Raw genomic sequence first — 114,157 nt, 5'->3', positions numbered from 1 at the left:
CGTGATCGCCCGCGCCGAGGCGGAGACGCTCGACAAGCTCGGCTCGCTCGTGGTCGCCAAGATCCAGGAAGCGCCGGGCATCATGCGCACGCTGACCTGCACCGTCGTCCACCCTTGAGGCGACTGGTCACCGGCGCCTGTGCCGTGGCGATCGTTGCGGCACTGGCCGGGTGCGGCGACGACACGGTCAAGGCGTCACCTGCGGACCAGGCGGGCAACCCGTTGTGCGCCAAGGCCGCTCGACACTGGCCGGCGACGGTTTCGGGGCAGAAATCGCGCACGGTGAGCACCGACTCACCGACCGTGCGCGCCTGGGGCGACCCGGCGATCATCGCCCGATGCGGCGTCACCTCTCCCGGACCGACCTCGACCGGCTGCGTGACCGTCGACGGCATCGACTGGGTGGGCACGAGACTCTCCGACGGCGGCCGCTACATCACCTACGGCCGGTCACCGGCGATCGAGGTGCTGGTGCCGACGAAGTACGACACGCTGCCGCCGCTGGGCGCGTTCACCGCCGCGGCGAAGCAGATCCCGCAAGGCCCCCACCGATGCAGCTGACTCAGCGCAAACCGGTGGGCCGCTCCAGTGCCAGCTCGATCAACTCGGTGATGAGCGCGGTGTAGTCAAGCCCTGACTCGGCCCACACGCGCGGGAACATCGACGACGGGGTGAACCCCGGCATCGTGTTGATCTCGTTGAGCACCAGCCGGCCGGGCTGGTAGAACCAGTCGACCCGTGCCAGGCCCTCACACCCGGCGGCGTCGAATGCCTTGACCGAGAGTTCGCGGATCTCGGTGGCGACATCGTCGGGCAGGTCGGCCGGGCAGGTCAGTTGGGCGTCGTTGTCGAGGTACTTCGCCTCGAAGTCGTAGAACGTATGGCGATCGCCGGTCACCGTGATCTCACCGATCTGACTGGCCCGCGGCGGCTCGCAGCCGTGCCCCTCGAGCACGCCGCACTCCACCTCTCGGCCCGGAATCGCAGCTTCCACGAGGACTTTCGGGTCCGACTCCCGGGCGATCTCGATCGCGTCCTCCAGTGCGGCGGGGTCCTCGACCTTGACCACGCCGACGCTGGACCCGGCCCGCGCCGGCTTGACGAACACCGGCATACCGAGGCTGGCGACGCTGTTCAGACACGCTGCCGGGTCACGGATCCATTCCTTGTCCGTGATCACGACGTGGGGTCCCACCGGGAGCCCGGCAGCGGCGAAGACGATCTTCATCAGCGCCTTGTCCATCATCACCGCGGACGCTGCGACCCCGGATCCGACATAGCGGGTGTCCGACAGCTCCAGCAGGCCCTGCAGCGTGCCGTCCTCCCCGAACGGACCGTGCAGCAGCGGCAGCACGACGTCGACAGCGGTGAGGGTGCGCGGTGGCTCGTCCGGAGCGAAGACCATCACCTCACGCGCGCCCGGGTCGGTCGAGATGAGCGCGGTCGTGTCGCCCTGCACGGTCGGAGTGTGCTGGGCGGTCAGCTGCAGCGGCTCCGGGTCGTCGGCAACCAGGACCCAGCGCCCGTCCTGCCCGATGCCGATGGGTATGACGTCGAACCGGTCGCGGTCGATCGCGCGCAGCACACTGGCAGCCGTGGAGCAGGAGACCGCGTGCTCGCTGGATCGACCGCCGAAAACGATTGCAACGACGGGCTTGCGGTGGTTGCCGGCGTCGGAGGCCGGGGAGGTCGTGGTCATCGGTGCGAGCCTAACGCCAACGGGATGGACGCCCGCGCTTCGTCGGCGGTCGGCGTGCCAAGCTGAGCCCATGCATGACGCCAGCTACTCCCCCGCCACCCGTCTGGTCGCGCTCGGCCGGCCGACCCGCACCGCCGGTGCGCCCGCCGGCCCCGGCATCGAGCTCAGTTCGACGTATGTCGCGGGAGAGGGTCCGACCTACGGCCGCTTCGGCAACCGCACGTGGTCGACGTTCGAGGAGGTGCTCGGCGACCTCGAGGGCGGCAGGGCACTCGCGTTCGGCAGCGGTATGGCGGCGATCAGCGCCTGCCTGCTCCTCGCGCCGCCCGGCGGCACGGTGGTGCTGCCCCAGCACGTCTACAACGGGACCACGACGTTGCTCGACGAGTTGGCCGCGGCCGGACGGCTGGACGCACGCCGGGTGGATCCGACCGACACCGCAGCGACGGTCGCGGCGCTCGACGGGGCCGACCTGGTCTGGCTGGAGTCGCCGACCAACCCGATGCTCGAGGTCTGCGACCTGCCGGTCGTGCTCGGCGCGGCGCGCGAACACGGCGTGCTGTCCGTCGTGGACAACACCTTCAACACACCACTGCTGTCCCGGCCGCTGGAGTTCGGGGCCGACGTGGTGGTGCACTCCGTGACCAAGTACCTCGCCGGCCACTCCGATGTCGTGCTCGGGGCGACCATCACCGCCGACGATGCGCTCCACGACCGGCTGCACAACCACCGGACGTTGCGCGGCGCGATCCCCGGCCCGCACGAGACGTGGCTGGCGCTGCGCGGGATGCGCACCCTGCAGCTGCGTCTGGACCGTGCCTGCGCCAGCGCGGCCGAGCTCGCGGTCCGGCTGTCGGAGCACGAGGCGGTCAGCCAGGTGCGTTACCCCGGATTCGGCGCCATCGTGTGCCTGGAGCCGGCCGGCGGCCGCGATGCCGCCGAGCAGCTCGAGCAGCGGGTTCGATTGTGGCTGCCGGCAACCAGTCTGGGTGGCGTCGAATCCTCCCTGGAGCGTCGCCGCCGTCATCCCGGCGAGCCGGACAGCGTGCCGGAGGACCTGGTGCGGCTCTCCGTCGGGATCGAGGACGTCGAGGACCTCTGGGGCGACCTCGACGCGGCCTTGCGCGGTCGCTGATCAGGCTCGGTCCCACCGCGCGCCGGCTCCGGCCGCTCGGCCCAGCAGCCGGAGCGCCGTGACCCAGTCGTCGTCGCCGGCGGCCTCCAGCGGCACGGCGAACGCCGGGGACCCTCCTTCCGGACGCACGGCGATCCGGCGGGCCGAGGCCACGATGTCGGACACGACGGCGTCGGCCGGCCGGTAGGTCTCGCCGAGCGCGCTACCGACGTCCCACCCGTGGACCGCAGTGTCCAGCAGCTGCATGCCGAGCACCGTCGCGACGGGCAGCCGGCCGAAGCCGGCCAGCCGGATCACCCCGTCGACCGAAGCGTTCTCGAATGCGCTGAACAGCGCAGCTGTCGAGCGACGCCACTCCGGCTCGAGCCGGTCGATGGTGACCGTCTCGCGCTCGAACGCACCGGCCGGAGCATCCCCGGTCGCGACGGCCTGCGCGAAGCCGTCCTGCTGACCGAGCTGATGGGCGAGCAACCGGCGCAGGTCCCACCCGGCGCAGGGAGTCGGGAGCTCCAGCTCGAATTCGGTGATCCGCGCCACCATGGCGCCGAGATCCTCGGCGGTATGTCGCAGCAACGTCAACATGTGCAGATCATATACGTCAGTAGACGATATGCCAATGTCTATCCTTGGGGAATGCCAGAACGTCCGGAACTCGGCTTCCTGCTCAACCGGCTGCTCCACGCGGTGATCGACGGGGAGCTCCCGATCCTGCAGCGGCATGGCCTGGACATGTGGGACTACGTCGTGCTGGCCGCTCTGGGCGAGGGCGCGGCGCCGACGCAGTCCGAGTTGTCGGCCGCCACCGGTCGTGACAAGACCCGGCTGATCGGCAACCTCGACCGGCTGGCCGAGGCCGGACTGATCCGACGGGACCCGGACCCGCAGGACCGCCGCAACCGCATCGTGGCGCTGACGGGAAAGGGCTCGACCGTGCTGCGCAGCTGCCGGCGCGAGATCGCGCAGCTGGAGGGCGAGCTGCTGTCCGGCCTCACTGCGTCCGATCGACGGGCCTTCGAACGGTCCCTGGTCCGCCTGGAGGCCTCGCTGCCGGAGTCCAGGAGATCACTGCCGAGTTCGCGGCGATCCGGCTGACTGCGCCGCAGACTCAGCTGCCTTCGTGCTTGCGAGCGCGGGACATCAGCGCGCCCACGACGTCCTTCGGATCGCGGCCCTCGTGCACGACGGCCGCGACGTTCTCCACGATGGGCACGTCGACGTCGACGCCCTGCGCGAGCTGCAGGATCGACTCGCACGACTTCACGCCCTCGGCCGTCTGCTTGGTGCTCTCGATGACCTCGGCGAGCGACATACCGCGGCCCAGCCGATAACCGAAGGTGCGGTTGCGGGACAGCGGGGACGCACATGTGGCCACCAGATCGCCGACCCCTGCCAGCCCCAGGAAGGTCTGCGGATCGGCGCCCAACGCCGTTCCCAGACGGGCGGTCTCGGCCAGGCCGCGGGTGAGCAGGCTGGCCATGGTGTTGTCGCCCATGCCCATGCCGGACGCCATGCCGACGGCGAGCGCGATGACGTTCTTCGTCGCGCCGGCGATCTCGGTGCCGACGACGTCGGTGCCCAGATAGGGCCGGAAGTATGACGTGGCGCTCGCCTCGGCGACCTTGGCGCGCACGCGCGGGCTGGTCGCCGCCACGACGGCGGCCGCGGGTTGCCGCGCGGCGATCTCCGGTGCGAGGTTCGGACCGGAGACGACCACGATGCGGTCCGGGTCCACCTCGCCGGCTTCGGCGATGACCTGACTCATGCGTTCGCCGGTGCCCAGCTCGATGCCCTTCATCAGGGACACGACCGGCGCATCCGAGGGCAGCAGCTGCCGCCAGGCGGAGAGGTTGCCGCGCAGCGTCTGGGACGGCACTGCCAGCACCACGATCTCGGCGCCGTCGAGGGCTTCCGCGTATGACGTCGTCGCGGAGATCGTATCCGGCAGCGGTCGATCGGGCAGGTAGCCGGAGTTGAGGTGCGTCGTGTTGATCTCGTCGACGACTTCCGCGCGCCGCGCCCACAGGCGCACGGTGCAACCGGCATCGGCCATGATCGCGGCGTAGGCAGTGCCCCAGTTGCCCCCGCCGAGCATCGCGACCCGCGTCATTTGACGTCCTTGTTCGGTGCCATGCCGTCGCGGTGCCCGCTGCCGCGTGCCCACGGCTGCGTGCGCGGGTCGAAACGTGTTGCCGGCGCCTGCTCGTGCCGGATGCCTTCGAGCAGCCGGGTGATCTCGTCCATCAACCGCACGGTGGCGATGCGCAGCTTCTGCGCGTCGAGCGGACCGCCGCGCAGGTCGTCGAGGTCGATCGCCGGCCCCGACGCGACGTGGATCAGCTTGCGGGGGAAGAGCTTCGGCAGCTTGTCCCGGTAGGGCCACATCATGTCGCGCGTCCCCCAGATGGCCAGCGGCACGAGCGGGACTCCACTTTCCAGCGCCAGCCGGGCGGCTCCGGACTTGCCGACCATCGGCCAGAAGTCCGGCTCCCGGGTGATCGTGCCCTCGGGGTAGACACAGACACAGGCGCCACGCTCGAGCGCCGCGGTGGCGGCCGACAAGGCGGACGTCGCGCGGGAGGTGCCCCGATAGACCGGGATCTGGCCGGTGCCGTGCAGGATCTGCCGGACCACCGGCGGCTTGAACAGCGAGGACTTGGCCAGGTAGTGCGGCGCACGACCGGCCGCCACCAGGTAGTGCGCCAGCGGGAAGTGGTCCATGTTGGAGATGTGGTTGGAGGCCGCGACGAAACCGCCCTCGCGCGGAATGTTCTCCATCCCGGTCCAGTCACGAAGCGTGATGCGCTGCAGCACCGGGTAGAGCGTCGTGATCACCTTGGAGTACATCGGTTCGACGTTCTCGCTCATCGGGGGGCGCGACACGAGTGCTTGCTCCTAACCTGGCGTCTGCACGGGCAGCCCCGTCCGCCCGTGCAGGCGGGGGCGGGACCACCCTCGATCCTTGGTATCTAATCCCACCGCGCACCCGCGGCGGAAGTGAACCGCCGCGTCGAGTGCGTCGCGGTGTCTGAGAGCATCATCTCGTGGAGTCCGCAGTCACCTCGACCTGGCATGTGATAGTTCCGGTCAAGCACAGTGCGAACGGCAAGTCCCGATTGCGTGCACCGGACGGCGTACGCCGACAGGACCTGGCCCTCGCGATCGCGCTGGACACCCTCGGCGCCGTCGTGCGCGTCGTGCCGGCTCCGCAGGTCCTCGTCGTGACGGCGGACCCGGAAATCCGTTTGCAGATGCAGGATCTCGGCGCCGTGATCGTGGACGATCCCGGCCGCGGACTCAACTCGGCGGTCGCTGCGGGCATCGACGCCGCCAGCGTGCGTGCTCCGCGCAGCCCTGCCGCCGTTCTGCTCGGCGACCTGCCCGCACTCACTCCGGAAGAGCTCTCCGACGGCCTCGCGGCGTGCGCCGCCGTCGAGGCGGCGGTCGTGCCCGATCACGAGGGCACCGGCACAGTGCTGATCAGCCATCACGACGCGTCGCGACTCGTTCCACGGTTCGGCACGGGCTCTGCGGCCCGCCATGCCCGTTCGGCGACGGTGCTCGAGCTGGACCTGCCTCGGCTGCGCACCGACGTCGACGACGACGAGTCGTTGGACCGGGCGATCGAGCTCGGCGTCGGCCCGTGGACCAGGCGCCTCGTCTCGGCGCCCTAGAGTTGAGGGCATGCAGGCAACCGTTCATACCTTCGATGAGGCAACCGGGTCCGGGACGGTGCTGACCGACAACGGCCGGCTCCTCACCGTGGACGCCGCGACGTTCATCGCGTCCCAGCTGCGTCATCTGCGGCTGGGTCAACGGGTCAGCATCGAAGTGGGCCGCAGCGGCGTGAGTCGACTCTGGATCGAAGGCATCGGCGCCGGCCAGCGGATCCGCTGAACCCGCAGGGCAGCACAGGCCGCACACCCTCCCCCGGAACAGCACGACGGCCCACCCCGTCGTGCACGGGATGGGCCGTCGCCCAGGAGGATCGGAGCTCAGCGACGCGCGCTGCGCTTCGCCGCGGTCTTCTTCGTGGTGGCCTTCTTGGCCGTCGTCTTCGCCGCGGTTGACTTCGTCGCCGTCGTCTTCTTCGCCGCGGCCTTGGTCGGCGTCGCCTTCTTGGCGGTCGTCTTCTTCGCTGCTGCCTTTGCCGGTGTGGCCTTCGTGGCCGCGGTCTTCTTGGTGGTGGCCTTCTTGGCGGTCGTCTTCTTCGCGGCAGTCTTTGCCGGAGCTGCGGCCGCCGCGATGCTGCTCGACGCGCGGCCACCGGCGTTGCCGGTCTTGGGCAGCGAGCGCGGGTTGGCGACGACATTCTTGAATGCCGTGCCCGGCTTGAACTTCGGGACCGAGGTCTTCTTGATCTTCACGGTCGTCCCGGTGCGCGGGTTGCGTCCGGTGCGGGCGGCGCGCGAGATCTTCTCGAACGTGCCGAAGCCGGTGATGCCGACCTTGTTGCCCTTGGCGACCTCGCGGATGATGGCGTCCACGACGGCCTCCAGAGCCTCGCTCGCAGCCTTCTTGCTGCCGAGCCGGGTCTCCAGGCTCTCGATGAGCTCTGCCTTGTTCATGGGTCTTATCCCCTTCGGGTGGTGCCGGCGTTCGACCGGGCGTCCGATTGCGTGTCCTCAAGCTGACGCTCGATTGAGACAAGACGGTATGCCCACCACGCCGACTCGGCAACCTGCAACGCCGCCCTATTTGCCCGTGGCACAACAGCTTTGGCCGGTCTGAGAGCATGGCAGGTCCAGGTCGGAGAATTCCTCCGAGGCGGGCAAAATGCACCACACCACGTCCCTCCCAGATGTCAAATCTTTTGTAGAACAACGCAATTCGCGCGGGCGACCCGTGATGGGTCACCCGCGCGACGAGGCTGTCGGGCGTGGACTCAGGCAGTCCTGGCGGACGGCTTCCAGCTCGGCCGGGACGACTCGAAATTCGTGATTTCATCCGCGTGTCGCAGGGTCAGACTGATGTCGTCGAGCCCTTCGAGCAGCCGCCAGCGGATGTAGTCGTCGACCTGGAAGCCGAAGACGTGCTCGCCGGCGGTGACCGTCCGTTGCTCGAGGTCCACGGTCACCTGGGTGCCGGGCTCGTTCTCGAGCAACTTCCACAACAGCTCGATGTCCTCCTGACGCAGCTGGGCGGCGAGCAGCCCTGCCTTCCCGGCGTTTCCGCGGAAGATGTCGGCGAAGCGCGACGAAAGGACCACCCGGAAGCCGTAGTCCATCAGCGCCCACACGGCGTGCTCTCGCGAGGAGCCGGTCCCGAAATCAGGACCGGCGACGAGCACCGAACCCGACGAGTAGGCGGGGTTGTTCAGCACGAACGTCTCGTCACCGCGCCATGCGGCGAAGAGTCCGTCCTCGAAGCCGGTTCGGGTGACCCGCTTGAGGTAGACCGCCGGGATGATCTGGTCGGTGTCGACATTGCTGCGCCGCAACGGAACTCCGACACCGGTGTGCTGGGTGAACTTCTCCATGAGCTTCTCCTTGTGCAGTCTTGTCGTCAGCTCACGCCGAGTGGGTCAGGTCGGACGGGCTGGACAACGTGCCGCGCACGGCGGTGGCTGCCGCGACCAGCGGACTGACCAGATGCGTGCGACCGCCTTTGCCTTGCCGCCCTTCGAAATTCCGGTTGGAGGTCGACGCGCTGCGCTCGCCGGCCGACAGCTGGTCCGGGTTCATGCCGAGGCACATCGAGCAGCCGGCGAGCCGCCACTCGGCGCCCGCCTCCGCAAACACCTTGTCCAGGCCCTCCGCCTCCGCCTGCAGGCGGACCTTCGCCGAACCCGGGACGACCAGCATCCGCACGCCCTTGGCGACCTTGCGTCCCTTGATGACCGACGCGGCAGCGCGCAGGTCCTCGATCCGACCGTTGGTGCAGGAGCCGAGGAACACCGTGTCCACCGAGATCTCGCGCAGTGGCGTGCCCGGCGTCAGGCCCATGTATTCGATGGCTCGCTGTGCGGCGGCCTTCTCGTTCTCGCCCGAGAACGCTTCCGGGTCGGGCACGTTCGCGGACAGCGGCAGACCCTGGCCCGGGTTGGTTCCCCAGGTCACGAACGGCGTCAGCCGGCTCGCGTCGAGGTCCACCTCGGCGTCGAAGACCGCGTCGTCGTCCGTGACGAGTTCGGACCATGCTGCGACCGCGGCATCCCAGTCGGCTCCGGTCGGCGCGTGGTCGCGGCCCTTGAGGTAGTCGAAGGTGGTCTGGTCGGGGGCCACCATGCCGGCGCGGGCACCGGCCTCGATCGACATGTTGCACATGGTCATTCGCGCTTCCATGGACATGTTGCGCACGGCCGAGCCGCGGTATTCCAGCACGTAGCCCTGGCCACCGCCGGTGCCGATCTTGGCGATGACCGCCAGGATGATGTCCTTGGACGTGACGCCGTCGGGCAGCTCACCCTCGATGTTGATCGCCATGGTCTTGAACGGGTTCAGCGGCAGCGTCTGGGTCGCGAGCACGTGCTCGACCTCGCTGGTGCCGATGCCGAAGGACAAGGCGCCGAACGCTCCATGGGTCGAGGTGTGGCTGTCGCCGCAAACGATCGTCATACCGGGCTGGGTGAGACCGAGTTGCGGACCGATGATGTGCACGATGCCCTGCTCCGCGTCGCCCATCGGGAAGAGCTGGACCCCGAACTCGGCGCAGTTGGCGCGCAGGGTGTCGACCTGGGTCTTGCTCACCGGGTCCGAGATCGGGCCGGGCGTGGTCGGCACGTTGTGGTCCTCGGTGGCCACCGTGAGGTCCGGGCGCCGGACCGGGCGGCCGGCGAGCCGCAGACCGTCGAACGCCTGCGGGCTGGTGACCTCGTGCACGAGATGGAGGTCGATGTAGAGCAGATCCGGCTCGCCGTCCGCGCGCCGCACGACGTGCTGTTCCCAAAGCTTCTGTGCCAACGTGCTTCCCACGCCGGACCCTCCTTCATCGAACCTGCCCCCGAGAGCCTCGTTGCCCCGGTTTGCCATGCCACTGACAAAGCCTGAACCGCAATTTCCGGCTCAGGACTTGCGTCTCGCGGGCTGAGACGGCAGTATCAGTGCATGGACAACTCTAGCGGAGTCGGCGTTCTGGACAAGGCCGCCGTGGTTCTTTCCGCCCTCGAAGCGGGCCCGTCAACCCTCGCCCAGCTGGTCGCCCACACCGGCCTGGCCCGGCCGACGGCACACCGGCTCGCCGTCGCGCTCGAGCACCATCGGCTGGTCGCGCGCGACATGCAGGGACGCTTCATCCTCGGCCCCCGCCTGGCCGAGCTGGCCTCCGCGGCGGGCGAGGACCGCCTGCTCGCAGCGGCAGGACCGGTGCTCGGCGCACTGCGCGACCACTGCGGCGAGAGCGCACAGCTCTACCGCCGGCAGGGCGACCAGCGCATCTGTGTCGCCGCCGCCGACCGTCCGATGGGCCTGCGTGACTCGATCCCGGTCGGCGCGACCCTGACCATGCAGGCGGGCTCCGCGGCACAGGTGCTGCTCGCCTGGGAGGATCCGGACCGGCTGCACCGTGGCCTGCACGGCGCGAAGTTCACCGCGACCATGCTGTCGGCGGTTCGACGCCGCGGCTGGGCGCAGAGCGTGAGCGAGCGGGAGCAGGGCGTGGCATCGGTCTCGGCGCCGGTGCGCGGTCCGTCCGGCCGGGTCATCGCCGCCGTGTCGATCTCCGGTCCCATCGAGCGCGTGTCCCGGCAGCCGGGCCGCCTGCACGCCGGCACCGTCGTCGCGGGCGCCAACAAGCTGACCGAGGTCCTCGCCCGGGCCCACGCCGCAACCCAGCGCCGCGGCGAGTCCGCCTGACCGCTCAGGGGGCTGAGAGGCCGGCGACGTGAGCCGCGGCCGCAGCTGGGCTGAGCCCGTGCGTCGCGACCAGGCCGCGCTCGATCGTGGCCGCGTAGGCAGCCGCCGGCGGATTGGCCGTCGGCGCGCTCCCTGCGAAGGTGAAGGTCAGCACCGGTTCGGCGTCGAGCGATCCGACCCGCAGGATCCGGTCGTAGTGGCCGCCGGCACCGAGCCAGCTGCCCTGCTCGGCGACCTCGGCCACGGGCACCGCCGCCCCCGGCGGACGGTGGCACTCCTGCGACCACACGTCGGCGAACTGCTCCACCGTGAGCCGGTATGCCGTGGCGTATGACGGGCCCGGTGCGGCGGGGTCGTAGAACGCCATACCGCCGCCCCAGACCTGCGACGCCGCACCGAAGAACACCCGTCCCGGGAGCGAGGTCGGCCGCCGGTCGCTCGGTGCAGCGGTGTTCCGGCAGCCGGCGTAGGTTCGCAGCGCTCCCTCGGGACGCCCGCCGTTCAGATAACGGTCGAAGCGCTCCGGCGACAGGTTGGACCCGTATGCGGCATACCAGACGTGCGAAGGCATCACCCGATCATGACAAAGCGCCCGAGTCCGGTCGAGACTCGGGCGCTGTGTCATCGGTGACCCCAGCGGGATTCGAACCCGCGTTACCGCCGTGAGAGGGCGACGTACTAGGCCGCTATACGATGGGGCCGCGGCTGGAAGAACCTTACCGGTTAAGGTGCGATTCCACCGAATCGGCGAATTTCGCCGATGGCTGGGGTACCAGGACTCGAACCTAGACTAACTGAACCAGAATCAGTCGTGCTGCCAATTACACCATACCCCAAGGGGGTATCACTTCGTCGGCGACACAAGGCCGTTCGACGAGGTGAACCGAGGTGAGACCTTACCCGGTCGGAGCCGCTGCACCCAAATCGAGGAGCTCGAGACCGGCCGCTCCGACCCGTAGCTCCGCCAACGAGGTGATCACCGGCACATCGACGGTTTCGCCGACGCCGTCGACGCCGCCCCGGCGCAGCCAGACCGGCCGCAGGCCGGCACCCTGCGCGCCCTCGATGTCGGGCAGCCACTCGTCGCCGATGTATGCCGTCTCGGCGGGCGTGGCGCCGAGTTGCCGGCAGGCATGCCGGAAGACCCTCGGATCGGGCTTGCCGAAACCGCACGTGTCGCGTGTGACCACCACGGCGAACCGGTCGGTCAGCTCGTTGGCCAGCAGCTTCGGGGTCGTCGCGGCTTCCGAGGAGTTGGTGAGCGCACCGACCAGCAGAGCGGCCGCGCGGCACGCGTCCAGGAAGGGCAGGACGTCGTCATACCTGCGCTGATGCCGGAGGAACTCGGGCCGAAAGGTGTCCTCGAACATCGCGGTCGCACCGGACGGCAGCTCCAGGCCGTGGTGGGCGGCAACTTCCGCCAGCCGGGAGGAGCGCATCTGGGCGAAGTCCAGCTCGCCGGCCGTGTAACGCACGAAGTAGCCGCCCGGGTCGTGCCGGAAGCGCACACCGGCCGCACGGTGCCACGTCTCGCTCTGACCGGGCCAGACAGCGGCGACGGCGGCCGTCGCCGCGGCATACATCGCGGACGTGGTGTCCAGCAGCGTGTCGTCGACGTCCAGCAGCACCGCGCGCACCGGCAGCCGAACGGCGTTCACCGGCCGCGGGATTCGCGCCTCAGAGCGACGCACGCAGCGCCTCGAGCCGGCGCATGGTCGACTCCTTGCCGAGGATCTCCATCGACTCGAAGAGCGGCGGCGAGATCCGTTGACCCGACACTGCGGTGCGGATCGGGCCGAACGCGAGCCGCGGCTTGATCCCGAGCCCGTCCACGATGGCCGCGCGGAGGGCCTCCTCGAGCCGGGTCGCCGTCCACTCGCGACCACTGCCGTCCGGGTTGCCGACGGCGCCGCTGATCGGCTCGAGCGCCGCGATGGCGGCGTCCAGGACCTGGGGAGCACTCTCCTTCAACTGCTTTCGGGCGTCCTCGGCGATCTCCAACTGGTCGTCGGCGACGTAGAACGGCGCGACGAGCGGTGCGGCCTCGGACAGCAGGTTGATGCGGGTCTGGATCAGCGGCACGATCGCGTTCAGCCGGCCGAGCTGCGGCAGCGAGGCCGGTTGCGGCAGCGCGCCGTCCCGCTGGAGCACCGGCAGCAGCCGCTGCGCGAGATCCTGCTCGGACAGCTGCCGGATGTAGTGCCCGTTGAGCCAGTTGAGCTTGTCCAGGTTGAAGACCGCGCCCGCCGGGTTGATCTTGTGCCAGTCGAAGTGCTTGCTGAACTCTGCGAAGCTGAACGTCTCCCGCTCCGACCCGTCGTCCTCGATGATCGGCGGGTGCCCTTGCAGCGCAAGGAAGTTGACCAGCGCCTCGGGCAGGTAGCCCTGCTCCTGGAACCACGTGAGCTTGGCCCACGGGCTCTTGCGCTTGGAGATCTTGGCCTTCTTCTCGTCCCGCAGCAGCGGGATGTGCGCGAACTGCGGGGTCTCCCAGCCGAGCCACCGGTAGAGCAGGATGTGCTTCGGCGTGGACGAGATCCACTCCTGCCCGCGCACGACGTGGGTGATCTCCATGAGGTGGTCGTCGACCACCACGGCGAGGTGGTATGTCGGGAAGCCGTCCGCCTTCAGGATCACCTGGTCGTCCGGCTTCGGCGCCTTCGTCGGACCCATGATCAGGTCGTCGAACTGCAGCGGGACGTCGTCCGGGATCAGCATCCGCACGACCGGCGTCTCGGTGAAGCCGGGCAGCTGCGCCCGCTCCTCCTTGGTCTTGCCCAGGCACATCCGGTCGTAGCCGGTCGGCTGCTTGGTCTTCTGCTGGATCTCCCGCATCTCGGTCAGCCGTTCGCTGGAACACCAGCAGTAGTAGGCGTGTCCGTCGGCGATCAGCTGCTCGACATACGGCCGGTAGGTCCCCAGCCGCTCCGACTGCTTGTAGGGCGCGAACGGGCCGCCCTTGTCCGGGCCCTCGTCCCAGTCGAGACCCAGCCAGTGCAGCGTGTCGTAGAGCTGCTGCTCGCTGTCCGCCTGGAACCTGTTCCGGTCGGTGTCCTCGATGCGCAGGATGAAGCTGCCACCCTGCTGGCGCGCGAAGGCGAGGTCGAAGATCGAGACGTATGCCGTGCCGACGTGCGGGTCACCGGTGGGCGACGGCGCGACACGGAGGCGGGGCTTGCGGACGGAGGTGGGCTCACTCATGATGCCCCGATCGTATTGCTACGGGAGCAGGGCCCCCGCTAGGGACTCCTGCATCCAGGTGAGGAAGTCGTAGTAGAGGCCGATCACCAACCGCGGGTCCTGCGAGCCGTCCGCGGCGGCCTCGGCCAGCGCCTGTTGCAACCGCTCGCTGTCCTCGTCCGTGCGCAGTTCGAGACGCTCGCCGAGCGCGAGCCGGACGTCCGCCAGGCCCACCAGCAGCGCCTGCGCCTGCCCGAGATCCAGTTCGAGCTTGTTGCGCGCGGCCGGCTGGTCCAGTGCCTCGATCGCCGTGCTGAGGTTGGCAACCTTGCGTTGACGCAACCCGTGCTCGGTGAGTGCGCGGTATTCGGCAGCCACCTCCGGGTCGCCCCGATGGCCGTCCGGCAGCAGGCGCGCGAGCGCCGGGTCCCGGTCGGCCAGCTCCTGCGGGTCCTGCACCGAGCCGAGACCCGCGAGCAGGTCCTCGACCGGGTCACCGGTGCTGACGCCGCTCGGCGCCAGGAGTTGCCTGGTCTGGTCGAGCAGCTCGCGCACGATCGCCCGCTCGTTGCCGTCGAGGCGAGCGACGATCCGGGACCCCTTGCGCTTGAACGCGGTAGCCATCGGCCTCAGGAGTCCTTCTCGAAAGTGGCCCAGAGTCCATAGCCCTGCATCGCCTCGGTGTCGGTCTCCATCCGCTCCCGGGGCCCGGAGGAGACGACGGCCCGGCCCTCCCGGTGGACGGTCATCATCAGCTTCTCGGCCTTCGCACGGGAGTAGCCGAAGTAGTTCTGGAAGACCCACGAGACATAGGACATCAGGTTGACCGGGTCGTTCCAGACGATGGTGACCCACGGCTGATCGGTCTGCTCCACCGCGTCGACGTCGAGGTCGACGTCGGGCGAGGCATGCTCCGGGGGCGCAACAGACACGATGTCAACGATAGGCAAGGGACACAGCCGGTCGCGAGGCTGCCCTACAGTGACGCACGTGACGACATCCGCTGGCGCGTCCACCGCGCTGCTGACCGACCACTACGAGCTGACGATGCTCAGTGCCGCGCTCCGGGACGGCACCGCCGGACGGCGCAGCGTCTTCGAGGCATTCGCCCGCCGGTTGCCCGACGGCCGCCGCTACGGCGTCGTCGGGGGCACCGGCCGCCTGCTCGACGCGCTGGCCGAGTTCCGCTTCGGCGATGCCGAGCTGGCCTTCCTCCGCGAGCGCAACGTCGTGGACGAACCGACCCTCGAGTGGCTCTCGTCATACCGCTTCACCGGCAACATCTGGGGGTATGCCGAGGGCGAGGTCTACTTCCCCGGCTCCCCCATGCTCATCGTCGAGGCCAGCTTCGCCGAGGCCGTCGTCCTGGAGACGCTGGTGCTCTCGATCCTCAACCACGACACCGCGATCGCGTCCGCGGCGAGCCGGATGACCGCCGCCGCGGAGGACCGGCCGTGCATCGAGATGGGCTCACGCCGCACCCACGAGGAGGCGGCCATCGCCGCCGCGCGTGCGGCATACATCGCGGGCTTCAGCACCACCTCCAACCTCGAGGCAGGGCGGCGGTACGGCGTGCCGACGACCGGCACTTCCGCGCACGCGTTCACCCTGCTGCACGACGACGAGCGGGCGGCGTTCCAGTCGCAGGTCGACACGTTCGGCAGCGACACGACCCTGCTCGTCGACACCTACGACGTGACCACGGCGGTGCAACTGGCCATCGAGATCGCCGGCCCGCAGCTGGGCGCGGTCCGGCTCGACTCCGGTGACCTGCTGCAGCAGGCGCGCGAGGTCCGCGAGCAACTGGACTCGCTGGGGGCGACCGGCACGAAGATCGTCGTCACGTCCGATCTGGACGAGTTCGCGATCGCCGCACTGCAGGCCGGGCCGGTCGACGGCTACGGCGTCGGCACCCAGCTGGTCACCGGATCCGGAGCTCCTACAGCCGGATTGGTCTACAAGCTGGTCGCCCGGGAGGATTCCTCCAGCGAGCTCCAGGGGGTCGCGAAGAAGAGCAAGGACAAGATGTCGATCGGCGGTCGCAAGTACGCGCTGCGCCGGCGCAACCCGCACGGCGTCGCCGAGGCGGAGGTGATCGGCATCGGTGTCGCGCCGGCCGACCTCTCGACGGGGCTCACGGCACGCTCGAATGACCGACCGCTGCTGATCTCGCTCGTCGAGCACGGCGAGCGGGTCTGCACCACGTCCCTGGACGACGCGCGCGAGCACCACAAGACTGCTCGAGCAGAGCTGCCACCGACCGCGCGGCAGATGTCACGCGGTGAGCCGGTCATTCCGACGCTCTACCAGCGTGCGGAGAAGGAGAGGATGCCATGACGAGCATCGAGCTGCTCGACGGCGACGCAGCAGAGCCCTATGCCGACCGCATTTTCGCGCTCTACGACGAGGTGTTCGGCCGGTTCCCGGACAAGGCGGACTGGCGAGCGCAGCTCTTCGACCGGGACCGGGTCCGCCCCGGCTACCGGCTGGCGCTGGCACTGGACGGCGATCGGGTGCTCGGCTTCGCCTGGGGCTATCGCGGCAGCCGCGGCCAGCAGTGGCCGGACCTGGTCGCGCGCAGCCTCCCGGAGCTGCCCGGCGAGTGGATGCGCGACCACTTCGAACTCGTGGAGCTGGCGGTCGACGCGAGTGCACGCCGGCAGGGCATCGGCGGCCGGTTGCACGACGCCCTGCTGGACGGCCTCACCGGCCGTGCCCTGCTCGGCACCACGCTGGCGACCGACGACCCGGCCCTGTGCCTCTACCAGGACCGCGGCTGGAGCACGCTCGGGCATCTCGCCGGCAACCGGCAGGTCATGGGCGCCTACCTGCCACTGCCCGCACCGAGGCTGCACGGAGACCCGGCATGAGCCGAGCACTGGTCATCGTCGACGTCCAGAACGACTTCTGTGAGGGCGGCTCGCTCGCCGTCACCGGTGGGATCGCGGTCGCGGAGCGGATCGCCTCGTATGCCGGGGAGCATTCCGGCGACTACGAGCAGGTCGTCGCCACTGCCGACTGGCACATCGATCCGGGCAACCACTGGTCGGACGCTCCCGACTTCGTGCACAGTTGGCCGGTGCACTGCGAGGTCGGCACGCCCGGCGCCGACTTCCGGTCCGAGGTGCAGCCGGTCATCGCGCAGGCCGCGGCGGTCTTCCGGAAAGGCCAGTACCAAGCGGCATACAGCGGTTTCGAGGGCGCCACCGAAGAAGGCACCGCACTCGGCGACTGGCTGCACGAGCACCGGATCGACGAGGTCGACGTGGTCGGCATCGCGACCGACTACTGCGTGCGCGCGACCGCGCTGGACGCCGCGACATCCGGCTTCCGGACCCGAGTGCTGGTCGACCTCACCGCCGGCGTCGCCCCGGAGTCGACAACGCGCGCGCTGGACGAGCTGCGAGCCGCCGGTGTGGCGATCGGCAAGGCGTTCACAACGCCAGCGCAATGAGCACCACGCCGACCGCGATCCCGCAGGCGCTGACCAGGCGCTGGCGGATCCGCGGCTCGTCGAGTGTGATCCCGGCCAGCACCACACCGAAGAGCACACTCATCTCTCGCAGCGGTGAGACGTAGCTGACGTAGGTTCGAGTCAGCGCATAGAGCGAGAATCCGTACCCGCCCGCAGCGAGCACGCCACACCCGACGACACGCCTCCAGTGCCCCCTGAACAGCGCGGCGGCGCGCTCCCGGCCGCCGGACCTGGTGACCACCGGCGCGAACATCAGCAGCGCGGTGAGACCCTCGGACCAAGCGAGGTAGCTGATCGCCGACACGTACGAGACACCCACCTTGTCGACCAGGCTGTAGCAGCCGATCACCGCTCCGGTCATGAGCGGCCACAACCAACGGCGGAGGTCTCCGCTCGCCCGATCCACGCGACGATCCCCCGACCACATCAGCGAGCCGATGGCGAGGCTCACCACGACGACACCGACCAGGCCGAGCGGCGCGGGACGCTCACCGAGCACCACGATGCCGAGCAACGTCGCCACCACCGGGCCGGTGGCCCGAGTCGCCGGGTACGCCAGCGAGAAGTCGAGTACCTCGTAGGCGCGGGCCAGCCCGACGACGTAGCCGCACTGCAGACCGGCCCGCAGCGGGATCACCAGGGCGAGCGGCCACCACCGGTGCGGCGGGTGCAGCACGGCCCAGGGCAGCGCCAACAGGGCCATCACCGCACTCAGCGAGGCAAGGAAGAGGCGGCGGTGAATCTGCAGGGAGCCGGCGAGCAGGTTCCACCCGGCGTGGCACAGCGCCGCGACCACCATGACGGCCGCCACGAGGTGCAGACTCATGAGCGGCCGTCCGGTGATCGATCGTCGGGTGAGGTGTCGTCACCACGATGGCACCGATCACCCCTGGCGGCACAGCGCGCTTGTGGCTATCGACCGGATAGCGGCAACCGACGGGCCGCGCCCGCCGGTTACGAGATGATGACCGGTGCGCTGCCCGACACCAGCTGCCAGTCGATCGTGTGGAACTTCGACGGATCGATCACCTTGTTGGCCGTCACCCAGTCGATGATCATCTGGCGAATCTCGCGCTGCTCGTTGTAGACGACCGGCGCCGTCGTGACGTCCGGGAAGCCGCCACCGCCGGACTGGCGGTAGTTGTTGATCGCGATGATGAAGCTGTCCTCACCGCTGACCGGCTTGCCGTCATACGCCAGGTTCTTGATCCGGTTCCCGGGTGCGACCGTGACGTCGATGTCGTAGGTGAGCCGAGCGTCGAGGCCGCCCATGACGTCGTAGTTGTAGTCCGGCGTGCCGTTCGGCGCGGTCGCGGTCACCGCGTTCGTCAGATCGTCGATCGAGAAGGGCCCGCTGCCCGACACCTGCTTGAAGTACTCCGCGGACTTCTCCAGGTAGGCCTTGACCTGCGTGCCGGTGAACTTGATGCCCAGCAGCGTGTTGTCGTAGATGTAGAGTCCCGCGACATCGCGCACGGTGACGTCGCCCTTCGGGATGATCGCCGTCCGGCTGAACGGCGCCGCGATCGACAACACGGGCGTGTTCGCGTCCGGCGTGCCCGCGAGCGCCGCCTTGACCGCTTCGGCCTGCACCTGGTTGATCAGGTCGACTGCAGCGGCGTCCTCGACGACCGCGCGGGCACCGCTCATGTCCTCCAGGCAGGCGCCGATCACGCTGTTGACGTAGGTGCGCACCTTCTCGTGAGCGTCGTACAGTAACGCGGCGATCTTCGGGTCCTCGGGCGCGGTGTTCGAGTTGAGCAGGGTCGATGCCGAGCTCACGACCTCCCATTGACCCCGGTTCTTGCGCAGGTTCAGGTCCATCACGGTGACCCGCTCCCCGAAGCACAGCGGCTCGGACAGGAGGACCTGCTTGCCGGTCTGCGCGTTCTTCACGAAGCGCTGCGGGATCTCGACGTGCGCGTGTCCGACCAGGATCGCGTCGATGTCCGGGACTTCTTGTGCCAGAAGCGTGCTGGCGTTCTCCGGCCACGGCAGAGCATCGCCGTATGACGAGGAGGTGTCAGCACCGGAGTGGCAGGAGACCACGATGACGTCGGCCCCGGCGCGCTTCACCTGAGGCACGACGATCTTGGCCTGCTCGACGATGCCGTTCATCGTGATCCGGCCCTCGACGTTCGCCTTGTCCCAGATCGCGATGCCAGGAGTGACCAGGCCGACGATGCCGACGGTGACCGGCTTGCTCCCGGGCACGTGCACGGTCTTCATCGTGTATGACGGAAAGGCGGGCTTCCCGGTCTTCCAGTCCAGCGCGTTCGCTCCGAGCAGCGGGTGGTGCAACTGGCTCTGGAAGGTCCGCAGCAGGTCCATCCCGTAGTTGAACTCGTGGTTGCCGAGCGCGGCCGCGTCATACCCGATCGCGTTCATTGCCACGGCCATCGGATGCATCACGGTCTTGCTGATGGGCGTGATCTTGGCGAAGTAGTAGGCGAGCGGCGTGCCCTGGATGGTGTCTCCGGCGTCGAGCGTGATGCAGCTGTCCGCGCCGCGCTCCTCGCGCACCGCCTGGATCAGGGTGGCGCACTTGGCGGCGCCGACGTCGTTGTGTGTGGCGTCGTCGTACTCCGCGTCACGGAAGTAGTCCCAGTTGTAGACGTGACCGTGCAGGTCGGTGGTGCCCAGCACGGTGAGACGCAGCTCGTGCGCGTTGTCCGTGGCGGCCGCGGCAGCGGGCGCCTTGGCGACGCCGACGACACCGGCGCCCCCGACCATGGTCATGGCCAGCAACTGGCGGCGGGTGGCTGCGTTCTTGACGACAGGGTGCATGAAGGCTCCTTCGGGTGACAAGCACCGTGCGGCGGGGTGTTCGCACGGAGCTGATCGACGTTACCGGGATCCGCCGTCGAATGGGGCGAAATCAGCGTCCGCCGACCCAGCTCCACGCGTACTTGCCGTCGTCCACGGCGCTGCCGCCCTCGCCGAGCTCCATCGGCCGGAAGGTGTCGACCATGACTGCCAGTTCGTCGAACTCGTGCACGCCGATGGAGTTCTCGTAGGCGCCGGGTTGCGGGCCGTGCGCGTGACCGCCGGGGTGCAGCGAGATCGAGCCCTTGCCGATGCCCGAGCCCTTGCGCGCCTCGTAGTCGCCGTCGACGTAGAACATGATCTCGTCGCTGTCGACGTTGGAGTGGTAGTAGGGCACCGGGATCGACGCCTCGTGGTAGTCGACCTTGCGCGGCACGAAGTTGCACACGACGAAGTTGGTGCCCTCGAAGACCTGGTGCACCGGCGGCGGCTGGTGGACCTTGCCGGTGATCGGCATGAAATCGGCGACGTTGAACGCGTAGGGGTAGAGGCAGCCGTCCCAACCGACCACGTCCAGCGGGTGGTAGGGGTAGGTGTAGATCGTGCCGACGACCTGTCCACCGGTTCCCCGGTGTTTGACGTAAACGTCTGTCGGAGCGTCGGATTCGGCGCCGATGTCCGCCGCGAGCAGCGGCCCGTCCGGTCCACGCAGGTCGCGTTCGCAGTATGGCGCATGCTCCAGCAGCTGCCCGTAGCGCGACAGATAGCGCTTCGGCGGCGCAATGTGCGAATTGCCCTCGATCGCGTAGGCGCGCAACGGCTCGGTGAAGCCTTCGTCACCGGCCACCACCGGCAGCCAGCGATGGGTCGTCGCCCTGGGCAGGATCAGGTAGTCGCCCTCGGCAACGTCGAACGCCCCGAAGACCGTCTCGACGTGTGCGGCACCGCGCTCGACATACACACACTCATCGCCGATCCCGTTGCGGTACCACGGACTTGGCGCGTCGGCCACAACGTAGGAGATCCGCACGTCGCCGTTGCCGAGCACCAGCCGGCGCCCGGTGACGACGTCGACGCCGGTGTCGCTCTCGCCGAAGAGGTCGTGCAGCTTCAGGTGTCGCGGGAGCAGCGGGTGATTGGGCTCGGTCGCGAGTGACCACCGGAAGTTCCAGGGCTGGGCGTCGGAGATCGCCGACGGCAGGCCACGGTGGTAGAGCAGCGACGAGTCACTGGAGAAGCCCTCCTCCCCCATCAGCTCCTCGTAGAAGACCCCGCCGTCCGCGCGGCGCAGCGCAGTGTGCCGCTGCCGGGGCAGTTGTCCCATTGCTCGATAGAACGCCATTGTTCCTCGCTCTCGTTGCCGACGTAGGCCGCGGCTGCCGGTGTCCGGCGGCTGGCTACGGTGAACCCCATGGCCAGTCTGCCCCCGCGAACGCTCTTCACCCAGCTGATCGACGACGCAGCCGTTTTTCCACCGGGCAACTTCTCACTCTCCGAGGCTATCGAGCGGCGATCCGCACGTCGCGGCAGCCCGGTCGCCGATTTCGTCGGGCCGCTGTTGCTCCCGCCGAGGCTGATCGACGCGGCGCTCGCCGACCACAGCGGGCTCGTCATTGCCGTCATCGGCCGGCGCGACACACCGGTCGAGGAGGTCGTGGCGGCGGCCGAGCGAGTGGCCGGCTCCACTGGGCACTCGCTCGCCGGTGTCGAGGTCGCCGCCGGGCCGGGCTGGGAGCAGGTCCTCGAACTCTCCGTGCCGGTCGCCGTCGAGGTGCCGGCCGCCGCCGACGGCCGTGCGCTGCTGCCCGGCATCGAGCAGCACGAGGGTCAGGTGATCGCCAAGCTGCGCACCGGCTCCACCCCGGCCAACGCGGTCCCGACCATCGACGAGGTTGCGTCGTTCATCGCCGAATGTGTCCGGACCCGTATGCCGTTCAAGCTCACCGGCGGTCTGCACCACGCCGTCGCGCACACCAGCGGCGGCGAGGACCAGTTCGGCTTCCTCGGCATCCTGCTGGCCGTCCATGCCGCGCTCACCGGGGGCGACATCGGGGCGCCCCTCGCCGACCGCGACGCCGGAGCGACCCGCGACGCGGTGCTCGCGCTCACCGAGGAGGACGCCAAGGCGGCACGCAACGTCTTCACCAGCTTCGGCTGTTGCGACGTACTCGACCCGATCCACGACCTGGCCGCACTCGGCCTGATCTCCGAAGGGAGCATTTCATGACCGCCGAGCTATGGGGCATCGACAACCTGCCTTACGGCGTGGCGACCGGGCCGGACGGCCACACTCAGGTCGTCACCCGGCTGGGCGACGACGCCATCGGGCTCGCGACCCTCGCGTCGCGGGACAACCTGCGCAAGTGGGCTCGCATCTTCGACAACAGCTCCCTGAATCCCTTCATCTCCCAGGGCCGTTCGAGCTGGAGGTCCGCCCGATCGTGGCTGCGGGGCATTCTGCAGGACGAGGGCCGCAGGGACCTGCTCGCGGCGGCGACGACGCCGCTGGCCGAGGTGACGCTGCACCTGCCGGTGGATGTCGCGGACTACGTGGACTTCTACGCCAGCGAGCAGCACGCGACCAATGTCGGCTCGATCTTCCGGCCGGACGGTGCCGCGCTCACGCCCAACTGGAAGCATCTGCCGATCGGCTACCACGGCCGGGCCGGCACCGTCGTCGTGTCCGGCACCGACATCGTCCGCCCGGTCGGTCAACGCAAGGGCAAGGACGACCCGGAGCCGGTCTTCGGCCCGAGCGTGCGGCTGGACATCGAGGCCGAGGTGGGCTTCGTCGTCGGTGGCGCGACCGAGGTCGGCGAGCGGGTGCCGGTCGACGACGCCGCAGATCACCTCTTCGGCGTCGCACTCTTCAACGACTGGTCGGCGCGTGACATCCAGGCCTGGGAGTACGTGCCGCTCGGACCCTTCCTCGGCAAGTCCTTCGCGTCCACGCTCGGCGCGTGGATCACTCCCCTGGAGGCCCTCGAGGCAGCGAAAGTGCCCGTCCCCGAGCAGGATCCGAAGCCGCTGGACTACCTGCAGGGCGCGGATCTGTTCGGGCTGGACCTCGAGCTCGAGGTCCGGCTGAACGACACGATCGTCTCCCGGCCGCCCTATCGGGCGATGTACTGGAGCCCCACCCAGATGCTCGCGCACCTCACCGTCAACGGCGCCAGCCTGCGCAACGGCGACCTCTTCGCATCCGGCACCGTCTCCGGTGACCGGGCCGATCAGCGCGGCAGCCTGCTCGAACTGACCTGGAGCGGTCGGCAACCGATCGAGCTGGCCGACGGGAGCACCCGCAGCTTCCTGCAGGACGGCGACGTCGTGACCATCACCGCGACGGCGCCGGCGGCCGGTGGTGGTCGCATCGCGCTGGGCGAGGTCACCGGTCGGATCCTGCCCGCCACGTAGTCAGCGGCCGTCGTACGGCGGTGTCGGGCCGCCATACGGCGGCTTGGTCCGAGCGGCGCTCACGACATAGGTCTTGGCCGCCTTGTCGTGGATCGCCTGCGCATTGCGGTCCCCGAGCGGCACCAGCCCGTCGATCAGGCTGAAGACCGTGCCGAGTGAGCCGAGCAGCGGGACGACCGACGTGATGTTGTTGACGCCCTTGACCACCGCGCGGATCGCGGCGGCGTTGAGACCGGGCCGGGCGCTCGAGTCGGCGCCGCGCACCCGGATCCGCAGGAGCAGGTGCCCGATCGTCTGACCGCGCCACGCGATCATGCCGATCTCGTAGACCAGGTAGACCAGCACCGCGACCACGGGGAACTGCCAGGGCAGGTGATACATCGCGTCCGGCAACGGCGGCTGTGACCGGCCGTGCTGCGCGGCGGTGATGGCCTCGTCATACCAGTCGGCCATCGTCGTGATCCACGGGCGCAACCAGGCCCAGGAGATCGCCATCGCAACGAGCGACAGCAGGACGTTGTCGATGAAGTACGCGAAGAGACGGCGCCACCACGACGCGGTCGGCTCACCGTCCGGGGTGGTCTTGACCGGTCGCGGTTGATACCCCTGCTGTTGGCCGTATGACGGCCGGCCGTAACCCTGCTGCGCGTGCTGCTGGTAGGGGTCCTGGTGCGACCGCTCGTAGGGCCGCATCGGCGGCTGCTGCGGACGACCGCCGGTGCGCGCCCGCTCCACGGCGCGCAGCCGCTCCTGGTGCTCTTCGTACTGCCGGCGCGCGTCGCCGATGCGCGACTCGTCCAGGTTCGGCTTGACCTTCGGCATGGTGCGGTCACTCCAGAGGATGCCGTCCCAGTATCGAAGCTGGTCCGGGTCCTGGGGGTCGTCATACCAACCCGACGCGCGTTCGGCCATGGCCCAGATCCTCTCATTCGCAACTGGAGCCACCCCTGGGCGGCACCGCACATTCCACACGCCCCCTCCCGGAATCCGGGAAGGGGCGTGTGGTTGCGTCGACGCAGGCTCAGACCCCAGGGGCCAGCTTGCCCTCGTCCTCTTCGATGATCTCCTCGGTCTCGTTGAGGATCTCTTCGACGCGCTCGGGCGGCAGCTGGCAGTACCACGCCACGGCGAGCACGACAGCGGTCAGGATGATGTTGGCGATGATGCCGCCGTTGAAGCCGTAGACGTTGGCCTCGCCGGCGTCCTTGGTGGCTGCGCCGGAATAGCTGCCCAGGTAGCTGACCAGCAGAATGCCGGCGAACCAGAGCAACACCCACCAGCCGTTCTTGAACTCCAGCTTCGGCGCGCGGCCCTTGTCCATCGCCTGGAAGATCGCCAGGAAGATGTAGCCGATGGCGACAGCCACCATCATCTTCCAGACCTGGTCCCAACCGGCCCAGTACATGATCAGGTTGGTCGCCAGCAGCGCGAGCGGGGCGATGACCCAGGGGGCCTTGGCGCGGTAGGGCCGCTCCATGTCCGGCAACTGCTTGCGGAAGGTCAGCAGCGCGACCGAACCGCTCCCGAAGGACAGCACGGTGAGCGAGGTGACGATGGACACCAGCGCCTGCCAGCTCGGGAACGGCAGGAAGAAGATCGCACCCACGATCCAGGCCAGGATCAGGCTCGGCCACGGCACACCGTTGTCGTTGACCTTGGCGAGGACCTCAGGGGCGTTCCGGTTGCGGCCCATGGCGTAGGACATGCGCGCGGTGACGCTGGTGTAGATCAGTCCGGTGTCTCCGGGGCTGATGAACGCGTCGGCGTAGAGCAGGCCGGCCAGCCAGCCCATACCGAGGAACGTCGCGAGCGCCGCCAGCGGGCTGAAGTCACCCGCGGTGCTGCCGACCTTGATCGCGTTGCCGACACCCGACCAGCCGTTCTGCGCCAGCGCGTGCGGATCGAGCGCCGCGATGAAGGCGACCTGCAGCAGGATGTAGAGGATGCCGCAGATCACGATCGACCCGATCAGGGTCAGCGGGACGTTCTTCTTCGGGTTGTCGGTCTCACCAGCCAGCTCGATGCCCTGCCGCCAGCCGAGGAAGGAGAACGCGATGCCGGCCGCGGGGATCGCTTCCATGGCGCCCTTGATGCCCTTGGGCGCGAAGCCGCTGCCGTCCTTGACCGTGGCCGTGAAGTTGCCCGTGTGGAAAGCCGCGATCATGACCGCGACGATCACCAGGACGATCATGATCAGCTTCCACCAGACCAGCACGTTGTTGATCCGGGCGAACCACTTCACCCCGAAGAAGTTGATCAGCACGAAGACGCCGAGCATCAGGATGGCGATGACCAGCCCCGCCGGCTTCAGGGTGCCGTTGCTGTTCTCCAGCCAGTGCAGGTATGACGACGCGTAGGTCAGCACCGCGGAGACTTCGACCGCCGCGACCGAGGCGCACGCGAGCCAGGTCACCCAGCCGAACGAGTAGCTGGCGAACGAGCCCCAGGCGTAATGGGGGTAGCGGGCGACACCACCACTACGCGGCATCATCACACCGAGCTCGGCGTAGCTGAGCCCGATGAAGAGGAACATGATGGTGCCGACGATCCAGGACAGGATCGCGGCCGGGCCGGCCTGACTGGAGGCGTGTAGTGCACTGAACAGCCACCCGGACCCGATGATGGAGCCGATGGCGGTGAAGAGGAGACCGACGGTTCCGAACTCCTTTTTGAGGCGCGGGTCGTCTCCGGCGACGTTGTCTACCTTCTCGGTGACACTCATGGTTGTGCATCATCCCTTTCGGCTGCCATGCACTTGTTCTGTTTGGTTGTCGTTCACCCTCCCAGGCACCACTTGTGAACGGTGACACACTCGGTGAGCGCTAGCACGGTAGTCCCGTGAACCACATACGCGTCAAGCACCCCTCCCAGTGTTGCCAAGTTGCAACGTCGATGGTGCTGAACGGGGAAACCGGCACGCGGATCGACCTCGGGGGGCGGGCACTAGGGTGGGGCGCATGCTCAAGCTGATGCTGCTGTTGCACCTGCTGACGGCGATCTTCGCGATCGGCCCACTCGCGCACGCCGTCACGACTGCGTCGCGGGGCCTGCGGCGATCCGATCGCGTTGCGTTGCAGGCGTCGTCCCGCACGGCGAAGGTGTATGCCGCGGCGTCGGTGCTCGTCGTCATCTTCGGCATGGGGCTGATGTCGCAGAAGCGTCGCGGCAAAGAGCTCGGCAGCATCGGCGACACCTGGATCTGGTTGTCACTCCTGCTCTGGGCACTCAGCATCGCGATCACGTTCTTCGTCATCACCCCGTCCCTGGACAAGGCCGCGGAAGCGTTGGCCACGAGCGCGTCGAGCGCCGCCCAGCCGGCCGGCGACGCGACCGTGCCGACGGTCGCGGCCTCGTCATACACCGCGCGAGTGGCCGCCTCGGGTGGCGTGGTCGGCCTGATCTTCGCCGTGATCGTCGTGCTGATGGTCTACCGGCCCGGCGGCTGATGACGCCCGAGGAGGTCGCTGCATTCCTCGCGACACTACCCGGCTGCACGCAGAAGGGCACGCGCGCGGTGCCGGCCTGGTATGTCGACGACCGCATCGTCGCGCGTCTGGTCGCCTCCGACGAGCTGATGATCCGCTGCGCGTTCGACGAGCGTGAGCGCCTGGTCGATACCGAGCCGGACACGTTCGGCATACCGCCCGCCTACGAGGCGCACCTGAAGGTGCAGGCCATGCTCACCGGCGACGCGGACGCCATCAGGTCGGCGCTGCGTATGGCGTGGGAGCTGCAGCGCAAGCGCTGACGGTGCGTACCGACAGTCCACAGCGACGGAGCCGACGCAACTCAGATCCGCGCCAGCTCGTGGTCGTGTCGCACGGTCTGATCCGGCGGGGTCACTTCGCAGGATTGCGGCTCCGTATGCCGGCCCGCTCGACTCGAGTGGTGAGCCGGTGGACGCACACGCCCAGGTCGGCGACATCGCGTTGGATGCCGTCGGCCATGGCGTCCGGGTCCTCGCGGGCACGGCTGGTCTGCCGGGCGGTGAGTTCGAGCTGCGTCACGACAGGCGTGCCGGCGATGATCGCCCGGTTACGGGTGTGCGCGAGGATCTCCGCCTTGCTGGCCCCCGGTCCCCGGCCGCCGAGCAGTCGCGCGCGGGCCAGCTGCAGCCGCTCGTCGACGGTCAGGGTCACCACCCGGGCGGCCGGCGCCGGTCGTGGCGCGCCGGTGAATGCGTGCGCCACGCGCCGCAGAAGGCCGAGCGGGGCCGGCGGGCTCATCCGCTGACCCGGCGAGCCACTCCCGCCCCGAGCAGCGCGGCTCCGACCGCCGCGGCCGCGCCGAGCAGTCCGTGGTGTTGCGATGCCCACAACTGATACGACCGGTCGGTGGACTTGTTGTCGAACACCCCATGAGTCCCGAAGTCGCGGTCGGCGTCGGCGGGTTCCCACAGATTCTCGGGCTGGTTCGGATCGCGCGGCTGAGAGGTCTGTTGCGACTTGAACCCGGTCTTGGCGAGATAGCGGTCCAGTATGCCGGGCGCGATCGCGTTGGCGACCAGCGTGCCCATCGTGCTGCCGCCGACCCAGTACTCGCGCCGCTCCGGACGCCGGGCGGCATACACGACGGCGCGACCCGCCACCTCGGGCTGATAGATCGGCGGCACCGGCTGCGCGTGATGCGGCAACCGGGAGAGCACCCAGGAGAACTGCGGTGTGTTGACGGCCGGCATCTGCACCATCGTCACGTTGACCGGGCTGTGCTCGTGCAGCAACTCGCAGCGCAACGCCTCGTGGAAGCCCTGGATGGCGTGCTTGGCGCCGCAGTATGCCGACTGCAGTGGTATGCCGCGGTAGGCCAACGCCGACCCGACGTGCACGATCGTGCCGTGTCCGCGTTGCTTCATCCGCGGCAGCACGGCCATCGTGGCGTAGACGTAGCCCAGGTAGCTGACCTCGGTGACGTGCTTGTACTCGGCGGGCTTGATCTCGTCGAACGGCGCGAACACCGAGGTGAAGCCGTCATTGACCCAGATGTCGATCGGTCCGAGCTGGTTCTCGATCCGTTCGACGGCCGCCGCGACCTGGTCGGCGTCGGACATGTCGGTGGGCACGGTGAGCGCCGTCCCTCCGGCACGCTCGACCTCGGCGGCGGCACCGGCCAGGCCGGCCGCGCCTCGCGCGAGCAGGGCGACCTTCGCGCCGTACTTGCCGAATTCGATGGCGCTGGCGCGGCCGATGCCGCCCGTCGAACCGGTGACCGCGACGACGGTGTCGGACGTGATGTGCTGCATGTGCGGAATCTTCATGTGCGCTCCTCGGGAATGTAAGAGTCGGGTCCGGTCTCGAAGTGCTTGCTCAATCGTGCTGCGGCCTCGATGAAGAAGGCGTGCACGAACGCCTGTGGCAGGTTGCCCCGCAGCTGGTGCTCGCGGGTGTCGTACTCCTCCGTGTAGAGACCCGAGTTGGTGCACGAGGCCCGGGCTCGTTCGAAGTAGTGGATGGCCTTGGCGATCTCGCCGACCTGCGCTTGCGCCAGGGCCAGGATCAGTCCGCAGAGGGTGAACGACCCCTCCGCCTCTTCCAGCGGACGCTGGTCGTGCCGGAAGCGGTAGACGTGACCGTCGCGGGCGAGTTCACGAACCACGGCCTCCCGGGTCGCCACGCTTCTCGGGTCGTCCGGGGCGATGCCGCCACGGACGGTGGGCAGCAGGAGCGAGGCGTCCACTCGCTCCTCGGTGGGACTCTGCTGCCACCGACCGGTCGAATGCAGCGACGTGTCACTGGTTTTCGACAGGATCTGGTCGGCGAGCGTCAGCCAGGGTGCCGCCTCCGCGGCGCCGACGTGTCCGGCGATGGCCCGGAGCCCGGCGACGCAGGCGAGTCTGGACTGCGTGTAGACGTCGTTGTCCAGCTCCCAGATGCCGGCGTCCGGCTCACCCCACTTCTGCTCGATCACCTCCACGCAGGTGTGCACCGCCTCCCAGTGCCGAGGCTGCAGCAGGTCGTGGCTGGCGGCCCCGGCATACATCGACAGCGCCTCCCCGAGGGTGTCGAGCTGGAACTGCTGGTTGACCCAGTTGCCGACGATGTCGCCGCCGCCCGGGTAACCGGGCAGACCGACGTGGTGTTCGTCCGGCACCCGGCCGCCCGTCACCGTGTATGCCGGTTTCAGCTTCGCGCCGTCCTCCAGGATCCGGTCGGTCACAAAGGCCAGCGCGGAGTTCAGCAACGGATAGGGCCCGAGCGCAGCGATGGCCTGACCGGCGTAGCACTGGTCCCGGATCCAGGCGTAGCGGTAGTCGTAGTTGCGCCCTTCGCGGGCGCGCTCCGGCAGCGACAGCGTGGCCGCCGCCACCATGCCGTGGTCGGCGGACGTGAGCCCGGCGAGCACGGCATACGACTGCCGGACGTTCTGCCGCGCGTGGACGGTCTCGAGCTGTGGGACCGACCGATCCCACGCCGACCTCGTCGCGAGCCACAGCTCGTCCGCAGCGGGCGGCTCAGGGGGAAGTGTGTCGCGGGTCAGCTCCACGACGATGTCGTGATGGCCGCCCTCGCCGACGTCGACCTCGGCGCGCAACTGACCCGGCTCCTCGACCGTCGCGAACTCCAGACCACTGACCCGGACCTTGAGGTCTCCGGCCGAGCCGGTCCACACTCCGTCGTCCAGCTTGAAGTTCTTCACGGGCGTGCCACCGAACCCGCCGACCGGCTGGAACGCCACGAGCACCCTCGCCGGTCCCGTCACCGCGCGCACTCGCCGCAGCAGCACGACCTGGCTCGGGTCGGCCGGGTAGCTCAGCGCCTCGTCACAGTCGATCATCCCGTCGGCGGCGACCCAGCGGCTGCGCCATACCAGCGACGCCGGTTCATAGGCGCCACCCCACACGTGCCACGGGTCGGCCGGGGTCACGGTGAACTCGCCGGAACCACCGAGCAGACTGGCGAAGACCGGCTCGTCGCTCCAGCGCGGCACGCACAACCACACGATGTCGCCCTGCGGGCCGATGACGGCGCCCCGCTCACCGTCGGCCAGTAGTGCGAAGTCGCGCAGCACACTGGGATGGCTGACCGACCAGGTCTGCTCACCGCGCTGGGCCGCGTGCGTCCGGGAGCCGCCGCTCGACGATCCCCGTGCTTTACCTCGTGATCGTGTTCCGTGCCGTGCGCTTGGCGACATTGCGTTCACCCTTCTCAGATTCCGGCGGCGTTGGCGTAGTACTGCTGGTCCTCGCGCCACCCGCCCTGGCCCATGCCGATGTCCGTGGTGTCGGCGACGAACTCGATCCCCTTCACCCACTTGACCATCTTGAAGCCGAGCTGGCTCTCGATCCGGACGCGGATCGGCGCCCCGTGCTCGATCGGCAGTGGCGCCCCGTTCATGTCGAGCGCGAGGATCGTTTGCGGGTTGGTCGCGAGGAAGATCGGGATCGAGCCGTAGTAGTGGCCGTAGCGCCCTTCGCCCTCGGTCAGCCCCTTGTCGTCGAACGCGTAGAACACGACGTACTTCGCCTCCGGGCAGGGCTGCACGAGTTCGATCAGCCGCGCGAGCGGAACTCCGGCCCACTCCGCGACCGCTGTCCAACCCTGGATGCAGTTGTGCTCGGTGATCTGTGCTTGCTGCTGCAACGACCGCAGGTCGTGCAGCGACAGCGATGCCGGCCGGTCGACGAGACCACCGATCGGGAGGCGGTAGTCGCGGAACTCGGCGCGCGCGAGGTGCTCGTAGTCGTCGTCGACCGGCGGATAGCCGTTGACGCGGTGGTATGGCGAGATGTCGCGCCGCCGGTAGTGCTGCCGGGAGGTGAAGACCCGTGACAGTGCGCGTTCGAACGGGTTGACCATGATGCCGAGAAGGCGTTGCGCGGCGCGCTTGTCACGCAGTGACCACCAGCTGATGACGATGTGGAAGACGACGATCAGGAACAGGCCGGTCAGCCCGATCGCCAGTCCGAGCGTGTGGTTGCGGTCGTAACCGCCCAGCACGATGCCGGCGAACTCCCGCGGCACACCGTGGATGATGACCATGAAAACATGCACCACCACGAAGACACCGAACGCGCAGAGCCCGAGGAAGTGCAGGCTGCGAGCTCCCTGCTTGCCTCCGAAAAGTCTTCCGTACCAAGGAAACCGGGCCAGAATAGACGGGGACATCGCCGCGCCGGTCAGGATCTGGAACGGCGACAGCACGAAGATCACCACGAAGTAGGCGAGTTTCTGGGCGGCATTGAACGGCTGCCCGGGGATCGGCGGCGCCAGCCGGAAGTGCAGGTAGGTGCCGACGGATCGGATCGCGTCGGGAAAGATCGACCAACTGGTCGGGACCAGGTAGTGCCAGTAACCGGTCGCGAACACCATGGCGACATACACGGCGCCGGTGAGGATCCAGAACTGGATGCTCATGAAGTGCCAGTGCCGCCCCAGGCCGAGATTCTTCTTGCCCGGCAACGCGACCAGGGGGGACCATGCCTCCTCCTCGTCCAGGGAGGACCACGGCCGGCGGGAGTCGGCAGCGAACGTCTTCTTGGAGAACCGCAGCCACTCGCGACCCGGGGGGCAGGCGTCGCGCCAGTAGAACTTCGGGAAAGCGGACAGGACCTCCATGCCGCTTCGCACCAGCAGCAACATGAAGAAGATGTTCAGGAAGTGGGTGATCACCACCCACAGCGGGAAAAAGCCTGACACAGAGCTACCTCCGTGGCGGCTTCCCAGGGGTCGAATGAGGCATGGTCCCGTCCTACCCAGGCCGGGCCCAATTGACTCCTCCGGCGTGAAAGCGCTTCGTATACCTCGCGATCCGCCAAAGACATCGGCCACGACCAGGGCGTTGGTCGTGGCCGATGTTCTTGCGGATCGGCTACAGGTTGCCGCGCTTGTCCTGCTCGCGCTCGATCGCCTCGAAGAGCGCCTTGAAGTTGCCCTTGCCGAAGCCGAGCGAACCGTGCCGCTCGATCAGCTCGAAGAACACGGTCGGGCGGTCGCCGAGCGGCTTGGTGAAGATCTGCAACAGGTAGCCGTCCTCGTCGCGGTCGACCAGGATGCCACGCTTCTGCAACTCCTCGACCGGAACCCGCACCTCACCGATGCGGGCGCGCAGCTCCGGGTCCTCGTAGTAGCTGTCCGGCGTGTCCAGGAACTCGACACCGTTCGCCCGCAACGCATCCACGGACTTGATGATGTCGCCGGTCGCGACCGCGAGGTGTTGGGCACCGGCACCGCGGTAGAACTCGAGGTATTCGTCGATCTGGGACTTCTTCTTGGCGATCGCGGGTTCGTTGAGCGGGAACTTCACCCGGTGGTTGCCGTTCGCGACGACCTTGCTCATCAGTGCCGAGTAGTCGGTGGCGATGTCGTCACCGATGAACTCGGCCATGTTCACGAAGCCCATGACGCGGTTGTAGAACTCCACCCACTCGTCCATGTGCCCCAGCTCGACGTTGCCGACGACGTGGTCGAGTGCCTGGAAGAGCCGCTTCGGCTGGCCCTCCCGACGCTCGATCGTGGAGGACTGTGCGACATACCCGGGCAGGTAGGGGCCGTCATACTGCGACCGGTCGACCAGGGTGTGGATCGTCTCGCCATACGTCGCGATCGCGGCGATGCGCACGGTGCCGTGCTCATCGGTGACGTCCTCCGGCTCACGGACCACCGTCGCACCGGCCGTGCGTGCCTGCGCGATGCACTTGTCGACGTCGGGCACCTCCAACGCGATGTCGACGACACCGTCCCCGTGCGTGCGGTGGTGCTCCACCAGGGGGCTGTCCGGGTCGACGGCACCGTTGATGACGAAGCGGATCGAGCCGCTCTTGAGCACGAACGACTTGTGGTCGCGGTTACCGGTCTCCGGACCGCTGTACGCGACCAGCTCCATCCCCCAGGCGCTCTGGTAATAGAGCGCGGACTGGGTAGCGTTGCCCGACACGAAGACGATCGCGTCCCAGCCGGTCACCGGGAACGGATCCTGGTCGGCGTCGTAGTCGACGAGACCGACCAACTGCTTCAGCTGCTGCAGGTCCTGGCCCGCGGCGAGTTCGTCCGGCGTGAGGTTCACAGTCGTTGTCATGTGCACACTGTGCGCCGGGTCACACGACGGCGCAACCGGGCAGGTATTGGCTGATCACGATGCACAATCTGCGCGGTGTAGACCGGTCTATTCTGTGCAATATGTCCATCGATGAACTCGACGCGCGGCTCATTGCGCTGCTGACGCGACAACCCCAGATCGGGGTGCTCGGCGCCTCTCGCGAGCTCGGCGTCGCCCGGGGCACCGTTCAGGCACGACTGGACCGCCTCCTCGAGCGCGGTGTCATCGCGTCCCTCGCCCCGACCCTCTCGCCGGCCGCGCTGAGTTATCCGGTGATGGCGTTCTGCACGTTGCAGATCCAGCAGCGCAAGGGGCGACAGGCCGTGGTGGAGCATCTGCGCGGCATACCGGAGGTCCTCGAGGTCCACACCATCACCGGCGGCGGCGACCTGCTCGCCCGGGTGGTCGCCCGCGACAATGCCGACCTGCAGCGGGTGATCGACCAGATCGTCGAGACCGGGCTGGTCGTGCACGCCTCCACCACGATCGCCCTGGCGGAGCTCGTCGCGCACCGCACCCTGCCGCTGGCCCAGACCGCGGTCGGTCGCTGACCTCTCCTACCGGTTGCGACCGACGAACCAATTGCGAATCATGGTGATTCGCTCACTCACCTCTTCCGACGACGCGCGGTCCAGCGACGGACCGCCGCATTTGACGCGTAACTCGTGGTGCACGTGCGCGTGCGGCTTGCCGGATTTGGTGGAGTATGCCGCCACCAGCGCGTTCAACTCCTTGCGCTGCGCAGCGAGGGCACGATGTGCTGCGACCGGCTGGTCGTCCTTCGGGCGCGTCCGGCCGTTCCGCAGCTGCTTGTCCTGCCGCTGCCGCAGCAGGCTGGTGACCTGGTCGGGCTCCAAAAGTCCTGGGAGTCCAAGATATTCGTCTTCTTCGTCGCTGCCCGCCACCGCGCCGAGACCGAACTGCTGCGCATCGAACAGGACGTGGTCGAACTCCGCTTCCGACTCCAGTGCTTCGAATTTGCCCTCGAGCTCGCCGAGGGCCTTCTCCTCCTGGTTGGCCTCGTCGATCAGTCCTTCTTCCTCGTCCCAGATCGATTCCTCAGCCTTTTCAGGGCGATCGAGCGCGTGGTTACGCTCTTTCTCCATGGTGGCCGCGAGCTCCATGATCGTCGGCACCGTGGGCAGGAAGACCGTGGCGGTCTCACCGCGGCGGCGCGCTCGCACGAAGCGGCCGACCGCCTGCGCGAAGTAGAGCGCGGTCGACGTCGAGGTCGCGAAGACGCCGACCGCCAGACGGGGCACGTCCACGCCCTCGGACACCATCCGCACCGCGACCATCCAGCGATCCTCGGAGCCGGCGAACTCCTCGATGCGGGACGATGCCCCCGAGTCGTCGGACAACACCACAGTCGGCCGAACGCCGGTGATTTCGTTCAAGATCCGCGCATAGGCACGCGCGGCGGTCTGATTGGACGCGATCACCAGGCCGCCGGCGTCCGGCATGTGCCGGCGCACTTCCGTCAATCGCTTGTCGGCCGCACGCAGCACCGCGGGGATCCACGCGCCGGTCGGATCCAGCGCCGTCCGCCAGGCCGCCGCGGTCGCGTCCTTGGTGAGCGGCTCCCCCAGCCGGGCCGAGATCTCGTCACCGGCGGAGGTGCGCCAGCGCATGGCTCCGCCATACGCCATGAAGAGCACAGGACGGACGACGCCGTCGCGCAGGGCGTCGGCGTAGCCGTAGGTGAAATCACTGGCTGACCGGCGAATGCCGTCCGGCCCCTCCTCGTAGCGCACGAACGGGATCGGCGCAGTATCGGAACGAAACGGCGTGCCGGTCAAGCAGATTCGCCGGGTCGCAGGCTCGAACGCCTCCCGGATCGCGTCACCCCAGGACTTGGTGTCGCCGCCGTGGTGCACTTCGTCGAGGATGACCAGCGTCCGCCTGCGCTGTGTGCGGGTGCGGTGCAACGCGGGCCGGCTGGCAACCCCGGCATACGTCACCGCGACGCCGTCGAAGTCGGCGGCGTGCTCCTCCTGCGCGTTCGTGAACCGCGGGTCGATGTGGATGCCGACCCGGGACGCCGCGTCCGCCCACTGCGTCTTCAGGTGCTCCGTCGGCGCCACGATCGTGACCTGCTGGACGATGCCGCGCTGCAACAACTCGGTCGCCAGGCGCAGCGCGTAGGTCGTCTTCCCGGCGCCGGGCGTTGCCACTGCAAGGAAGTCACGGGGCTGATCGGCGAAGTAGCGATCCATCGCCGCGGCCTGCCAGGCACGCAGCTTGCCCGCGGTCCCCCACGCCGCCTTCCCTGGAAACGCCGGTGACAGGTGTGAAGCGGCGGAAGTACTCATCGAGAAGCAAGGCTAACCTCCGCCACCGTCACGCCCGGAACGCGGGGAGGTCAGTCGTCGCCACCGTCCTGAGGCGCCCGTAAACCGTCGTAGATCTCCTTGCAGGTCGGGCACACCGGGAACTTCTGCGGGTCCCGCCCGGGCACCCAGACCTTGCCGCAGAGCGCGGTGACCGGCTCACCGGAGAGTGCGCTCTCCATGATCTTCTCCTTGCGCACGTAGTGCGCAAAGCGCTCGTGATCGCCGGGCTCCTGCAGCTGCTCCTGGCGCTCGGTGCGCTCCAGGGTCGCCGTCGTCGTGCGCGGAGTGCTCGGCGCGCTCTCCGGTGAGGACAGCCGGTCCGGTTCGTCGATGGTGCTCATCCCATCGAGTGTAGTTGTGCGGGCTCGGTGCTCAGTTGAGGTCGGGGTCGGCCGGGAAGTTCGCCACGAACGCCAGCGACGTGTGTTGCCGCCGCAGCACCATGGCCCACAGCTCAGCCGGGTCATCGCTGAAGGCGTCGGCGGTCACGGCGTCGACGACGAACCACATGCCTGCCTCGATCTCACCCTCGAGCTGTCCGGCGCCCCAGCCGGCATAGCCGGCGTAGATGCGCAGTGCGGTCACCACCGGCGCCACGATGGGCGGCGGCGCGTCGAGATCGACGAGGAACATCTCACCGAAAAGGCTTCGGATGCCGAGGGACTCATCTTCCTCGGTGGTCGAGGACGCGAGCGCGAGAGCGGTGTCGAGCGCGACCGGACCGCCCTGGAACACACAGTCCGGGGTGGTGACGTGCTCCTGCCAACCCGGCAGGACGGAATCGACCGCCGCGCCGAGCGGCCGATTGAGGATGAGGCCGTGTGCACCGTCCTCGTCGTGGTGCAGCACGAGCACCACGCTGCGGTCGAAGACGTCGCCGTCCGGGACCTCGGACTCCGTCCGAGGCACGGCGACGAGGAGTCGTCCGGTCAGATCGGTCACCTCGCCATTATGGGTGACCGACCTGGCCGCACGGCCGTCTGCCTGCGATCAGCGCGCGGAGTGGCCTCGACCGAACCGGTCGCGGCCACCCCGGTGGGCGCCGTCACGGCCGCGGTCGCCATACCCGCCTCGGCGGCCACCCTGACGGCCGCCGCGGTCACCGTAGGAGCGGCCACCGCGGCTCGCCCGCGGCGGGCTGATCAGCCGCTGCAGCTCCTGCTCGGAGATCGGCGCGCCCTCGGGCCTGCTGCCCCCGGCGGTGCGGATGACGTCGTCACCGGGTCGCGCGTTCTGCAACGTGGTGTCCACGCCTGCCTCGTCGAGCAACCGCTGCATGGTGCGCCGCTGGTGCGGCAGCGCCAGCGTGACGACCGTGCCCTTCTCGCCCGCTCGAGCGGTGCGTCCGGCCCGGTGCAAGTAGTCCTTGTGGTCCGCCGGCGGGTCCACCTGCAGCACGACGCCGACGTCGTCCACGTGGATGCCGCGTGCGGCTACGTCCGTCGCGACCAGCACCGGCACGGTGCCGTTCTTGAACGCTGCCAGGACCCGGTTGCGCTGCCCCTGGTTGAGTCCACCGTGCAGCGACGCCGCGAGGACGCCCTGGTCGCGCAGCTCGCCGGCCACCCGGTCGGCACCCAGCTTGGTGCGGACGAAGACGACCGTCCGGCCGGGCCGGTTCGCGACCTCGGCCGTCACCGACTTCTTGTGCCGCGGCTCGATGAGCAACGCGTGGTGGTCCATCGTCGCCACGGAGGCGGTGCCGTCGTCGGTCGCGTGCTCGACCGGGTCGGTCAGGTAACGCTCCACGACGCTGTCGATGCCACGGTCGAGGGTCGCCGAGAAGAGCAGCCGCTGCCCCTCGGCGGGCACCTGGTCGAGGATCTGCTCGATCGCCTCCAGGAAGCCCATCTCGGCCATGTGGTCCGCCTCGTCGAGGACCGCGATCTCGACACGGGACAGGTCGGCCGCGCCCCGCTCCATCAGGTCGATGAGCCGCCCGGGGGTCGCGATCAGCAGGTCCACGCCGCGCTCCAGAGCGGACAGCTGCGGCTCGTAGGGCATACCGCCAGCCACCAGCTTGTGCCGCAGTCCGATCACGTGGACCAGCGGTTGCAGGGCGTCGCTGACCTGCATCGCGAGCTCACGAGTGGGCACCAGCACGATGGCCCGTGGCTGCCCGGAGCGGGCCTTGCCGCCCTTGGCCAGGCGGGTCAGCAGGGGCAGCCCGAAGGCGAGTGTCTTGCCCGAGCCGGTACGGCCGCGCCCGAGCACGTCGCGCCCGGCGAGTGCGTCCGGGATGGTCGCCTGCTGGATCGGGAACGGCGCGGTGATGCCATCGCGGGCGAGTCGCTCCACGAGCACGTCGGGCAGGTCCAGGACGGCAAAACCGTTGCCGTCCAATGAAACGGGCTCGGCTGGGCGCTGCTGCTCGCGGACCGCGGGACGGGTCGCGTCCCGGCGGTCGTCGCGCCGCGGCCGGTCGAAGTCGCGCCGCGGCCGGTCGAAGTCGCGCCGCTCCGGTCGCTCCCTGCGGTCCTCGCGGTATGCCGGACGCCGGTCGTCGCGGTAGGAGTCGCGTCGGTCGTCGCGGTATGCCGGACGCCGGTCGTCGCGGACCGAGCCGCGCCGGTCGTCGCGGGAGGAGTTCCGCCGGTCGTCCTGGAACGAGCCGGACCGGTCGTCCCGGTAGCTCCGGCGCGTCGGGCGGTCGTCGCGACGGAAGTCGTCGCGGCGTTCACCGCTGCCGCGGTCATCGCGGAAGCCGCGACGGTCGTCACGGTAGTTGCGGCGGTCATCGCCGCCGCGTCGCGGAGCGCTGTCGCGCCGGTCGTCGTACCTGCGCTCGTCGGATCGACGGTCGCTTCGGGCGGGCCGCTCGCCATACGAGCGCTCCGGACGGTCCCGTCGCTCGAAGCGGTCACCGCCGCTGCGGGCACCGTCGCGCCGTTCGGGTCGTCGGGAGTCGTTGCGATCACGACGCGGTCCGCGGTCGGCCGACTCGCCGCGCGGCTTCCGCACGTCCGAGCGCTTCGCCTCCAGCTTCTGGGCGCGGGTCCAACGTGCCTTCTTGCCGTCCATGGCCTTCTTGGGCATAGCTCAATTCCTCTGTGTCTGTCTCGGGTGCTGCTGAGCGCACCTCGCGGGGACAGGCAGGCACCATCGCCCGCGTCGAAGCGGGTGTCGCGCTGCTCGGGGGTCCCTCGCGCCGGAAAGATCTCGGCGCTCACAAAAGGAAATCAGCAATGAACGCAAGATCGCGTAGTAACCCCTCAACGGTAGCGGAGGCGCACAGTTCCCACCAAAACGAAGCGGCCGTCAATGGTGGTGACCTTGGTCGCACCGGGCTGTTGAGCAGTCGCTCAACCCGGTCTACGATGCCGTTTGAGCGCTCGCTCAAGAAATGAGGGGCAGATGGCCGAGGATGCAAGCTGGTTCGCCGACATCGGGCTCTTCACGTTGTGGTGCGGCACGAGCCTCTCGGCCGGTGCGGTGCTCGCCGGCGCCTTCACGATCGGCGTCTTCTTCGTGCCCGTGGCGTGGTCGTTCATGGCGCTGAGCGTGTGGCGGACCGCCCGTCGACCAGGGCGCATCCACACAATGGTCGGACTCCTGATGGGCCCGGCCCTCGCCATCGGCTTCCTTCCACGGACGCTGCCGTTCGTCCTGGCCGGCACCGCGATCCTCGCCCTCGCGGTCGTCATCCTGATCGTCGGCCATCGCCGCAGCGCCGCCGCGCACCGATCATCGCAGCCATGACCTACGGTGGCGACACCATGCCCGACACCAAGACCAAACTGATCGACGCGACGATCGCAGTCCTGCGCGACAACGGGATCACCAGTCTGTCGGCGCGAGTGGTGGCCGCCCGGGCAGGGGTGAATCAAGCTCTCGTCTTCTACCACTTCGGCACCCTGGATGCGCTCATCGATGCATCGACGCGCGCCGCCGTCGACTCGAGCCGCGACCGCTACCGCGACGCCTTCGCGTCGGCGTCTTCCCTGCGGAAGCTGATCGAGCTGAGCAGCACCCTGCACGAGCAGGAGCGTGCCGCCGGCAATGTCGCACTCATGGCCCAGGTGATGGCCGGTGCCCAGCACGACGCGGTGCTCGCCGAGGCGGCGCGCTACGCGATGTCGGTGTGGACCGCCGAGGTCGAGACGGCGATGCGACGCATCCTCGCCGGCAGTGCGCTCACCGACTTCGTCGACGTGCCCGGCCTGGCACGCGCTGTCAGCGCCGGCTTCATCGGCCTGGAACTGTATGACGGAGTCGATCCGGACGGCGGCGCGGCGGCGCTCCGGGCACTCATCGGACTGGTGGGTCTGGCCGACGCGATCGACGGACTCGGACCGGTCACCCGGCGCGCCGTCGGCGCACGGTTGAAGACCGCCCGCCGCCCCGGCAGCTGACCGCTACGCCGGTTGATCCGCCTCGTCGGCACGCACGGCGTCGGCGACCGCACGGGCGACCACCTTGGAGACATCCGGCTGGAAGACGCTCGGAATGATGTATGCCGGGTTGAGTTCCTCCGCCTTGACGACGTCCGCCAGCGCGTATGCCGCGGCGAGCATCACGTCGATGGTGACGCGGGTGGCCGCCGCGTCGAGCAGGCCGCGGAAGACACCGGGGAAGACCAGCACGTTGTTGATCTGGTTGGCGAAGTCGCTACGTCCGGTCGCGACGACGGCCGCGTGCTCGGCCGCCGCGGTCGGGTCGACCTCCGGGTCCGGGTTGGCCAGCGCGAAGACGATGGCGTCGTCCGTCATACCGGCGATGTCGCTGCCGTTCAACAGGTTCGGGGCGGACACTCCGATGAAGACATCGGCGCCGCGCACCGCGTCCTTCAGCGTGCCGGTCAGGCGACCAGGATTCGTCGCCTCCGCCAACTTGGCCAGGTCGCTGTCCGGCGCCGACTTGATGTCCGGACGCTCCGGTTCGACGACGCCGTTGATGTCCGACAGCACGATGTCCTTCGCGCCGGCGGCCATCAGCAGCAGGGCGATGGCGGTGCCCGCCGCGCCCGCACCGGACTGCACGATGCGCACCTCGGACAGCTCCTTGCCGACGACCCGCAGCGCGTTGCGCAGCGCGGCGAGGACCACGATCGCGGTGCCGTGCTGGTCGTCGTGGAACACCGGGATGTCCAGCTCGTCGCGCAGGCGGCGCTCGATCTCGAAGCAGCGGGGCGCCGAGATGTCCTCCAGGTTGATGCCGGCGAACTCGGGTGCCACCACCTTGACCGTGCGGATGATCTCCTCGGTGTCCTTGGTGTCCAGGCACAGCGGGAACGCGTCGATGTCCGCGAACCGCTTGAAGAGCGCGGCCTTGCCCTCCATCACCGGCAACGCCGCCAGCGGGCCGATATCGCCGAGACCGAGCACGGCGGTGCCGTCGGTGACGACCGCGACGGTGTTGCGCTTGATGGTGAGCCGCCGTGCGTCGTCGGGGTTCTCGGCGATGTCGAGGCACACCCGGGCCACGCCCGGCGTGTAGACCATCGAGAGGTCGTCACGGTTGCGGATCGGCACCTTCGACTCGATCTTCAGCTTGCCGCCGAGGTGGGCGAGGAAGGTGCGGTCACTCACCTTGCGGATCTCCACGCCGTCGACCGCCCGCATCGCCGCAACCAGCTCCGCGGCGTGATCGGCATCCCGCGCCGCGGCCGTGACGTCGATCGTCATCCGGTTGTTGTCGGAGTGGTTGATGTCGAGTGCGGTGACCAGTCCGCCGTTGCGCTCCACCGCGCCGCTCAACTCGCTCACGGCGGTCGTCCGCCCCGGCAGGTCCACTCGGACGGTGATCGAATTGGAGACCGAAGGCAGCGCAGTCATGACAGTGCGCTCCTTCGTCGGGTCCTGTCATGCCTCTGCGCTATTTGCCGCTCGCTCCGCTCGCTCATGCCGGACATTCTCGTGGGTCGGTCCGGCCTCTGGCCACCGGGGTCACCGCGTTCACTTCAGGCCCCCGATCACGGCCGTCACTTGGTCCTTGGCGTCGCCGAAGAGCATGCCGGTGTTGTCCCGGTAGAACAGCGGGTTGGGTACTCCGGCATACCCGGAGGCCATGGATCGCTTGAGCACGACCACGTCGGTGGCTTCCCACACGCGCAGCACCGGCATCCCGGCGATCGGTGAGCCGGGGTCTTCGGCGGCGGCCGGGTTGACCGTGTCGTTCGCGCCGATCACCAGGACCACGTCGGTGCCGGCGAACTCGTCGTTGATCTCGTCCATCTCCAACACGATGTCGTAGGGCACCTTCGCCTCCGCCAGTAACACGTTCATGTGCCCCGGCAACCGGCCCGCGACCGGGTGGATCGCGAACCGCACCTGCTTGCCCCGCTCCCGCAGCGCCGTGGCCAACTCCGCCACCCCGTACTGCGCCTGCGCGACCGCCATCCCGTACCCGGGTGCGATGACCACGGACTTGGCCGACGACAACAACTCGGCCACCTCCGCCACGCTCGTCTCCCGGTGCGCGCCCAGGTCCGCCTCGCCGGCCGGACCGGCCTCGATGCCGAACCCCCCGGCGATCACCGACAGAAACGACCGGTTCATCGCCTGGCACATGATGTAGGACAAGAACGCACCCGAGGACCCGACCAGCGCACCGGTCACGATCAGCAGGTCGTTGCCCAGCAGGAACCCGGACGCCGCGGCCGCCCACCCCGAATAGCTGTTCAGCATCGAGATCACCACCGGCATGTCCCCGCCGCCGATCGAGGCCACCAGGTGCAGGCCCAACGCCAGCGCGAGGACCGTGACCACGGCCAGCAGCCACAGCTGCGGGGCGATGCAGAACCACACCGTCAACCCGACGAACGCCGCCAGCGCGCCCAGGTTCAGCACGTTCTTGCCCGGCAACACCAACGGCGCCGACTTCATCCGCGCCGACAACTTCAAGAACGCGATCACCGACCCGGTCAGGGTGACCCCGCCGACGAACACCCCGATGAACACCTCGGCGTGATGGATCCCCAACGTGGACAACGCGTTCAGCTGCGCGGCCTCTACCCCGTGCGGGTCGTGCTCCACCTGCAGATAACCGTTCCAGCCGACCAGCACCGCGGCCGCACCCACGAACGAGTGCAGCATCGCGATCAACTCCGGCATCCCGGTCATCTCCACCACCCGGGCCCGCCACAACCCGACCGCCGCACCGATCGCCATCGCCACGACCAGTAGCGCGATGCCCGAACCCTGCAGGTGCCGGTCGACCGCCAACGCGATCGTCGCCCCCAACGCCAGGATCATCCCGGCGACCCCGAAAGTGTTGCCGACCTTGGCCGTCTCATGCTTGGACAACCCGTCCAGCGCCAGGATGAACAACAACGCCGCAACCAGGTACGCCGCTGTCGCGGCCGAAGCAACACTGATCATGAGCGCGCGAACATTCCGAGCATGCGACGGGTCACCGCGAACCCGCCGAACACGTTGATCGAAGCCAGCAGGATCGCCACGAACGAGATCACGGTGACCGCCGTGTCGTGCTGCCCGATCTGCAACAACGCACCCACCACGATGATCCCCGAGATCGCGTTGGTCACCGACATCAACGGGGTGTGCAACGCGTGATGCACGTTGCGGATCACGTAGTAACCGATCACGATCGCCAACGCGAACACCGTCAAATGCACCGTCAACGCCGCCGGCGAGATCGCCAACAACACGAACAGCACCACCGCTCCGGCCAACACGATCCCCAACCGGCGGCCCGGCGTCACCGGGACCTTCTCCTTCTTCACCACCGGCGGTGCGGCCGGTGAGGTCACCACCGCGGGCGCCGCCGACACCTGCACCGGTGGTGGTGGCCACCGCAATTCACCGTCGCGGACCACCAGGATCGACCGCTGCACCACGTCGTCCTCGTCCAGCACCAGCTGTCCGTCCTTGCCCGGCGTCACCAGCTTCAGCAGGTTGACCAGGTTCGTGCCGTACAACTGCGACGCCTGCGCCGGCAACCGCCCCGCCAGATCCGTGTACCCGATGATCGTCACACCCCCCTCGGTGACCACCACCTGGCCGGGCACCGAACCCTCCACATTCCCGCCGCTACCGGCAGCCATGTCCACGATCACGCTGCCCGGACCCATACTCGCCACCATCTCGGCGGTGATCAACCGGGGCGCCGGACGCCCCGGAATCAACGCCGTGGTGATGATGATGTCCACCTCCGCGCACTGCGCGGCATACAACCGGGCCTCACGCGCCTTGTAGTCCTCCCCCATCTCCTTCGCATACCCGGTGTTCGGTGTGTCAGCGACCTCCTCCACTTCGGCGATCGACAGGTACTCCCCACCCAGCGACGCCACCTGATCAGCCACCTCCGGCCGCGGGTCCGTCGCCCGCACGATCGCGCCCAGCGACCCCGCCGTCCCGATCGCCGCGAGGCCGGCGACGCCGGCGCCACACACCAGCACCTTCGCCGGCGGCACCTTCCCCGCCGCCGTCACCTGCCCGGTGAAGAACCGCCCGAACACGTGCGCCGCCTCCACCACCGCCCGATACCCCGCAATATTGGCCATCGACGACAACACATCCAACGACTGCGCCCGACTGATCCGCGGCGCCGCATCCAACGCCAACGCAGTAATCGGCCGCCGCGCCAGATCCTCCACCAGCGCCTCATTCGTCCGCGGCCCCAGGATCCCGACCACCGTCGCCCCCGCACGCAACCCGTCCAACTGCGCCGCGCTCAACGCGTTGACACCCAGCACCACCTCGGCATCCAACGCATCACCCAGTACGGCACCCGCCCCGGCATACGCCTCATCGGCGAAACCCGCCCGGACACCCGCACCCGGCTCCAGCACCACCTCATACCCCAGCCGCAACAGCTCCGGCACAGTCCTCGGCGTCGCCGCGACCCGAGTCTCACCCGGCTCGGCTTCCTTGACGATCCCAATCCGCATGGGTGTCCTCTCGTTCGGGAGGCTCCGTTGCGGTCATCGTAGAGGCGAGCCTGCCCGCTCGGGCGCCAGTCCGGCCATCGAGAATCGCGCGCCGCCGGTGGCGCACGAACGCCGCTGCCCGGAGGTATCCGGGCAGCGGCGCTGGGGTGAGGATGGATCACGCGTGGAGGTGGCGGGAATCGAACCCGCGTCCGCTGGCGGCGAGGCAAGGCTTCTCCGGGCGCAGTGCGCTGTGGATTTTCTCGGCCCCAGGGCTCGCGCGCACACGTTCCCCGACAGGCCCAGCCGAGTAGGAGTCCCGCGTCGCCCCTCGGCGTGACGACGCGGCGAGTTCTCTAGCTGACGCCAGACACTGAGTCGAGAACTAGCTCAGGCTGACGGACTTCGAGCCTCGCTCAGGCGGCGAGGGCGAAGTCGGTGCGCTTTGAGTTGGCACCTATTGGTTTTGCACGGATCGTTCACGAGATGACCGTGCGTCCTCGGCCCGCTTCCCCTGCGACGGCGATCAGCGTCGAAACCGATCACCCCCGTTGGAAATGCTGCCGATCCATCATCACTGTTCAGTTGTGCGTTGAAGCATATGGTCAAACGCGCGGGCGCGCGAACGCATTCCCGGAACCTTGCCGTCGACTTGTCCTCGGTCAGGTCGGGGTCCCCGCGAAGTATTCGGAGGAGCGGAGCGGGGGAGAAACTTCGTGGGGTGACTTATACACCGAAGTCCGGGCGCAGCGGGTATGAGCCGGCACCGTTCGGCGCGACCTTCTCACCGAGCACCTGGTGCAGCTGAATGTGGTTGCGCCGGAAGCCGATCGACGAACCGGCGAGGTAGAGCCCCCAGATCCGGGACACCTGCTCCCCCGCGTCGCGGACGCACTCGTCCCAGTTCGCCGAGAGGTTCTTGCACCAGGCCCGGGTCGTCTTGGCGTAGTGCTCCCGCAGGTCCTCCGCGTGCCGGATCTCGAAGCCCTCGTCCTGCATGCGGGAGATGACCGTGCCGACGCCCGTGATCTCGCCGTCCGGGAAGACGTAGCGGTTGATGAACCCGCCCTTGGTGAGGGCAGGCACCTTGTTGTCCGGACGCGTGATGCAGTGGTTGAGCATCCGGCCGCCGACCTTGAGCCGGTCGTAGTTGAACTTGAAGTAGCTCGGGTAGTTCTTGACGCCGATGTGCTCGGTCAGGCCGATCGAGCTGATCGCGTCGAAGCCGGTCTCGGTGACGTCGCGGTAGTCGCCGTGCCGCACCTCGGCGCGGTCGTCGAGGCCGTGGACCTTGAGGTTGTGCTGCGCCCAGGACGCCTGCTCGGCGGACAGTGTCACTCCGAGCGCGGTGACGCCGTAGTGCTCGACCGCGTGCTTGACCATGCCGCCCCAGCCGCAGCCGATGTCGAGCAGCCGCATCCCCGGCTTGAGGCCGAGCTTCTTGCAGACCAGGTCGAACTTGTGCTCCTGCGCCTCCTCGAGGGTCGAGTCGGCAGTCGGGTAGCAGGCGCAGGTGTAGGCCATCGACGGGCCGAGCACCAGCTCGTAGAAGGCGTTGCTCACGTCGTAGTGGTGGTGGATCGCCTCGGCGTCCCGCTTGCGGGAATGACGCAGCCCACGCAACCCCTCGACGGCCCGGCGCCACTGCGGCACGACCTCCTGCGACGGAAGCTCGGGGACGCGGAACGTCTTCAGTCCCAACGATCTCGCGACCTCGACCGCCTCGCCGACCGGTGGCCGCCTGGCCCCGAAACCGTCGAGGAAGAGGGACAGGAAGTCATACGGGTCACCGGGGTCGATGCCCTCGACCAGCAGGTCGCCCATGATGTAGGCCCGCGCGAGGCCGAGCTCGCCGGGCGCGGTTGCGAGGTAGCGCAGTGCTCGCTCGTTCGAGATGTCGATCGTCACGACGGCATTCGGGTTGCCGCCCGTCGAGCCGTCATACGCCTTGACCGCGAACGGCACGTCGGTGCCGAAGATCCGGTCGGAGATCTCACCAATGGTCAGCGTCATCGCCGCTTCACCGCCTTCGTGTAGAGATCGGGCAATCGCCCGTCTGGGTCGTACTTGTGCTTCACCGTCGCGAGAGTGTCGCCTCCGTAGAGCGACCAGAAGGTGTCCTCGTCGTAGTAGACGTCGCTGTAGAGCGACTTGTGGCCGTCGAGCTCGTGCACCACGCGCTCGATGTCCTTGTTGACGTCTCCGTCCTGCCGCCCGGGAGTGATCTCCACGGTCGACCAGAAACCGACGTTGACGTAGTTCTCGCCGCGCTGCAGTGGATAGAGCGGCCACGGTTGATCACCGTGGTCGTGATCCCGAACCGCCAAGGGGCACAACCAGATCGGCTCGATCGGCACGTTGTCCAGAAACCAGTCGAGGAACTCCTCGGTGCGGTCCAGCCCGATCTCGACGTCCTGGACCACCCGCTCCCGCGGCAGCTTGCCACGCTTGGCGTCGATCGCGGCGAGATAGCCGTGCTTGTTCTCCCAGCGGATGATCTTGCTGTAAACGTCGCTGCGCAGCAGGGGTCGGGGCACGAGGCGCCGGAACGCCGGCCGCTGGACGAAAAACGCCCGGCTGCACCAGAACCAGTCGGTGTCCCAGCGCCAGATGTAGTCCAGTGTCGTGAGGTAGTCCTCGCTGCGCTGCTGGATGGACCGGTAATAGATCTGCTGGCCCGTGTAGTCCGAGCTGTATGGCGCGCTGCTCGCCCAACTTCCCAGCATCAGGTAGCTCTCGTCGCGGGAGAAGACCACGCCGTCGACGAAATCGACCGACTCCCCCTCGTAGGACCGCTCCCCCACCACGTGGCGGAGTGTGTCGACCAGTTCGCGCAGCGTGCCGAATCGCACGTGCCGCAGGTGGACGTATGGCGCCACGCGCTCGAGCTTGATCTTCAGCCGCACCGAATAACCCAATGAGCCATAGGAATTCGGGAAGGTGCGGAACAGGTCGGCGTGCTCGTTGTCGTCGCGGGCGGTGACGATCTCGCCCGCACCGGTGAGCACGTCCATCTCGATGAGCGACTCGTGCGGCAGCCCGTTGCGGAAGGAGGACGACTCGATCCCGAGACCGGTGACGGCGCCGCCGAGGGTGATGGTGCGCAGCTGCGGCACGACATACGGCATCAACCCGTAGCGCAGTGTCGCGTCGACCAGGTCCTCGTAGGTCGTCATGCCCTGCACGTCGGCGGTGCCGGCACGCGGGTCGACCTCGATGACTCCACGCAGCCGCGAGACGTCAAGCCCCGGAACGGGACTGGCCTCCCGCGGACGGAACAGGTTGGACGTGCGCTTCGCCAGCCGGACCGGTGCACCGGGCGGCATCGAGGCCAGTTGGCGCTGCAGGTCCTCGACCGCTGCCCGATGCTTCTCCCAGCCCACGATCTCACCGTGTGCCCGCGCCACTGTCACCTCCGCTGTCGCCCTACAGGTCGCGCCCAGAAACCTACCCCGACGGGTTGGCGCGTATGCCGGCAGTCCGCGCTCGGACTCCCTGCGGCGCACGTCACGTGGAAAAGGTTTGCATCGGACGGCGGACGGGTTTACCTTTGAATAGAACGAAACAGTTTCGTTCCATCGGGTCGGGCACACTGGACTCGAGAGACCTACCGGATGCGTACAGGAAAGGAAACGCCATGAATGCCTCCGTCACCACCGAGACCGCCAGCAAGCCGCGCGTCGAGGGCGACCGTGAGGCAGAGATCCTGAACGGCGTCATCGACACGCTCATCGAGGTCGGCTACGACCGCATGACGTTCGATGCAGTGGCGAGCAAGGTGCGCGCCAGCAAGGCGACGCTCTACCGGAAGTGGCCGACGAAGGCCGACCTGGTGGTGTCCGCGCTGGAGTACCTGAAGGAGCAGGGCGCACCGGGCGGCCACGGGCTGCCCGACACCGGCAGCCTGGCCGGCGACCTGACCTTCCACTACTGCGAGGACCAGGAATACAACGACCGGTCGATGCAGGTCTTCGGCTCGGTCGTGTCCGCCATCCACCGCGATCCGGAGCTCACCGCGATCTTCGCCGAACGCTTCGTCAAGCCGCGCATGACGGAGCTGCGGAAGGTCGTGCTGCGCGCACAGCAGCGGGGGGAGGTCGGCCCCGAGGCGGATGTCGACCAACTCGCCGCGATCCTGCCGTCCGCCATCACCTATCGGGTGATGACGACCGGTGAATGCCCGGATGAGCCGTTCATCACCAGCGTGATCGAGCAGGTCATGCTGCCCGCCTGCCGAGCCAGCGTGGCGAGCAAGGGACAGAAGTAGTCCGCTGGACGCGATGTGCTCTGAGAGCAAGTTCGTCCGCAATGTCGAAATCGAGCGAGTCCGCTCGTCATATCAGTAACAGCACCATTGACCGTCGGACGGCGGTCGGCTGATCCAGCACGCCCACCACCGGCGTCCGCGCTCGCGGGCCGCCGGCCGAACACCCCTGTGCCTTTTCACCTTCGGCACCGATTCCAGGAAGGAACCCACGATGACCGCAATCGTCGACGTGGTGTCCGAGGAGAAGTCCGCCGCGAAGCGGCCCAACCTCACCGTGGCACTCATCGTGATCGCCATGGCGCAGTTGATGATCGTGCTCGACGGCACGATCGTGAACATCGCGACACCGCACATCCTCACGTCATTGCACTTCACCCAGTCCAGCGTCCAGTGGGTCGTCACGGCATACGCGCTGGCCTTCGGCAGCCTGTTGCTGCTCGGTGGCCGGCTCGGTGACCTGCTCGGCAGGCGCCGCATGTTCGTGCTCGGCGTGACCATCTTCGCGCTGGCCTCACTCCTCGGCGGCATCGCGCCGACCGGCGGACTGCTGCTGACCGCACGTGCCCTGCAGGGTGCCGGCGCCGCGCTGGCCTCGCCCGCGGCACTCGCCCTGATCAACACCACCTTCCCGGCGGGGAAGGAACGCAACCGCGCGATGGCGGTGTATGCCGCCATGTCCGGTGCCGGCGCGGCGGTCGGGCTGATCCTCGGTGGGCTGCTCACCGAGGCCGACTGGCGCTGGACGTTCTTCATCAACGTGCCCATCGGCCTTGCGGTTGCGGCGTTGGCGCCGCGGGTGCTCGTGGAGTCCGAAGGCAGCGACGGCACGCTCGACGTCTGGGGCGCGGTCACCGGCACCGTCGGTCTCTTCGGCGTCGTCTACGGGCTGTCGCACGCCGGGCAGCGGGGCGCCTCGTGGGGTGACGCGGAGACGCTCTTCCCGCTGCTCGGTGGCCTCGTCGTCGTGGCCGTCTTCGTGCTCGTGGAGAGCCGGGTCAAGCACCCGCTGCTGCCGTTGCGGATCCTCGCGGACCGCACGCGCGCCGTGTCGCTCTTCTCGATGTTGTTGATCGGTGCCGGAATGTTCTCGATGTTCTTCTTCCTCGGCCTGTTCATCCAGCAGGTGCTGGGCTACTCGCCGGTGAAGTCGGGCTTCTCCTTCCTGCCGTTCAGCGTCGGCATCGTGGCGGCCGCTGGGGTCGCCTCCAACCTGGCGGGCCGGGTCGACCCGCGGTGGCTGGCCGGCTTCGGCGGCGTGCTGACGACGACCGCCATGTGGGGCTTCACCCAGTTGTCGACCGACAGCGGGTACACCTCGCACCTGCTGCCCTGGGTAGTCGTGATGGGCTTCGGGATGGGCTTCCTGTTCATCCCGCTGACCCTGACCGCGACCGCCGGCGTGAGCAAGGACGACTCCGGCGCGGCCGCGTCGGCGCTCAACACCGCACAGCAAATCGGAGGAGCTGTCGGAATCGCTGCGCTGACAACGGTCTTTACCCACTTCGCGACGCAGAAGGGCACCGAGCTGGCCGCTGCCGGCCAGGCCGCGATGCAGAAGGCGACCGCTGCCGGCCAGCCGCCGACCAAGGGCCAGCTCGCCGAGGCGACGCACCAGGCCGCGCTGCAGACACAGACCTTCGGCTCGACGCACGCCTTCTGGTATGCCGCGGGCATGCTGCTGGTCGGCACGCTGCTGGTCGTCGGACTGCTGAACATCAAGCACCGGGAACTGGCCACCGAGGAGGCCGCGGTGCACGTCGGCTGACCCGCACCGACAGCACCCGGACCATGCCCCGACCCCGTAAGGTCGGGGCATGGTCCGTTCGCTGCGCCTGGTGCCGCAGCCCCTCGCAGTCGCCCACATCCGCGGCCCCGAGGACAGCAGTGTTGTCGGGGGTGTCACCGCTCCGTTCGGCGGTGTCGTCACCTTCCGCGTCACGGCCGGTGAGCAGATCCAGGAGGGCGCGGTCGTCGCGACCATCGAGGCGATGAAGCTGGAGGCCGCGATCACCACGCCGCACGCCGGGCGCGTCGCGCGGCTCGCCATACCCGATCAGGCGCAGGCCGAGGGTGGTGACCTGCTGCTCGTCGTCGTATGACGCCACGAGCACGTGGTGGAACGCATCGGCGACCGGCCGGGTCATAATGGGCGTCTCGTGAGCTGATCGACAGAGCTGATCGACAGAGCTGATCAACAAGGGGAGTACGTTTCATGGGCAAGGCACGCGCGGCGTCCGTCGCGGCCTCCGTGGTTGTCGCCACAGGCCTGCTCGCGGGGTGCGGCGGGTCGAGCGCGGGGACGAAGGCGCCGCCACCGTGGAGCTCCGGCGCACCGCAGCAGGACGGCCTCGTGCCCGGTCGACTCCCCACCGGGAGCCCGGCGCGCAAGGTCGTCGACACCGGCACCTGGTCGTTCACGCTCGGCTCCACGAGCGACCCCAACATCCCCACGACGCAGTGGCCGAGCGCCGACAGCGTGCTGACCGCCGACCAGCTGAAGGCCGCCATCCCGGAGGCGACTGCGGTGTCCCTCGGCGCGTGCGTCAAGGGTGTCAGCGGCCCCAATCAGACGTCGAAGAACGCCTCCTGCACCTGGTCCTTGTCGTTGAAGGGCGGCGCCGGCTACACCAATTCGATCGTGGTCACCATCGTGGCGATCGGCGCGGACACCACCGGATCCGGCGTCACCTCCGCATGGACCGCGACGCGCAACAAGAACTTCGCCAGCCGGGCCAGCACCGAGCGTTACTTCACGCAGGGCTCGTTCGGCGCCAAGGGCAGTTACTACCTGGACAACGACCAGGCGTCGGTGCTGATCTCGGATGGCAATATCGCTGCCTGGATCGATCTCACGTTCCGCGGTTTCAACGACCTCACCGACACCCAGAACACCCTGATGACCGGCGTCTTTCCGGTGCTCGCCAAGGACCTGGCCGACCGACTCCCCAGAAAATATGCCTGAGTCGCCGCGCAGCAGGCGCCGGCTGGGGCTGATCGGTGTCGGAACGGCCCTCGCGCTCGCCGTGACCATCCCCGGCTACACCGCGTATGCCGCGGGTGGAGCACAGCCGGCGAAGCCGAGCGCGAGCACCACCCGGCACTCCCCGACGTCGGCGAAGACGCCACGCGTCACGTCATACAGCCCGCCTGCCGCACCGGACGCCGTCACGCCGGCCCGGCCCAAGACCATCACCCCGTCCAGCCACTTCTCGGTGAAGGTGGACCGCACCGGTAAGAAGCCGCTGGACACCACGTGGCCGTCGGCGGACAAGGTGTTCACCAAGGCCGAGCTCCAGCAGGTGCTGCCCAAGCTCACTGGCGTCAACGCGACCCAATGCCGCACCGGCAGTCTCCCGGACGGCGGCTCGACCCACCTGTCCACCGTGTGCACGCTCGACCTGACGATCTCGGGCGAGCCGGCGGACGACCGCAGCAAGCTGATCGTCAACATCCGCGGCTTCGGCTTGCCCCAGCAGATCGGGCGGCAGTGGTCCACCGACCTGGCACACGCGCGCGACCGCTCGGCACAGCGCCCCGGGCTCTACACCTTCTATGCCAACAAGTCGCTCGGTGCGGCCGCGGCGTTCACCGACGGCACGACCACCGAGGTCCTGCTGCAGCACGGAGACGTCGCCGGTGAGATCTGGTTCAGCGGCATCGGGTTCACCACGCTGACGTCCGACTATCTCGAGTCGCGCACGCTCTACCGGCAGACGATCGTTCCGGCCCTCGTCCAGTTGCTCGGGGCCAAGCTCACCGACACCGCAAAGGCAGCCGCATGAAACGCCTCGCTCTCGTGACCGCCTCCGTCCTCGTCGCCGGCTCGCTCACCGCGTGCGGGAGCGGCAGCGGCGGCAGTGCCGCGACCAGCGCGACGTCGACCGGACCACAGCCGCATCAGCCCTACAAGACCGAGCAGCCCGGGCAGTGGGACTCCCCCGGTGTCGTGGTCGCCAACACCGCCGGCCGCAAGGTCGTCCTCGACAACAGCCTGCCGGTCTACGACCCGCCGGTGAAGGACGGCGGCGTCGCCCAGAACGACTGGCCGGTCGCCGGTCGGCTGCTGTCGATCAAGGAGCTCATCGGTGTCTTCCCGGACGCCACGCAGATCGCGTTCAACCCGCAGGGACCAACCAAGCTGGTCGTCACCCCGCAGCTGTCCGGGGACTCCGATCCCAAGAAATATCCGAACACCATCACCATCACGATCAACGACGTCGGCACCGAGAACTCCATCCTGGCGGCGTACGACAGCAAGCGGTCCAGTGACCGGACGGTCTACACCGCGCCCGGCGGCAAGCCCAACAGTGGGCACGTCTATTACAAGGACGGGTCGTTCAACACGCAGCGGCTGAGCATCGAGCCGGACGACGGGGACAAGTACGACGTGGTGATCGGCAACGGCCGCACCGCCATGCGCCTGTCCATCACGTACGACGGATTCCTCTCGCTGGACCAGAACGGCTTCGACTCCGACAAGGTGATGGAACAGCAGGTGATGCCGCTCATCCTGCAGCTGCTCGCCGCCCGGATGTGAGCTACGCGTCGTCGTTCAGCTCGTAGCGCGGCACGCGCAAGCTGGCCAGGAAGGTCACCGCGCCGACCGCGGCAACCACGACACCGATCACCGGCGCACCGGACGTCGCGAGGGTGATGCCGACGATGACCGCCAGCGCGTTCCACAGCAGCGACGGAGTGCGCGCGACGCTGCGGCGTCGCTCGAAGCCCGCCGCGAGAAAGCCGCTGCAGACCGCCAGTGCGAGGACCGTGACACCCTCCGTGATCGACCGGCCGGCGTTCCCGGTGCCGCCGATCGCCCCGCTGACGACGAGCAGGCCCGCCAGCACCAGTAGGACGGCCGTCTGCACGGCGAGCAAGGTGGCGGGCAGCCGCCAGGTGGAGTGTGGCACGGTCACGGCATGCACCGTATGACGCGTGCGCTCCAGGGGCACCACTGGGCCCAGCCGATCTTTGTCAATGTGATCGATCACTCACCTTCGGAAGCGAAATTCTTGGCCAAAGAGCTTGTGGATTGTTGTTCGTATCTGTGAAAGTTGGGAACAACGTATGGCGCACAGGCGTTGGCGACAGGTGAAGACCGGATCGCGATGCCAGCAGGATTCGCCATCGCGAGCGCTCATGGACGGGTGATCCCCGCCGGAGCATTCAACACCACCCGAACGGATCGTTGACGCACGCGCCGCGGCACGTGCACCTAGCAAGGAGCGGAACCACATGGATTGGCGCGATCGCGCTGCATGCCTGGACGAGGACCCCGAGCTGTTCTTCCCCATCGGCAACACGGGACCCGCCTTGCAGCAGATCGAGGACGCCAAACAGGTGTGCCGTCGCTGCGAGGTCATCGACACCTGCCTGAAGTGGGCGCTGGAGTCCGGCCAGGACGCCGGTGTCTGGGGCGGCTTGTCCGAGGACGAGCGCCGCGCTCTGAAGCGCCGCAACGCCCGTGCCCGCCGCGCCGGATAGACACCGTCATACCTCCTCCCGCAGCCGCGCCACGAAGTGCACTTGAGTGCCATGCGGCTGTAGCCGTGACCAGCTGATCTCACCGCGCAGGTCCTGCACGAACGACCGCACGATCTGGATCCCGAGGCCCGAGCGGGCGGGGTCGAAATTCTCCGGCAGGCCTCTGCCGTCGTCGGTCACCGTGACCTCGAGCACGGCTTCGCCGCGGCGGGTGCTGCGCCGGGCGTCGAGCACCACCTCTCCCCCACGGTCGGCGAAACCGTGCTCGATGGCGTTCTGCACCAGCTCCGCGATGACCATTGCGACCGCCGTCGCATCCTCCGCGTGCAGCGACCCGAAGCTGCCGGTGAGCCGGGCGCTCACCCGCTCCTGTGAGCGGTTGCTGATCTCCACGGCCGACCGGACCGCGCTGGTCGCGATCTCGTCGAACGGCGTGGCGTCCTCCCAGCCGCCGCTGAGCGTCTCGTGGACCGTGGCGATCGTGCCGACCCGGCGCACGGCACCGGCGAGCGCCGCGCGGGCCTGCGGGTCGTCCAGCCGGCGCGCCTGCAGCCGCAGCACGGCGGCGACGGTCTGCAGGTTGTTCTTGACCCGGTGGTGGATCTCCCGGATGGTCGCGTCCTTGCTGAGCAGCTCCCGCTCCCGGCGCCGCAGCTCGCTCACGTCCCGGACCAGCACGATCGCGCCGATCCGGCGCCCGCCCTCCGACAACGGGATCGCCCGCGCGCTGACGTGCGCGCTACGCGACTCGATCTCGGTGCTGCGCGCCACACGACCGCTGAGCACCGTCATCAGCTCCTCGTCGACCGCGCCCCGCTCGGGCAGCACCTGGCCGAGCGCCGATGCCAGGCGCACGCCCACCAGCTGGTCGTCGTGGCCGAGCCGGTGCATCGCCGACACGGCGTTCGGGCTGGCATACGTGACATTGCCCGCGACGTCGAGACGGAGCACGCCGTCACCGACGCGGGGCGACCCCCGCCGGCTGGCCGCCGGTGCCGCCGACGGGTTGGGGAACTCCCCCGCGGCGATCATCCGGGCCAGCGCGTCCGCCGTGGCCAGATAGGTCACCTCCAGCCGGCTCGGGGTGCGCATCGCCGCCAGGTTGGTATGGCGGGTCAGCACCGCGATGGCGGCACCGCGCTGCACGACCGGGATCGCCTCCTCCCTTACCGGGAGGTCGTCGCGCCAGGTCGTCGCCTGCGAGCGCACGATCTGCGGCCCGTCATACGCCTGGACGACGGTGCGTTGGCGGGTGTGATCGATGCGGCTGCCGACGACGTCGTTGACGAACACGCCGACGCCCGTCGTCGGCCGGACGTGCGCGGCGGCCACCCAGCTGCCGTCGTGCGTCGGCACCCACAGCACCAGGTCCGCGAAGGACAGGTCGGCCAGCAACTGCCAGTCGCCGACCAGCAGGTGCAGCCAGTCGCGCGCGGACTGACCCAGCTCGGTGTGCTCGCTCAGCACGTCGTTCATCGACGGCACCTGCCGAGCCTAATCACCCTTCCGCACGCATGCGGCGGCGCCCGGCCTTGCTGTCGGGCGGCACGCTCGTGGCCGGCGGTCCGGCGATGTCCTCAGCCCCTGGGGTTGCCGCTGGTGTTGGTGGTCAGGCCGAGCGCGGTGGCGACGTGAGGCCATGGGGTGAGTTTGAAGTCGGTGCCGCCTTCGGGGTCGTTCTTGCCGTCTTGAGTGACGAGAAGGCCTTGGGGGTAGCTGGGACCCATCGGGACATTCACGACGTCGACGCCGTCGGTGACGTTGACCGCGTCGGTAGCTGCGCTCTTGCCGATCGCGAAGGTGCCCTGGTAGGTGCGTCCGTCGCGGCTGAAGACGGTGAAGGTGGACTTGTTCTGATTGGAGATGATCAGGTAGCCGCTCGAGCCGGTCGGAGCGCCGTACAGGCCGATGCCTTCCAGGTCACCAGGCAGGTAGGGGTCGCCGTAGCTGGTGGAGCTCGTGTTGATCACGCACTTGCCGGTGGCGGTGCTGTAGCTCTGGCCGAAGCGGGTGAGTTTGTGGACCAGTTGCGGTGAGGTCAGGTTGGTGGTCATTTTCCACAGACCGACGATCTCCTGGTCGGCCCACAAGGTGCCGGTGGCGGGATCGACGACCATGCCTTCGGCGTGGGCAGTCCAGTCCGGGTGGGCGGGATTGAAGCAGGGTTTCCAGGTGCTGCCGTTCGGCAGGGTGAATTGGTTGGGCAGGGCGATCGAGGCAACTTTGGTGTAGCCGACCTTGCCGTTGCCTGCGTCGGTGAGGACGAACTTGGCCAGGTTACCGGTGTTCTCCTGCGTGGCGAATACTTCGGCCTTGCCCGTGGCGGGGTTACGCCAAGCGGTGACGCCGTAGGCCGTCTTGGAGTTGATCTTCTTGCCGCCCGTGCCGAACAGCAGCGGGGCGGCGGCGTCGGTGACCTCGGTCAGCGGCGAGCTGGCGGCACCGTTGATGGCGAAGACGTGCAGCTTGTCGGTGCCTCGGTCGGTGACCACGGCCAGGTCGCGGGTGGTGCCGCCGAGGTTGATGCCATAGACGACCGCGACATTGTTGTAGCGGCTGGACGTCGGAATCGAGATGGTCTGCTGCAGCGAGCCGTCGGTGCGGTAGACGTCCAGGCCGCCCACCTTGATCGTGCCGATGATGAGGCTCTTGCTGGGGTCGGTCGGGTGCACCCAGAAGGAGGGATCGTCCGCGTCATTGGTGCCCGCGGGCTGGCGATTGATGGTCTCTGCGGTGGCGGTGATGGTGTGGACTGTGCCGTCGGCGGCCACCGGGCCGGCGGAGGGAGTCGCCGACACGGGGTTCGTCTGTGGTCCTTCTCCGGCGCTGTTGCTGGCGCTGACCGTGTAGCGGTAGGTCGTGCCGTTGCTGACGGCCGTATCGGTGTACGCGGTAGTGCCCACCGAGGCGATGGGGGCGTAGCCGCTGCCGCTGTCGCGGTAGAGCGTGTAGCCGGTGAGCGAGGCGCCGCCGTCGTCGGCGGGCGGCTGCCACGACAAGTAAACCTGCGCGTCACCGCCGAATGCCTGCAGGCTCTGCGGTGCGCTGGGGGCGGCCGCCGCGCCCGTGCCGGTCGTGAAGCGGGCGATCCGAGGCGCGGGCGAGGTGAACACGCCCAGCGCGTACAGATTGTTCCCGGCGGCCTTGAGGTCCCACACGCCCAAAGCGGAGTTGAAGGTCACCCACGGCTGGGCGGTGCCGGTGGCGTCGTCGACGGTGAAGGACTTCTTGGCGGTCTTCAGTGAGCTGCTGGGGCAGCTGGTGGAGCTCGTCGCGGGCAGGCAGAGGTTGTCGAAGTGGCCGCCTGCATAGATCTTGCTGCTGCCTGGGACGGTCGCGACGGCCTGGACATCACCGTCGGTCTGCACGTGCCACACCGGTGCCGCGCTGACGCCGGCGGTCGTCCTGTACAGCGAGTTCCCGGACGGAAGGTGCCCGGAGGTGGCCAGGTAGACGCTGCCGCCGGACAGGGCGATGTCCAGCACGCTCGGCCGGTCGGAGTAGTTGGCCTCGTACGGCAACCTGGCGTCGTAGGTCTTGACGGCGCCGCTGGCCGGGTCGAGGTCGGCGACGTAGTTGCGGGCGGTCGCAGGGGAACCGATGCTGGTGAAGACCCCGCCGACGTAGAGGCTGCCGTCGGGGGCGACGAGCACTTTGCGCACGGCGCCGTTGGGCCGGGGGTTCAAGGCGGTCACCTGACCCGTGGCTGGGTACACCCCGGCCAGGTAGCGCCTGGAGACTGCACCGATCGAGGTGAACTTGCCGCCGAGGTAGAGCACCCCGCCCGAGAAGTCCAGGGTCTCCACCGTCGCTGAGGGCGCCACGTTCAACGGCAGCAGGGTGCCGTCCGGTCCCAGCTCGGCAACGTTCGTGCGCGCCACACCATTCACCGAGGTGAAGGTTCCACCCACGAACACATTGCTGCCGTCGGTCGCCATGGAGGTGACCGAGCCGTTGACGCTCGCGGAAAAGGAGGGGTCCAACGCCCCAGTGCTGGCGTTCAGCGCGGCGATCCCGTCGTGCGTGGCGCCGTCCACCGTGGTGAACGTTCCACCCACGAACAGCCGTGAGCCGACCACCACGGACGTCGCCACCGTGCCGTCGCCTACCCGAGCCGCCGGCAGCGGGGTCGTGCCCGCATCCGCCGCGAACGCCGGTTCCGACAGCACCGGCCCCGCCGTCAGTATCAGCACCGCCGCGCCAACCGCCGCCGACGCTTTGAGGTTCCGTAGGACTCGCCACATATGGGTCTCCAGGGTTCGGACGCTGCGCTGCTCGCAGACTGTGCCACTCACAGAACTGTTACCCAACTCCCACCCATTTTTGACCTTTTTTTCATGCCCTCTTGGAACTCAGCTGCTCGGCGTCGCGCCGATGCTAGGTCCAGCGTGGCGCCGGCAGCGGTTCGCGTTCCCCACCGGCGCGTCCGGCGGGGCGCGATCCGCCACAGGCCCTGCTCTACCGGGCGGAACCCGACCGCACCACCGAGCGCAGCGTGCGCAACGCCACCGACAGCGGGGCCAGCCCGGCCTCGTCCAGCTCGGCGACGCCGACCAGCGCCTGCTGCGCGCGGTTGATCGACTCGGAGTTCTCGGTCGCCCACCGGTCGAGCCGCTGCTCCGCCGTCTCGTCCGCCGGCGTGTCGGCAATGACCGCCGCGGTGAACGAGTCGAGCACCGAGTAGAGGTCGTCGCGCACCGCGCCGCGCGCCAGCGCGTCCCAGCGGTCGTCACGCGGCAGCCGCGAGACCGCCTGCAGGATCCGGTCGATGCCGAGCCGCTCGGACAGCATGAAGTAGACGGCGGCGACGTCCGCCACCGGAGTGCCGGTGCTGATCGCCTGCTCGGTGATGTCCAGCAACGAGTAGGAGTCGAGCAGCGCGGCCGCCCAGCCGGCCAACGCCCCGGGGACACCGCCCTGGCTCATCTCATCCCGGCGGGAGCGCCAGCGCTCGCGCTCCGACCCCTGCAGCAGCTCGGGCAGCTTCGGTGTCAGCTCGCGCACGATCGGGGCGAAGCGGTCGATCTCGCTCGCGATGTCGAGCCGGGCCGGTCGGCTGTGCACCAGCCAGCGGGTGGCGCGGTCCAGCAGGCGGCGGAACTCCAGGTAGAGCGTCGTCTGGGCGTCGGTCGGCACCTTGTTGTCCAGCGCCTCGACCTGGGCGACGTAACCCGCCAGATCGAAGACCTCCCGGGCCACCACGAACGCCCGCGCGATCTGCTCGGGTCCGGCACCGGTCTCCTCGGCGACCCGGAACGCGAAGGTGATACCGCCGCGGTTGATCATCGAGTTGACGACCTGGTTGATCACGATCTCCCGGCGCAGCGGGTGGCCGGTGAGTTCGGCGCTGTACTTCTGCCGGATCGGCTCCGGGAAGTATGCCGCGAGGCGGTCCACGAACCACGGGTCGTCGGTGAGCTCGGAGTGCGCCAGGTCGGCCTTCATCGCCAGCTTGGAGTAGGCGACCAGAACGGAGAACTCCGGCGAGGTGAGTCCGGTGCCGGCGGCGGCCCGCCGGGCGATCTCGCTGTCGCTCGGCAGGAACTCCAGCTCACGATCCAGCTCCCCGCGCTGCTCCAGCCAGTGAATGAGCCGCTGGTGCACCGGCAGCATGGCGTGGGTCTGCGCCCGGGCGTTGCCGAGCAGGACGTTCTGCTCGTAGTTGTCGCGCAACACCTGCTCGGCGATCTCGTCTGTCATCGAGTGCAGCAGCGTGTTGCGCTGCTCGAGGTCGAAGCGGCCCTGCCGCATCAGGTCGGTGACCAGGATCTTGATGTTGACCTCGTGGTCGGAGGTGTCCACGCCCGCGGAGTTGTCTATCGCGTCGGTGTTGATGCGGACGCCGCGCTGAGCCGCCTCGATGCGTCCCAACTGGCTGGCGCCGAGGTTGCCGCCCTCACCGACCACCTTGACGCGCAGCTCCTCGCCGTTGACCCGGATCTGGTCGTTGGCACGGTCACCGATGTCCGCGGCGGTCTCGCCGGAGGCCTTGATGTAGGTGCCGATCCCGCCGTTCCAGAAGAGGTCGACCGGTGCGAGCAGGATCGCGTGCATCAGCTCGGCGGGCGTCAGCTTGGTGACGTCATCGGCCAGCCCGAGCGCCTTCCGCACCTGCGGGGTGATGGTGATCGACTTCGCGCTGCGCGGGTAGACACCTCCGCCCTCGGAGATCAGCGACCGGTCGTAGTCGTCCCAGGACGACCGCGGCAGCTCGAAGAGCCGGCGGCGTTCGGCATACGACGTCGCCGCCCCCGGGTCGGGGTCGAGGAAGATGTGCCGGTGGTCGAACGCGGCGACCAGCCGGATGTGCTCCGACAGCAGCATGCCGTTGCCGAAGACGTCACCGCTCATGTCGCCGACGCCGACGACGGTGAAGTCCTCCGTCTGGGTGTCGAGGTCCATCTCCCGGAAGTGCCGCTTCACCGACTCCCAGGCACCGCGAGCGGTGATGCCCATCGCCTTGTGGTCGTAGCCGGCCGAACCGCCGGAGGCGAACGCGTCGTCCAGCCAGTAGCCGTAGGACTGCGCCACGCCGTTGGCGATGTCGCTGAAGGTGGCGGTGCCCTTGTCGGCGGCGACCACCAGATAGGTGTCGTCGGCGTCGTGCCGGACGACGTCCTTCGGGGGCACGACCTCGCCGGAGACGAGGTTGTCGGTCACGTCGAGCAGGCCGGAGATGAACAGTTTGTATGCCGCAATACCCTCGGCCAGCCACGCTTCCCGGTCGCTCGGGTCGGGCAGCCGCTTGGCGACGAACCCGCCCTTGGAGCCGGTCGGCACGATCACGGCGTTCTTGACCATCTGCGCCTTGACCAGGCCGAGGATCTCGGTGCGGAAGTCCTCCGGCCGGTCGCTCCAGCGCAGCCCGCCCCGCGCGACCATCCCGAAGCGCAGGTGCACGCCCTCGACCCGTGGGCCGTATACCCAGATCTCGAACTTCGGCTTCGGGCTGGGCAGCCCGGGCACCGACCCGCAGTCGATCTTGAAGCTCATCACCTGACTGGGCCGGTTGTCGGCGTCACGCTGGAAACAGTTGGTGCGCAACGTCGCTCGGATCACGCCCATCATCGTCCGGATGATGCGGTCGTGGTCGAGACTGCTCACCTCGTCGAGGCCGGTTTCGATGCGCTGCACCAGCTCCGCCTCCGCGGCGTCCCGCCCCGACTCCTCCACGGCCGGGTCGAAGCGCGCATCGAAGAGGTCGACCAGCGCACGGGCCAGATGCACGTTGGCACGCAACGCCTGCTCGATGTAGGCCTGGCTGAAGGTGAAGCCGATCTGCCGCAGGTATTTGCTGATCGCCCGCAGCATCACGACCTCGCGTGAGGTCAGGCCGGCCTGCAGCACCAGCGCGCCGAGCCCGTCGCTCTCGGCGTCGCCCTCCCACGCGTCGCTGAAGGCCTCCTGGAAGCGTTCGCGGACCTCCGTCGTCGACGCGTCGTCCGAACCCCAGAGATCGGCGGAGTCCGCCCGCAGGCCGAAGTCGTAGACGTGCACGACGACGCCGTCGGCACGCTGCATGGAGTAGGGCCGCTCGTCGATGACCTTGACACCGAGGTTGGTGAAGACGGGCAGCACATCGGTCAGCACGATCGGGTCGCGCCGGAACAGTTTGAAGCGGCGATCGCGTGGGTCTGCGCCGGGGTCGCGGTAGAGCGTCAGCAGGGTGTGGTCGTCGGACTCCAGCGCCTCGATGCGACGCAGGTCGGCGATCGCCTGGCGTGGGGTGAAGTCCTCCTTGTAGGCCTCCGGGAACGCACGCGCGTAGAGGCTCATCACCCGGGCGGACGCGTCCTCGCCGTCCTCCTCGAGGGCCACCGCGCCGAGGCGCTCACCCCAGGTGCGGCTGCTCTCCAGCAACCGTTCCTGTAACTCCTGCTCGTCGACCTCCGGCACCTCGGAGCCCTGGGGCAGCCGGACCACGAAGTGGATCAGCGCCAGGGTCGACTCGGCGATGCGGGTGGTGTAGTCCACCGCTTCGGCGTGATAGGCCTCCCGCAGCAGCCGCTCGATCCGCAGCCGGACGCTGGTGTTGTAGCGGTCGCGCGGCAGATAGACCAGCACCGACACGAACCGGCCGAACTCGTCGATCCGGGGGAACATCTGCGACTGCCGGCGCTCCTGCAGGCGCAGCACCGCGGTCGAGATCTCGTAGAGCTCCTTGCTGGAGGTCTGGAACAACTCGTCGCGCGGGTAGGTCTCGAGCACCTCCAGCAGGTCCTTGCCGGAGTGACTGTCGGGCGAAAAGCCAGTGCGCGCAAGCACTTTGGCGACCCGCTCGCGGACGACCGGCACGCGGCGCACCGACTCGGTGTAGGCGCTGGAGGTGAAGAGGCCGAGGAAGCGCTTCTCCCCCACCACGTTGCCCTGCGCGTCGAAGGTGCGGATGCCGATGTAGTCCAGGAACGACGGGCGGTGCACGGTCGCGCGGGAGTTGGCCTTGGTGATCGTCAGCAGCCGCGGCTGGCGCGCCGTCGCCCGGCCTCGTGAGCTGAGCTTGCTGAACGACTGCGACGAGGACTTGTCATAGCGCAGGATGCCCAAGCCAGAGCCCGGCTTGACCCGCAGCACGTCCTCCCCGTCGACGGTGTCGAGGGTGTATTCGCGGTAGCCGAGGAAAGTGAAGTGGTTGTCGGCCAGCCAGCGCAGGAAGCCCTGCGCCTGCTCGACGGCCTTGGCCGGGACCGAGTCCGGCCGGCCGGTGTCCAGCTCGGCGATGATCTGCTCGCACTCGTCGTGCATCTTGGACCAGTCGTCGACGGCGACGCGCACGTCGTCCAGGACTCGCTCGATGTCGGCGACGAGCGTCTCGTCCGCTGCGGCGTCCACGCCGAGGTCGATCTCGAAGTGCATCCAGGACTCACTGGTCGGCGCCAGCCCGTCCGCGCCGGTCTCCGGCAGGGTGTCCGAGTCGTAGACCTTCTCCAGCCGGCCGGCGGCGTCGCGCTGGACGAACAGTTGCGGGTGGATCAGCGCGTGCACGCTCCGGTCGTGCCGGGCGAGTTCGGCGATCACCGAGTCGACGAGGAACGGCATGTCGTCGGTGACGACCTGGAGGATGGCGTAGGGGCACGACCACCCGTCCGACTCGACCGTCGGGTGGAAGATGCGCACCTTCGTGGTGCCCGGTGCGCGTTCCGCTGCGAGCTCCTTGTGCGACAGCAAGGTGCCGTGGAGCCGGTCGGGGCCGTAGCCCACGATGTCCTCGTCGGCCACGTGTCGGTAATAGCGCTCGAGCAGCCACTCGGGGACGTCCCCCCGGTGCTCGGCGGCGCATTCACGCAGGATTTCTGAACGGGTCACGGTGTCCACGGACATAGTTGTTCTTCGGCCCTCGCCTGAGACGGTCGGAACGACGTCGTTGTCGCCCCACGGCTGAGACTAGTCCCGAGCGTGGCGTCGGACACAGCCGGGCGCAACGGGTGTCCGTATGGCGCGGAAAGGCTGTGGGCATGACTCGGCGACAGGGCGTCCAGGGGGTTAGTCTGCCGGGGATGCAGACCAGCGACCGGACCCGAGGAGTCGCACTTCTCGTGCCCCGATTGCTGAGCATCCAGACCGATCCTGCCGAGTTCGAGACCTCCGAGGCGGTCGCCGACGCGATCGAACGCGCCGCGGAGGTGCTGCTGCGCTGGCACGACGAACTCGCGGAGATCCGGACCTCGCCCACCGCCCCGGCTCCCTGCGATGCCGACCCGGTGCTCGTCGACCACGCCGGCGGCCGCCCCGTGCACGCGAGTCGGCGCTTGGCGGAGCGGATCCGGGCGGGCGTCATACCTGCGGACTGCGCGAGCTTGGAGTTCGCCGCCAGTGAGCTGCACGGCATCGCGGAGTCGATTCGGCGCGCGGCCGCACAGTGCCCCGATCCGTCAACGGGCACGCGAGGTCAGCAGATCGCCGTCGCACTGGACCGGTTGTCGGCCGCGCTGCGGACGCTGGCGGACACGCTGCGCGGTGAGACCCGCCGGCTCGGCGACGACGTGGCAGGCGGCGCCGACCAAGTGCTCGCCCGGGTCGTGCGCGCCGAACACGCGGCTCGCCTCGTGGCCGCCACGACCCTGCCCGGTCGCTAAAGTGCGCCCATGAAGATCCAGGAGACGTGGACCTACGACGCGCCGACCGACCGGGTGTTCGCGATGCTGCTGGATCGGCGCTTCCAGGAGGCCAAGTGCGCGGCCACCGGCGCCCTGCGCTACTCGGCGTCGGTCGAGGAGCAGCCACCGCTCCACGTCATCGAGACGCGGCGGGAGATGTCGACCGACGGCCTGCCCGACAGCGTCGCGCGCTTCGTGGGAAACACGTTGCACATCATCGAGATTCAGCGTTGGGGTGAGCCATCGGCAGACGGCTCACGCAGCGCCGAACTGGCCGTGTCCATCGGCGGGCTGCCGATCGACTACACCGGCCGGATCCGGATGCGCCCGGACGGCGGCACGACGGAGATGCAGGTGCTGGGCGACCTGCGGGCGCGGATCCCACTCTTCGGGCCGAAGGTCGAATCCGCGGCCGCGCCAGGCATTTCCAGCGGTGTCCGGATCGAGGCGGAAACCGGTCAGCAGTATCTCGCGGCCGGCTAGACCTCGCGCTGCAGCGTTGCCACGATCTTCGGCCGTAGCTGCGACGCCGCGATCACCTCGTCGACCGACCCCACCTCGACGGCACGACGTATGTCGTGGACGCTGTCGAACTCGGCGGCGACCTCGGCGATCTTGGCCGCCCGCAGATTGGCCTGCAATTCGTCGAGTTCCACGATCAACGCTGCACGTTCGGCACCGTGCGCCCCGTCGATGCGCTGCTGCAGCTGGGCGAGCGCCGGGTCCGCGGCGGCGCGTTTGGCGACCTCCGACGAGAACACGACGGCCGCTGCGGGCGCACCGCCGAGCACGGACGCGTAGGACCCCTCGACGGCCAGCACGGTCATCCGTGGGTTGAGCCGCTTGGAGAACACGACGAACGCGCCACCGTGGTAGCGCGAGATCACACAGAAGACGATCGGACCCTCGAAGTTGACGATCGCGCGACCGATCTCCGCGCCGTACTCCAGCTGCAGGTTGCGCATCGATTCCGGCGAGCCGTCGAAGCCGGACAGGTTGGCCAGCACCACGACCGGGCGGTTGCCCGACGCCGCGTTGATCGCCCGCGCAACCTTCTTGGACGACCGCGGGAAGAGCGTGCCCGCGGTGTAGGTGTCCGGTCCGTCAGTGGGTGGGAATCCTTGCCGCGGAACGGGCTTCGACTCGATGCCGATGAGCGTCACCGGGAAGCCGCCGATGCGGGTGTCGACGGTCACCGCGGTCTCGGCGTCCGCCATACCGGCCCAGCGTTCGAGCATCGGGTGGTCCTGATCGGCGACCGCCCGCATGACGCTGCGGATGTCGAAGGCGCGCTTGCGGTCGGGATTCAGCTCCGCGGAGAAGATGTCGCCCACGGTGGCGAAGTCGCCGTCGTGGGGACTGTTGGAGACGTCCCGGTCGACCGGGTCCGTGGTGTGCGCACGACGGGGCCCTGACTCGCCCGGGACGACATAGGTGTGCTCGTAGTGCCGCATCAAGACGGCCAGCGCACCGGCCAGATCGGGCACCCAGTACTGGGCCTGACCGTTGGGGCCCATCACCCGGTCGTAGCCGCCGATGCCGAAGTTGTCCTCCGCCGACACGCTGCCGGCGAAGTCGAGCGTCTGCTTGCCGGTGAGCACCATCGCACTGTCCGGTGTCATGATCAGGATGCCTTTGGTGTGCATCAGCATGGTGGCCTCGGCGTTCCAGTAGGGCTGGCCACCGACGTTGATGCCCGCGACGACGATGTTGATCTCGCCGCCGGCCTGGGTGAATTCGACGATTCGCTTGAGCCCGACCGCCACCCAGTCGAGGTTCTCGCTGCCGCTCTTCATCGAGACACGGGCGCCCGCGGAGACGGCGAACCACTCGACGGGCACCTGGAGGCGTTCGGCCAGATCGAGCGCGGCCACCACGCGACTGCACTCCGGCTCCGCCAGCGCACCGAGGGACTTGATCGGGTCACCGGCCAGCACCACCCGGGTGATGCCTTCCGGGTGGAGCGGAGTGGGGGTACTGACGACACCTACGACGATGCCCGCGGTGTTCTGCCCGCGCGGCCGGTCGACCGGCACCAGGTTGTTGTCGTCGTCGAAGTCGTATTCGACGAACGAGCCGGACCCGGCGAGCGACGGCTCGAGCTCATAGGGGTAGACGAGGCCGCGACGACGAGCACGGAGCACCTTGGCGGCGTAGTCGTCGAGCGGGGCGAGCGGCTCGGTCGGCGGCTCGATGACGTCCGCCGAGACGCCCGCGCCGGGGGTGGCGTAGAAGCGGATCGCGATCGGGACGGGAGTGCCGTCCGGGCCCTCGACGCGGCCCTGCGCGAGAACCTCCTCGATGCCCGCTCCCTCGGTCAGCGGGGTGATCTTGGACTGCAGCGCCGCGAGGTGCGCGATGTCCGCCTCGACCGGTGGCCAGACCGTCACCCACACGTGGTTGACGTCCAGTGGTGAGCGGCCCCGGCCGTGCGAGGCCCGAACCCGGCGGATCGCCTCCAGGCAGTTCTCGACGGCGCGTTCGGCGTGCGGCAGCGCCACGACGTTGCCGCCGTCGTCGCGGACGACGGCGAGTTGCCGCACCTGGGCCAGCGCGACCAGCCGGCGGTCGGAGGGGTTGCTGCGCGCGACGCAGTCCAGGAGCAGGACGTCCTCGGGCGCGTCGAGACGCCGGACCTCGAATTCGCGGAGCCGCCAGAGGTTCAGCCGCCGCCCCACCATCGGATGTATGCCGCGGACCAGGTCGTCCTCGACCCAGCCGTCCCCGGACGGACGGAAGGTGAAGTAGTCGACCTCCCGTGTCGCGGGCGGGCAGAGCGCGAACGACACCCGGCGCGGGGTCCGCGTGAACGGGTGCTGCTGGAGCAGGTCGAGCAGCACGTCCCGGGCCGCGTCGGACTGCTCCGGCAGGTCGGGCCAGCGCAGGTAGATCTCCACCACGGTGTCGTGGTCGGCGGCCAGCTCACGGTCGACCGCTGCGACGAGCGATCCGTTCCGCAGCTCCGCGATGTCACCGACGGTCGACACCACGCGGGTCTGCCCGTGGGTGTCCGAGTGGTATTCGGCGCGGGCGGTGGGCCGGCCGTCCACCTGCGCCGCCTGCAGGTCACGTAGCTGGTATTCGAGGTAGTGACGCCGGATCAGCACCTCCAGCATCGGCTCGTAGGAGCTCTCGATGGTGCTCGGCTGCGCGTAGAGCCGGTCCCGCAGGAAGCCGACGAGCTGCTCGGGGATGGCGGCCAGTGCCGCGATGCGAGCCTCCCGGTCCGGCGCGGCGGGGTCGGTCAGCGCCGCGATCTCGTCGGCGACGCCACCCAGCACACTGGACCGTTCGACGTCGACGATCGGCTGGTCGAACCAACCGAACCGCACCGATCGGGCAAGATCGCCGACGACCGAGAAGCGCCGTTGGGTCGCGCGCACCACCCGCTCCAGCAGGGCACGCGCCTCACCGGCATCGGTCGGCGCCGGCACCGACAGCCAGCTGCGCAGCAGTTGGACGGCGATGTCGACGTCGCCGACCTCCTGCTGGGCCAGGAAGATCCGGAAGAGCGCCTCCTCCAGTCGCGGAGTGCGGTCCAGGTCCTCGATGCCGTAGTGCCGCAGCACGCGCAGCAACTTGTCCCGGAACGACTCCGGCACGTCGCTGCGCTCAAGGTCGAGGGTGCGCAGGTAGGTCTGGAAATGTTCGCGCGAGCTGTGCACCCGCAGCTCGACGTGCGCCTCGTCGCGGGCCGGACGGTTGCGACTCAGCTCGGCGAAGTCGGCGAACATGTCGAGCAGGCCGAGCTCGTCGGCGCTGGGCGGGGCGGTCGTGTCCCGCTCGTCCAGATAGGCGTGCAACGTCGCCATACGGTCGTGCGGGCTGACGTCATACCCCATCAGCGCGGAGCGCAGTGTGCTCATCGCGGCGGCGTCGCGCTCCTGGCGGGTGCGCACCCGGCCGTCGGTGGGCAGGCCGAGCTCGGTCTCGGTCACCTCCGCCGTCTCGGCCTCGAGCTCGCCGGTCGGCTCCAGCCGCACCAGCGGCGCACCGGTCTCCACCTGGGTGCCCGAGCGCACCAGCAACTCCTTGACCCGGCCGGTGAACGGAGCCGGCAGCACCGTCTCCATCTTCATCGACTCCAGCACGAGCGCCGGCTCACCGGCGGTCACCTCGTCGCCCACCGCCACGGGCGTGGCGACGACCAGTGCGGGCGCGGGCGCCCGCATCACGCCGCCCTCGTCGCGGCTGATGCGGTGAGTGACGCCGCCCACCTCGATGAGCTGGGTCGGTCCGTGCGAGGCACTGACCACGCGGAACGACTCGCCGTCGACCACCAGGCGGCTGTGCACGTCGTCCAGGCGGGTGAGCGACGCCGCGACGGTGCGGGTCGCGGCACCACTGGTCACGCTGACGTAGTAATCGGTCGGGCTGACCCGGCGGACCGTCACCGCGAAGGTCTCGCCCCGCAGTTTCAGCTCCGTGCTGCCGTCGGGGTCGTGGTGGAGCTGCGGGCGACCGCCGTGCGCGGTGTCCAGGAAGCCGGCGATCTCGGCGCGCTCGCGCTCGGCATACCCCTCGATCGCGGCGGCGACGAGCGCCACACCGGCGTGCGGGTGATCGGCCAGCCGGCCGGAGGCCCGCATGCGGTCGATCCAGCCGGTGTCAGCCCACTCCGGCTCGCCGCGGGTGATCTCGGACTGGGCGAGCAGCTCGAGCACGAAACTCTTGTTGCTGACGCCACCCTCGATGATCACGGTCGTCTCGTCCATCGCCCGGCGAAGCCGGGCGAGTGCCTCGTCGCGGTCGGCGCCGTGGGCGATGATCTTGGCGATCATCGAGTCGAAGTCGGCAGGGATGGTGTCACCCTCGCCGACACCGGTGTCGACGCGTATGCCGGGCCCGGCGGGGAGCTCCAGCCGGGTGATGCGGCCGGGCGCGGGGGCGAAGTCGCGGTCCGGGTCCTCGGCGTTGAGACGCGCTTCGACGGCGTGTCCGCGCTCGGCCGGACGCTCGCCGGTGAGCGGTGCGCCGGTCGCGACCTGCAACTGCAGCGCGACCAGGTCGAGCCCGGTGACGGACTCGGTGATCGGGTGCTCGACCTGTAGCCGGGTGTTGACCTCCAGGAAGGCGAACGTCCGGTCCTGCGGGTGATAGAGGAACTCGACGGTGCCCGCGCCGCGGTAGTCGACGGCGAGCGCGAGCCGTTCGGCGCTGCCCTTCAGCTCGTCGGCCTGCGCGTCGTCCAGCAGCGGCGACGACGACTCCTCGATGATCTTCTGGTTGCGTCGCTGCACCGAACAGTCGCGGACTCCGACCGCCCAGGCGGTGCCCTGACCGTCGGCGATGACCTGCACCTCGACGTGCCGGGCACCGGTGACCAGCTTCTCCAGGAACACCACGCCGGAACCGAACGCGCGCTCGGCCTCGTCCCGGGTGCGCTGGTAGGCGTCCTCGAGGTCGCCGGGGCCCGTCACCTTCCGGATGCCGCGGCCACCGCCACCGGCGGTCGCCTTGAGCATCAGCGGGTAGCCGATGCGCTCGGCCGCCGCCAGCGCGTCCTCCAGCGTGTCGACGCCGCCGCCGCTCCACGGAGCCACCGGGACGCCGACCTTCTCGGCGATCAGCTTGGAGCCGATCTTGTCGCCGAGCCGGCGCATCGCTTCCGCGGACGGGCCGATGAAGGTGACCCCCAGCCGCTCACACAATTCGGCGAACGCCGGGTCCTCGGCGACGAAGCCCCAGCCGACCCAGCACGCGTCGGCGCGGGTCTCGGTCAGCGCGCGCTCCAGAGCGGTGAGGTCGAGGTAGGGCCGGTCCGCGGCGGCACCGAGCAGGTGTGCCTCGTCGGCCTCACGGACGAAGGCGGCGCCGGCGTCGACGTCGGTGTAGAGCGCGATGGTCCGCAGCGGCGCGGTCTCCCCCTCAAGAGCGCGGCGGGCGTTGACGTCTCGCACCGCGTGGATCAGCCGCATGGCGGCCTCTCCCCGGTTGACGATGGCGATGCGGTTCATGGTTCGAGGGACGGATTGCACAGTGTGACTTTGCCATCTCAGAGGGGTTACTCCACAGTCCCCCACGCATTTGATCGAAATTGACGTCGGGGCAGCGGCTGTCGACGGAGTCAGCGAATGGTCTGCAGCACCAGTGCGAGCTCGGTGGCGTCATACCAGGACAGCTCCAGATCGGCGTCGACGTCGCGCTCGCCGGCGGGGTCGAGCACGTGAAAGCTCGCGACGTGCCGCTGCGGGATCGCGGCGGAAAGCTCTACGGCGGAAGGAGATTCGGCTCCGACCACCTCGTGGAGGTCATCGTCGTCGCTGTCGACAGCGGCGACGACGCGCAGCCCGCGCGTGGCAGCCGCCGTGGCGGCATCCTGGGTGGCCAGGTACTCGAGCCCTTCGTCGTCCTCGGCCGGAGCCGATGCACGCAGCGCATCGGTCACCGCGAAGGCGGTGCGGGCGCGAGCCGGCAGCTCCCGGTCCGTCTCGAGCGCGCGCAGTTCGTCGAGGTCGACCGGCAGGTAGATCCTGCTTCTCATTCCCGCGCCTCCGTTTCCTCCAGTAGTTCGGCGAGCGCGTCGGACAGGCACTGCCCGAACAGCTCGAGGTCGGGCATCGCGTCGCGGTCGGCGTTGAGCCCGTAGCCGACCTGGCCGTTGTATGACGTGAGGCCGATCGCGAGCGTCTGACCTTTCGGCAGCGGAATCACCGGGTAGGTCGCGACCATCGGCGCGTCCCCGGCATACAGCTCCCGCTGTGGGCCGGGCACATTGGTGACCACCAGGTTGAACACGCGTCGCGACATGGCGTTGCCGAGCCGCGCTCCGAGCGAGTGCAGGGTCGGTGGTGCAAAACCGGCGAGCCCGGCGATCGACGCGGCGTCGATCGCCGCCCCGCCGTCCAGATGCGCCGCCGTCGCGTAGGCGATCTGATGCAAGCGCATCAGCGGCCGCGGCTCCCCGACCGGCAGGTCGACGAACATCGGCGAAACCTGCTCACCCAGTGGGGTTTCCGGTCCTTCCGGCTCGACGCTCAGCGGGACGAGCGCACGCACGTTCTCGGTGCTGGCGACCGCCTCACCGCGCGCGAGCAGCCAGCCGCGCAACGCACCGGTGATGGTGGCCAGCACGACGTCGTGCACGGTGACGCTCTGCCCGCACCCGGACCGGATGCGCCGATAGTCCTCGAACTCGGTGGCGACCATCAGGAACCGGCGGTGTGCACCGACCGAGCGGTTCAGCGGACTGTCCGGTGCCGGCCGGGCAGCGACCTTCGCGAGCACGCCGGCAGCGGACGTCGCGCCGGACGCGCCCCTTCGCGCGAGGCGCTCGACGTGCGCCGCGGTGCCCTCGACGCCGCTGCGGGCCAGCCGCGCAATGGTCAGCGGGTTGCGGGCGACATCGGCGACCACGCCCAGCATCAGCTCCAGACCGCTGGGCGGCCGCGCCGCCCGCCAGGCCTGCGGCAGCGGCTGCTCATGGGCCGACGACTCAGGGTCGACGATGATCTGGCCGATGTCGATCGCATGGATGCCGTCGACCAGCGCGATGTGTGTCTTGGTGACGATCGCGAAACGGCCGCCTTCCAGTCCTTCGACGAGATAGAGCTCCCAGAGCGGTCGGTGCGGGTCGAGCGGCCGGGCCTGGATCCGGGCAACGAACTCCTCCAGCTGTGTGGCGGTGCCCGGCTTGGGCAGCGCCGACCGGCGGACGTGGTAACTGACGTCGAACTGCTCGTCGTCGACCCAGACCGGCGGCAGCAGCCGCCCGGGAACCTGGTGCACCTTCTGCCGGTAGCGCGGCACGAACGCGATGCGGTTGCTCACCAGTCCGACCAGCTGTTCGTACTCGAACTCGTGTCCGCGCCTCTGCCCTCGGCTCCGGGCCTCGCTGCGCTCGTGTCCTCGCCTCGGTCGGCGCTCGAACTCGCTGTCGCGCCTTTGCCCTCGGCTCCGGGCCTCGCTGCGCTCGTGTCCTCGCCTCGGTCGGCGCTCGAAGAGCATCACCGAGCCCACATGCATCGGCGTCGAGCTGTCCTGGAGATAGAAGAAGGACGCGTCGAGCGCGCTCAGTCGGTCGGCCACGGGGTCATGTTTTCACGACTGTGGCCACCCCGGCCCATCGATGTGCCGGCCACCTCAGCTCATCTGCGACTGGCGAACCAGGTGCGACGGCTGCTCGCGGTGACGCCTGTCAGTTGGGCCGCGAGCGCCGCGATGGCCTTCCGGGCCGCGGAACCGGATGCGTGCTCGGACAATACCTTCCCTTCCAGAAGCGCACCGTCGAGCGCGGCACGGTCGTCCGGGACGATTTGGACATCGTGCACTCCGGCGAAACGCTCCAGCGCCTCGCTCACCCGCTGGTCGGGGTTGGCGCCGACCGCCGACGGCCGCACCTTGTTGGCCACGACGATCGGCGGGTCGGACACGACGGCTCGCAGATCGTCCAGGCCGCGGACGAGACGCTGCAGGCCGACCGGATCGGCGGAGCCGACTGCCAGGACCGTGGTCGCCGCACGCAGCGCGGCGAGAGTCGCGGCGTTGCGGCGCGGCGCCGCGGTGTCGTAGCTGAGTTCCTCGTCCTCCTCCAACGGCGCGGCGACGTCCACCACGACGAGCCGGGCGAGTTGCCGGCACTGCTCGAGGACAGCCGACAGCGCGTCGTCGCGGATCTCCGGCCACCGATCCGACCTCGGCAGGCCGGTCAGCACGCGCAGTCCGGGCGTGACCTCCGGTGCAGCCCCGGCGACGGAGCGCAGGTCGAGACGTCCGGCGTCGGCCAACCGGGTGGCCGCCGCGACACCGGGCGCCTCGTCGAGCAGCGCGAGGTGCTGCGCCACGGACGCCGCGTGCGTGTCCGCGTCGACCAGCACGGTCGGCACGCCGAGTCGCGCGGCCTCCGCCGCGAGGTTCACCGCGAGCACGGTGCGCCCCGGCGCACCGAGCGGCCCCCACACGACCACGACCGGTGCGGACCCGGCGCCGCGTGCCGGGCCGGGCTCGGCGTCGAGGAACGGATTCTGTGGCACGTATGGCGCGTCGCCGCTCGCCAGCACGGCGAGTTCCTCCTCGATCGACGGAGCCGCCTGGGCCGGCTCCGCGCCGGCGGCACTCCCGTGCGGCGCGCGGTGGCCGACCTCGTCGGCGGCCGCCGCCACTGCTGCTGCGAGATCGGCGAGCGGGCTGTCGACGACGCGTTGCACCGTCACGCCCCACTGCCGGAGCACCTGCTGGTCCTCCGGTGAACTCGCGGCATAGACACCGACCAGGCCGGTGCCGGCGTCGCGCAGCGCCGCGACCGTGCTGCGGTCGAGCCCGGCGAAATCGGCGCCGACCACCGCGACGTCGGCCCGCCCCGCGGAGCACACGGCGAGCAGGTCCGCGACGTCGGCGCAGCGGCGGACGAGGCGCACCCCTGCCGCCTGCCCGAGCGCCGCGGCGACGGATGCTTCGCGGGCGGCACCGATCGCGGTCACCACGGTGGTGGCCATCAGCTGCCCTTCAGCGGCGAACCGGCGGCAGGCACGAGGTCGACCTTGGCCCCCTGGTGGATGGCGGCGAGCACCTCGGCGATGTTCCGGTCCGGTACGAGCACGTGGACCGCACCGCTGTCGGACGCGACCGAGAAGCCGCCGCCGGCGCTCGGCACGCGGGCGACCACGGCACGCTGCAGGATGCGGGTCGGCGCGTCATACGAGTCCTGACCTGCCTCCTGCGCCTTCTTGCGCGAGACCCAGATGTCGACCACCGATCCCCTGACCAGCGTGGCCGACTGAGCCGAGTCCACCGGTATGGCAAGGGCGTTGACGTGCACGGAGCTGCCGTTGCCGACAGCTGACCGCGGCACCAGCTCCCCCGAACGCACCTCTCGCAACACCTCGCCCTTGGGCAACGGGTCGTCGGCGCTCAGATAGGTGCCGGCGGCCCTGTCGATGCGCACCTTGACGGCGTGCACGTCGGCCGCCCGAAGCGGCTGACCGGGCACCAACGGATGCGACGCCTGCAGCACCTCGATCGATGTGTCGTAGTGCCGCATTGCGGCGGCACCCCCGATGGTCGCCAGCAGCACGAGCAGCACGCCGGCCACCAGCCGGCTGTCCCGCCAGGACGGTCGCTGCAGGCGGCTCGCCGCTGGTTTGGGCAGGTCGTCCCCGGGACGTCGATTCTCCACGTTGGTCTCTCCCCTTCGCCGCCATGGCGGCCCCTCGGTTCCGTGCTCACCGCACTGTAAAGACTTCGGCCGCTCCCATGGGGCGTTTTCCACAGGCGATCAGCGGTGCTGTGGGGCGGATGCGACACAATGAGGCCACTGCCCGTCATACGACTCACGAAGGAGGGCACCGACCGTGCCAGCACGTTTCGTGTCCATCGCCGACGTCGCCGAGACCCTGAGCATCTCCTCCCGTCAGGCGTACGGCCTGGTGACCAGCGGTGAGCTGCCGGCGATCAAGGTCGGCAAGTCGTGGCGGATCGAGCTGACCGAGCTGGAGGCCTACATCCAGCGGCAGTACGCCGATGCGCAGGCCCGGGTCGCAGCCGGCGATTTCGGGGACGACGAGGGCTGAGCCGCTACGCCCGCCGCACGATGCCGATCGCCGCGAACGGCACCACGCGGTGCCCGGTGAGGGTGGCCGTGCGGCGCACGGCGTCGGCCGGGTGCTCGGCCAGGTCCAGGTGGTCGGCGCCGACCTTGTCGATCGTGCCGGTGGCCAAGCCGCCGGCGATGTCGTGTATGGCGACGGGAGCGCGGTCCCGGGCGATCGCCCGCAGCGCCACACCGACCGCGAAGCGCCGACCCATCCCGCGGTCGTCGTCACTGCGCGGCGCGAGCCCGACGAGCGCCGTCACCGCTGACAGCGGCAACAGCGCCGCGTGCCGGCCGTGCTCCTGCACGAGCAGCCAGTCCTTGCCCAGATCGTCCAGTTGACCCCGGACCGCACCTGCCGCGGTCACCACGGTGACCGTGCTCCCGACGGATCGCGCGGCACGGTCCAACAGGGTCACCTCGGCCCGCTCGCGACGGGTGCGGTCGGCCACTTCGGCGTGTAACTCGCGCCGTCGCTCGGCCAGCAACTGCGCCTCGAGATCCGCGAACAAGTCCTGCCACCGCACGCCGCCACCGTAGCGGGAGGCTGCCGCCCATGGACAACTACCGATTCATATGTTTAAGTGCATTTATTGTCAGTTGATGTCGTTTCATTGCTCTTTGCATCTTTTGCGGTGTGACACGACATCGAGCAGGAGGGGAGCGAACGATGCACGACCAGACACTCATCGACGCGGGCCACCGGGTCAGAGCCATGGCACTCGCCGGCGTCACCGGTCTGCTGATGCTCGGCGGCGCGTGGACGGCATGGCACGGACTGTTCGCCGAGTTGCACCGCCTCGAGCGCCGCAGCACCCTGCGAACGCTCGACGCAGTGCCGGTCCTGCTGTGGGCTGCGCTGGTGCTCGCGCTGCTCTGGGCGACCCTGCTGATCACGCTGGCTGCGCGATCCGTGCTGCACGCCGGTCGAGCGACCGGCGGCCCACGAGGCGAGGACGGGCCGCACCGGGTCGGGTCACGCAGCCTGGTGAGTCGCGTGGCCGGGATACTGCTGGCGGTCACGGCGCTCTCGTCTCTGTCGACCGCGGCTCCGGCCTTCGCGGCACCGTCCACCTCCGCCGCGGTCGCCACCGGCACGGCAGCGCCGAGCCGGTCCGGCTCGCTGCCGGTGGATGACCGATGCGACGACGGCGTGCCCACACCCGGCTGGGTGCCGGCCAAGCCCTCGCGGACCGATCAGGTGGCGCGTCACTGCGCCCGGCTGGTCACCGGCAAAGCGGTGGCCGACGACTCCGGAGAGGTCGTGGTGCACCGCGGCGACACGCTCTGGTCGATCGCGGCCACGCACCTGGGACCGCACGCCGACGCGCAGGCGATCGCCGCCGAGTGGCCACGTTGGTACGCCGCCAACAAGCACGTCATCGGCGACGATCCCGACCTGCTGCAGATCGGCATACGCCTGCAATCCCCCGGCCACGCCCTGGAAGGAAGTGCCCGATGACCCCCGCCGCCGCCGCACAGCCACTCCGGCTTCGCCCAGCCTCCGGGTGGGCGCCACCGGCACTCGACGAGCGCGCGGTCGACGTGCTCTACGACGACCTGGTGACGGCCTCACGCGGCCGCGACCGTGGCTTCTCGCAGCCGGCCCTGCGCGTGCTGGTCAACACCGAGGAAGTGGACCCGCACTTCGGTCCGCAGGCGACCGGCGCCCAGCTGCTGCCCGAGCCGCAGGCCTGGGTCCGGCGGCTGGCCGGCGCGCTGCTGGAGTGTATGACGGGAGTCCGCTCGACCGCTCAGATCGCCCGCTCTGTCAGCCCGCTCATCTACGAACGGGTCAATGCGCGGTCGCTCATCGCCAAGCGACGCGGCGCCCGGCCGCTGCACCGGTCCCTTGTGCGCAAGGTCCACGTCTGCGCACCCGACGACGGCGTGGTGGAAGCCAGCGTCGTGGTGCAGCACGACGGACGCGTCCGCGCCATGGCGTTGCGCATGGTCGGCGTGGACGGCCGCTGGATGGTGACCGCCCTCGAGATGGGCTAGCTGCTGGACCTGGCCTTCGCCTTGCCGGCCTTCTTCTTCGCCTTCTTCTTGGCGCGGCGCTGGGCACGAGGCAGGTCGGAGTCGTCCTCGCCCACGACGCGACCGTCGTCGCTGACCTGGTGCGCGGTGGCCTGACCGTCCTCGCCGGGCGCCAGGAAGGTCATCTTCTCCTTGGGTTGCGGCAGGGCGGAGGCGATCTCCTCCGGGTCGACCTGCACGTGGAACAGATGCCGGACCGACTCCTCCTTGATGGCGTCGTTCATGGCGCTGAACAGCGCGAAGCCCTCGTGCTGGTATTCGACCAGCGGATCCTTCTGGGCGTACTGCCGCAGGTGGATACCTTCCTTGAGGTAGTCCATCTCGTAGAGGTGCTCGCGCCACTTGCGGTCCAGCACGGTCAGCACGACCCGCCGCTCGACCTCCCGCGCGACGCGCTCACCCAGCTCCTGTTCCCGCGCGTCATAGGCGTGCTGCGCGTCCGAGCGCAGCTCCTCGGCGAGCAGGTCGGCTTGCAAACCGGCCCGGCCGCCGACCTCTTCCTCGATCTCCTCGAGGCTGATCGACACCGGGTAGAGGTCGCGGAGCGCCTCCCAGAGGGTCTCCAGGTCCCAGTCGTCGGAGAAGCCCTCGGCGGTGGCGCCTTCGACATACGCATCGATCGTGTCGTTGATGAAGTGGCGTACCTGCTCCTCCAGGTCGGCCCCCTCCAGCACGCGCCGCCGCTCGCTGTAGATGACCTCGCGTTGCCGGTTGAGCACGTCGTCGTACTTCAGCACGTTCTTGCGGATCTCGAAGTTCTGGCTCTCCACCTGGCTCTGCGCGCTCGCGATCGAGCGGCTGACCATCTTGGACTCGATCGGGACCTCGTCCTCGATCTTCGCGGTCTGCATGAAGCGGTCCACCATGGCCGCGTTGAACAACCGCATCAGGTCGTCCTGCAGCGACAGGTAGAACCGGCTCTCCCCCGGGTCGCCCTGGCGGCCGGCCCGACCGCGCAGCTGGTTGTCGATGCGGCGTGACTCGTGCCGCTCGGTGCCGAGGACATAGAGCCCGCCGAGCTCGACGACCTCGTCGTGCTGCTTGGCGACGGCCTTCTCGGCCTTGTCCAAGGCCTCGTCCCAGGCCGCCTCGTAGTCGTCCGGGGTCTCCTCCGGTGACAGCCCCTTGCGCTTGAGCGCCGCCATGGCGATGAACTCGGGGTTGCCGCCGAGCATGATGTCGGTGCCACGGCCGGCCATGTTGGTCGACACCGTCACGGCACCCTTGCGGCCGGCCTGCGCGACGATCGCCGCCTCGCTCTCGTGGTGCTTGGCGTTGAGCACCTCGTGCGGAATTCCCTTGCGCCGCAGCTGTTCCGAGAGATATTCGCTCTTCTCGACGCTCGTGGTGCCGACCAGCACCGGCTGGCCCTCCTTGTGCCGCGTGACGATGTCGTCGACGACGGCCTTGAACTTCGCCTTCTCGGTGCGGTAGATCAGGTCCGACTGGTCCAGGCGGATCATCGGCATGTTGGTCGGGATCGTCACCACGCCGAGTTTGTAGATCTGGTAGAGCTCCGCGGCCTCGGTCTGCGCCGTGCCCGTCATACCGGCGAGCTTTTCGTACATCCGGAAATAGTTCTGCAGCGTCACCGTCGCGAGCGTCTGGTTCTCGTTCTGGATCTCGACGCCCTCTTTGGCCTCGATCGCCTGGTGCATGCCCTCGTTGTAGCGGCGGCCGGCGAGCATGCGGCCGGTGTGCTCGTCGACGATCAGGATCTCGCCGTTCATCACGACGTAGTCCTTGTCCTTCTTGAACAGCTCCTTGGCCTTGATGGCGTTGTTCAGGTAGCCGATCAGCGGCGTGTTCTCCGCCTGGTAGAGGTTCTCGATGCCGAGCAGGTCCTCGACGATCTCGATGCCGGACTCCAGCAGACCGACGGTCTTCTTCTTCTCGTCGACCTCGTAGTCCCCGTCGCCGGGCAGGGAGTTCTCCTTCTTCGGCGAGCGCTTCAGATGCTGCACGATCTTGGCGAACTCGACATACCACCGGGTCGCCTCGTCGGCCGGGCCGCTGATGATCAGCGGGGTGCGGGCCTCGTCGATGAGGATCGAGTCCACCTCGTCGACGATGGCGTAGTGGTGGCCGCGCTGCACCAGCTCGGCTTCGGACCACGCCATGTTGTCGCGCAGGTAGTCGAAGCCGAACTCGTTGTTGGTGCCGTAGGTGATGTCCTTGGCGTATTCGATGCGGCGTTCGTCCGGCGTCATCGACGACAGGATGCAACCGGTCTCCAGCCCGAGCGCTCGGTGCACCCGGCCCATCTGCTCGGCCTGCGTCTCGGCGAGGTAGTCATTGGTGGTGATGACGTGGACGCCCTTGCCCTCCAAGGCGTTCAGGTATGACGGCAGCGTCGCGACCAGCGTCTTGCCCTCACCGGTGCGCATCTCGGCCACGTTGCCGAAGTGCAGCGCCGCCCCACCGGCCAGCTGCACGTCGAAGTGCCGCTTGCCGATCGTGCGCTTGCTGGCCTCCCGAACGGCCGCGAACGCCTCCGGCAGCAGGTCGTCGAGCGTCTCCCCGTCGGCGAGACGCTTCTTGAACTTGTCGGTCTCCTCACGCAGCTCTGCGTCGGTCAGCCCGGCGAAGTCCTCCTCCAGCAGATTGACCTGTGCTGCGTAGGCCTGCAGCTTTTTGAGAGTGCGGCCCTCGCCGGCACGCAGGACCTTCTCGACAACCTTGGGCACGGACTCTCCCCGTAAATGACGGCCCGGGTGGCCGTCTCGACTTGTAGACAGACTCACCCATGCTAATGGTCGGCGCCGGGTGATGGGTTCCCGGACTTCCGGGTGTGGTTTGCTGCGCGTCATGGCGGTCTTCCCCGACGACGTTCCCGTGCTCACCGACGGCGTGGTGACGCTCCGAGCGCACCGGGAGTCCGACCTGCCGCGAATCGTGGAGTTCGCGAACGACGCGCGGAGCCGGGCGCGCGTGCCGCTCCCGTCGCCGTACGGGATGGAGCAGGCGCGCGAGTTCTTCGCCCAGGTGCGCGCCACCTGGGAGTCCGGCACGCAGGAGGGTGCCTGGGCGATCGAGGTGGATGACCGTTGGGGCGGCTCGATCAACCTGAGTCATCGCGCGAACGGGACCGCGGAGATCGGATACGGCGCACACCCGGACGTGCGCGGCCGGGGCGTGGTCACCGCCGCCGCTCGGCTGCTCGCGCACGCCTTCGACGACCTCCACCTGCGGACGCTGGTATGGCGAGCCGCCCGCGGCAACTGGGCCTCCCGGCGGGTCGCCTGGGCGGTCGGCTTCACCCACGACGGCACCTGGCCGGCCACTCACCCCGGCCCGGACGACACGGTGGTCGGCACGTGGTTCGGACACCTGCACGCAGCGGACCCCCGTGAGCCGCAGCTGCCGTGGCGGGAGCCCGCGGTACTGGACGGCGACGGAATCCGGCTGCGGCCGTGGCGTGACACCGACGCGCCGGACGAGCCGTTGGACGAGGCGCTGTCCCGCTACCTGCTCGGCTCGGCGCCCGGCGCCGACGGGTTCGGCGAGTGGCTCGTCGCCCGACGGGAGCGGATGGCCGGTGGTGAAGCGGTGGTGTGGTGCATCGCCGACGCCGCGAGCGACCGTGCCCTGGGCGGCATCCAGCTCTACCGGATGCACCTTCCGCCGGTCGCCGGCACGGCGATGCTCGCGTACTGGCTGCAGCCGTCCGCGCGCGGCCGCGGCGCGGTGCGCATCGCGCTCGACCTGCTGGTCCCGCACGCGTTCGCGCCGGTGGGCGGTGGCGGGCTGGGCCTGCGCCGGATCGGCGCGCTTGCGGACATCGCCAATCTGCCGTCGCAGCGCGTGTTGCGCGAGGGCGGCTTCCGCGCGATCGGCACGACGTCGAGCCTGCCTACCTACGACGACGGAACCGTGGGCGACGAGACCGAGTTCGAGCTGCTCGCGACCGACGACCGAGCTGCGCAGCGGCGCACCGCGATTCCGGTGCCGGTGCTGCGCACCCGGCGGTTGGTGCTGCGGGCGTGGAATGAACAGGATGCGCCGACCGAGGAGCCGGCAGCGGATCCGCAGGCGGCGGCCGCCATGGGCATCGAACCCCGGCCGCCGGCCGCGGCATACCGGCAATGGCTCGCCCGCGAGCGCTGCGACGAACTCAAGGGCACCGCCGTTCAGTGGTGCATCGCGGCCGGGGACACCGACCGGCCCGTGGGAGCAATCAGTGTCCGCGGGCTCGGCACGCCATTGCGCAGCGGCACGGTCGGCTATTGGCTGTATGACGCCGCCCGCGGCCACGGCTTCGCCCGCGAGGCGCTGGAAGCCGTTGTCGAGCATGCCTTTTCGCCGGACGGTCTGGGTCTGCTGCGACTGGATGCCGCCACCGTGGACGGCAACCATGCGTCGATGTTGACGTTGGCGTCTGCCGGTTTCCGGCAGTACGGGCAGGACCACGCGTCCTTCACGACCGCCGACGGCACGACGACGGACACAGCGCACTTCGAATTGCTGTTGACCGAGCACCGGGGTGACGAAACCCCATAGCGCCGCACCGCCCGGGCGTGCTTGGCTGCAGTCATGTCGAGCCTGCCGAACCCCGACGACGTGACGACAGATGCCGCGCTGGAGCCGAAAGTCCTCGCCGGCCAAGGGATTCGGCTGCGGCCCTGGCGAGACGACGACGCGCGCCGGCTGCAGCAGCCGGACCCCGGCACTCGGCACATGGTCACCGACATGCAACCCGCCCCCGGCGACTACGCGTGCTGGCTGCAACACCGCCGGGACCGGATGGCGGCCGGCCAGGCCGTCTTCTGGTGCGTCGCGGACGCCGCGACCGACGATGTCCTCGGACACATCCAGGTCAACCGCCTCGACGTCGACTTCACCCGAGGCAACGGCGAACTCGGCTACTGGCTCTACCCGGGCGCGCGGGGGCGAGGCGTGATGTTCCGGGCGGTCGAACTCATCCGGTCGCATGCCTTCGCACCACGCGACGCCGGCGGCTTGGGACTGCACCGGCTGCAGGCCGGTTCCGACATCGCCAACCGCGCCTCCGCCCGCGTGCTGCGCCGTGCCGGCTTCCGGATGTGGGGCATCGAACAGTCCGTGCTCAGCCACCACGGCCGGCCTCCGAGCGACGCGCTCAACTGGGAGCTGCTGGCGACGGATGACGTGGAAGCGCAGCGAGTTTCGCCCTCCGTCATACCGACGATCGAGCTCGGTCACCTTCGGTTGCGGGCCTGGCGCGACGACGACGTCAGCGGGGTTCCGGAGAGTTCGGACGAGCTCTCCGTGCGCTACCTGCCGGCGGCCGCGCAGGTCACGAGGGTGACGTTCCCGGCGTGGCTGGCCCGGCAGCGCCGCTTCGCCGACGAGGCACGCACCGTCCCGTGGTGCATCGCCGACGCCGCGACCGACGCACCGTTGGGCAACGTCTCGATCTTCAACATCGGCGAGGGCACGGCGACCCAGGCAGAGGTCGGTTACTGGCTGCTGCCCGTGGGTCGCGGGCGTGCGGCGCTCGCGTCGGCCCTGGAAGCCGTTGTTTCCCATGGCTTTTCGCAGAAGGACAGCGGCGGCCTCGGACTCACGCGGCTGTATGCCGAGACCGACCTGGACAACATCGCGTCGCAGACCGCCTTGCGCCGCGCGGGGTTCCGGCGCTGGGGCGAGGACCGGCAGGCCTACACCGCGGCCGACGGCCGGATCACCGACGGCGCCTACTTCGAGCTGCTGTCGACCGATGACCGGGAGGCGCAGCGCGCGGTGAAGCCGCCGGTGCTGGACTTCCCGCGGGTGCGGTTGCGCCCGTTGCACCCGGGCGACGCGCCTTCGATCGCGCAGACCTGGGCGGAGCCTGCCGTGCGGCACTGGTTGTCGGTGCCGACCGAGGACCTGGCGGCCCGGGCTGCGTCATACGTCGCGCGCAAGCGCCATGTCGACAACGCCGCGCACGGCAGCTGGTGGGTGATCTGCGCAGCGGCGAGCGACGACTTCCGCGGCGTGATCGGCCTGCAGCGCGTCGAGGCCGGCAACGCGGAGGTCGGTTACTGGGTCGCTGCGGAGGCGCGCGGGCACGGGCTCGCGACCGCGGCGCTGGACGCGGTGGCGACCTACGCATTCATGGCGGAGGCCGCCGGCGGTCTCGGCCTGCGGCGGCTCCGGGCCGGCATCGCCGATGGCAACGTGCCCTCCGTGAAGGTGGCCGAGCACGCAGGGTTCGCGCCATACGGCCGAGCGCACGCCGCCGAGGTCCTGGGCGACGGATCGGTCGCCGATCTCCTGCTCTACGAGCGGCTGACCGGCAGCGGGCGCTGAGCGACGCTCAACGCCCGCTGCCGGCTCCCGGACCGGTCGGTCACGCGGTGCTGGCTGCAGGAGTCTCGTCCAGCACCTCGAGTTGAATGACACCGTAGGACCAGCCGCGCCGGCGATAGACGACGCTCGGCTTGCCGGTGTCGGCGTCCTGGTAGAGGTAGAAGTCGTGCCCGACGAGCTCCATCTCGTTGAGCGCCTGGTCGACGCCCATCGGCGTCGTGGAGTGGACCTTCTCCCGCAGCTGGATCGGGCAGTCCTCGTCACCGCCGACCTTGGCGATGTGCGGTGGCAGTGGTGTCTCGTCGACCGGCTGCTCCTCCGACGGCACGGCGATGGCCGATGTCGCGTCGTGCACGGACGTGGGTTGCTTCCGCCCACGGTGGACCCGTCGCTTGTCGTTGACACGACGCAAACGCTCTCCGAGCCGGGTCATTGCTACGTCGAGCGCGCCGTAGACGTCATCCGCGCATGCCTCCGCGCGAATGACCGACCTCTTGGCGTGACAGGTGATCTCTATGCGCTCCGCTTCCTTGGCCTGCCGCGGGTTGGCCTCGTGCGTGACAACGACGTCGCACCGACTGACCCGTGGGTCCAGCTGAGGCACCTTGCTCAGCTTGTCCTCGATGTGCCGACGAAAGCGCTCGGGAACCGTGACATGACGTCCGGTAACGGTGATCTCCATGGTGCACTCCTGATCTCGACTGCATGTCATGAGGCGGGTCGGCATCCCTGATCGGCCGCTCAACCACCTCCTCCAGGAGGGCGACGGAGCACCCTCTCGCACGAAGTTGAACGCACGATGTGCTCCATGCACAGACGTTAAACCACCGACCCGGTGCCCGTAAACGGGTGGGTCACGGTATGGCGCTGGGTCGCCGCCACGGTAGCGGCGGCGACATGCCGGGCACCTGCTGACAGCAAGACTTTTCGGGCTTCGACGAGTGACGATCCGGTGGTGACGATGTCGTCCACGACGACCCACACCCGCCCGGCGACCAGCCTCCTGCCGGCCGCCGTGAGTCGCATCGTGCCGCGGACGTTGACCGAGCGTTCGGCGGCGCCGAGCCCGGCCTGATCCCTGCCGCTCCCGGACACCCGGAGCACGGTGCGCACGGCGAACGGCTCCGCGCCGCGCACCGCGTGCCGGGCCAGCTCCACCGCGGGCTGCCGCCCCCGCTCCCGGGTCGACGCCGGCCGGCTCGGCATCGGACACACCAGTAGCCGGTCGCCGCCCAGCAGCGCGTCACGGCACGCCGCATCGTCCGTGACGAGCGCGGCGAGCGCGCTCCGCAGCAGCCGGCCGAGCACCGGCCCGGCATCGCGTCGCCCGGAGTCCTTGAAGACGCGCAGCAACTGCGCGACCGTCCCGTCATACGGCGTCTGCGACCAGGTGGGCGGATAGCCGGCCGGGCACGGGTCGGGTAGCGCGGCGAAGGCAACGGCTGCGCAGGCAGCGGCAAGCTCGTCGCGGCAGTCGGCACAGAACGCGCAGCCGGCCGCTCCGCACCCGGCGCAGGCACGCGGCAGCGCGAGATCGCAGATCGCCTGCAGGGCCGCACCGGGCATCTGTGCAGCGTGGCGGGCGTGGCACGCACCCGGTCGGGCCGGGTGCCGCAGCGGTGGACGAGCGGCGCGTCGCCGGTCGGATGTGGACAGTCCGGGTGCGGTCAGGTCCCGGAAGCGACGATCGCCTGGATGCCGTCGATCTTCTGCCAGGTCGCGCCGACCTTGGTGAGCACGGTGTCGTTCTCGGTCTCGACATACAGGTTGTTGGCTCCCCCGCCGGTCGCGACGAGGTATTCACCCCCGGGCGCCTCACCGAGGCTGCTGCTGAGGCCGCCGATCGGCACGTTGATCGGCTCCACCGGGTTGGCCCCCGTCCGGCTGAGGACCGCGAGCGTCACGTAGTCGACCCAGCCCACGTCGAGCACGTCCGTGACGGTCGGGGCGACACGCAACGGCTCGGTCAGCGACTGCGCGTGGCCCTTCCGGTCGCGCACGATGCCGGCGACGTAGACCTGGGACTGGCCCGCGGCGGTCTGGACGGCCACCGCGATGCGTTCGCCGTCCGGCGAGACACGGACGGCGACGATGCGTTTGTCCCGCAGCCACGGCGCACCGACCGGCTGCGGTTGCGCCTCGGCGACCGGCAGGTCGGCGTCGAGCACCCACACGGTGCCGCCCGCCGACTTCTGGCCGCTGAGCTTGGCGGCGGACTCGCCCGCGACCCACAGCTCGTTCATCGGGCTGCCGGTCGAGGTCTTCGTCGAGCTGAAGCTGGGTGTGACCAGTCCGGTGCCGAAGCCGCTGATCTTGGTCAGCCGTCCGCCGATCCAGCGGCCCAGGGTGCTGTTGGCACCGTCGATGGCCGCCACCTGGGTGCCGTCGCCGGACACCGCAAGGCGATACCAGTTGCGGTTGATGTCCGGCAGGGTCTGCTGGGTCTTGGACCGGCTCTTGCTGCGCAGGTCGGTGCCCGCCTCGTCCGGGTTGGTCCACTGCAGCTGGGTGGCGCTGGTGCGGGCCACCAGTTGGGCCGGGTTGCCACTCACCGCCGAGTAGCCCAGGTCCGCCGGCGAGGTCGGCGCCTGCGGCAGGTTGGTGGTCTGCAGGCGCGCACCGTCCACCAGGACCACGACCCGGCGCACCTCACTGACCTGGCCGAGCGTCGCCAGCATGCTGGCCCAGAGCGCCGTGCGCTGGACCGGCGTCGCGGAGAGCATCTCCTCGCTCACGTTGACCGACGCCACGCCGTCGTTGTCGATCGACACCGACGAGCCGCCGGCGAGGTCGCTGCCCCGCGGGAGCGCCGGCAGCGTCATACCGCTCATCCACTGGGGTGCGCCGTGCACGACGGCTGCTGCGAGCGAAGTCACCAGCCCGGTCTGGGTGTACCACTGGGTGTCGGGCACCAGGGTGTGACCGTTGGCGGCCGGGTAGTAGACCTCCTGCGGCTGATAGATGCGCTTGAACTGCTGGATGTTCATCCAGAGCCCGAATCCCCCGGGAAGGGTGGAGATCCGCCATTCGCCGTTGACCTCGGTGAGGCCGAACTCGGCGGACTTGATCGAACCGGCCGGCCGCTCGGTGAGGTGGGCGCTCGTGTCGAGCACGGCCGTGGTGCCCTCCGTCACGGTGACGGTGTCCCCGCCGGTCGTCATCAGATCGCGCGTGCCGGACGTCACCACGACACTGCGCGGCTGCCAGCCGTCGCTCGCCGCCTTGGTGAGGAACTCACGGGCCCGTTCGTAGTTCTGATTGGTGCCGGCGGTCGCGTCGAGGAAGCCGCTGACGATCTGTTTCTGCGAGGCACCGGCTACCGGTCCCGGATATTCGATGTTGCCGACGGTCGGCACCGCGCGATTGTCGATCGCCTGGCCGGCCCGTACACCGCTCGTCGTGGGCAGCCCACTGCAGCCCGCCGCGGTGAGGACGGCGACGGCGAGCAGGCACGCGGGCAGGATCGCCCGGCGGCGTCTCACCGGCGATCGCCCCGGAGCGGGCCCAGCGTGCCCCCAGCTCCGCCCGCCGCACGGGTGCCGATGGTCAGGCTGTTGCCGTTGGGCATGGCGATGCCGACGCTCGAGTCGTCGGGCGCCAGGGTCACCGGGGACCGCAGGATCGGCCGCCCGGCCTTGACGGGCAGCGTGAGGCGGAAACACGCGCCGTTGCCCGGCTCACCCCAGGCCTGAAGCCAGCCGTCGTGCAAGCGGGCGTCCTCGAGGGAGATCGACAGCCCGAGGCCGGTCCCGCCGGTGGTGCGTGCGCGCGCGGGGTCGGCGCGCCAGAAGCGGTTGAACACCTGGTCGGCGTCGCCCGGTCGCAGCCCCACCCCGTAGTCGCGCACCGCCACCGCGACCGCTGTCTGGTTGGCGCCGATCGTGATGTCCACCGGTTTGTGCTCGGCGTGCTCGATGGCGTTGGTCACCAGGTTGCGCACGATCCGCTCGACGCGCCGGGCGTCCATCGGTGCCACGGCCTCCCGTCGCGCGTGCACCCGCAGCCGCACGCCCTGCGTCTCGGCCAGCGCCTCGCACCCGTCGACCACCCGCCGGACGACGTCGCGCAGGTCGACCGGCTCGGTGCCGGCGGTGGTGGCGCCGGCGTCGAACCGGCTGATCTCGAGCAGATCGGTGAGCAGTGTCTCGAAGCGGTCCAGCTCACGGCTGAGCAGCTCGGCGGAGCGCGCCACCGGCGCGGTGAAGTCGTCGCGGCTGGCGTGGATCATGTCGGCAGCCATCCGGATCGTGGTGAGGGGCGTCCGCAACTCGTGGGAGACGTCGGAGGTGAAGCGCTGCTGCAACTGCGACAGGTCCTCCAGCTGCCGGATCTGTCGCTGCAGACTGTCGGCCATCGCGTTGAACGACGTGGCCAGCCGGGCCAGGTCGTCCTCACCGCTGACCTGCATGCGCTCGTTGAGCGCGCCTGCCGTGAGTCGTTCGGAGACGTGCGCAGCGTCGCGGACCGGGTTGACCACCATGCGGGTCACCAGATAGGCGATGCCGGCGAGCAACAGCGTCAGGGCGAGTCCGCCGAGCAGGAACGTCGTGCGGACGATGCCGAGCATCTGTGACTCGGCGCTCATCGGGGAGATGAAGTAGAAGTCGTAGTTGCCCGCGTTGGGTATGACGATCCGCGCGCCGACGATGACCGCGGGCAGCTCCTTGCCGTCGGAATGCACCGTGCCGATCTGTAGTTGCGCGTGTGTCGGATCCTTCTCGACGGCGGCCCGCAACTCCGACGGGATGAGCTTCTCGTCGCCGGGCTGGGTGAAGAACGTCCCGAGGGACGGGAAGGTGTTGCCGGGCGACCGGGTGATCACGATCCGGTCGTTCTGCTCACCGGCTTGCTGCGGGTGCGTGCTGGTCACCGGTGCGGCGACCTGCTGACCGATGGCGCGCAGCGAGGCGATGTCGGTGCGCGGCGCGTTGTTGAACTGGCTCTGGGCGTAGTCCCGCTGGCTGAGCGCCTGCTGCTCGGCGATGTCCGTGGCGCGGGCGGTGAGGCCGCTGCCGATGCGTTGGTACATGTAGGTGCCCAGCCCGAGCGCAACGAACGTGCCCAGGAAGACGGTGATGACGACCACCCGGAAGTGCAGCGAGCGGCGCCACAGCCGAGCGATCGCGGCGGCGCACCGAACGGCGAGACGTTCGATGTGGCGCCAGATCTGCTGGACCACCCGGTGCTCCGTCAGGCCTTCCCGGCCTTGTAGCCGACGCCGCGAACGGTGAGGACGATCTCGGGGTTCTCGGGGTCCTTCTCCACCTTGGAGCGCAGGCGCTGCACGTGCACGTTGACCAGGCGGGTGTCGCCCGCGTGGCGGTAGCCCCAGACCTGCTCCAACAGCGTCTCCCGGGAGAACACTTGCCACGGCTTGCGCGCCAGCGCGACCAGCAGGTCGAATTCGAGCGGGGTCAGCAGGATCGGCCGGCCGTCGCGGGTGACCACGTGGCCGGGAACGTCGATCGTGAGATCGCCGAGTTGCAGCGTCTCGGTCTCCGACTCGTCACCGCGCCGCAGCCGGGCTCGCACCCGCGCCACCAGCTCCTGCGGCTTGAACGGTTTGGTGACGTAGTCGTCGGCGCCGGACTCCAGGCCCAGGACGACGTCGACGGTGTCGGTGCGTGCGGTCAGCATGACGATCGGCACGGTGGATTCCGCCCGGATCTGCCGGCATACTTCCACCCCGTCGATGCCGGGCAGCATCACGTCCAGCAGCACGATGTCCGGCTTGGACTCCTGGAAGGCCCGGATGGCCAGATCCCCCGCGGCACAGACCGTCACGTCCATGCCTTCCCCCTGCAGGATGATGCTGAGCATCTCGGCGAGCGATGGGTCGTCGTCGACGACGAGGACGCGTCCGTTGGTCACGTGTGTCGATCCTTTCGCGAGCGAGCCGCCCCCCGTTACGTTGCGGCGTGAGACAAGGGTATGTCGTGCGGGGTTCCGCCGCCGCGCGACCGGGATCGGCGTAGTGTCGCGGTGTGAGCATCGAGGTCGATCCGGCTGCGCTCGCGACGACGGTCGCGCAGTTCGACAGCGCGCATCTGCTGTCGACCCGGGATTCCCGCGTCAAAGTGGTTGCGGTCGACGTGACCGTCGCCGACGGGCAGCTTCGGGTGTCGTGGAGCAAGGGCACCGCGGCGAACGTCGACGTCAATCCCGCGGTGACCCTGCTGTTCGCGCCGACCGAGCACCACGGCTACTCGCTGATCGTGGACGGCACCGCCGAGGACGTCGGTGACGGCTTCGTGATCACTCCGACGAGCGCCATACTTCACCGCCCGGCGTCCCACGCCGACGGTCCCCTGCCGCCCGGCGACTGCGGCAACGACTGCTGCCGTCTGTAGGCCGTCGAGCCGGGCGACAGGCAGAGACCGGAGTCAATCCAACTCTGCTCAATACCGGTAGTGGTCCGGCTTGTAGGGGCCGGCGACGTCGACGCCGATGTATTCGGCCTGCTCCTTGGTGAGTTCGGTCAGCTGAGCACCGAGCGCCGGGAGGTGCAGGCGGGCCACCTTCTCGTCGAGGTGCTTGGGCAGCACGTAAACCTGCTTGTCGTAGTCGCCCCGCTTGGTGAACAGCTCGATCTGCGCGATCGTCTGGTTGGCGAACGAGTTGGACATCACGAAGCTCGGGTGGCCGGTGGCGTTGCCGAGGTTCATCAGCCGGCCCTCGGACAGCACGATGATCGAGTTCCCTCCGGGGAAGGTCCACTCGTGTACCTGCGGTTTGATCTCGGTCTTGACGACGCCCGGAACCCTGGCCAGTCCGGCCATGTCCAGCTCGTTGTCGAAGTGGCCGATGTTGGCCACGATCGCCTTGTTCTTCATCCGCTGCATCTGCTCGGCGGAGATGATGCCGAAGTTGCCGGTCGTGGTGATGAAGATGTCGGCCTCGCCGATGACGTCGTCGAGGCGGGCAACCTGGAAGCCCTCCATGGCGGCCTGCAGTGCGCAGATCGGGTCGACCTCGGTGACAATGACCCGGGCGCCCTGGCCGGCGAGCGCCGCGGCGCAGCCCTTGCCGACGTCGCCGTAGCCGCAGACCACGGCGATCTTGCCGCCGATCAGCACGTCGGTGGCGCGGTTGAGCCCGTCGAGCACCGAGTGGCGGCAGCCGTACTTGTTGTCGAACTTGCTCTTGGTCACCGAGTCGTTGACGTTGATGGCGGGGAAGAGCAGGTCACCTGTCTTGGCGAGCTCGTAGAGCCGGTGGACGCCGGTGGTGGTCTCCTCGGTGACGCCCTTGACCTGGTCCGCGATCTTGGTCCACTTCTGCGGGTCCTCGGCGAGGGTTCGGCGTACCAGGGCCTTGAAGACCTGGAACTCCTCGGCGTCCTCCTCCGTGGTCGCCGGCACCGCACCGGCCGCCTCCCATGCGCGGCCCTTGTGGACGAGCATCGTGGCGTCGCCCCCGTCGTCGAGGATCATGTTGGGTCCGTCGCCACCGGGCCAGGTCAGTGCCAGGTCCGTGCAGTCCCAGTACTCCTCGAGAGTTTCACCCTTCCAGGCGAAAACCGGTGAACCTTGCGGGTTTTCGGGTGTGCCGGCGGGTCCGACGACGACTGCCGCAGCCGCCTCGTCCTGAGTGGAGTAGATGTTGCACGAGGCCCAGCGGACCTCTGCGCCGAGTGCGGTGAGTGTCTCGATGAGCACCGCGGTCTGCACGGTCATGTGCAGTGAGCCGGTGATCTTGGCACCCTTCAGCGGCTGGCTGGCGCCATACTCCTCGCGCAGCGCCATCAGGCCGGGCATCTCGTGCTCGGCGAGGCGCAGCTGATGCCGTCCTGCTTCGTGCAGGCTCAGATCTTTGACCTTGAAGTCGAAGGACATGGGTGTCCCTTTCCCTGATCGTTGCTGTCAACATTCCCTCGCCGGCGCGCCCCTCTGGGCTGCTCTCACGTCGGGTCATCACCCACGCCGGTGCGCGCCCAGTCTACTCAGCGCGGGAGTTGCGCTCCCACGTCGTGCAGGTGGTGCACGAGATCGTGCAGGCAGTACTGCCCGAGGGTGAGCACGGTGAAGTGCGAGCCGTTGCTGCGCAGTCCGCGACGCTCCCAGGCGTCGCCGCGCACCTCGTCGTAGTCGTCGGCGAGTTCACCGGCACCGCTCTGGATGGCGCCGGCCACCACCTGCGGGTCGTCGAGGGCGTAGTTGCCGGCCTCCGCCGCCGCGTCCTGGTCCCAGTTCTCGAAGACCGCATCGTCCACGGTGAGCATCATGGTCAGCCGGTCGTCGAAGATCTTGCAGACATCGCGGACGTGCGCCCCGTATTCGAGGTGCGACCACTTACCCGGGGTCGACCGCACGTTGACGTCCGGTTGGGCGAGGACCTCGGGCCAGGGCTCGGCCGCGGCGCGCAGGTAATCGCCGAGCTGCTCGCCGGTGACCTTCGACGCGTCGAATCCGCACTCGGGACAGCGCCGTTCGACGACCCAGGTCCAGTCCTTCTCGTCCGGTGTAATCACGTCAGCCATGTTCACTCCTCGGTAGCGGTGTTGCGGTGATGGAGGTGAGGGCCAGCTCCAGGCCGCGCTCGAAGGCGGCCGCCGCACCGTGCGTCGGCAGGTCGGCGAGGCGACGGTTCTGTTCGTCGCCGATGGAGCCGAGCACGTGATGTATGACGAGGGCCTCGGCCGCCGCGGCCGTCGTGGCCGAGTCCGCGAGTTCGCCGGTCAGCGTGCGCAGCTGGACGAAGACCGGGCTCGCAGCGGGGTCGAGGGCGTAGCTCAGTGCGACCACGTCGGACCCGTCCGGGATCGGCAGAACGGCCGCGCGAATCCCCTTCGCGAGCCGGCGGATGTCTGCAGCCGGATGCCCGCTGCGACGCACCGGGACGTCGGCGAGCACCCGCTCGGTGACGCGCAGCAGGAGGGTCTGCTTGTTGGGCACGTGCCAGTAGAGCGCGCCCGGCTGCACGCCGAGTTCGCGCGCGAGCCGGCGCATCGTGAGGTCGGCGAGGCCGTGTTTGCGCAGCACGTCGACTGCTGCGTCGACGATCTCCTCGTGGCTCAGGGGCATTCGATGTCACCTCCCGATGGCGCGTCGGTCGCTCGGCACGGCATACTTGAACGGTGTTCAAGTCTATGGCGTCCCTTGACGCCCGTGTCTCCCAGATTCTTGCAGGCGACCGCGCGACGCCCGACGACGCACTTGCGGTGTTGCACGCTCCGGACGAGGACGTGCTCGCACTGACCGCCTCGATCTCGCGGTTGCGGCGGGAGCATTTCGGCAACACCGTCAAGGTCAACTATCTGGTCAACCTCAAGTCGGGGCTGTGCCCGGAGGACTGTCACTACTGCTCGCAGGCGCTCGGCTCCGAGGCGGACATCCTGAAATACAAGTGGTTGCAGACCGACGAGGCGATCACCCAGGCGACCGCCGGCGTCCGTGGTGGCGCGACCCGCGTGTGTCTGGTGAGCAGCGGGCGGGGACCGACCGACCGCGACGTCGACCGGGTGTCGGGCATGGTGAATGCCCTCAAGGAGTCTCATCCGCAGGTGGAGGTCTGTGCGTGCCTCGGCCTGCTGAAGGCCGGGCAGGCGGAGAAGCTGCGCGCGGCGGGCGTCGATGCGTACAACCACAATCTCAACACCGCTGAGTCGCACCACGACTCGATCGTCACGACCCACACGTATGCCGACCGCGTCGACACCGTCGGCAAGGCCAAGGCTGCCGGTCTTTCACCGTGCTCGGGGTTGATCGCGGGACTCGGCGAGACCGACGAGCAGCTGGTCGAGGCGCTCTTCGCCCTGCGGGACCTGGGGTCCGACTCGATCCCGGTCAACTTCCTGATGCCCTTCGACGGCACACCGTTCGAGGACACCTGGGAACTCACTCCGTTGCGGTGCCTGCGGATCCTGGCAATGGCGCGAATCGTCTGTCCCGACAAGGAGATCCGCATCGCCGGTGGTCGAGAGATGCACCTGCGGTCCCTGCAGGCGCAGGCGCTGCACCTGGCGAACTCCATCTTCCTCGGCGACTACCTGACCTCCGAGGGTCAGGCGGCGCAGGACGACCTGGCCATGATCGAGGACAACGGGTTCTTGGTGTTACGTCGGTCGAGTAGTGACGGGGGGAGCGAAGCGGAGGACGTCACGTATCGAGACCACGTCCCCGACCCAGCGATCCGCCGCCGCGGCGCGGGCACCGAGCTCGAACCGAATGCCTGACACCTCGCTGCTCGATCGCGAGCGTGGACTGGTGTGGCACCCTTACGCATCGTTGAACGGCCCTGCGCCGTATGCCGTTTCCGACGCGTCGGGGGTGCGCCTCTCCCTTACCGGCCGGGACGGCACGTCCGCCGAGGTGGTGGATGCCATGGCGTCCTGGTGGTGTGCGGTGCACGGCTACCGTCACCCGGTGCTCGATGCCGCCGCGCGCAAGCAGTTGGCCGCGTTCAGCCATGTGATGTTCGGTGGGCTCACCCACGAGCCGGCCGTCGCGCTGGCCGAGCGCCTCGTGCGGCTCGCACCGGGCCCGATGGCCCACGTGTTCTTCGCCGACTCCGGCTCGGTCTCCGTGGAAGTTGCGCTGAAGCTGGCACTGCAGTACCAGGCGGCGACCGGCCGTCCCGAGCGACAACACTTCCTGACCGTGCGCGGCGGCTATCACGGCGACACCTTCGCCGCGATGAGCGTGTGCGACCCGGTGGACGGGATGCACTCCGCCTTTCCTGGTGCGCTCGCGTCCCAGGTCTTCACGCCGCGGCCACCGATCGCCCGACTCGACGCCGAAGGCCATTGGCATACCGACGAATTCGAACTGACCCAGTGGTCGGCCGCCTTCCGCGCGACCGCGGCAACTCGGGCCGACGACCTCGCGGCGATCGTGGTCGAGCCGGTCCTGCAGGGCGCCGGCGGCATGCGGCCCTACCACCCGCACTGCCTCAAGGTGATGCGCGAGGTGGCCGACGAGCACGGGCTGCTGCTGATCGCCGACGAGATCGCGACCGGCTTCGGCCGGACCGGAAGGCTTTTCGCCTGCGAATGGGCGGACGTGCGGCCGGACGTGGTGTGTGTCGGGAAGGCACTGACCGGTGGCTATCTCTCGCTGGCCGCAGTGCTGATGACCGGGCAGGTCGGGAGCGCGATCACCGAGTCGGCCTTCGGAGCGCTGTTGCACGGGCCGACGTTCATGGCCAATCCGTTGGCGTGCGCGATCGCGAACGCCTCGCTGGAACTGCTCGAGGACGGCTGGTCGGAGAATGTCGCCCGCGTCGCCGCGGGGCTGCGCGCGGGCCTCGCTCCCGCTGCCGAGCTGGCGTCCGTCCACGACGTGCGCACGGTGGGCGCGGTCGGCGTCATACAGCTGGACCGCGAGGTGGACGTGCCCGCTCTCACCGCGGCCGCGGTGCGGAACGGCGTGTGGGTCAGACCGTTTCGCGATCTGGTCTACACGATGCCGCCGTACGTCTGCAGCGACGAGGACATCGCCGCGATCTGTGCTGGCATGGTCGCCGCGGTCGCGGAGGTGCACCAATGAGCTGGGATGAGTGGCTCGCGGAGCGGGCCGCGTTGCGTCGCGAACGTGGCGTGGAGCGCGCCGACACCGTGCTTCGCGACGAGTCGATGATCGACCTGGCATCCAACGACTACCTCGGGTTGTCGCGGGACGCTCGGGTGCAGGCGGCCGCCACGGCCGCGACCGAGCAGTTCGGTGCGGGAGCGGCTGCGTCACGCCTCGTCACGGGGACTCTCCCGGTGCATCGCGAGCTCGAAGCGGCGCTCGGCGATCTCACCGAATGGCCTGCGACCCTGGCGTTTTCCACCGGCTATGCGGCAAACCTCGGTGTCGTGACGGCCCTGACCGGGCGTGGTGCGCACATTCTCCTGGACGCGCACGCACACGCCTCACTGCACGACGCGGCACGGATGTCGCGGTCGCCGTACGACACCTTCGGACACAACGACCCCGCCGACCTGGATGCGCGGTTGCGAGCGCTCGGTGGGGTGCGGGTGCTGGTCGCGATCGAGTCGATCTACTCGGTGTTGGGCGATGCCGCACCGATCGCGGAGCTGTATGCCGTCTGCCGGGCTCATGGCGCCCTGTTGATCGTCGATGAGGCGCACGGGATCGGCGTCGCCGGAAACGGCCGTGGGCTGGTGCACGCGCTCGGCTTGGCCGGAGCCCGGGACCTGGTCGTCACGGCGACGCTGTCCAAGTCGCTGGGCGCGCAAGGCGGAGCGGTGCTGTCCGGTAGGCCGATGCGGGCTCACCTGGTGAACTCGGCTCGGTCGTTCATCTTCGACACCGGGCTGGCACCGGCCGCCGCCGGAGCGGCCGGCGCCGCGGCACGCATCGTCGCGGCGGACCCGAGCCTTGCGGGCGCGGTGCATCACCGGGCGGCGCTGATCAGTCGGGAGTGCGGCACGGAGTCCGCGGCCGGCGCGGTCCAGTCACTGCCGATGCCGGATCCGGGCAGCGCCGTTGCGGCCCGTGAGGCGCTGCGGGCCGAGGGCGTGCTGGTCGGCTGCTTCCGGCCGCCGAGCGTTCCCGACGGCGTCTCCCGGCTGCGGATCACCGCGCGCGCCGATCTCCCCCTTGCGTTGGTCGAGCAGGCGGCGCGGCTCATCGCCGAGGCCGCGCGCCGAACAACCGTCGGAGCAGCGCAATGACCGTCATCGCGATCACCGGCACGGACACGGATGTCGGGAAAACGATCGTGACTGCTGCCATCGCGGCGGCGCTCACCTCGTCGGGTGCATCGGTGACCGTCTACAAGCCCACGCAGACCGGTGTCGAGACTGACGAGCCCGGGGACGTCGCTGTGGTGCAGCAGCTCACCGGGGTGCGAGGGCACGAGGGCGTGCGGCTGGTCGCTGCCATGGCGCCGCGACCGGCCGCTGCGCTCGAATCTGCTGTACTACCAACGCTCGACGAACACGTTACTCGGATCTCAAACCTGGGGAGGTCTTTCGACGTCGTCCTCGTCGAGGGTGCGGGCGGGCTACTCGTCGAGCTGACCGAGGCGGGCGAGACGATCGCCGAGCTGGCCGGCGCGCTCGGCGCGCCGGTTGTCGTGGTCGTCCGGTCCGCACTCGGGACGTTGAATCACACGGCTCTCACGCTGGAAGCCTTGCGGCACAGGAGCGTTCGTCCGCTCGGTGTGGTGATCGGATCGTGGCCCGAAGCACCGCCGCTCGTGGAGATGAGCAACCGCGCGGCGTTCGAGGCCGGCACTGTGCCACTGCTGGGCGTCATACCAGCCGGCGCTGGTGGCCTCCCCCGCGACGACTTCGTGACGCGCGCACCGGAGTGGCTACCTGGTCTTGGTCACTGAGCTCGCCAGACCCAGCGCAGCGCATCAGGGAGCAGCACTTCGCCGGATCCCCGGCGTACGGCGAAACTTCATCCGCGTGGGGTAAGAGTTGACCATGCAGGATGTCCCAGACAGGTCCAGAGCAAGCGGGCCGCCCGACGGCGACCGCACGATCGCGCGGCGTGGCGTCGTCGCCGCGGGCGCCGCCATCGTCGCAGGAGGGCTGACCGCGTGCGGCAGCTCGGCCACCGGCAGCGCGACGGAGCGAGCATCCCGCACGGCGTCGCCGAGCACGGCAGCACGCTCTTCGTCGACACCGAGGGCGTCCGCTGCCGTGCCGGCCATCCTCAGCACCGACGGACCGGACATCGCAGCAGGCCCCCGGACGAGCAATGACATCGCACTCACCTTCCACGGTGCCGGGCCGTCATCGATGGCGGGACGGCTGCTCGACATACTCAAACAGCGCCGCACACCGGTGACGGTGTTCGCGGTCGGCATGTGGGCAGCGACGAATCACCCTCTCGTGCACCGGATCCTGGCCGAGGGTCATGATCTCGGCAACCACACCTGGAGCCACCGTCCGATGCGCACGCTCAGCCTCGCCGAGGCGGACTCGGAGGTGGCGAGGGGAGCTGCAGCGGTCGCTGCCGTCCGGCATGAGGCCGGTCCGTTGTTCCGCCCGTCAGGCACTCCGACCAGCACGACGATCATCCGGGCCGCCGCTCATGCGGCGGGCTACCACCGGTGCATCTCGTATGACGTGGACTCTCTCGACTACACGGATCCGGGTCCCAACGCCGTGATCCAGAACGTGCTACGGTCCGTCCGCGGCGGATCGATCATCAGCCTGCACTTCGGTCACCAAGGCACCGTCGACGCTCTGCCCACGCTCTTGGATTCCTTGTTGGCCAAAGGTTTCCGACCTCGTACCGTGACCAGCCTGCTGTCCGCGCCAGGAGATCCCGTTGTTGTCAAGAACTAGTCGCATCGTCCTCGCCGCCGCGGCGATGTCCGGGCTCGCCGCCTGCAGCGCAACCAGCACTCCGGCACACACATCCGCCGCAACGGCGCCAGCGACGTCCGCCTCGAGCAGCAGCACAACAACTGCGCCGGCGTTCGGACTCGCACCCGACGGACTGCCGGTCTACGCACACACGACGAGCCCTGCCGACATCAGCCGGATCGCCCGCCGGGCCAAGGAGCTGGTCTACGTGCCGGAGCAGTTGTCGGGACGGGTCCAAGTGATCGACCCGCACAGCTTCAAGATCATCGCGACGTATGACGTCGCCGCGTCCCCCGAACACGTCGTTCCCAGCTATGACGAAAAGACCCTCTGGGTCAACAGCGACGCGGGATACCGGCTGACTCCGATCAACCCGGACACCGGCAAGCCGGGTCGCGCGATCAAGGTCGCCTTCCCGTACAACCTCTACTTCAGCCCCGACGGCAGGCATGCGCTCGTCATGGCCGAGGCGCTGGACCGGATCGACGTGCGCAACCCGCACACCATGGCGCTGCAGCGCTCGCTGCACGTGCCCTGCAATGGCGTCAACCACGCCGACTTCACCGCCGAGCTCACGACGTTCGTAGCGTCCTGCGAGTTCAGCGGCAAGCTCCTGGTCGTCAACAGTGACGCCACGCACGTCGACAAAGTCATCAATCTCAACGCGATTCGCACCTCCGGCGCAACCGACCCGAAGATGGCCAAGAGTATGGGCGGTCCCGCCGCGAGCCTGGACCCTGGCGCGTCCGCCATGCCACAGGACGTCCGGCTCGCGCCCGACGGCAAACACTTCCTCATTGCCGACATGCTCCGCAACGGAGTCTGGATCTTCAACGCACGCACGTTCGCCTTCGAACGTTTCGTCCGCACTGGCAAGGGCGCTCACGGCATCTACCCGTCCCGCGACGGCAAGGAGATCTACGTCAGCAACAGGGACGAAGGCTCGATCACTGTGCTGAACGCACAGACGCTGAAACCCGTTGCCAAGTGGCGCATTCCAGGTGGAGGCTCCCCCGACATGGGCGGACTCTCCGCGGACGGAACGCAACTGTGGCTGTCCGGTCGGTACAACTCGGTCGTCTACGTCTTCGACACTCGCACCGGCAAGCTGATCCACAAGATCCCCGTCGACCCGGGCCCGCACGGCCTGCTCGTCTGGCCCCAGCCCGGTCGCTTCTCGCTCGGTCACACCGGCAACATGCGCTGACTCCCGCCCGGCTCACGCGTTGACAATGGTTTTCGGGCCAGTGTTGTCCCCCTCTGCGAGCCCGTCTTGTCCACAGGTTCTCGGACGTAACTGACTGTTTCGCCGAGGCGCACCGCCTTTCGGGACGTCCCCCGGTGCTCCCCCGGCCTACTCAATCCGCTCTGCTGCGCCGTCACGTCAGGCATTGCGTCATACGGTGGATCCATGAGCCACTGGAGCGTCACGGACGCCCGCGTCATCGCGCTGCCCTCCGGGCGTCTCATCCGCGGTCGAGGTCTGCAGGCTCACCCCGAGATGCCGATCGACCCGGAGTTCGGGCTCTATCTACTCGCCACGCCGGTCCGCGGCGTTCCCTGGTCCCACGAGTGGATCGAATGGGCCGACTTCGGCCTGCCGGCCGATCCGGTGTCGGCCGACCGAGCCATCACGGTCGCCTGGCAGCATGCCCTGACCGACCGCGTCGAAGTGGCCTGCATGGGCGGCCTCGGCCGCACCGGCACCGCACTCGCCTGCCTGGCGACCCTCGACGGCCTCTCACCTGCAGCGGCCATCGACCACGTCAGGGCGGCATACGATCCGCGCGCGATCGAAACGCCCGAACAAGCCGACTATGTCGCGAGATTCGTTGCGGTCAATGGCACCCGGTAGCCGCTCAGGCAGCTCCCTGCGCAGCATCGCGCCCGGACCGTTTCGGCAGGAAATGCAGCACCGCCACGATGAGCGCGCCGACGACGGCACCGAAGACGGCCGAGAAAAACGTGTTCACCACCCAGCCCAGCACGGAGCCGAGCGCGCCCGTGGCATCGTGCACGGCGTGCTCCAGGCGATGAACTACGCTGTATGGCGCATTCCAGCCGAGATCGTCGAAGCCGTTCAGCAGGATGTGCCCGCCCACCCAGAGCATGGCCACGACGCCGACCGTCGACAGCACCCGCAGCACGACCGGCATGCCGGTGACCAGCCCCCGCCCGATCCGCTCACGTCCCCCGGTCGCTCCGTCGGCAAGCCCAAGGCCGATGTCATCCATCTTCACGATCAGCGCCACGACGCCATACACCAGCGCCGTGATGAAGATTGCCACGACGATCAGGATCGCCGCCCGTGAGAGGAAGGGCTCGTGGTCGACCTCGTTGAGAGCGATCACCATGATCTCCGCGGACAGGATGAGGTCGGTGCGGATCGCCGCCGCGATCACCTTGCCTTCGTCCTTGGGCCGGTCGGTCGCTGACTCGCGGTGACCCGACAATGCCTCCCAGATCTTCTCGGCTCCCTCGAACGACAGGTAGGCGCCACCGAGCATCAGGATTGGTGTGAGCGCCCACTCGGCGAACTGACTGAGAATCAACGCAACCGGCAGGATCAGCAACAACTTGTTGCGCAGTGAGCCGACCGCGATCTTCTTGATGATCGGGAGTTCCCGCTGCGCCGAGAGGCCCTCGACATACCTTGGCGTGACCGCCGTGTCGTCGACGACGACGCCGACCGCCTTCGCGCTCGCCCGGCCGGTCGCAGCGCCGACGTCGTCCAACGACGCCGCAGCGAGCTTTGCGAGCGCCGCGACATCGTCCAGCAGCGCGACCAGTCCACCTGCCATGCGGGAAGTCTATGCAGCAGCCGTCCAGCGAACGCTCACAGACCGGGTGTCACCCGAAATCGAGCCCCAGCAGGGCGTTCTCGACCACCTCGGCGAGGGCCGGGTGGATCCAGTACTGACCGCGCGCCACCTCCGGCGCCGTCTGGCCGAAGCTCATCGCCTGGATGACCGGCTGGATCAGCGTGCTCGCGTCGGGACCCATCACATGTGCGCCGACGATGAGTTTTGTATGGCGATCGGCGATCACCTTGAAGATGCTCGTGGTGTCCTCCATGGCCCAGCCGTATGCCGTGTCACCGTATTTCTGGACCTTCACCGTGACGTCGATGCCGGCGTCCCGGGCGGCGGCTTCGGTCAGACCGACCGACGCGATCTGCGGATGGGTGAACACCGCCGAGGGCACGAACCGGTGGTCGAACGCCCAGAGGTCTTCGGGATGCACGAGGTTGTGCGCAACCACGCGCGCTTCGTGGTTGGCGACGTGTTTCAGCTGGTGTGACGAACTCACGTCGCCCAGCGACCAGACGCCGTCAGCAGTGGTGCGCCCGAACTCATCGACACGCACCCGTCCATCGGAGTGCGTTGCGACACCCGCTCTTTCGAGGCCGAGCCGCTGGGTGTTGGGCCGACGCCCCGTTGCGACGAGCAGCATCTCGCCCGTGACCAGTTCGCCGGAGTCGAGCTCCAGCACGAGCTCCGTGGCTGCCTCCTTGACGCCGACCACGGTGGCGTCGAGGTGCACTTCCCACTGCTTGACCGCTAGAGCCGTGAAGTCCTTGCTGATCTGCTCGTCCTCCTTGCGCAGCAATCTCGAACTCCGATTGACGATGCGCACGTCGACGCCGAGCGCCCCGAAGACATGCGCGAACTCCGAGGCGATGAAACCGCCACCCAGAATCACCATCGACCGCGGCAGCTCATCGATGCGCATGATCGTGTCGCTCGTCTGGAAAGGAACACCGGACTCCGAAACAACGTCGGGCACAACCGAATGCGCGCCGGTAGCGACCACGACCTGGTCGGCCGTCACCTCCTCGACGCAATCACCGACGTGCACCCGCAACTCACGTCGCCCGACGAACTCGGCATGGCCCTCGAACGCGGTGGTGTTCGGGCCGTGCTCCCGGTAGGAGCGACCGGCCGCCGCGATCGGATCGATCCGCCCGAAGATCCGATCGCGAATGTCACGCCACCGCACTGCGTCCAGCGTGGATTCAACGCCGTATTTGGCCGAGTCCGTGACCGTGTCGGCCACGTCAGCGGCATACACGAACATCTTCGTGGGAATGCATCCCACGTTGAGGCAGGTCCCGCCGAAGAGGCCCTCTTCGATCACCGCCACGCGCTTGTCGTCGAAGTCCGGCGTGACCAGCGAATTGCCGGATCCCGTGCCGATGATGGCCAAGTCGAAATGCGTCACGCACCCAATGTATGCCGCGCCGCAGGCGATGCCGCCGGACGCTCCGTCGCGACGACCCAGCGTCCACATGCCGGGCATTGCGTCCATCATACGGATGGCCCCTGTCCGCGGGCGGTGTCGGAGAGCACGCTGTCCTCATGGCAGAGGGGACGCACTGGCGGCGCAATCTCTTTGTCTGCGTGGGTGGTTCGTTCACGACGATCGTCGCGATGACGATGCTCGTCCCGTATCTCCCGATCTTCGTCGAACAGCTCGGCGTCCATGACCGAGCATCGGTGTTGCGTTGGTCGGGCATCGCCTACAGCGCCACCTTCTTCACTGCCGCCCTCACCGCGCCGCTGTGGGGCGCCCTCGGCGACCGTTTCGGCCGCAAGTCCATGCTCATCCGCGCCAGCCTCGGCATGGCGATCGTCATGTCCTGCATCGGACTGGCCCAGAACGTCTGGCAACTGCTCGGACTGCGGCTGCTCACCGGCCTGCTCGGCGGCTACGCGTCCGGCTCCACGATCCTGGTTGCCGCGCAGACCCCGAAGGAACGCAGTGCCTGGGCGCTCGGCATCCTGTCCGGCGGCGTGATGGCCGGCAATATCGTGGGCCCGCTCTTCGGCGGCTTCGCGCCCGAACTCGTCGGCGTGCGCACGACGTTCTTCGTCGCCGGCGGCTTGATCTTCCTGGCCTTCATCGCGACCACCACTCTGCTGCACGAAGAGCGGAAACGACCGCACAGCAAGGAGCTCCACGAAGGCCGCACCTGGTCGCAACTGCCGCAGCCGACAGTCGTCGCCATGCTCCTCGCAACCTCCAGCCTGCTGCTCTTCGCCACCATGTCGGTGGAGCCCATCATCACCGTGTTCGTGGAGCAGCTGAGCCGCGACTCCGGGCACGCGTCCTTCCAGGCGGGTGTGATCATGGCGCTCGGAGCGGCGGGCAGCATCGTGTCGGCTCCTCGGCTGGGTCGCCTCGGCGACCGCATCGGGCACCTCACCGTGATCACCGGGTCACTCGTCGCGGCCGGAGTGCTCCTGCTCGCCCAGGCCGCCGCTCCCAACGTCGTCGTCCTCGCGGTCCTCCGGCTCGTCATGGGCGCGGCGCTCGGCGGGCTGATGCCGGCCATCACCGCCGCCGTTCGGCACCGTGTCCCCGATCGCGTCGTCGGTCGCGCGCTGGGGCTGTCGGTCTCCGCTCAGTACGTCGGTCAGGTCACCGGGCCGCTGATGGGCGGGTATGTCGGAGCGCATCTCGGACTCCGCCCGGTGTTCGTGATCACGGCAGTCGTGCTGCTCCTGGTTGCGGTCGGCGACAGCGCCCTCATCCGGCGCCAACCGGTCACCGATCGGGTCTAGAGCTGACCCGACGTCCGGTCGCGGAGGTCCGCGACGTGCGGCGAGACCGCTGGATCCACGCCCAGGCCGAGCGCGAGATAGGTTGCGGCGAAATCGGTCAGCGACATCAGCTCCGCCAGCCGAGCGACCGAATGCCCTGCAGTGGCTGTTGATTCGATGATATGCGCGCCGGCCGCACGGGCCGTGCCGAGCACTGCCTCGGTGAGTGCGTCGGCCGCATCGCTCTCGGGTGTCGGTGGACGCACTGGCGCGTCCCGCAGCATCATCAGCCCGAGTTTCGGCTGCGCCGGCGCATCCAGGAACGGGTCGGCGAAGATGTCCGCCTGACGTGCCGCCGCCGCGCCCACCCCTCCACCCGCCGTGAACGGTCCGTCGAAACACGCGACGACCTGCGATGCCGCGTCCGGCAGCTCGCCCCAGGTCGCGGGGATCCGCGCCGTCTGGGCGAGCATCGCCGCTGCGCGCCGCGCGGCGACACCGGAGAGCGCACCGTCACCGAGGACGACCGGCACGGTCTCCGCCGTCTGCACGGCGATCAGCTTGGCGGGATTGACGAAGGACTCGGATGACGGCCGGCACGCTTCCGCTTGCTCGTCCAGCCGTCCGGCGACTTCGGGGAGAACCGAGTCGGGCACGTCGATCAGGCCGAGGATGTCTCCCGCCATCAGCACCGGAGTGAGCAACGACCACAAGGAGGTTCGGGACGACGTGCGGCCTCGCCCGACACCGATGTGCACACCGCGTGCGCGGTGGCTCACCTCGGCGAGCGGAGAGTCGTCCGCACCGACCGTGAGTAGTGCCGCACCCCGTCGTGTGGCTTCCCTCGCAACGGCGACCGGCCCTTCTGCACGACCCGACAGGGACACCGCGATCACCAGATCGAGTGGTCCCACCCATCCGGGAATGGGCAGGTTGCGGCGCACGGTCACCGGCACCGGGGACGACGGTTCGGCGAGCATCTCCAGCACGTCGGCCACCACCGCACTGCCGCCGAGTGCGGCCACCACGACGGACCGCGGACGCTCGCCGTAGCTCACCCGGTCGATTCCACCTTCCGTCGACAGGGTGATGGCCTCCCGGACCTGGGCGCCGGCGGTCGCCAGCGCCCGCAACGTCTCCCGCGAGTCACGCCGGGCCAATTCGTCCGGATCGTCGAGGCCGGCCTCATCGAGATAGGGCATCGTCGCCTCGGATCAGATTGAGAACACTCGTGACTCGTCGGCAAGCAACACCGGCACGCCGTCCTCGACCGGGTAGCCACGACGCTGTCCCGGAGCACCACAGTCGGTCGCGCACTGCAGCTCGGGTTCGCCGTCGGGGCCGGTGCCGTCGACCAGCTCGTGCAGTCCCACGGGGCAACGCAGGATCTCCCGGAGCCACGGATCAATCGTGCTTGCACTCATGCAGACCCCTCCTGCGTCGGGCTCTGCATTCGCCCTGCGTCCATTGGTCGCTCGCTGCGCTCGCTCATGCCTTGCTCTCCTCGCGAATCTGCTCCAGGGCGCCGTCACGGACCCGCTCCATGGTCCCACGATCCGCCGCCTCGACGTTGAGTCGGAGCAGCGGCTCTGTGTTGCTCGCCCGGACGTTGAGCCACCACATCGGCTCACCGTCGTGGCTGATCGTGAGTCCGTCGAGGGTGTCCTCGGTGACGTCGTGGTGCGACGCCCACGCGCGCACGCGCTCGGTTGCCGCCGCCGCGTCGACGACCCGCGAGTTGATCTCGCCGGAGGCGACATAGCGGCTGTATGACGATGCCAGCTCCGACAACGGACGGTCCTGCTCGCCGAGCGCCGCGAGCACGTGCATGGCCGCCAGCATGCCGGTGTCGGCATACCAAAAATCCTTGAAATAGTAATGGGCCGAGTGCTCGCCCCCGAAAACCGCCTGATGGGAAGCCATTTCGGCCTTGATGAACGAATGGCCGACGCGGGTCCGGATCGGTTCGCCGCCGCACTCGGTAATGATCTCCGGCACTGCCCGGGAGGAGATCAGGTTGTGCACGATCCGGGCTCCCTCGCCGGCCTTGGCGATCTCCCGGGACGCGACCAGCGCCGTCACCGCCGAGGGACTCACCGGCTCGCCGCGCTCGTCCACGACGAAACAGCGGTCGGCGTCACCGTCGAAGGCGAGCCCCGCATCGGCGTGCTGCTCGACCACGGCGCGCTGCAGATCGCGCAGGTTTTCCGGCTCGAGAGGGTTCGCCTCATGGTTGGGAAAGGTGCCGTCGAGCTCGAAATACAGCGGCACCACCTCGATCGGCAGCGCCGGCAAACCGGCGACCGCGCCGAGCACAGCCGGCACGGTGTGTCCACCCATCCCGTTGCCCGCATCGACGACGACCTTGAGCCGGCGACTGCCGGACAGGTCCACCAGTCCGCGAAGAAACGCGGCGTAGTCGGCGAGCAGGTCCTGATGGGCGATCGCTCCGGGCCGACCCGACGACTCCACTGTCGACGGGTCGTCCAGCCAGCCCTGGGCGAGAGCGGTGATCTCAGCCAGGCCGGTCTCCCGGCTCACCGGCCGGGCACCGGCCCGGCACAGCTTGATGCCGTTGTACTGAGCCGGGTTGTGACTGGCGGTGAACATCGCTCCGGGCAGCTGCAACGCACCACTCGCGTAATAGAGCCCGTCGGTCGAACACAGCCCGATCTGCACCACGTCGAGACCGGTCCGGGCGACACCGCGGCCGAACGCGTCGGCGAGCGACGGCGAACTGGGGCGCATGTCATGACCGACCACCACTGCGCTCGCGCCCTCCGGAATGGCGACCACGCGGGCGAAGGCCGCGCCGATCGCGGTCGCGACCTCGTCGCTCAACTGATCGGGCACGAGCCCGCGAACGTCATACGCCTTGCAGAAGTCGGCGAGCCGGGGTGCTGTCACGAACGGTGAGCCTATTCCCTGCCGCGCAGCACGGTCAGGACCGGTCGCTCACCCGCTCGTGGGGCCTGCGGAAAAGGAGCCGGCGGGGCGGCCGCCGCGCGCACCGCGTCCGCGAGCGCCAGCAGGTCGTCCGGGGTCGGCTCGGGTTCGGTCAGGTCGATCGCGAGGCGCACCACGTCCCATCCGCGGGGCGCCGTCAGCCGCGTGGTGTGATCGGCGCACAGGTCGTAGGTGTGCGGCTCCGCGTAGGTCGCGAGCGGGCCGAGCACCACCGTCTGGTCGGCATGCACATAGGTGAGGGTGGCAACTGCGGCCGCCTTGCAGGCAGTGCGGGAACACAGGCGCTTCACTCTCGGACCAGTCACGTTGCTCGACTCTAGGACACACCGGTGACGGTGCCCGTTCGGCACGCCGGTCGCCCGGCCACCGTCGCCTATTGACTAAGGTCGGATCATGAGCGAGCGGAGCGAGCGACCGTGGGCTCGAGGGAATGGCGGGGCCCGACGGAGGAGGGGACCGACATGACCATCGACCGGCACGGACGCGGCTTCCGGGGCCCGCTCGCGTGGCCGCCGGTGCCGGCGATGCGCAGCAGGTCAGCACAGTTCGACGAGCTCGTGCTCGACGGCGTGGAGAGTCTCGAACGACGGCTGAAACGCAAACTCGACGGCATCGAGTTCGCCGTCGAGGACGTGCCGTCCACCGACCCGCCACCGTGGGAAGCGGAGCTCGCCCTCGGACGCGCGTACGCTGCCGGCCGGGGCACCTCGGCACGCGTCGTGCTCTACCGCCGGCCGATCGAGTCGCGGGCGTCCGAGGACGGTGAGCTGGCCGAGCTGGTGTGGGACGTGCTCGCCGAGCAGGTCGCCCACGTGATCGGCATTCACCCGGACGACCTGGAGGACTGATGTCGCAGGCCACCGACCCGCCACCACTCATCCCAGGACTCCCCGGCATCGCCCGGCCACCGGTGCTGGTGACCGGCGGCACCGGGACCATCGGCTCGCAAGTTGTCCAGGAACTGCTCCGATCCGGTGTGCCGGCAACGGTTCTCACCCGGTCCACAGGTCGATCGGCGCCCGGGGTCCGGGAGATCGAGGGCGACCTCGCGACGGGCTCCGGGCTGCGAGCAGCGGTCGACTCCGTGCAAGCGGTCATCCATTGTGCGAGTGATGCGAAAAACAGCCAGGACGTCGACGTCGACGGCACTCGGCGGTTGTGCGCAACGCTCGCCGAGCACAATCCACAAGCCCGGGTGATCCACGTGTCGATCGTCGGCTGCTGGGACAACCCGCTCCCCTACTACCGCGCGAAGGCGGCGGCGGAAACGGTGGTGACGGACGCTCGCCGTCCCCATGCCATCGTGCGAGCGACCCAGATCCATGAGCTCGTGCACCGGCTCATCGGCAGTCAGTTCGGTGGTTTCGGCATCGGAATGCGCGGTCTGCGCTTCGCACCCGTCGAGTCGGCATGGCTAGCATCGCAATTGGTCGATCTGGCACTCGACGAAAACCTGCCCACCGAGGTCACCGAGTATGCCGGGCCGGAGATCCTCTCCGCGCGGGAGCTCGCAGTGCTCACCGCGCACGTGGAAGGGCGCCGCACGCCACACGTAGTGCGCCTGCCCGCTCTCGGCAGCACCATGCGGCGGTTCGCAGAGGGTTCCAATCTGCCGGGTCCGGACGCGATTCGGGGTGGCGCAACCTACGGTCAGTGGCTCGCGGCTCAGCAGGACTGATCGCCGGACTCAGCCGCGCGCCGGCACCAGCCGGGACGTCGCCTGGCTGAGGGTGACCGGCTGCACCGGCACCGTCGCCAGGAAGTCACCCGACGCATCCCGTCCCGTGACCGTGACGGCAGCGTGCACTGCACCACCACCGACCGGACGAAGCCACACGGCGCGCGCATTGTCGACACTGCTCGTCACCGCCCGACCAGCCGGAACCACAACGGTTTTGCTGTGGGTGTCTCCGGACGAGGTAGTGGTGACGACCTCGACCCTGCTCGTGGTGTCGGCCGTGAGCATCAAGGTCGCCGAGCCGCCGGGAACGCCTGACGGGAGGGCGATGCCGGCCGGGTGCTTCAGCAGCGGTGCGGCGGTGGACCAGCTGAGATCGGTGGTGCCGGTGGTTCCGGTGCGACTCATCACCGCTGCGACGACCGGCACGTCGGCCGTGACCTCGACGGCGTAGCTGCCGACGGCGAGGCCGGTCAGGTCGATCGCCGATGTGGTCTCTCCGGCCACGGTGGTGACACGGTCGGTCACCACGGCACCGGAAGTGTTGATCGCACGGGTCCGGACGATGGCCTGCTCGCTGCCGGGGACCGCGAGTCGGACGACCGGTGCAGCCTGGGTGGCGGAGACTGCTGGAATCACGATGTTCCGGGCAGCGGCCACCGCATTGGAGGAGGTGCTCTCCCCCACCGGTGTCTCGCCCGTCATCCAGGCATCGGTGAGCGAGGCCACCACGCCCGCCCCGGACGCGGTGACGCGCACTGCCGCCGCGCTGAGCGCGGGCCCGAAGTCGCCGAGCGTGAGCACCTTGCGCTGGCCGGGTGCGAGAACCGTGCCGGCGACGCTCGCCGACTTGTCGACCCCGTCGGCGCCGAGCACCGAGGCGTCCACGGTCGTGGGTGTCGCCGCAGGATTGGCCAGCACCAGCCGCGCGACACGGCCCTTCTGGTCGCCTCCGCCGAAGAACCATCCGGATTGCACCGGAGCCGAGCAGTTGCTGAGCGCGAGACCGCGCGACGTGCTGCGCTGGTCGAGCTGCAGCTGCCCGGCCACCAGGCCGCTCGCCAGTCCGCCGGATCCAGTGACGGTGCCGGTGACCCCGGAGGGCAGCTTGGCGGCAGCCGCTCCACCGTGCCGCAGCTCGAGGGCGCCGGTCGTCGCACCCTGCACCCGCACGGTCCCGTCGGCGGCCGGCTTCGGCGTCCACCGCGCCGGCGCGGAGGCGACCTCGATCGACCCGTCCAGATCGGCTCCGGTGCACGCGAGCGACATCTCGGTCACCCGGCCGGACGTGGTGTCGGCGGACGCGGCCCGCACGTCGGAGCGCCGGGTGGTGTCGGCGGTGCCGGTCGCCTGCGTCGCGCCCCAGACGAGGCCGGCTCCGGCCAGCACCGCCGCGGTCGCACGCAGGACACCCCAGGGCTTCACAACGTCCTCCTCGACCGGCGGTTGCCGAAGGGAACGGCGAGGAAGAGCAGCAGCCCGGCAAGAACACCCTGGCCGAGCACGACGTGCGGGTGCTGGAGGCCGGGATCGATCACCAGACGGCCACCTGATGCGGGCACCGGGTAGCTCAGTTGACCGTTGCGGACCTGCGCCGGCATGGAGTGACCGTTGACGGTCACTCGCCCATGGTCCTGCCACCCCGTGCCCTCGGCGATCACCAGCCGACGGCCCGCCGGGCCGGCCGGGATGCGAGTCACGGACCGCGCATGGGCGGTCGTGGACGGCAGCTGCGCCACCGGCGCCCCGTCGAGGTCGAGCCGGACGCGGCTGCTGGCGACCACGGACCTGCCGTCGTCGGTCGTCGTCGGGTCGACCCGCCATACAGCCGCGCGCGCGGCACGCGAGATCTGGGTGAGACCCGCGACCTGGTGCAGCGTCGCGCTGATCGCGGAGCGGTTGCCCGGACCGTCGACGACGACGAAACCGACCGCAAGCGAACGTAATCCGGCCGCCGCCTCCGCCGGGTGATCGGCCTGGAGGAGGGTCTGAGCGACCTGCGCCGTCGCAGCCCCACCACTCGGCACGGGTTGGCGGAGGCCGGTAGCCGGCAGGCCGGTCTCGCGCCCGATCAGCTGGTAGGTGATCGTGCCCGACCGCGCGATCGTCAGCCGTAGGTAGCGCACGGCGCTCGGGCCGGTGAGTTGTTCGGACACGACGCTGGACGGTCCGGCGGGCGCCGGACGCAGGCTGCCGGTCGGCGTGGCCACCCAGGCGGCCAGCGCGGTGACCGCCGCGAACAGCACACAGGCGCCGGTGGTGGCGCCGACGGCGAGGCGACGCGCGACCTGCGGTGCCCGGCCGGGCCGCTCCGCGAGCACACCGCGCAAGCCGACGAGCGCGGCGCCGATCAGCGCCGCGGCGAAGACGTCCAGCCCCAGGCCGCTCCACGGCGTGCGCGGGCCGTCCGACCACTGGACGAGCTGCAGGTGCGCGGCGGCGAGCGCAGCTGCGAGACCGAGCAGGCCGACGAGAGCCAGGCCGGTCGACGCCTTGCCGAAGCCGCTGCGCACCAGGCCGGCCACACCCAGGGCCAGCACCGGGATGCTCGCCCAGAGCGAGTAGGACCCGGGCCCACCGGGGTGCAAGAGCAGCAGGTGCCACGGCGGAGTCGCGTGCACGGTGTCCAGCCCACCCGGGCCGGCCAGCAGCGCACGCCAGTCGGAGAGCAGCGAACGCGTCCACCAGCCGAGCAGCAACCACGGCAGCACCGCCACGACGAGCCCGCGCAGCCTGGCCCAGCCCGGACCGATGACGACGACCACCACGCCGATGACTGAGCTCACGATCAACAGCGGCGGCGCGAACGCCCCGACGACAGCGGCGGCGAGCACCGTGCCGCACGTCACCGGCGTGCTCGCGCGCCGCCGACCGATCTCGAACGAGCCGGCGAGTGCCAGCGGGAAGACGATGTGCGCCACCACGGGGCCGAGTCGACCACCCGCGACCCCCGTGGTCAGCGTCGGCAGGCCGGCCCACGCGAGCGCTGCGGCGGCTCGCGGCCAGCGCGCGTGGGTCGCGACGCGCGCGGCGCGGTAGGCGACGAGACCGGACAGCGGCATCGCCAGCACCAGCAGGCAGGTGACGACAGCAGCACCGGACGCAGCGCCGTGGACGCCGGGCAGCTGCTCCGCGAGCCAGGCGAGCGGCGCCAGCACGATCAGGTATGGCGTGGCGCTGCTCGCATGGCCCAGTCCGGGACCTGTCCAGGCGTCACGCCACATCCGCCACAGACCGGTGGCGTCGGTGGTGAACGGTTGCAGTGCACCACCGACCAGGCCATTGCCGGTGCCCCGGACCGCACCGCCGGTGATCAGGTCACGCCAGCACACCCCCGCTGCGGCGACCAGCAGGAGGACGGCCCACAGGCCGGGATTGTGCAACAGGCCGCGGCGTCCCGCGACGACGGGCATGGACTCGGCATCGTCCGCGACCGGGCCGGTCTCGACCGGCTCGGTGCTCGGAATGTCACGACGCGTCGGCTCGGGCGTGATGGCGTCGCCCATCGTGGCGACGGCGTGCTCGACCGCACCACGCCAGGGCACGAAGATCCCCCGGAGGTTGCGACGGCGGGTCGTGGCCCGGCCGATGAACCGCCAGCGGGCGCCGAGGATCCGCAATATGCCGAACGGTGCTGTCGCCTGGGCGAATTCGCCGAGAGAGCGGCGGGGCCGCTTCAGCAGCAGCAGGAGCACGCCGAGCACGGTGCAACTCAGCAGGATCCACAGCGCCATGAAGGGCAGGCCCAGCAGCGAGCACCGGGCGAGGGCGACCTGCCGGTGCCGGCGCAGGGTGCGCGGGCTGCGCGGCGCCGGGCGGTCGACGTCGCTGTCCTTGCCGACCAGATCCTGGTGTGTGCGTGCGGCGGGGACGACGATCACCTGGCGACCGGTCAGGTGGGCACGCCAGGAGATGTCGAGTCCGTCGCCGTCGCCGTCGAAGGCCGGCTCGAAGCCGCCGAGGCTGAGATAGACGTCCCGCCGGATCAGCATGCCGGCGCTGCTGACCGCGAGCACGTCCCGCCGGTCGTCGTGCTGGCCCTGGTCGGGTTCGCCCTGCATCCGGGAACCGACGTGGCGACCGGTGCGGGTCAGGTCGATCCCGACGTTGACCAGGCGCGTGGGGTCGTCGCTGTCGAGGATCTTGCAGCCAGCAATGCCGACGCGATCGCTTGCCGACACGATGCCGACGAGTTGCTCGAGCGCGTCGTGTGCGGGAGCGCTGTCCTCGTGCAGCAGCCACAGCCATTCGTCCCGATCCCGAGGACGGACAGGGCGTTTGCGGGCACGCCGCCGTGGGCGCAGGGCGACCACGGTGTTCTCGCCGGGATCCGGCAGTGCGGTGACGGCGGTGTCGACGATCTCCGCGAACGGTGTCCCGGGCGGGACGGTGACGACGGAGAGGGCCCAGTTGCCGGTGCCGATCGAGGGGTGGTCGGCGAGCACGTCGGGCAGGTCGCGGCCGGGGGTGGCATCGATGACGACGAGCCGCTCGGGACGACGGCGGGCGGACACGAGGGATTCCAGCGTGTCGGTCAGCCGAGGGTGATCGCTGTGCTGGACGACGAGGAGTGCGGTGACCGTGAGGTCGGTGGAATCCTCGTCGGTCGCCAAGAACCCGGCACCGGTCAGCTCGGCTGCGTGCCGGGAGGGGCGGGCGTGGGTCGTGCTCAGACCGCCCGCTTCTTCAACTTGCGACGCTCGCGCTCGGACAGACCGCCCCAGATGCCGAAGCGTTCGTCGTGAGCGAGTGCGTATTCGAGGCACTCGGCCTTGACCTCACACCCGATGCAGACCTTCTTGGCCTCTCGGGTGGAGCCACCCTTTTCGGGGAAGAACGCTTCCGGGTCGGTTTGCGCGCACAATGCGCGCTCCTGCCACGAAAGCGCTGTCTCGTCCTCTTCCTGCTCGAGCCCCTCGTGCAAGAGGGTCAAAAGTGTGAACTCCTGCACGGCTCCTCCTCCTCATTCGCCTGACGTGATGGCCTAATTACACGCGTGTCATTCCCATCCGTCAAGCCCGGGAGCTGCTAGCCACCTCCGCGCAGTTCCGCGTGCGGCAACGCTTTTCGTCACCGCCCCGGCCGGGTCCGCACGCCCAGCCGGGCGTGCGACGATGGGACGATGCGCATCACGGCACTCGCCGGGGGTGTCGGCGGCGCCCGATTCCTTCGCGGCCTGCTCCACCACCTGTCCAGCAGGACCGACGGCCCGCACTCGCTCACCGTCATCGGCAACACCGGGGACGACATCACGCTGTTCGGTCTGCGGGTGTGCCCGGACCTCGACACGCTGCTCTACACGCTCGGCGGTGGCGTGCACGAGGGCCAGGGCTGGGGCCGCGCCGACGAGACCTTCGTGGTGCAGAGCGAGCTCGGGGCATACGGCGCCCAACCCCAGTGGTTCGGGCTCGGTGACCGCGACTTCGGCACGCACATCGCCCGCAGTCAGTGGCTCGGCCAGGGTATGCCGCTCAGCGCCGTCGTCGAGCGGCTCGCGCAACGCTGGGGGCTGTCCGAACAAGGCGTCACCCTCCTGCCGATGACCGACACACCGGTCGAAACCCACGTGGTGATCGAGCAGGACGGCGCGGAGAGCGCAATTCACTTCCAGCAGTGGTGGGTTCAGCACCAGGCGGCGCTGCCCGCCAAGCGATTCGTCGTCGCCGGGCTCAACCAGGCCGCTGCCGCACCCGGCGTGCTCGATGCGATCCGCACCGCCGACCTCGTGCTGCTGCCGCCGAGCAACCCCGTCGTCTCGATCGGCATCATCCTGTCCGTGCCCGGCGTGCGGGACGCGATACGCGGCACGGGCGCGCCCGTGATCGGCGTCAGTCCGCTGGTCGGCGGAGCTCCGGTGCGCGGGCACGCCGACGCGTGCCTCACCGCCATCGGCGTCGGGGTGACACCGGACGGCGTGGCCGGCCTGTATGCCGACTTCCTCGACGGCTGGTTGGTCGACAAGGCCGACGAGTCCTCCATGGCCGGATCCGACGTCGCCGTCCGCGCTGTCCCGCTGCTCATGACCGACATCGATGCCGCAGCCGAAATCGCCGGAGAGGCAGTCGAACTCGGCTTGTCCCTGAGCGCATGATCTGTATCCGGCCGGTCGGCTTCGACGACGAGGTCACGCCGGAGCTGGACCTGCCCGTGCTCTTGGCCTGCCTGCTCTCGGACGAGCTCGTGGCCGGTGACGTGCTCATCGTCACGAGCAAGATCGTCTCCAAGTGGCTCGGACTGTATGCCGAGACGGGCGTCGACCGCGCGGATCTGGTGCTCCGGCAATCACATTCGGTCGTCGCGGAGCGCACGACGGCGACCGCGGTGACCCGGGTCGTCCACGCGGTCGCGGGGCCGGTGATG

102 protein-coding genes, 2 tRNA genes, 1 other RNA gene and 1 pseudogene (1 of these 106 cut by a window edge) are annotated in these 114,157 nt (G+C 69.1%); 44 read left to right on the top strand and 62 right to left on the bottom strand.

Features of this window, described 5'->3' with window-relative positions:
• On the top strand, nt 1-118 hold the 3' portion of the coding sequence (locus tag ACN8HC_RS12105; RefSeq protein WP_490075092.1) for an Lrp/AsnC family transcriptional regulator. Its footprint begins 116 nt before the window's first position; the window shows 118 of its 234 coding nt (coding positions 117-234); the start codon falls outside the window, past its left edge; it ends in the stop codon at nt 116-118.
• Nucleotides 115-561 (top strand): DUF3515 family protein, encoded by a 447-nt coding sequence (locus ACN8HC_RS12100; protein ID WP_490075091.1) that lies wholly within the window; start codon nt 115-117, stop codon nt 559-561. Before ACN8HC_RS12105 ends, ACN8HC_RS12100 begins: the two co-directional genes overlap by 4 nt.
• Nucleotide 562: 1 nt before the next feature.
• Here the strand turns inward: ACN8HC_RS12100 and ACN8HC_RS12095 are convergent, their stop codons facing one another.
• Nucleotides 563-1,699: a D-alanine--D-alanine ligase family protein gene (locus ACN8HC_RS12095; protein ID WP_490075090.1), complete on the bottom strand. Its 1,137-nt coding sequence runs from the start codon at nt 1,697-1,699 to the stop codon at nt 563-565.
• Nucleotides 1,700-1,769: 70 nt separating this feature from the next.
• Between ACN8HC_RS12095 and ACN8HC_RS12090 the strand changes: the two genes are divergently transcribed.
• Entirely contained in the window at nt 1,770-2,834 is a 1,065-nt protein-coding gene (locus tag ACN8HC_RS12090; protein WP_490075089.1) for a trans-sulfuration enzyme family protein, read from the top strand.
• Here ACN8HC_RS12090 and ACN8HC_RS12085 read toward each other — a convergent pair whose 3' ends face one another.
• Nucleotides 2,835-3,416: a TIGR03086 family metal-binding protein gene (locus ACN8HC_RS12085; protein ID WP_490075088.1), complete on the bottom strand. Its 582-nt coding sequence runs from the start codon at nt 3,414-3,416 to the stop codon at nt 2,835-2,837.
• 51 nt (nt 3,417-3,467) lie between these two features.
• On the opposite strand from ACN8HC_RS12085, the gene ACN8HC_RS12080 reads away from it, so the two are divergent.
• The gene (locus ACN8HC_RS12080; RefSeq protein WP_490075087.1) at nt 3,468-3,926 is read left to right on the top strand and encodes a MarR family winged helix-turn-helix transcriptional regulator; all 459 of its coding nucleotides are present in this window, start codon (nt 3,468-3,470) and stop codon (nt 3,924-3,926) included.
• 13 nt (nt 3,927-3,939) lie between these two features.
• On the opposite strand, the gene ACN8HC_RS12075 is transcribed toward ACN8HC_RS12080, so the two are convergent.
• Both ACN8HC_RS12075 and ACN8HC_RS12070 read right to left on the bottom strand, forming a co-directional pair.
• A complete protein-coding gene (locus ACN8HC_RS12075) occupies nt 3,940-4,941 on the bottom strand; it encodes an NAD(P)H-dependent glycerol-3-phosphate dehydrogenase (RefSeq protein WP_490075086.1) in 1,002 nt (333 codons plus the stop codon).
• On the bottom strand, nt 4,938-5,714 hold the full coding sequence (locus ACN8HC_RS12070) for a lysophospholipid acyltransferase family protein (protein WP_490075085.1): 777 nt from the start codon (nt 5,712-5,714) through the stop codon (nt 4,938-4,940). Before ACN8HC_RS12070 ends, ACN8HC_RS12075 begins: the two co-directional genes overlap by 4 nt.
• Nucleotides 5,715-5,875: 161 nt before the next feature.
• Between ACN8HC_RS12070 and cofC the strand changes: the two genes are divergently transcribed.
• Nucleotides 5,876-6,505 carry a 2-phospho-L-lactate guanylyltransferase gene (gene cofC, locus ACN8HC_RS12065; protein ID WP_490075084.1) on the top strand — a complete coding sequence of 210 codons (630 nt, stop codon included), beginning with the start codon at nt 5,876-5,878 and terminating at the stop codon, nt 6,503-6,505.
• Between the two features lie 10 nt (nt 6,506-6,515).
• Nucleotides 6,516-6,728 (top strand): hypothetical protein, encoded by a 213-nt coding sequence (locus ACN8HC_RS12060; protein ID WP_490075083.1) that lies wholly within the window; start codon nt 6,516-6,518, stop codon nt 6,726-6,728.
• A 98-nt stretch (nt 6,729-6,826) separates the two neighbouring features.
• Here ACN8HC_RS12060 and ACN8HC_RS12055 read toward each other — a convergent pair whose 3' ends face one another.
• The 3 genes from ACN8HC_RS12055 to leuC all read right to left on the bottom strand — a co-directional run bounded on the left by ACN8HC_RS12055 (nt 6,827) and on the right by leuC (nt 9,745).
• Nucleotides 6,827-7,399 carry an HU family DNA-binding protein gene (locus ACN8HC_RS12055; RefSeq protein ID WP_490075082.1) on the bottom strand — a complete coding sequence of 191 codons (573 nt, stop codon included), beginning with the start codon at nt 7,397-7,399 and terminating at the stop codon, nt 6,827-6,829.
• A gap of 317 nt (nt 7,400-7,716) precedes the next feature.
• A complete protein-coding gene (gene leuD / locus ACN8HC_RS12050) occupies nt 7,717-8,310 on the bottom strand; it encodes a 3-isopropylmalate dehydratase small subunit (RefSeq protein WP_490075081.1) in 594 nt (197 codons plus the stop codon).
• Nucleotides 8,311-8,341: 31 nt separating this feature from the next.
• Entirely contained in the window at nt 8,342-9,745 is a 1,404-nt protein-coding gene (leuC, locus tag ACN8HC_RS12045) for a 3-isopropylmalate dehydratase large subunit (RefSeq protein ID WP_490075080.1), read from the bottom strand.
• A gap of 132 nt (nt 9,746-9,877) precedes the next feature.
• Here leuC and ACN8HC_RS12040 point away from each other — a divergent pair, with 132 nt between their 5' ends.
• Complete coding sequence (locus ACN8HC_RS12040) at nt 9,878-10,624, top strand: IclR family transcriptional regulator (protein WP_490075079.1); 747 nt, start codon at nt 9,878-9,880, stop codon at nt 10,622-10,624.
• 4 nt (nt 10,625-10,628) lie between these two features.
• Here the strand turns inward: ACN8HC_RS12040 and ACN8HC_RS12035 are convergent, their stop codons facing one another.
• The 7 genes from ACN8HC_RS12035 to clpS all read right to left on the bottom strand — a co-directional run bounded on the left by ACN8HC_RS12035 (nt 10,629) and on the right by clpS (nt 14,736).
• A complete protein-coding gene (locus ACN8HC_RS12035; RefSeq protein ID WP_490075078.1) occupies nt 10,629-11,195 on the bottom strand; it encodes a histone deacetylase in 567 nt (188 codons plus the stop codon).
• A 57-nt stretch (nt 11,196-11,252) separates the two neighbouring features.
• Nucleotides 11,253-11,325, bottom strand: a tRNA-Glu gene (locus ACN8HC_RS12030).
• Nucleotides 11,326-11,385: 60 nt separating this feature from the next.
• Nucleotides 11,386-11,460: transfer RNA gene (locus tag ACN8HC_RS12025), tRNA-Gln, on the bottom strand.
• A 60-nt stretch (nt 11,461-11,520) separates the two neighbouring features.
• The gene (locus tag ACN8HC_RS12020; RefSeq protein ID WP_490075077.1) at nt 11,521-12,282 is read right to left on the bottom strand and encodes an HAD family hydrolase; all 762 of its coding nucleotides are present in this window, start codon (nt 12,280-12,282) and stop codon (nt 11,521-11,523) included.
• Nucleotides 12,283-12,301: 19 nt separating this feature from the next.
• Nucleotides 12,302-13,825, bottom strand: a complete 1,524-nt coding sequence (gene gltX / locus ACN8HC_RS12015; RefSeq protein ID WP_490075076.1) for a glutamate--tRNA ligase — start codon at nt 13,823-13,825, stop codon at nt 12,302-12,304.
• 18 nt (nt 13,826-13,843) lie between these two features.
• Complete coding sequence (locus tag ACN8HC_RS12010) at nt 13,844-14,428, bottom strand: DUF2017 domain-containing protein (RefSeq protein ID WP_490075075.1); 585 nt, start codon at nt 14,426-14,428, stop codon at nt 13,844-13,846.
• Between the two features lie 5 nt (nt 14,429-14,433).
• Nucleotides 14,434-14,736, bottom strand: a complete 303-nt coding sequence (gene clpS / locus ACN8HC_RS12005; RefSeq protein WP_490075074.1) for an ATP-dependent Clp protease adapter ClpS — start codon at nt 14,734-14,736, stop codon at nt 14,434-14,436.
• A gap of 58 nt (nt 14,737-14,794) precedes the next feature.
• Here clpS and ACN8HC_RS12000 point away from each other — a divergent pair, with 58 nt between their 5' ends.
• From ACN8HC_RS12000 to ACN8HC_RS11990, 3 genes are read left to right on the top strand one after another with little or no spacing between them, the layout of a single operon-like run.
• On the top strand, nt 14,795-16,141 hold the full coding sequence (locus ACN8HC_RS12000) for a nicotinate phosphoribosyltransferase (RefSeq protein WP_490075073.1): 1,347 nt from the start codon (nt 14,795-14,797) through the stop codon (nt 16,139-16,141).
• Nucleotides 16,138-16,674, top strand: a complete 537-nt coding sequence (locus ACN8HC_RS11995) for a GNAT family N-acetyltransferase (protein ID WP_490075072.1) — start codon at nt 16,138-16,140, stop codon at nt 16,672-16,674. Before ACN8HC_RS12000 ends, ACN8HC_RS11995 begins: the two co-directional genes overlap by 4 nt.
• Nucleotides 16,671-17,258, top strand: coding sequence for an isochorismatase family protein (locus ACN8HC_RS11990; RefSeq protein WP_490075071.1), 588 nt, complete (start codon nt 16,671-16,673; stop codon nt 17,256-17,258). Before ACN8HC_RS11995 ends, ACN8HC_RS11990 begins: the two co-directional genes overlap by 4 nt.
• Here ACN8HC_RS11990 and ACN8HC_RS11985 read toward each other — a convergent pair.
• The 3 genes from ACN8HC_RS11985 to ACN8HC_RS11975 all read right to left on the bottom strand — a co-directional run bounded on the left by ACN8HC_RS11985 (nt 17,239) and on the right by ACN8HC_RS11975 (nt 21,387).
• Nucleotides 17,239-18,105, bottom strand: coding sequence for an EamA family transporter (locus tag ACN8HC_RS11985; protein WP_490075070.1), 867 nt, complete (start codon nt 18,103-18,105; stop codon nt 17,239-17,241). The two genes, ACN8HC_RS11990 and ACN8HC_RS11985, sit on opposite strands and share 20 nt — an antisense overlap.
• A 128-nt stretch (nt 18,106-18,233) precedes the next feature.
• The gene (locus tag ACN8HC_RS11980; protein WP_490075069.1) at nt 18,234-20,066 is read right to left on the bottom strand and encodes a bifunctional metallophosphatase/5'-nucleotidase; all 1,833 of its coding nucleotides are present in this window, start codon (nt 20,064-20,066) and stop codon (nt 18,234-18,236) included.
• Nucleotides 20,067-20,157: 91 nt separating this feature from the next.
• Entirely contained in the window at nt 20,158-21,387 is a 1,230-nt protein-coding gene (locus ACN8HC_RS11975; RefSeq protein WP_490075068.1) for a homogentisate 1,2-dioxygenase, read from the bottom strand.
• A 69-nt stretch (nt 21,388-21,456) separates the two neighbouring features.
• Between ACN8HC_RS11975 and ACN8HC_RS11970 the strand changes: the two genes are divergently transcribed.
• Both ACN8HC_RS11970 and fahA read left to right on the top strand, forming a co-directional pair.
• Complete coding sequence (locus tag ACN8HC_RS11970; RefSeq protein WP_490075067.1) at nt 21,457-22,272, top strand: hypothetical protein; 816 nt, start codon at nt 21,457-21,459, stop codon at nt 22,270-22,272.
• Nucleotides 22,269-23,459: a fumarylacetoacetase gene (gene fahA / locus ACN8HC_RS11965; RefSeq protein WP_490075066.1), complete on the top strand. Its 1,191-nt coding sequence runs from the start codon at nt 22,269-22,271 to the stop codon at nt 23,457-23,459. Before ACN8HC_RS11970 ends, fahA begins: the two co-directional genes overlap by 4 nt.
• On the opposite strand, the gene ACN8HC_RS11960 is transcribed toward fahA, so the two are convergent.
• Both ACN8HC_RS11960 and ACN8HC_RS11955 read right to left on the bottom strand, forming a co-directional pair.
• Complete coding sequence (locus ACN8HC_RS11960; protein WP_490075065.1) at nt 23,460-24,371, bottom strand: RDD family protein; 912 nt, start codon at nt 24,369-24,371, stop codon at nt 23,460-23,462.
• Between the two features lie 109 nt (nt 24,372-24,480).
• Entirely contained in the window at nt 24,481-26,181 is a 1,701-nt protein-coding gene (locus ACN8HC_RS11955; protein WP_490075064.1) for an APC family permease, read from the bottom strand.
• 235 nt (nt 26,182-26,416) lie between these two features.
• Between ACN8HC_RS11955 and ACN8HC_RS11950 the strand changes: the two genes are divergently transcribed.
• Nucleotides 26,417-26,905: a hypothetical protein gene (locus ACN8HC_RS11950; RefSeq protein ID WP_490075063.1), complete on the top strand. Its 489-nt coding sequence runs from the start codon at nt 26,417-26,419 to the stop codon at nt 26,903-26,905.
• The gene (locus ACN8HC_RS11945) at nt 26,905-27,207 is read left to right on the top strand and encodes a hypothetical protein (protein ID WP_490075062.1); all 303 of its coding nucleotides are present in this window, start codon (nt 26,905-26,907) and stop codon (nt 27,205-27,207) included. Before ACN8HC_RS11950 ends, ACN8HC_RS11945 begins: the two co-directional genes overlap by 1 nt.
• 91 nt (nt 27,208-27,298) lie before the next feature.
• Here the strand turns inward: ACN8HC_RS11945 and ACN8HC_RS11940 are convergent, their stop codons facing one another.
• The 5 genes from ACN8HC_RS11940 to hppD all read right to left on the bottom strand — a co-directional run bounded on the left by ACN8HC_RS11940 (nt 27,299) and on the right by hppD (nt 33,470).
• A complete protein-coding gene (locus ACN8HC_RS11940) occupies nt 27,299-27,685 on the bottom strand; it encodes a hypothetical protein (protein WP_490075061.1) in 387 nt (128 codons plus the stop codon).
• Complete coding sequence (locus tag ACN8HC_RS11935) at nt 27,682-28,713, bottom strand: SDR family oxidoreductase (RefSeq protein WP_490075060.1); 1,032 nt, start codon at nt 28,711-28,713, stop codon at nt 27,682-27,684. Before ACN8HC_RS11935 ends, ACN8HC_RS11940 begins: the two co-directional genes overlap by 4 nt.
• Nucleotides 28,710-30,587 (bottom strand): glycoside hydrolase family 15 protein, encoded by a 1,878-nt coding sequence (locus ACN8HC_RS11930; protein WP_490075059.1) that lies wholly within the window; start codon nt 30,585-30,587, stop codon nt 28,710-28,712. The genes ACN8HC_RS11935 and ACN8HC_RS11930 overlap by 4 nt, the downstream gene beginning before the upstream one ends.
• Nucleotides 30,588-30,601: 14 nt before the next feature.
• Entirely contained in the window at nt 30,602-32,092 is a 1,491-nt protein-coding gene (locus ACN8HC_RS11925; RefSeq protein ID WP_490075058.1) for a molybdopterin-dependent oxidoreductase, read from the bottom strand.
• Between the two features lie 172 nt (nt 32,093-32,264).
• Entirely contained in the window at nt 32,265-33,470 is a 1,206-nt protein-coding gene (gene hppD, locus ACN8HC_RS11920) for a 4-hydroxyphenylpyruvate dioxygenase (protein ID WP_490075057.1), read from the bottom strand.
• A gap of 101 nt (nt 33,471-33,571) precedes the next feature.
• On the opposite strand from hppD, the gene ACN8HC_RS11915 reads away from it, so the two are divergent.
• Entirely contained in the window at nt 33,572-34,042 is a 471-nt protein-coding gene (locus ACN8HC_RS11915) for an Lrp/AsnC family transcriptional regulator (RefSeq protein ID WP_490075056.1), read from the top strand.
• Between the two features lie 6 nt (nt 34,043-34,048).
• On the opposite strand, the gene ACN8HC_RS11910 is transcribed toward ACN8HC_RS11915, so the two are convergent.
• The 4 genes from ACN8HC_RS11910 to ACN8HC_RS11895 are packed head-to-tail and all read right to left on the bottom strand — an operon-like array spanning nt 34,049 to nt 38,860.
• The gene (locus tag ACN8HC_RS11910) at nt 34,049-35,803 is read right to left on the bottom strand and encodes a DEAD/DEAH box helicase (RefSeq protein WP_490075055.1); all 1,755 of its coding nucleotides are present in this window, start codon (nt 35,801-35,803) and stop codon (nt 34,049-34,051) included.
• 50 nt (nt 35,804-35,853) lie between these two features.
• Nucleotides 35,854-36,165, bottom strand: a complete 312-nt coding sequence (locus ACN8HC_RS11905) for a DUF3039 domain-containing protein (protein ID WP_490075054.1) — start codon at nt 36,163-36,165, stop codon at nt 35,854-35,856.
• A gap of 31 nt (nt 36,166-36,196) precedes the next feature.
• Nucleotides 36,197-36,766: a YqgE/AlgH family protein gene (locus tag ACN8HC_RS11900; protein ID WP_490075053.1), complete on the bottom strand. Its 570-nt coding sequence runs from the start codon at nt 36,764-36,766 to the stop codon at nt 36,197-36,199.
• A 48-nt stretch (nt 36,767-36,814) separates the two neighbouring features.
• Nucleotides 36,815-38,860: a DEAD/DEAH box helicase gene (locus ACN8HC_RS11895; RefSeq protein WP_490075052.1), complete on the bottom strand. Its 2,046-nt coding sequence runs from the start codon at nt 38,858-38,860 to the stop codon at nt 36,815-36,817.
• 318 nt (nt 38,861-39,178) lie between these two features.
• On the opposite strand from ACN8HC_RS11895, the gene ACN8HC_RS11890 reads away from it, so the two are divergent.
• Together ACN8HC_RS11890 and ACN8HC_RS11885 are read left to right on the top strand one after the other, a co-directional pair.
• Nucleotides 39,179-39,523: a hypothetical protein gene (locus ACN8HC_RS11890; protein ID WP_490075051.1), complete on the top strand. Its 345-nt coding sequence runs from the start codon at nt 39,179-39,181 to the stop codon at nt 39,521-39,523.
• Entirely contained in the window at nt 39,520-40,176 is a 657-nt protein-coding gene (locus tag ACN8HC_RS11885; protein ID WP_490075050.1) for a TetR/AcrR family transcriptional regulator, read from the top strand. The genes ACN8HC_RS11890 and ACN8HC_RS11885 overlap by 4 nt, the downstream gene beginning before the upstream one ends.
• 3 nt (nt 40,177-40,179) lie before the next feature.
• On the opposite strand, the gene ACN8HC_RS11880 is transcribed toward ACN8HC_RS11885, so the two are convergent.
• From ACN8HC_RS11880 to ACN8HC_RS11855, 6 genes are all read right to left on the bottom strand, one after another.
• The gene (locus ACN8HC_RS11880) at nt 40,180-41,598 is read right to left on the bottom strand and encodes an NAD-dependent malic enzyme (protein ID WP_490075049.1); all 1,419 of its coding nucleotides are present in this window, start codon (nt 41,596-41,598) and stop codon (nt 40,180-40,182) included.
• A 120-nt stretch (nt 41,599-41,718) separates the two neighbouring features.
• Nucleotides 41,719-43,143 carry an NAD(P)(+) transhydrogenase (Re/Si-specific) subunit beta gene (locus ACN8HC_RS11875; protein ID WP_490075048.1) on the bottom strand — a complete coding sequence of 475 codons (1,425 nt, stop codon included), beginning with the start codon at nt 43,141-43,143 and terminating at the stop codon, nt 41,719-41,721.
• Complete coding sequence (locus tag ACN8HC_RS11870) at nt 43,140-44,675, bottom strand: Re/Si-specific NAD(P)(+) transhydrogenase subunit alpha (protein WP_490075047.1); 1,536 nt, start codon at nt 44,673-44,675, stop codon at nt 43,140-43,142. Before ACN8HC_RS11870 ends, ACN8HC_RS11875 begins: the two co-directional genes overlap by 4 nt.
• Nucleotides 44,676-44,836: 161 nt before the next feature.
• Nucleotides 44,837-45,204, bottom strand: a transfer-messenger RNA (tmRNA) gene (gene ssrA, locus ACN8HC_RS11865).
• A 176-nt stretch (nt 45,205-45,380) separates the two neighbouring features.
• Nucleotides 45,381-46,667: a class I SAM-dependent methyltransferase gene (locus ACN8HC_RS11860; RefSeq protein WP_490075046.1), complete on the bottom strand. Its 1,287-nt coding sequence runs from the start codon at nt 46,665-46,667 to the stop codon at nt 45,381-45,383.
• Nucleotides 46,664-48,061 (bottom strand): FAD-binding oxidoreductase, encoded by a 1,398-nt coding sequence (locus ACN8HC_RS11855; protein WP_490075045.1) that lies wholly within the window; start codon nt 48,059-48,061, stop codon nt 46,664-46,666. The genes ACN8HC_RS11860 and ACN8HC_RS11855 overlap by 4 nt, the downstream gene beginning before the upstream one ends.
• 230 nt (nt 48,062-48,291) lie before the next feature.
• On the opposite strand from ACN8HC_RS11855, the gene ACN8HC_RS11850 reads away from it, so the two are divergent.
• The 6 genes from ACN8HC_RS11850 (at nt 48,292) to ACN8HC_RS11825 (ending at nt 53,458) form a co-directional block, all read left to right on the top strand.
• A complete protein-coding gene (locus ACN8HC_RS11850) occupies nt 48,292-48,921 on the top strand; it encodes a TetR/AcrR family transcriptional regulator (RefSeq protein WP_490075044.1) in 630 nt (209 codons plus the stop codon).
• A 211-nt stretch (nt 48,922-49,132) separates the two neighbouring features.
• On the top strand, nt 49,133-50,686 hold the full coding sequence (locus ACN8HC_RS11845; RefSeq protein WP_490075043.1) for a DHA2 family efflux MFS transporter permease subunit: 1,554 nt from the start codon (nt 49,133-49,135) through the stop codon (nt 50,684-50,686).
• 49 nt (nt 50,687-50,735) lie between these two features.
• Nucleotides 50,736-51,020, top strand: a complete 285-nt coding sequence (locus tag ACN8HC_RS11840) for a biotin/lipoyl-containing protein (RefSeq protein ID WP_490075042.1) — start codon at nt 50,736-50,738, stop codon at nt 51,018-51,020.
• Nucleotides 51,021-51,133: 113 nt separating this feature from the next.
• Nucleotides 51,134-51,883 carry a hypothetical protein gene (locus ACN8HC_RS11835; RefSeq protein WP_490075041.1) on the top strand — a complete coding sequence of 250 codons (750 nt, stop codon included), beginning with the start codon at nt 51,134-51,136 and terminating at the stop codon, nt 51,881-51,883.
• A complete protein-coding gene (locus ACN8HC_RS11830; RefSeq protein ID WP_490075040.1) occupies nt 51,876-52,703 on the top strand; it encodes a hypothetical protein in 828 nt (275 codons plus the stop codon). Before ACN8HC_RS11835 ends, ACN8HC_RS11830 begins: the two co-directional genes overlap by 8 nt.
• Entirely contained in the window at nt 52,700-53,458 is a 759-nt protein-coding gene (locus ACN8HC_RS11825) for a hypothetical protein (protein WP_490075039.1), read from the top strand. Before ACN8HC_RS11830 ends, ACN8HC_RS11825 begins: the two co-directional genes overlap by 4 nt.
• Before the next feature lies 1 nt (nt 53,459).
• On the opposite strand, the gene ACN8HC_RS11820 is transcribed toward ACN8HC_RS11825, so the two are convergent.
• Nucleotides 53,460-53,837 (bottom strand): hypothetical protein, encoded by a 378-nt coding sequence (locus ACN8HC_RS11820; protein WP_490075038.1) that lies wholly within the window; start codon nt 53,835-53,837, stop codon nt 53,460-53,462.
• 319 nt (nt 53,838-54,156) lie between these two features.
• Here ACN8HC_RS11820 and ACN8HC_RS11815 point away from each other — a divergent pair, with 319 nt between their 5' ends.
• The gene (locus ACN8HC_RS11815) at nt 54,157-54,405 is read left to right on the top strand and encodes a WhiB family transcriptional regulator (protein ID WP_123270792.1); all 249 of its coding nucleotides are present in this window, start codon (nt 54,157-54,159) and stop codon (nt 54,403-54,405) included.
• A gap of 6 nt (nt 54,406-54,411) precedes the next feature.
• On the opposite strand, the gene ACN8HC_RS11810 is transcribed toward ACN8HC_RS11815, so the two are convergent.
• From ACN8HC_RS11810 to ACN8HC_RS11800, 3 genes are all read right to left on the bottom strand, one after another.
• Nucleotides 54,412-55,881, bottom strand: a complete 1,470-nt coding sequence (locus ACN8HC_RS11810; protein WP_490075037.1) for a sensor histidine kinase — start codon at nt 55,879-55,881, stop codon at nt 54,412-54,414.
• 101 nt (nt 55,882-55,982) lie between these two features.
• Nucleotides 55,983-58,574 carry a phytase gene (locus ACN8HC_RS11805; protein ID WP_490075036.1) on the bottom strand — a complete coding sequence of 864 codons (2,592 nt, stop codon included), beginning with the start codon at nt 58,572-58,574 and terminating at the stop codon, nt 55,983-55,985.
• Nucleotides 58,575-58,863: 289 nt separating this feature from the next.
• Nucleotides 58,864-63,708, bottom strand: coding sequence for an NAD-glutamate dehydrogenase (locus ACN8HC_RS11800; protein WP_490075035.1), 4,845 nt, complete (start codon nt 63,706-63,708; stop codon nt 58,864-58,866).
• Nucleotides 63,709-63,899: 191 nt separating this feature from the next.
• Between ACN8HC_RS11800 and ACN8HC_RS11795 the strand changes: the two genes are divergently transcribed.
• Complete coding sequence (locus tag ACN8HC_RS11795; protein ID WP_490075034.1) at nt 63,900-64,478, top strand: hypothetical protein; 579 nt, start codon at nt 63,900-63,902, stop codon at nt 64,476-64,478.
• A gap of 9 nt (nt 64,479-64,487) precedes the next feature.
• Nucleotides 64,488-64,982, top strand: a complete 495-nt coding sequence (locus tag ACN8HC_RS11790) for a DUF2505 domain-containing protein (RefSeq protein WP_490075033.1) — start codon at nt 64,488-64,490, stop codon at nt 64,980-64,982.
• Here the strand turns inward: ACN8HC_RS11790 and ACN8HC_RS11785 are convergent.
• The 5 genes from ACN8HC_RS11785 to ACN8HC_RS11765 form a co-directional block, all read right to left on the bottom strand.
• Nucleotides 64,979-70,456 carry an ATP-binding protein gene (locus ACN8HC_RS11785; RefSeq protein ID WP_490075032.1) on the bottom strand — a complete coding sequence of 1,826 codons (5,478 nt, stop codon included), beginning with the start codon at nt 70,454-70,456 and terminating at the stop codon, nt 64,979-64,981. The genes ACN8HC_RS11790 and ACN8HC_RS11785 overlap by 4 nt on opposite strands.
• Nucleotides 70,457-70,566: 110 nt before the next feature.
• On the bottom strand, nt 70,567-70,983 hold the full coding sequence (locus ACN8HC_RS11780; RefSeq protein WP_490075031.1) for a DUF6912 family protein: 417 nt from the start codon (nt 70,981-70,983) through the stop codon (nt 70,567-70,569).
• Nucleotides 70,980-72,527, bottom strand: coding sequence for a WS/DGAT/MGAT family O-acyltransferase (locus ACN8HC_RS11775; protein ID WP_490075030.1), 1,548 nt, complete (start codon nt 72,525-72,527; stop codon nt 70,980-70,982). Before ACN8HC_RS11775 ends, ACN8HC_RS11780 begins: the two co-directional genes overlap by 4 nt.
• A 59-nt stretch (nt 72,528-72,586) precedes the next feature.
• A complete protein-coding gene (locus tag ACN8HC_RS11770; protein ID WP_490075029.1) occupies nt 72,587-73,933 on the bottom strand; it encodes a CpaE/TadZ family protein in 1,347 nt (448 codons plus the stop codon).
• Complete coding sequence (locus ACN8HC_RS11765; protein WP_490075028.1) at nt 73,933-74,613, bottom strand: CpaB family protein; 681 nt, start codon at nt 74,611-74,613, stop codon at nt 73,933-73,935. The genes ACN8HC_RS11770 and ACN8HC_RS11765 overlap by 1 nt, the downstream gene beginning before the upstream one ends.
• A 175-nt stretch (nt 74,614-74,788) precedes the next feature.
• Between ACN8HC_RS11765 and ACN8HC_RS11760 the strand changes: the two genes are divergently transcribed.
• Nucleotides 74,789-75,007: a helix-turn-helix domain-containing protein gene (locus ACN8HC_RS11760; protein ID WP_490075027.1), complete on the top strand. Its 219-nt coding sequence runs from the start codon at nt 74,789-74,791 to the stop codon at nt 75,005-75,007.
• 4 nt (nt 75,008-75,011) lie between these two features.
• On the opposite strand, the gene ACN8HC_RS11755 is transcribed toward ACN8HC_RS11760, so the two are convergent.
• Complete coding sequence (locus ACN8HC_RS11755) at nt 75,012-75,554, bottom strand: hypothetical protein (RefSeq protein WP_490075026.1); 543 nt, start codon at nt 75,552-75,554, stop codon at nt 75,012-75,014.
• 143 nt (nt 75,555-75,697) lie between these two features.
• Here ACN8HC_RS11755 and ACN8HC_RS11750 point away from each other — a divergent pair, with 143 nt between their 5' ends.
• The gene (locus tag ACN8HC_RS11750; RefSeq protein WP_490075025.1) at nt 75,698-76,489 is read left to right on the top strand and encodes a LysM peptidoglycan-binding domain-containing protein; all 792 of its coding nucleotides are present in this window, start codon (nt 75,698-75,700) and stop codon (nt 76,487-76,489) included.
• Nucleotides 76,486-77,028 carry an Rv3235 family protein gene (locus ACN8HC_RS11745; protein WP_490075024.1) on the top strand — a complete coding sequence of 181 codons (543 nt, stop codon included), beginning with the start codon at nt 76,486-76,488 and terminating at the stop codon, nt 77,026-77,028. Before ACN8HC_RS11750 ends, ACN8HC_RS11745 begins: the two co-directional genes overlap by 4 nt.
• On the opposite strand, the gene secA is transcribed toward ACN8HC_RS11745, so the two are convergent.
• Entirely contained in the window at nt 77,025-79,754 is a 2,730-nt protein-coding gene (gene secA, locus ACN8HC_RS11740) for a preprotein translocase subunit SecA (protein WP_490075023.1), read from the bottom strand. The two genes, ACN8HC_RS11745 and secA, sit on opposite strands and share 4 nt — an antisense overlap.
• Nucleotides 79,755-79,875: 121 nt before the next feature.
• Here secA and ACN8HC_RS11735 point away from each other — a divergent pair, with 121 nt between their 5' ends.
• Both ACN8HC_RS11735 and ACN8HC_RS11730 read left to right on the top strand, forming a co-directional pair.
• Complete coding sequence (locus ACN8HC_RS11735; RefSeq protein ID WP_490075022.1) at nt 79,876-81,567, top strand: GNAT family N-acetyltransferase; 1,692 nt, start codon at nt 79,876-79,878, stop codon at nt 81,565-81,567.
• Between the two features lie 33 nt (nt 81,568-81,600).
• A complete protein-coding gene (locus ACN8HC_RS11730; protein ID WP_490075021.1) occupies nt 81,601-83,340 on the top strand; it encodes a GNAT family N-acetyltransferase in 1,740 nt (579 codons plus the stop codon).
• Nucleotides 83,341-83,380: 40 nt separating this feature from the next.
• Here ACN8HC_RS11730 and hpf read toward each other — a convergent pair whose 3' ends face one another.
• The 5 genes from hpf to mtrA all read right to left on the bottom strand — a co-directional run bounded on the left by hpf (nt 83,381) and on the right by mtrA (nt 89,211).
• Nucleotides 83,381-84,022, bottom strand: coding sequence for a ribosome hibernation-promoting factor, HPF/YfiA family (gene hpf, locus ACN8HC_RS11725; RefSeq protein ID WP_490075020.1), 642 nt, complete (start codon nt 84,020-84,022; stop codon nt 83,381-83,383).
• Nucleotides 84,023-84,159: 137 nt separating this feature from the next.
• Complete coding sequence (locus ACN8HC_RS11720) at nt 84,160-84,906, bottom strand: ComF family protein (protein WP_490075019.1); 747 nt, start codon at nt 84,904-84,906, stop codon at nt 84,160-84,162.
• A gap of 101 nt (nt 84,907-85,007) precedes the next feature.
• Complete coding sequence (locus ACN8HC_RS11715; protein ID WP_490075018.1) at nt 85,008-86,822, bottom strand: LpqB family beta-propeller domain-containing protein; 1,815 nt, start codon at nt 86,820-86,822, stop codon at nt 85,008-85,010.
• Entirely contained in the window at nt 86,819-88,519 is a 1,701-nt protein-coding gene (mtrB, locus tag ACN8HC_RS11710; protein ID WP_490075017.1) for an MtrAB system histidine kinase MtrB, read from the bottom strand. Before mtrB ends, ACN8HC_RS11715 begins: the two co-directional genes overlap by 4 nt.
• 11 nt (nt 88,520-88,530) lie before the next feature.
• Nucleotides 88,531-89,211 (bottom strand): MtrAB system response regulator MtrA, encoded by a 681-nt coding sequence (mtrA, locus tag ACN8HC_RS11705; RefSeq protein ID WP_490075016.1) that lies wholly within the window; start codon nt 89,209-89,211, stop codon nt 88,531-88,533.
• Nucleotides 89,212-89,324: 113 nt separating this feature from the next.
• On the opposite strand from mtrA, the gene ACN8HC_RS11700 reads away from it, so the two are divergent.
• Nucleotides 89,325-89,690, top strand: coding sequence for a pyridoxamine 5'-phosphate oxidase (locus ACN8HC_RS11700; RefSeq protein WP_490075015.1), 366 nt, complete (start codon nt 89,325-89,327; stop codon nt 89,688-89,690).
• Nucleotides 89,691-89,738: 48 nt separating this feature from the next.
• Here the strand turns inward: ACN8HC_RS11700 and ahcY are convergent, their stop codons facing one another.
• The 3 genes from ahcY to ACN8HC_RS11685 form a co-directional block, all read right to left on the bottom strand.
• Nucleotides 89,739-91,175, bottom strand: a complete 1,437-nt coding sequence (gene ahcY / locus ACN8HC_RS11695) for an adenosylhomocysteinase (RefSeq protein ID WP_490075014.1) — start codon at nt 91,173-91,175, stop codon at nt 89,739-89,741.
• Between the two features lie 107 nt (nt 91,176-91,282).
• Entirely contained in the window at nt 91,283-91,819 is a 537-nt protein-coding gene (locus ACN8HC_RS11690; RefSeq protein ID WP_490075013.1) for a DinB family protein, read from the bottom strand.
• The gene (locus ACN8HC_RS11685; protein WP_490075012.1) at nt 91,812-92,363 is read right to left on the bottom strand and encodes a TetR/AcrR family transcriptional regulator; all 552 of its coding nucleotides are present in this window, start codon (nt 92,361-92,363) and stop codon (nt 91,812-91,814) included. Before ACN8HC_RS11685 ends, ACN8HC_RS11690 begins: the two co-directional genes overlap by 8 nt.
• A 65-nt stretch (nt 92,364-92,428) precedes the next feature.
• Between ACN8HC_RS11685 and bioB the strand changes: the two genes are divergently transcribed.
• The 7 genes from bioB to ACN8HC_RS11650 all read left to right on the top strand — a co-directional run bounded on the left by bioB (nt 92,429) and on the right by ACN8HC_RS11650 (nt 99,464).
• Nucleotides 92,429-93,514: a biotin synthase BioB gene (gene bioB / locus ACN8HC_RS11680; protein ID WP_490075165.1), complete on the top strand. Its 1,086-nt coding sequence runs from the start codon at nt 92,429-92,431 to the stop codon at nt 93,512-93,514.
• Nucleotides 93,507-94,826, top strand: a complete 1,320-nt coding sequence (locus ACN8HC_RS11675; RefSeq protein WP_490075011.1) for an adenosylmethionine--8-amino-7-oxononanoate transaminase — start codon at nt 93,507-93,509, stop codon at nt 94,824-94,826. The genes bioB and ACN8HC_RS11675 overlap by 8 nt, the downstream gene beginning before the upstream one ends.
• Entirely contained in the window at nt 94,823-95,959 is a 1,137-nt protein-coding gene (locus tag ACN8HC_RS11670; RefSeq protein WP_490075010.1) for an 8-amino-7-oxononanoate synthase, read from the top strand. Before ACN8HC_RS11675 ends, ACN8HC_RS11670 begins: the two co-directional genes overlap by 4 nt.
• On the top strand, nt 95,956-96,624 hold the full coding sequence (gene bioD, locus ACN8HC_RS11665) for a dethiobiotin synthase (RefSeq protein WP_490075009.1): 669 nt from the start codon (nt 95,956-95,958) through the stop codon (nt 96,622-96,624). The genes ACN8HC_RS11670 and bioD overlap by 4 nt, the downstream gene beginning before the upstream one ends.
• A 94-nt stretch (nt 96,625-96,718) precedes the next feature.
• Nucleotides 96,719-97,588, top strand: a complete 870-nt coding sequence (locus ACN8HC_RS11660) for a polysaccharide deacetylase family protein (protein WP_490075008.1) — start codon at nt 96,719-96,721, stop codon at nt 97,586-97,588.
• Nucleotides 97,575-98,816: a YncE family protein gene (locus ACN8HC_RS11655; RefSeq protein WP_490075007.1), complete on the top strand. Its 1,242-nt coding sequence runs from the start codon at nt 97,575-97,577 to the stop codon at nt 98,814-98,816. Before ACN8HC_RS11660 ends, ACN8HC_RS11655 begins: the two co-directional genes overlap by 14 nt.
• A 204-nt stretch (nt 98,817-99,020) precedes the next feature.
• Nucleotides 99,021-99,464, top strand: a complete 444-nt coding sequence (locus ACN8HC_RS11650) for a protein-tyrosine phosphatase family protein (protein WP_490075006.1) — start codon at nt 99,021-99,023, stop codon at nt 99,462-99,464.
• A 4-nt stretch (nt 99,465-99,468) separates the two neighbouring features.
• Here the strand turns inward: ACN8HC_RS11650 and ACN8HC_RS11645 are convergent, their stop codons facing one another.
• Both ACN8HC_RS11645 and ACN8HC_RS11640 read right to left on the bottom strand, forming a co-directional pair.
• Nucleotides 99,469-100,410 carry a DUF808 domain-containing protein gene (locus ACN8HC_RS11645; RefSeq protein WP_490075005.1) on the bottom strand — a complete coding sequence of 314 codons (942 nt, stop codon included), beginning with the start codon at nt 100,408-100,410 and terminating at the stop codon, nt 99,469-99,471.
• Nucleotides 100,411-100,459: 49 nt separating this feature from the next.
• The gene (locus tag ACN8HC_RS11640) at nt 100,460-101,908 is read right to left on the bottom strand and encodes a mycothione reductase (protein ID WP_490075004.1); all 1,449 of its coding nucleotides are present in this window, start codon (nt 101,906-101,908) and stop codon (nt 100,460-100,462) included.
• Nucleotides 101,909-101,967: 59 nt separating this feature from the next.
• Between ACN8HC_RS11640 and ACN8HC_RS11635 the strand changes: the two genes are divergently transcribed.
• Complete coding sequence (locus ACN8HC_RS11635; RefSeq protein ID WP_490075003.1) at nt 101,968-103,173, top strand: MFS transporter; 1,206 nt, start codon at nt 101,968-101,970, stop codon at nt 103,171-103,173.
• On the opposite strand, the gene ACN8HC_RS11630 is transcribed toward ACN8HC_RS11635, so the two are convergent.
• From ACN8HC_RS11630 to ACN8HC_RS11615, 4 genes are all read right to left on the bottom strand, one after another.
• Nucleotides 103,170-104,354: an SIS domain-containing protein gene (locus ACN8HC_RS11630; RefSeq protein ID WP_490075002.1), complete on the bottom strand. Its 1,185-nt coding sequence runs from the start codon at nt 104,352-104,354 to the stop codon at nt 103,170-103,172. The genes ACN8HC_RS11635 and ACN8HC_RS11630 overlap by 4 nt on opposite strands.
• Before the next feature lie 12 nt (nt 104,355-104,366).
• A complete protein-coding gene (locus ACN8HC_RS11625; protein WP_490075001.1) occupies nt 104,367-104,576 on the bottom strand; it encodes a Trm112 family protein in 210 nt (69 codons plus the stop codon).
• A 64-nt stretch (nt 104,577-104,640) separates the two neighbouring features.
• Nucleotides 104,641-106,059, bottom strand: coding sequence for a phosphomannomutase/phosphoglucomutase (locus ACN8HC_RS11620; protein ID WP_490075000.1), 1,419 nt, complete (start codon nt 106,057-106,059; stop codon nt 104,641-104,643).
• A gap of 11 nt (nt 106,060-106,070) precedes the next feature.
• Nucleotides 106,071-106,424 (bottom strand): DUF3499 domain-containing protein, encoded by a 354-nt coding sequence (locus ACN8HC_RS11615; RefSeq protein WP_490074999.1) that lies wholly within the window; start codon nt 106,422-106,424, stop codon nt 106,071-106,073.
• A gap of 156 nt (nt 106,425-106,580) precedes the next feature.
• Between ACN8HC_RS11615 and ACN8HC_RS11610 the strand changes: the two genes are divergently transcribed.
• Nucleotides 106,581-106,967 carry a metallopeptidase family protein gene (locus ACN8HC_RS11610; protein ID WP_490074998.1) on the top strand — a complete coding sequence of 129 codons (387 nt, stop codon included), beginning with the start codon at nt 106,581-106,583 and terminating at the stop codon, nt 106,965-106,967.
• A complete protein-coding gene (locus ACN8HC_RS11605) occupies nt 106,967-107,797 on the top strand; it encodes an SDR family oxidoreductase (protein WP_490074997.1) in 831 nt (276 codons plus the stop codon). The genes ACN8HC_RS11610 and ACN8HC_RS11605 overlap by 1 nt, the downstream gene beginning before the upstream one ends.
• A 9-nt stretch (nt 107,798-107,806) precedes the next feature.
• On the opposite strand, the gene ACN8HC_RS11600 is transcribed toward ACN8HC_RS11605, so the two are convergent.
• The 3 genes from ACN8HC_RS11600 to ACN8HC_RS11590 are packed head-to-tail and all read right to left on the bottom strand — an operon-like array spanning nt 107,807 to nt 112,748.
• Nucleotides 107,807-109,222, bottom strand: a complete 1,416-nt coding sequence (locus tag ACN8HC_RS11600) for a DUF5719 family protein (protein WP_490074996.1) — start codon at nt 109,220-109,222, stop codon at nt 107,807-107,809.
• Nucleotides 109,219-112,410 (bottom strand): glycosyltransferase, encoded by a 3,192-nt coding sequence (locus ACN8HC_RS11595; protein WP_490074995.1) that lies wholly within the window; start codon nt 112,408-112,410, stop codon nt 109,219-109,221. Before ACN8HC_RS11595 ends, ACN8HC_RS11600 begins: the two co-directional genes overlap by 4 nt.
• Before the next feature lie 56 nt (nt 112,411-112,466).
• Nucleotides 112,467-112,748, bottom strand: coding sequence for a WhiB family transcriptional regulator (locus ACN8HC_RS11590; protein WP_425484755.1), 282 nt, complete (start codon nt 112,746-112,748; stop codon nt 112,467-112,469).
• 171 nt (nt 112,749-112,919) lie between these two features.
• On the opposite strand from ACN8HC_RS11590, the gene cofD reads away from it, so the two are divergent.
• Nucleotides 112,920-113,888, top strand: a complete 969-nt coding sequence (gene cofD, locus ACN8HC_RS11585; protein ID WP_490074994.1) for a 2-phospho-L-lactate transferase — start codon at nt 112,920-112,922, stop codon at nt 113,886-113,888.
• A pseudogene (locus ACN8HC_RS11580) lies at nt 113,885-114,157 on the top strand (hypothetical protein); the annotation flags it as partial. The gene cofD and the pseudogene ACN8HC_RS11580, both read left to right, overlap by 4 nt.

The sequence above is a fragment of the Flexivirga sp. YIM B11880 genome, from assembly GCF_058148645.1.
The sequence above is the reverse complement of the archived record's forward strand: the minus strand, read 5'-3'. Positions and strand labels throughout refer to the sequence as shown.

Coding starts and splice junctions, on each gene's coding strand:
- ACN8HC_RS12095 (WP_490075090.1), bottom strand. CDS start 1,699: ATGACCACGACCTCCCCGGCCTCCGACGCCGGCAACCACCGCAAGCCC.
- ACN8HC_RS12090 (WP_490075089.1), top strand. CDS start 1,770: ATGCATGACGCCAGCTACTCCCCCGCCACCCGTCTGGTCGCGCTCGGC.
- ACN8HC_RS12085 (WP_490075088.1), bottom strand. CDS start 3,416: ATGTTGACGTTGCTGCGACATACCGCCGAGGATCTCGGCGCCATGGTG.
- ACN8HC_RS12080 (WP_490075087.1), top strand. CDS start 3,468: ATGCCAGAACGTCCGGAACTCGGCTTCCTGCTCAACCGGCTGCTCCAC.
- ACN8HC_RS12075 (WP_490075086.1), bottom strand. CDS start 4,941: ATGACGCGGGTCGCGATGCTCGGCGGGGGCAACTGGGGCACTGCCTAC.
- ACN8HC_RS12060 (WP_490075083.1), top strand. CDS start 6,516: ATGCAGGCAACCGTTCATACCTTCGATGAGGCAACCGGGTCCGGGACG.
- ACN8HC_RS12055 (WP_490075082.1), bottom strand. CDS start 7,399: ATGAACAAGGCAGAGCTCATCGAGAGCCTGGAGACCCGGCTCGGCAGC.
- leuD (WP_490075081.1), bottom strand. CDS start 8,310: ATGGAGAAGTTCACCCAGCACACCGGTGTCGGAGTTCCGTTGCGGCGC.
- ACN8HC_RS12040 (WP_490075079.1), top strand. CDS start 9,878: ATGGACAACTCTAGCGGAGTCGGCGTTCTGGACAAGGCCGCCGTGGTT.
- ACN8HC_RS12035 (WP_490075078.1), bottom strand. CDS start 11,195: ATGCCTTCGCACGTCTGGTATGCCGCATACGGGTCCAACCTGTCGCCG.
- gltX (WP_490075076.1), bottom strand. CDS start 13,825: ATGAGTGAGCCCACCTCCGTCCGCAAGCCCCGCCTCCGTGTCGCGCCG.
- ACN8HC_RS12010 (WP_490075075.1), bottom strand. CDS start 14,428: ATGGCTACCGCGTTCAAGCGCAAGGGGTCCCGGATCGTCGCTCGCCTC.
- ACN8HC_RS11995 (WP_490075072.1), top strand. CDS start 16,138: ATGACGAGCATCGAGCTGCTCGACGGCGACGCAGCAGAGCCCTATGCC.
- ACN8HC_RS11990 (WP_490075071.1), top strand. CDS start 16,671: ATGAGCCGAGCACTGGTCATCGTCGACGTCCAGAACGACTTCTGTGAG.
- ACN8HC_RS11985 (WP_490075070.1), bottom strand. CDS start 18,105: ATGAGTCTGCACCTCGTGGCGGCCGTCATGGTGGTCGCGGCGCTGTGC.
- ACN8HC_RS11980 (WP_490075069.1), bottom strand. CDS start 20,066: ATGCACCCTGTCGTCAAGAACGCAGCCACCCGCCGCCAGTTGCTGGCC.
- ACN8HC_RS11975 (WP_490075068.1), bottom strand. CDS start 21,387: ATGGCGTTCTATCGAGCAATGGGACAACTGCCCCGGCAGCGGCACACT.
- ACN8HC_RS11970 (WP_490075067.1), top strand. CDS start 21,457: ATGGCCAGTCTGCCCCCGCGAACGCTCTTCACCCAGCTGATCGACGAC.
- fahA (WP_490075066.1), top strand. CDS start 22,269: ATGACCGCCGAGCTATGGGGCATCGACAACCTGCCTTACGGCGTGGCG.
- ACN8HC_RS11960 (WP_490075065.1), bottom strand. CDS start 24,371: ATGGCCGAACGCGCGTCGGGTTGGTATGACGACCCCCAGGACCCGGAC.
- ACN8HC_RS11955 (WP_490075064.1), bottom strand. CDS start 26,181: ATGAGTGTCACCGAGAAGGTAGACAACGTCGCCGGAGACGACCCGCGC.
- ACN8HC_RS11950 (WP_490075063.1), top strand. CDS start 26,417: ATGCTCAAGCTGATGCTGCTGTTGCACCTGCTGACGGCGATCTTCGCG.
- ACN8HC_RS11945 (WP_490075062.1), top strand. CDS start 26,905: ATGACGCCCGAGGAGGTCGCTGCATTCCTCGCGACACTACCCGGCTGC.
- ACN8HC_RS11940 (WP_490075061.1), bottom strand. CDS start 27,685: ATGAGCCCGCCGGCCCCGCTCGGCCTTCTGCGGCGCGTGGCGCACGCA.
- ACN8HC_RS11935 (WP_490075060.1), bottom strand. CDS start 28,713: ATGAAGATTCCGCACATGCAGCACATCACGTCCGACACCGTCGTCGCG.
- ACN8HC_RS11930 (WP_490075059.1), bottom strand. CDS start 30,587: ATGTCGCCAAGCGCACGGCACGGAACACGATCACGAGGTAAAGCACGG.
- hppD (WP_490075057.1), bottom strand. CDS start 33,470: ATGACAACGACTGTGAACCTCACGCCGGACGAACTCGCCGCGGGCCAG.
- ACN8HC_RS11915 (WP_490075056.1), top strand. CDS start 33,572: ATGTCCATCGATGAACTCGACGCGCGGCTCATTGCGCTGCTGACGCGA.
- ACN8HC_RS11910 (WP_490075055.1), bottom strand. CDS start 35,803: ATGAGTACTTCCGCCGCTTCACACCTGTCACCGGCGTTTCCAGGGAAG.
- ACN8HC_RS11905 (WP_490075054.1), bottom strand. CDS start 36,165: ATGAGCACCATCGACGAACCGGACCGGCTGTCCTCACCGGAGAGCGCG.
- ACN8HC_RS11895 (WP_490075052.1), bottom strand. CDS start 38,860: ATGCCCAAGAAGGCCATGGACGGCAAGAAGGCACGTTGGACCCGCGCC.
- ACN8HC_RS11890 (WP_490075051.1), top strand. CDS start 39,179: ATGGCCGAGGATGCAAGCTGGTTCGCCGACATCGGGCTCTTCACGTTG.
- ACN8HC_RS11885 (WP_490075050.1), top strand. CDS start 39,520: ATGACCTACGGTGGCGACACCATGCCCGACACCAAGACCAAACTGATC.
- ACN8HC_RS11880 (WP_490075049.1), bottom strand. CDS start 41,598: ATGACTGCGCTGCCTTCGGTCTCCAATTCGATCACCGTCCGAGTGGAC.
- ACN8HC_RS11875 (WP_490075048.1), bottom strand. CDS start 43,143: ATGATCAGTGTTGCTTCGGCCGCGACAGCGGCGTACCTGGTTGCGGCG.
- ACN8HC_RS11870 (WP_490075047.1), bottom strand. CDS start 44,675: ATGCGGATTGGGATCGTCAAGGAAGCCGAGCCGGGTGAGACTCGGGTC.
- ACN8HC_RS11860 (WP_490075046.1), bottom strand. CDS start 46,667: ATGACGCTGACCATTGGTGAGATCTCCGACCGGATCTTCGGCACCGAC.
- ACN8HC_RS11850 (WP_490075044.1), top strand. CDS start 48,292: ATGAATGCCTCCGTCACCACCGAGACCGCCAGCAAGCCGCGCGTCGAG.
- ACN8HC_RS11845 (WP_490075043.1), top strand. CDS start 49,133: ATGACCGCAATCGTCGACGTGGTGTCCGAGGAGAAGTCCGCCGCGAAG.
- ACN8HC_RS11840 (WP_490075042.1), top strand. CDS start 50,736: ATGGTCCGTTCGCTGCGCCTGGTGCCGCAGCCCCTCGCAGTCGCCCAC.
- ACN8HC_RS11835 (WP_490075041.1), top strand. CDS start 51,134: ATGGGCAAGGCACGCGCGGCGTCCGTCGCGGCCTCCGTGGTTGTCGCC.
- ACN8HC_RS11830 (WP_490075040.1), top strand. CDS start 51,876: ATGCCTGAGTCGCCGCGCAGCAGGCGCCGGCTGGGGCTGATCGGTGTC.
- ACN8HC_RS11825 (WP_490075039.1), top strand. CDS start 52,700: ATGAAACGCCTCGCTCTCGTGACCGCCTCCGTCCTCGTCGCCGGCTCG.
- ACN8HC_RS11815 (WP_123270792.1), top strand. CDS start 54,157: ATGGATTGGCGCGATCGCGCTGCATGCCTGGACGAGGACCCCGAGCTG.
- ACN8HC_RS11810 (WP_490075037.1), bottom strand. CDS start 55,881: ATGAACGACGTGCTGAGCGAGCACACCGAGCTGGGTCAGTCCGCGCGC.
- ACN8HC_RS11795 (WP_490075034.1), top strand. CDS start 63,900: ATGCAGACCAGCGACCGGACCCGAGGAGTCGCACTTCTCGTGCCCCGA.
- ACN8HC_RS11790 (WP_490075033.1), top strand. CDS start 64,488: ATGAAGATCCAGGAGACGTGGACCTACGACGCGCCGACCGACCGGGTG.
- ACN8HC_RS11785 (WP_490075032.1), bottom strand. CDS start 70,456: ATGAACCGCATCGCCATCGTCAACCGGGGAGAGGCCGCCATGCGGCTG.
- ACN8HC_RS11780 (WP_490075031.1), bottom strand. CDS start 70,983: ATGAGAAGCAGGATCTACCTGCCGGTCGACCTCGACGAACTGCGCGCG.
- ACN8HC_RS11770 (WP_490075029.1), bottom strand. CDS start 73,933: ATGGCCACCACCGTGGTGACCGCGATCGGTGCCGCCCGCGAAGCATCC.
- ACN8HC_RS11750 (WP_490075025.1), top strand. CDS start 75,698: ATGCACGACCAGACACTCATCGACGCGGGCCACCGGGTCAGAGCCATG.
- ACN8HC_RS11745 (WP_490075024.1), top strand. CDS start 76,486: ATGACCCCCGCCGCCGCCGCACAGCCACTCCGGCTTCGCCCAGCCTCC.
- ACN8HC_RS11735 (WP_490075022.1), top strand. CDS start 79,876: ATGGCGGTCTTCCCCGACGACGTTCCCGTGCTCACCGACGGCGTGGTG.
- ACN8HC_RS11730 (WP_490075021.1), top strand. CDS start 81,601: ATGTCGAGCCTGCCGAACCCCGACGACGTGACGACAGATGCCGCGCTG.
- hpf (WP_490075020.1), bottom strand. CDS start 84,022: ATGGAGATCACCGTTACCGGACGTCATGTCACGGTTCCCGAGCGCTTT.
- ACN8HC_RS11720 (WP_490075019.1), bottom strand. CDS start 84,906: ATGCCCGGTGCGGCCCTGCAGGCGATCTGCGATCTCGCGCTGCCGCGT.
- ahcY (WP_490075014.1), bottom strand. CDS start 91,175: ATGTCCTTCGACTTCAAGGTCAAAGATCTGAGCCTGCACGAAGCAGGA.
- ACN8HC_RS11690 (WP_490075013.1), bottom strand. CDS start 91,819: ATGGCTGACGTGATTACACCGGACGAGAAGGACTGGACCTGGGTCGTC.
- ACN8HC_RS11685 (WP_490075012.1), bottom strand. CDS start 92,363: ATGCCCCTGAGCCACGAGGAGATCGTCGACGCAGCAGTCGACGTGCTG.
- bioB (WP_490075165.1), top strand. CDS start 92,429: ATGGCGTCCCTTGACGCCCGTGTCTCCCAGATTCTTGCAGGCGACCGC.
- ACN8HC_RS11675 (WP_490075011.1), top strand. CDS start 93,507: ATGCCTGACACCTCGCTGCTCGATCGCGAGCGTGGACTGGTGTGGCAC.
- ACN8HC_RS11670 (WP_490075010.1), top strand. CDS start 94,823: ATGAGCTGGGATGAGTGGCTCGCGGAGCGGGCCGCGTTGCGTCGCGAA.
- bioD (WP_490075009.1), top strand. CDS start 95,956: ATGACCGTCATCGCGATCACCGGCACGGACACGGATGTCGGGAAAACG.
- ACN8HC_RS11660 (WP_490075008.1), top strand. CDS start 96,719: ATGCAGGATGTCCCAGACAGGTCCAGAGCAAGCGGGCCGCCCGACGGC.
- ACN8HC_RS11650 (WP_490075006.1), top strand. CDS start 99,021: ATGAGCCACTGGAGCGTCACGGACGCCCGCGTCATCGCGCTGCCCTCC.
- ACN8HC_RS11645 (WP_490075005.1), bottom strand. CDS start 100,410: ATGGCAGGTGGACTGGTCGCGCTGCTGGACGATGTCGCGGCGCTCGCA.
- ACN8HC_RS11640 (WP_490075004.1), bottom strand. CDS start 101,908: ATGCCCGGCATGTGGACGCTGGGTCGTCGCGACGGAGCGTCCGGCGGC.
- ACN8HC_RS11635 (WP_490075003.1), top strand. CDS start 101,968: ATGGCAGAGGGGACGCACTGGCGGCGCAATCTCTTTGTCTGCGTGGGT.
- ACN8HC_RS11630 (WP_490075002.1), bottom strand. CDS start 104,354: ATGCCCTATCTCGATGAGGCCGGCCTCGACGATCCGGACGAATTGGCC.
- ACN8HC_RS11625 (WP_490075001.1), bottom strand. CDS start 104,576: ATGAGTGCAAGCACGATTGATCCGTGGCTCCGGGAGATCCTGCGTTGC.
- ACN8HC_RS11610 (WP_490074998.1), top strand. CDS start 106,581: ATGACCATCGACCGGCACGGACGCGGCTTCCGGGGCCCGCTCGCGTGG.
- ACN8HC_RS11605 (WP_490074997.1), top strand. CDS start 106,967: ATGTCGCAGGCCACCGACCCGCCACCACTCATCCCAGGACTCCCCGGC.
- cofD (WP_490074994.1), top strand. CDS start 112,920: ATGCGCATCACGGCACTCGCCGGGGGTGTCGGCGGCGCCCGATTCCTT.